The organism is Corynebacterium matruchotii (assembly GCF_011612265.2).
Lineage (GTDB): Bacteria > Actinomycetota > Actinomycetes > Mycobacteriales > Mycobacteriaceae > Corynebacterium > Corynebacterium matruchotii.
Genome location: NZ_CP050134.2, coordinates 1,210,203 through 1,325,545 on the forward strand (window position 1 = coordinate 1,210,203; position 115,343 = coordinate 1,325,545).

Consider the following 115,343-nt stretch of genomic DNA (forward strand, 5'->3'; position numbering starts at 1 on the left):
AAGGGATAAAACGGGGGATTCAGCCGCGCCACCGCACCAGGCCGGGAATGCCACGCCCATACCTCTTCCCGACGGGCCGGCACAATATGGCTGGTATTTAAGCTCATAAAATTATCCTTATGGTAGTGGGAATGAACGGGGCGGTGACGTGGCGACGACGCAGGAAACTGCGCAGATAATAGTTCGGGCAAAAATAACGCAACTGGTGGGCGCAGAAAGCACCCACACTTGTAATTAACGAACAGCCCCGGTCGATAGTTCCCCACAGATACATATTTTCCGGTTTTCGTGGCTGGAAAATATAGGCACGATCCCAGCAGGTGAGCGGCATGGCAGTAGCGGGTGAGCGACGCTCACCACCGGAAATTACCCCCTCGTGGTGCGAAAAACCGTATCAAAACACCCGAAACGGGGGTGCTGATAGGGGTGGGCTTGGGAGTGGAAACTTGGGTAAAAACAATGATAAAGTCACTTTCTGATAACTTCATAACCACCGACCAATCCTTTAACGGACCGCACAGTGAGGCGGGAAAGGAGGTCACGATGAGCGACCCAGCCGCCGACACCATCGAACTGCTCAGCAGCGAAGACGTGTCGCGCACCATCGCACGCATCGCGCACCAGATTATTGAAAAAACCGCAGTCGACTCCACCAATGCTCAGCCGTTGCTACTCCTCGGTATTCCCTCTGGTGGCGTACCCTTAGCACGCCGACTGGCGGAAAAAATTCACCAATTCACCGGGGTGACCGTCCCCGTGGGCAGCCTCGATATCACCCTGTATCGTGATGACCTGCGCAATAAACCCCACCGGGCATTACAGAAAACCAACATTCCCATCGACAAGATCGACGGCACCAATATCATCCTGGTAGACGACGTGCTGTTTTCCGGCCGTTCCATCCGGGCCGCCTTAGACGCCCTCCGCGACCTGGGCCGGCCCGACACGGTGCAGCTGGCGGTGCTGGTCGACCGGGGGCATCGGCAGCTCCCCATCCGCGCCGACTATGTGGGCAAAAACCTCCCCACCGCCCGAAGCGAGGACGTGACGGTGCTGCTAGCGGACATCGACGGCCGTGACGGTGTGTTGCTTACCCGATCCCCGGAATCGGCCCACCAGGCTGGGCCCGCCGGTGGGGGAGAACAGTGAGGAAAGCATAGCCATGAAACACCTACTCAGCATCGGCGACCTGGGCAAAGACGACATCATCGGGTTAATGGACGAGGCCGATCGGTTCCGCGAGGCCCTGGAGGGGCGGGAGCTGAAAAAACTCCCCACCCTGCGCGGCCGCACCATTTTCACCCTCTTCTACGAAAACTCCACCCGCACCCGCTCCTCGTTTGAGACCGCCGGAAAATGGATGAGCGCGGATGTGATTAACATTTCCGCATCCTCCTCCTCGGTACGCAAGGGCGAATCCCTCCAAGACACCGGGCTCACGCTTAGCGCCATTGGGGCAGACGCCCTCATCATCCGCCACTCCTCCTCCGGGGCCGCCCAGCAGTTGGCGCAGTGGGTGGCGCCGGGCGGGAACGGCCCGTCGGTGATTAACGCCGGGGACGGCGCCCACCAACACCCCACCCAGGCGCTTCTCGACGCGGTCACCATGCGGCAACGAATCGGGGAAATTTCCGGCAAAAAAATCGTGATCGTGGGGGACTGCCTGCATTCGCGGGTGGTGCGCTCCAACGTGGATCTGCTCAGCACCTTAGGCGCCGAGGTGGTGCTGGTGGCCCCACCCACCCTCATGCCCACCGGAGTAGAAAACTGGCCGGTCCGGGTCAGCTACACCATGGACCCCGAGATCGCCGATGCCGACGTGGTGATGATGCTGCGGGTCCAGCAGGAACGCATGCAGGGCGGATTCTTCCCCTCCCACCGGGAATACTCGACCCTGTACGGCATGAGCAAGGAGCGCGAATCCCGGATGAAAGACTCCGCAATCATCATGCACCCCGGCCCCATGCTGCGCGGCATGGAAATCAACTACACGGTCGCCGACGCCCCCCGCACAGCAGTGTTGCAGCAGGTATCCAATGGGGTGCACGTGCGCATGGCGGTCCTGTTCACCCTCATCGCCAGCACCGACAGCCCCGGCTTCTAGGAGAAAACTTTCCATAATGAGTACAACCATGAACTATCCAGCAACCGGGGAACTTGCCGACGCCGAACCCGGCACCCTCCTCATCACCAACGTTCGCCCCTACGGGGAAGGCGAACCCGTAAGCGTGCTTATTACCGACGGGGTCATCACCGAGGTCGGCACCGCCGCCACCACGGCTGACCGGGTGATCGACGGGGAAAATAATGTGCTCCTGCCCGGCCTGGTGGACATCCACGTGCACCTGCGGGAACCCGGCCGGGAAGACACCGAAACCATCGCCACGGGGTCCGCGGCCGCCGCGAAAGGCGGGTTCACCGCGGTGTTCACCATGGCAAACACCAACCCGGTCATGGACCAGCCGGTCATCGCCGAATCCGTGTGGTACAAGGGCCAAGCTATCGGCCTGTGCGACGTGCACCCGGTGGGATCCATCACCAAAGGCCTGGCGGGTAAAGAACTCACCGAATTCGGCATGATGGTGCACTCCGATGCGAAAGTGCGGCTCTTCTCCGACGATGGCAAATGCGTCGACAACCCCCTAATCATGCGGCGGGCCATCGAATACGCCAAAGGCTTCGACGTGCTCCTGGCCCAGCACTGCGAAGACCCCCGGTTGACCGAAGGCGCGGTCGCGCACGAAGGTGAAATCGCCGCCAAGCTGGGGTTGCGTGGCTGGCCGCGGGTCGCCGAGGAAGCCGTCGTGGCCCGGGACGCCCTCCTGTGCCGCGACTACGGCAACCGCATGCACATCTGCCACGCATCGACCCGCGGCACGGTTGAACTCGTGCGGTGGGCCAAAGACCAAGGCATCCCACTCACCGCCGAAGTCACCCCCCACCACCTGCTGCTTACCGACGAACGCTTGACGACGTACGACGGCGTCAACCGGGTCAACCCGCCCCTCCGGGAAGCCGACGACACCATTGCCCTCCGGGACGCCCTCCTCGACGGCACCGTGGACTGCGTGTCCACCGACCACGCCCCCCACGGGTCGGAAGAAAAATGCTGCGAATTCGAACACGCCCGCCCCGGCATGCTCGGCCTGGAAACCTCCCTGGCCATCGTCGCGGAACTCTTCGTCAAATCCGGCCTGGCCGACTGGCGGTTCGTGGCGAAAGTCATGAGCGAACGGCCCGCCGAAATCGTCCAACTCCCCGGCCACGGCCGCCCCATCGCCGCCGGCGAACCCGCCAACCTCACCATCGTCGACCCGGGCAAAACCTGGACCGTTGCCGCCGACGACCTGGCATCCAAGGCGGACAACACCCCTTATGAAAACATGGAATTCACCACCAAAGTCACCACCACCATCCTCCGCGGCCGACTGACCTGCGTCAACGGTGAAGCCCAAGCCCCCCGAAACTAGACACAACGAAAGGTCCCACCGTGACACACCACCGCACCACCGCACGCCTCGTGCTTGCCGACGGGAAAGTCTTCACCGGCACCAGCTTCGGCGCCACCGGCACCACCCTTGGGGAAGCCGTGTTCACCACCGCCATGACCGGCTACCAAGAAACCATGACCGACCCCTCCTACCACCGGCAAATCGTTGTCGCCACCGCACCCCAAATCGGCAACACCGGCTGGAACGATGAAGACGACGAATCCCGCGGCTCCCGCATCTGGGTGGCGGGCTTAGTCATCCGGGACCTCTCCGCCCAGGTCTCCAGCTGGCGGGCCACCCGCAGCCTCGAAGACGAAATGATCGCCCAAAACATCATCGGCATTGCCGGCGTCGACACTCGAACAATTGTTCGTCACCTGCGGAATTTTGGGTCCATCTCCGCCGGCATCTTCTCCGGGGAGGCGGCAGATCAGCCCGTCGAAAAGCTCATCGAAACTGTGCGATCACAACCCGCCATGGCCGGACTCGACCTCGCCGAACAAGTCAGCACCACCGAACCCTACATCGTCGAACCCATCGGCGAACACAAATTCACAGTCATCGCCTACGACATGGGCATCAAAACCAACACCCCACGCAACTTCGCCCACCGTGGCATCCGCACCATCATCGTCCCTGCCAACACCCCATACGCCGACATCGCCGCATATAATCCCGACGGCGTATTCGTCTCCAACGGGCCCGGCGACCCCGCCACCGCCGACACCATGGTCGGCATCGTCCGCGACATCCTCGCCGCAAAAATCCCCTTCTTCGGCATCTGCTTCGGCAACCAAATCCTCGGACGCGCCCTAGGACTCAACACCTACAAAATGAAATTCGGGCACCGCGGCATCAACGTTCCCGTCCTCAACCACCTCACCGGAACCATCGACATCACCTCACAAAACCACGGCTTTGCCCTCGAAGGCACCGCCGGCACCACCTTCACCACCCCCTACGGCGACGCCCAAGTCACACACACCTGTTTGAACGACGGGACCGTGGAAGGCGTCGCCCTCACCTCAGGACTCGCCTACTCGGTGCAATACCACCCCGAATCCGCTGCCGGCCCCCACGACGCCAACCCACTCTTCGACCAATTCGTCACCCTCATGGCCAACCACAAAACCCACTAACCCGGACAAACCGCCGATAACCACCACAAACCACCCCACAACAACTAGGAAGCAATAACTCATGCCCAAGCGTAACGACATCAACCACGTCCTGGTCATCGGCTCCGGCCCCATCGTCATCGGCCAAGCCTGCGAATTCGACTACTCCGGCACCCAAGCCTGCCGAGTACTCAAAGAAGAAGGCATGCGAGTCACCCTCATCAACTCCAACCCGGCCACCATCATGACCGACCCCGAATTCGCCGACCACACCTACGTGGAACCCATCGAAGCCGAATACATCGAACGCATATTTGAAAAAGAAATCGCGCAAGGGCACCCCATCGACGCGGTACTCGCCACCCTCGGCGGCCAAACCGCCCTCAACGCCGCCATCCAACTCGACCGCCGCGGCTCCCTCAAAAACTACAACGTCGAACTCATCGGCGCCGACATCGACGCCATCGAACGCGGCGAAGACCGCCAAAAATTCAAAGACATTGTCGCAAAAATCGGCGGCGAATCCGCCCGCTCCCGCGTCTGCCACACCATGGACGAAGTCCACGAAACCGTCGCCGAACTCGGCCTCCCCGTCGTCGTCCGACCCTCCTTCACCATGGGCGGCCTCGGCTCCGGCCTCGCCTTCACCCCCGAAGACCTCGAACGCATCGCCGGCGGCGGCCTCGCAGCCTCCCCCGAAGCCAACGTCCTCATCGAAGAATCCATCCTCGGCTGGAAAGAATACGAACTCGAACTCATGCGCGACGGCGCCGACAACGTCGTCGTCATCTGCTCCATCGAAAACGTCGACGCCCTCGGCGTCCACACCGGCGACTCCGTAACCGTCGCACCAGCCATGACCCTCACCGACCGCGAATACCAAAAAATGCGCGACCAAGGCATCGCCATCATCCGCGAAGTCGGCGTCGACACCGGCGGCTGCAACATCCAATTCGCCCTCAACCCCACAACCGGCCGACTCATCACCATCGAAATGAACCCCCGAGTCTCCCGCTCCTCCGCCCTCGCATCCAAAGCCACCGGATTCCCCATCGCAAAAATCGCCGCCAAACTCGCCATCGGCTACACCCTCGACGAAATCACCAACGACATCACCGGCATCACCCCCGCCGCATTCGAACCCACACTCGACTACGTAGTCGTCAAAGCCCCCCGCTTCGCCTTCGAAAAATTCGTCGGCGCCGACGACACCCTCACCACCACCATGAAATCCGTCGGCGAAGCCATGGCCCTAGGACGCAACTACATCGCCGCCCTCGGCAAAGTCATGCGCTCCCTCGAAAACAAACAAGCCGGCTTCTGGACCATCCCCGACGAAACCTTCGCCGGCGACCGAGCCACCAACATCGACGCCATCCTCGCCGACCTCAACCGACCCACCGAAGGCCGCATGTACGACGTCGAACTCGCCCTCCGACTCGGCGCCACCATCGACCAAGTCCACCAAGCCTCCGGCATCGACCCCTGGTTCCTCGCCGAACTAAGCAACCTCGTCCAATTCCGCGACGAACTCGTCACCGCCCGAGTCCTCGACGAACACCTCCTCCGCCGCGCCAAATACTACGGACTCTCCGACCGCCAAATCGCCGCCCTCCGACCAGAATTCGCCGGCGAAGACGGCGTCCGCCGACTCCGCTGGTCCCTCGGCATCCGACCCGTCTTCAAAACCGTCGACACCTGCGCCGCCGAATTCGAAGCCACCACCCCCTACTACTACTCCAGCTACGAACTCGACCCCGCCGCCGAAACCGAAGTCACCCCCCAAACCACCAAAGAAAAAATCATCATCCTCGGCTCCGGCCCCAACCGCATCGGCCAAGGCATCGAATTCGACTACTCCTGCGTCCACGCAGCCCTAGAACTCTCCCGCGTCGGATACGAAACCGTCATGGTCAACTGCAACCCCGAAACCGTCTCCACCGACTATGACACCGCCGACCGCCTCTACTTCGAACCCCTCACCTTCGAAGACGTCATGGAGGTCTACCACGCCGAAACCCAATCCGGCACCGTCGCCGGCGTCATCGTCCAACTCGGCGGCCAAACCCCCCTCGGACTCGCCGAAAAACTCCGCGACGCCGGCGTCCCAGTCATCGGCACCACCCCCGAAGCCATCAACCTCGCCGAAGACCGCGGCGAATTCGGCGAAGTACTCCACGCCGCCAACCTCCCCGCACCCGCCTTCGGCACCGCCACCAGCTTCGCCGAAGCCAAAAACGTCGCCAACCACATCGGCTACCCCGTCCTCGTCCGCCCCTCCTATGTCCTCGGCGGCCGCGGCATGGAAATCGTCTACGACGAACCCTCCCTCGCCGACTACATCCAACGAGCCACCGAAATCACCTCCGACCACCCCGTCCTCGTCGACCGCTTCCTCGACAACGCCATCGAAATCGACGTCGACGCCCTCTGCGACGGCACCGACGTCTACCTCGCCGGCGTCATGGAACACATCGAAGAAGCCGGCATCCACTCCGGCGACTCCGCCTGCGCCCTCCCACCCATGACCCTCGGCCCCGAAGACATCGACAAAGTCCGCGCCTCCACCGTCGCCCTCGCCCACGGCATCGGCGTCCACGGCCTCATGAACGTCCAATTCGCCCTCAAAGACGACATCCTCTACGTTATTGAAGCCAACCCCCGCGCCTCCCGCACCGTCCCCTTTGTCTCCAAAGCCACCGGCGTCCACCTCGCCAAAGCCGCCGCCCGCATCATGACCGGCACCACCATCGCCCAGCTCAAAGCCGAAGGACTCATCCCCACCGACTACGACGGCGGCTCCCTGCCCCTCGACGCCCCCATCGCCGTGAAAGAAGCCGTCCTCCCCTTCAACCGGTTCCGTCGCCCCGACGGCACCTCCCTCGACACCCTCCTCTCCCCGGAAATGAAATCCACCGGCGAAGTCATGGGCCTCGCCGACAACTTCGGCGCCGCCTACGCCAAAGCCGAACAGGCAGCCTTCGGCGCCCTCCCCACCACCGGCACCGTCTTCGTCTCGGTAGCCAACCGGGACAAACGCACCCTCATTTTCCCCATCCAACGCCTCGCCTCCCTCGGATTCACCATGCTCGCCACCACCGGCACCGCCGCCATGCTGCGCCGCAACGGTGTGCAATGCGAAACCGTCCTCAAACACTCCGACGTCGCCCAACCCGGCGATACCCGGAAATCCATTGTGGATTTGATCCGCGCCGGGGAAGTGGACCTGATTTTGAACACGCCGGCCGGGTCGGCGGGCGCACGCCATGATGGCTATGGCATTCGGGCGGCCGCCGTGAACGTGGGCGTGCCCCTGATTACCACCGTGCAGGGGGTGACGGCTGCGGTGCAGGGCATTGAAGCACTGCAACGAGGCGGGTTGGGGGTGCGTGCGCTGCAAGAACTCGACCACTCGCCGAAACACGCCGCCTACGTGGCCGCCAAAACCGCCGCCGAAGACTCAACGGGGAAAGGGGAGTAGGGTCCATGCACGACTCGGGCAACACTGACTCTGGTAGCACCTTTGGGGAGAAACTCCGGGCGGCGGGAGAGCGGCACGGCCGCCTCTGCGTGGGCATCGACCCACACAAATCCCTGCTCGAATCCTGGGGATTCGAAAACACCATCGAGGGGCTGGCCGCGTTCAGCGCCATCTGTGTAGATGCCTTCGCTGGCCATGTAGCGTTAGTGAAACCCCAAGTGGCGTTTTACGAGGCCTTCGGTTCAGCCGGGTTTGCCGTGCTAGAAACCACCATGGCCGCGCTGCGTTCGGCTGGAACGCTGGTGGTGGCGGACGCAAAACGAGGTGATATTGGCTCCACCATGGCGGGCTACGCCGAGGCATGGTTGACGCCAGGATCGCCCCTGGAGGCGGATGCTGTGACGTTATCACCCTACCTGGGGTTCGAATCGCTCCGCCCCGCACTTGACATCGCACAAAAATTCGGTAAAGGGGTGTTTGTGTTGGCGGCCACCAGTAACCCAGAAGCTGCCACCGTGCAGGGTTGCCACACGGAGCACGGGGTCACCATATCACAGCAGATCGTCGACGCATGCGCGCAGGAAAACTCGGCCTACCAGCCGGCGGTTGGAAGCGTCGGAGTGGTGGTGGGTGCCACCTTGGCTACGCCACCAGATTTGCGGAAACTCCATGGTCCGGTGCTGCTCCCCGGAGTGGGGGCACAGGGGGCAACCGCCAAAGATGTTAAGCGGATCACAAAAGAATTGGTGGGGTTGAGTTTTCCCAGCGTATCGCGGGGTATCCTTTCGGTCGGGCCGAAAGTTTCTACTCTGAAAAAAGCCGTAGACAATGTGGTGAAAGAAATTTAATATTTGACCATTTCGCCAGTTCGCGTCACACGATAGGGGCGAAATGGACGCCTATTGACCTGCGACTTTCCAATTGAAATTGGTGATTACCTGATCTTTTGTGATTAGGTGCTACACTGGGGCGAAATCTACCGGGATATTCCCAGTGCATGTTTCCTGCGTGTATGGTAGATTTCCGCAGGTGGAATCATTTACTGATTTTCACTGCAACCTATAGACATTTATCGAACTTATTGAATCGGAGGAATCCCGTGGCCCTTCCACAGTTGACCGATGAGCAGCGCAAAGAAGCCCTCGCTAAGGCTGCCGAGGCGCGTAAGGCACGTGCAGAGCTCAAAGAGCAGCTCAAGCGCGGTGACATTTCCCTGAAGGAGGTTTTGGCAAAGGCCTCCAGCGACGAAATCATTGGTAAGACCAAGGTCTCGGCTCTTTTGGAATCCTTGCCCAAGGTTGGCAAGGTGAAGGCTAAGGAAATCATGGACGAGCTGGAGATCGCCCAGACTCGCCGGTTGCGGGGCTTGGGTGACCGTCAGCGTCGCGCCCTGCTGGAGCGTTTCGGTTTCTCTGAGGACTAAAACGTGGTTGGCGATAACCCTCATCAGGGCCGGTTAGTGGTATTACTTGGCCCGTCTGCCGTGGGAAAGTCCACGGTGGTTCATCGCCTCCGCGAAGAATTGCCCACCATGTATTTTTCGGTCTCTATGACCACCCGTGCTCCCCGCCCTGGGGAGGTAGATGGTGTGCACTATTTCTTCGTGACTCCCGAGGAGTTCCAACGTCGAATTGACGCCGGTGAAATGCTCGAATGGGCGGATATTCACGGCGGGCTGCAACGTTCGGGAACTCCCGCGGGCCCCGTCGACCAGGCGCTTTCGGCCGGCCGCCCAGTGTTGGTGGAGGTAGATCTGGTGGGGGCTCGTGCGATCGCCGCCATAAAACCCGAGGCGGAGACTGTGTTTTTAGCGCCCCCTTCATGGGAAGTGCTGGTGGAACGGCTCACTGGGCGTGGTACGGAATCTGATGCTACTATTCAGCGTCGGTTAGAAACCGCTCGGGTAGAACTTGCGGCGCAGAACGAATTCCGGCACGTCATTGTCAACGATGATGTGGAGCGGGCGGTAGCCCAATTGCGGAATATTTTGTTAGGCGTCAAGTGAGCCGATTGGGTCCCGCATATTTGAGGGACTAAGCTAGAAACCGCAGTATAAACGTTCAAGTAAAGGTATCAATATCTCGTGAGCAAAGTGTCGGAAAGCAATCAGCGCGTCTACGATAAGCCGATCGGTATCACTGATCCGCCAATTGATGAGCTACTGGACCACGTATCCTCGAAGTATGCGCTGGTGATCTTTGCAGCTAAGCGCGCCCGGCAAATTAACTCCTACTACCGGCAGCAAGACGAAGGTGTGTTCGAATTCGTGGGTCCGTTGGTGGATCCACCGACCGAGCAGAAACCCCTCTCGACCGCCCTACTGGAAATCCAAGAAGGCATGCTGGATCACGAAGAAGGCTAATTTCTTCTGAAATATTGACCCGCCCACGACTCTTGTGGGTGGGTTGTTATTTTTTAGCTTGTCGACGCCCTCCCGGTGAAATACGTCGGAATTGATAGACTGATTTGGTGGAGAATCAGAAGAAAATAGTTGTTGGCGTCACCGGTGGCATTGCCGCCTATAAGGCCTGCCATATAGTGCGGGCATTCAAAGAAGCAGGCGACGACGTTACCGTTGTGCCCACGGAGATGGCCCTGCGGTTTGTGGGGAAAGCCACCTTTGAGGCCCTGAGCGGCAATCCCGTATCCACCACCGTCTTCGACGCGGTAGATGAGGTGCAGCATGTGGCGGTTGGGAAGCAGGCCGATCTCATTGTGGTGGCGCCAGCCACCGCCGACTTCATGGCCCGGGTTGCCGCCGGCCGGGCCGATGATCTGCTCACCGCGACGATTCTCGTGGCCACCTGCCCCGTGGTGTTTGCCCCCGCCATGCACACCGAAATGTGGCTGAACCCTGCTACCCAGGCCAATGTGCATATTCTGCGCAGCCGAAACATTGTGGTGCTAGAGCCCGACCATGGGCGGCTCACCGGGGCGGACATTGGCCCCGGCCGGATGCTGGAACCAAACCATATTGTTGAGCTGGCCCGCACCGTCTACGATGGGGAATCTCTCCAACCCACCCTGGTGGGGAAGACCCTGCTGGTCACGGCCGGTGGCACCAGGGAACCCATCGACCCGGTGCGGTATATTGGCAATCGTTCTTCCGGCCGGCAGGGGCTGGCCATTGCGGATATTGCGGTGCAGCGGGGGGCGACGGTTTTTGTGGTTGCCGGCCATACCGAATCCGACATTCCCTCCGGGGCGACCGTGGTGCGGGTGGAGTCGGCCCGGGAGATGCGGGACGAGGTGGAACGTCTCTCGGGCGGCGCGGACATTATCGTTATGGCGGCCGCGGTGGCGGATTTCCGCCCCGAACATGTGGCCGAATCCAAGTTGAAGAAGGGCACCCACACGGATGCATTGAGCACGATTCATTTGGTGGAGAACCCGGACGTCCTGCGGTCGGTCGTCGACAAGCGAGAGTTGCGGGAGTTGTCGGAGCACGCAATCATCGTGGGGTTCGCCGCGGAAACCGGGGATGATGTGGGCACCGTGCTTGATTACGCCCGGGCCAAACTGGCGAAAAAGGGTTGTGACCTGCTGATGTGCAACGATGTTTCCGGCGGTAAGGTGTTCGGGCAGGCCAATAATCGAGGGTTCCTGCTCGCCCGCAACGGTGCCATTATTAATATTGCTGACGGAAGTAAACACGTGGTAGCTGCACAAATCCTTGACGTCATCGAGGCTTTAAACCAAGCAGACTTGCCGGATTAGACAGCTTAGTCTATATTTGGTTGTGCTCGGGCGCCTATTCAGGCGCATGCTCAAACCGAAAGAATCATTTTATGCCTCATAACACCTTGCGCTTGTTCACCAGCGAATCCGTCACCGAAGGGCATCCCGATAAAATCTGTGACGCCATCTCCGACAGCATACTTGACGCGATTTTGGCCCAGGATCCCACCGGCCGGGTAGCGGTAGAAACCCTGGTCACCACCGGGCAGGTGCACGTGGTAGGGGAGGTGCGCACCACCTCCTATGTGGATATCGCCACCCTGGTGCGCCAAACCCTGGTCGATATCGGGTTCGTGTCCTCTGACGTGGGGTTTGACGGCCGCACCTGCGGCGTGAACATTGCTATTGGTGAACAATCCGCCGAAATCGGCGACTCCGTTTCCGTCTCCCAAGAGGTCCGCGACGGGCATGACACGGACGCCGACGACCAAGCCGGCGCCGGCGACCAGGGCCTCATGTTCGGCTACGCCTCCAACGAAACCCCCGAATACCTGCCGCTGCCGATTTCGCTCGCCCACCGGCTATCCCGCCGGCTCACCCAGGTCCGCAAGGAAGGCATTGTCCCGCACCTCCGCCCCGACGGAAAAACGCAGGTCACCTTGGGGTACGATGATGTGGGCCGGCCGGTACGACTCGATACCGTGGTGGTGTCCGCCCAACACGACCCCGACGTGACCCAAGAATGGCTGCGGCAGCAACTCCAAACCCACGTGGTCGACTGGGTGCTTGACGACGCTAACCTCGACGGCATCGACACCACCAGTTACACCCTGCTCGTCAACCCCTCCGGCTCGTTCATCCTCGGCGGTCCCATGGGGGATGCCGGCCTGACCGGCCGAAAAATCATTGTTGACACCTACGGCGGCATGGCCCGCCACGGGGGTGGCGCATTCTCCGGGAAAGACCCCAGCAAGGTGGACCGATCCGGGGCGTACGCCATGCGGTGGGTGGCGAAAAACATTGTTGCCGCCGGCCTCGCCGACCGGGCCGAAGTCCAGGTCGCCTACGCTATTGGCCGGGCAAAACCCGTCGGCCTCTATGTGGAAACCTTCGGCACCGCCCACCATGGCCTGACCGACGCCCACATCCAACAAGCAGTCACGCAAGTATTCGACCTGCGGCCGGCTGCGATCATTCGGGAACTCGACCTGCTGCGACCCATGTACGCTCGCACCGCCGCATACGGCCATTTCGGCCGCGACGACCTTGACCTGCCTTGGGAACAAACCAACCGGGTCACCCAACTTCGGGACGCCCTCCATATCCAGGGTTGATGCTACAATAGGCGAATGCCAAAAACCCGGGAACCTGCCACATACGCGCCGGTAGCGCGGGTTTTACCCCTACTCGGTTTGAGCGTCATCGACCGTTACTTCGACTACCGCATCGACACCAAGTTATCCGATGCCGCCCAACCGGGGGTGCGGGTCCGGGTCCGGTTTCATAACCGAATGGTCGACGGCATCCTCCTCGACCGGGTTGCCGAATCCGAATTTGGTGGGGAACTCAGCTGGCTCGACCGCGTAGTGTCCCCGGAAATCGTATACCCGCCCAGCACCCGGAAACTCGTCGAAGCCATCGTCAACCGCTACGCCGGCACCACCAGCGACCTCATCCGCCTCGCCATACCCTCCCGCCACGCGGGTGCGGAAACCACCGACACCACCACCGCGTGGGAAGAACTCGGCAAGGTAGGGGAACCCGACCTGTCGCACTGGTCCAGCTACACCCACGGGGAATCCTTCGTAGATGCGGTCCTACGGGGCCAAACCGCCCGGGCCGCCTGGCAAATCCTCCCCGGCGACGACTGGGCGGCGGCACTCGCGGCCCTCGCCGTGAAAGTAGTCAAAGACGGCGGCGGCGCCCTCATCATCCTTCCCGACCAGCGGGACATAGACCACATGGAACGAGCCCTGCGGAACCTCGTCTCCCCGAAACAAATCACGATCCTCACCGCATCCCAAGGCCCGCAAGCCCGCTACAGTCGATTCCTGAGCATCCTGCACGGCCAAGGCCGGCTGGTGATTGGCACCCGATCCGCGGTGTTCGCCCCCATCGCTAACCTCACACTCGCCATCATCAAAGACGACGGTGACCCCAGCCTGGTAGAAACCCGCGCCCCCTACTTTCACGCCCGGGAAGTACTCACCACCCGCTCCGCCCAGGAACAATGCTCCCTCATCATCGCCGGGCATGCCCGCACCGCCGAAACCCAACTCCTGGTCGACTCCGGGTGGGCACACGACCTGGTTGCCGGCCGCGACACCATCCGCACCCGCATGCCCCACATCCACGCATCCGGTGACACCGATGCCGCCTTAGAACGCGACCGCCACGCCCGCGGCTCCCGCCTGCCCAGCAGCGCCTACCAGGCTATCCGGGCCGCCCTCGACCGCGGCGCCCCCGCCCTGGTGCAGGTGCCGCGCAAAGGCTACGTGCCCATCCTCGCCTGCCGCCACTGCCGAACCCACGCCCGCTGTCGCCATTGCAACGGCCCCCTCGGCATCCCCTCCGGCGATGATTACGCGACACCCAGCTGCGGCTGGTGCGGCCGCCAAGACCCCAACTACCGGTGCACCAACTGCGGTGGCACCGGGGTGCGGGCCGTGGTGCTAGGGCACGACCGCACCGCCGAAGAATTCGGCCGGGCCTTCCCCCAAACCACAATCATCGTGTCCGGCGGCAATAAAATCATCGACACCATCCCCGCCGAACCAACCATCGTCATCGCCACCCCCGGCGCCGAACCCCAAGTCACAGACGGCAACTACGGTGCCGCCGTGCTGCTCGATGCGTGGGCGCTCCTCAACCGGCAAGACCTCCGCGCCACCGAAGAAACCCTCACCAAATGGGCGCACGCCACCAGCCTGGTCGCCAGCCGCGCCCACCAGGGGGAAGTTGTGGTCGCCGCCGACCCGGGAATACCCATCGTCCAAAACCTCATCCGGTGGGACATGGTTTCCGCCGCCCGCCGCGAACTCGACGAACGCCGCGACGTCGAATTCCCCCCAACCGTCCACATGGCCGCCATCGACGGCACCGTGACCGCGCTCCACCACTTCATCGACCAACTCGACCTGCCGGAAACCGCAGAAATACTCGGCCCGGTCGACCTGCCACCCGGGGAAAAACTCCCGGGAAGCACCGCCATGAAAGACTACAACGAACCGGTCCAACGCATCCTCGTCCGCGCCCCACTGGGGCCCCGAAACCAATTAGGCATGGTACTCAAAGCCGCATACACTGCGGTGCGGACCCTGCATAAAAATGACACCCCGGTCCGCATCCAGGTAGACCCCATCCATATCGGCTAACGCTTAAATCCTTGAAGGAGGCACTTATTCACATGACTAGCCACGACATTCGAATCTTCGGCGATCCCGTGCTCACCAGCCGCGCCGACGAAATCACCGCCTTTGACGACTCCCTGAAACATCTGGTCGAAGACATGCTCGACACCATGGACGCCGCTGGTGGCGTCGGCCTCGCCGCCAACCAAATCGGGGTGCTGCGCCGGGTTTTCGTCTTCGACTGCACCACCGAGGAAGACGGGATGCGGGGGCATATCATCAACCCCCAGTGGGAGCCAGTGGGGGAGGAGACCCAGCTTGGGCCCGAAGGGTGCCTCTCCATTCCCGAGGTGCTCGCCGACACCGAACGCTACCAAACCGTGCGGGTCACCGGCTACGACTACGACGGTAACCCCCTGACCATCACGGCCTCCGGGCTCATGGCCCGGTGCATCCAACACGAAACCGACCATTTGGATGGGGTGCTGTTCCTCCGACGCCTCACCCCGGAGCGTCGCAAAGAAGCCATGGCCTACATCCGCCAAGCAGACTGGTTTAATAAATAATCATGCGCATCATTTTCGCGGGAACCCCCGAACCGGCAGCCTGTGCCCTCACCGCCCTGCTGGCCAGCAACCACGACGTTATTGCGGTCATTACCCGACCCGACGCCCGGAAGGGTCGGGGCCGCACCTACTACCCTTCACCGGTGAAAGAGCTCGCCACCAGCCATGACATTCCAGTGCTCACCCCCACCAGCCTGCGCGACAATGACGAGTTCCGCTCCGAACTACGCCGGCTGAAACCGGATTGCGTGCCAGTTGTGGCCTACGGCAATCTCATCCCCCAAGATGTGCTGAATTTGGTCCCTTGCGGGTTTATTAACCTGCACTTTAGCCTCCTGCCGCGGTGGCGGGGGGCGGCCCCCGTGCAGGCGGCCATCCACGCCGGCGACGCCGTCACCGGGGCCACCACCTTCCGCATCGACCCCGGACTTGACACCGGGGACATCATTGGGCAGCTCACCGAGCCCATCGACCCCGCCGACACCGCCGACAGCCTCCTGGAGCGGCTCGCCCACCGGGGCGCCAACCTATTGACCCGCACCATGGACATGATCGCCGACGGCACCGCCGAATACCGGCCCCAGGACGGCGTAGCCACCCACGCCCACAAGATCACGGTCGCTGACGCCCGCGTGGACTGGACCCAACCCGCCGAAAGCATTGACCGCGCCATCCGCGCCGTCACCAGCAGCCCCGGTGCCTGGAGCACGATAGGGGAGCAGCGCATCAAACTGGGACCGGTCACCCACACCACCGACCCGCACATGCGGCCCGGTGACATCCATGTGGCAAAAAACCGCATCCTGGTGGGCACCGGCACCACCCCGGTGAGCCTGGGCCGGGTGCAACCATCGGGGAAGAAACCCATGCCCGCCGCCGACTGGGCCCGCGGCACCATGATTGAAGGGAAACGATTCGAATGAGTCTAGAGAAAAAACCCGGCGGGTTCCGTTCCCGCGCCAAAGGCGAAAAACGGGCGCCCGCCTTCGGGAACCGTCCCATGGCGCCGCGGCCGACCCGCTACCAGCCCGGTGGGGATCCGCGCGCCCTGGGGGATGTGGACTTGGCCCGGGCCGTCGCCTTTGACGTGCTCTACCGCGTCAACGTCGAGGGCACGTACGCCAACCTGGCCCTCCCCAAAGCGCTGACCGAATACCGGCTCAAACGCCGCGACGCCGCCTTCGCCACCGAAATCACCTACGGCACCCTGCGGGTCCAAGGCATACTCGATATCGTCATAGCCCACTGTTCCTCCCGGCCGCTCGACAGCATTGATCCGGCGGTGCTTGGTGCCATCCGGCTGGGCGCCTACCAGCTGCTCTACACCCGGGTGGAACCGCACGCGGCCGTGGACTCCGCCGTGAAAATCGTCGCCGCCACCGGAAACGAACAGGCCAAAGGCTTCGCCAACGGCATCCTGCGGAAAATATCCCGCACCACGCCCGAAGCCTGGTGGGAGAAGCTCCAACCCGCCGACGAACTCGCCGCCATTGCCTTCCGCCACGCCCACCCCGAATGGGTCGCTAAAAGTTTCGAACAGGCCCTGGGGGGTCGTGACGAACTAGACGCCGCCCTCGCCGCCGATTCCGAGCGCCCCATCGTGCACCTCGTGGCTCGCCCCGGGGAGATCACCGCCGAGGAACTCGCCCTCATGACCGGTGGTGATGAAGGAACCTACTCGCCCTACGCCGTCTACCTGCCCGGCGGTGACCCCGGCCGCATCGACGCCGTCCGCGACGGGCTGGCCGCGGTGCAGGACGAAGGGTCCCAGCTCATTGCCCGCGCCCTCACCGAAGCCCCCCTCGACGGGCCCGACGGTGGGCACTGGCTTGACCTGTGTGCCGGCCCCGGCGGCAAGGCCGCGCTCCTGGGGGCCATTGCCCGCATCGAATCCGCCACCGTCGACGCCGTGGAGGTCCAACCCCACCGCGCGAAACTCGTCCAACAAACCGTCCGCGACCTCCCCGTCACGGTGCACACCATGGACGGCCGTAACCCCAGCTTCGAATACCAATTCGACCGGGTGTTGGTGGATGCCCCCTGCTCCGGCCTCGGCGCCCTCCGGCGCCGCCCCGAGGCCCGCTGGCGCAAACAAGAATCCGACATTGCCCAATTGGCGCAACTCCAATACGAACTCCTTGCCTCCGCCATTAACCTCACCCGCCCAGGTGGCATCATCGTCTACTCCACCTGCTCGCCCGATCTTCGGGAAACCCGCGGCGTCGTCAATAAAGCCCTGGAAAACCACCCGGTTGTCGAACTCGACGCCCACCCGCTCGTCCCCAACATGGAGAACACAGGGGAAGAAAAATCCGTACAAATGTGGCCCCACCGCCACCACACCGACGCCATGTTTTTCGCCGTCTTGAAGAAAACCCCCGAGAAACTAGGATAACAATCATGACAACCCCCATCATTTCCCCCTCCATCCTGTCCGCCGACTTTACCAACCTGGGCGCCGACATCCAGGCCGTTGCCAACGCCGACTGGATTCACGTCGACATCATGGATGGGCATTTCGTCCCGAACCTTTCGTTCGGCGCCGACATTACCGCCGCCGCCCGGCGCGCCACCACCCAGCCTCTCGACGTGCACCTTATGATCGACAACCCCGAACGCTGGGTGGATAACTACATCAAGGCCGGCGCGGACCACATTATCTTCCACGTGGAGGCCACCGACGATCCGGTTTCCCTCGCCCGCCACATCCGGGCCGCCGGCGTTCAGGCCGGCTTCTCCCTCCGCCCCGGTACCCCCATCGAGCCCTACCTTCCCACACTCGATGAATTTGATTTGGTGCTCATCATGAGCGTCGAACCCGGGTTCGGTGGCCAAAAATTCATGCCCGACCAGCTCGACAAGGTTCGTGCCCTCCGGCACGAAATCACCACCCGTGGCCTTGCCACCCTCATCGAGATCGACGGCGGCATCAGCGCCGACACCATCGCCCAGGCTGCCGAGGCCGGCTGTGACGCCTTCGTCGCCGGCTCCGCCATTTTCACCAACGACGACCCGGCGGCAGCCGTCACTAACCTCCGCACCCTGGCCACCCTCTAACCCCACCACAAAATCTCATGTTCAGCGGAATCATCGAAGAAATCGGCACCATCACCACCATCACCCCCCGCGGTGACTCCTGTAAACTCCACATCACCGCGGCAACCGTCACCACCGACATCCACCCCGGTGACTCCATCGCTGTCAACGGCATCTGCCTCACCGTTGTCGACCATGACCCCACCGGGTTCACCGCCGACGTCATGAAAGAAACCCTCGACCGCAGTGTTCTCGGCCACGTCGGCGACCCAGTCAACCTGGAGCGCGCCCTCCCCGTCACCGGCCGCCTCGGCGGCCACATCGTCCAGGGGCATGTCGATACCACCACCACGCTCATCCACCGGGAAATCGGTGAGCATTGGCACACGCTCCGTTTCCACCTGCCGCCGCAGCTCGCCAAATATGTGGTAGAAAAAGGCAGCATCGCCATCAACGGCACCTCCCTCACGGTCTCCGCCATAGGCGACGACTATTTCGAAGTGTCCCTCATCCCCACCACCCTCACCCACACCAATCTCGGCACCCTCCAACCTGGCGACTCCGTCAACCTAGAGGCAGACATCCTCGCTAAACACGTCGAAAAGCTCCTCGCACACTAGAAGGAACCCCATGGACAACAACCAGCCCCTCAGCGACGCCGAAATCCAAGCCTATGTTGCCGCTGACGCCGCTCTCACCACCACCAAACCCTGGAAGCTTGAAGTCACATCACGACGCATGAAGCTTTACGCTTTCCTCGCCGCCGGTGTCACCCTCGCCATCCATATTTTCCTCGCCATCGTTGTTGCGGTCGGGAACACCGGCACCGCGGTCACCGTCATCGACCAATGGGGATATTTCCTCGTCGGTGTGCTTTTCGCCACCGTCATTTTCATCGGGCTGCACCGGCCCCGCGTCCGCGCCAACGAAGACGGCGTCGACGTCCGTAACTTCATCGGTTCTCGCTTCTACCCCTGGGCCGTCATCTACGGCCTCAGCTTTCCCGAAACTGCTCGCGTGGCCCGCCTTGAACTCCCCGAATTCGAATACGTGCCCATGTGGGCGTTCCTCGCCGCCGACGGTGCCGATTGCGTTACCGCCGTCGAAAAATTCCGGGAACTCGAAGCCCAATACATGCCCGAAGACTAGCCCTCTGTTAAGGAAACCTCGCTGCATCCGTGACTGACCCGACGACATACCGCCCCACGAACGTTCCCACCGACCCCGGCGTCTATAAATTCCGCGACCCCACCGGCCGGGTCATCTACGTGGGCAAGGCCAAAAACCTTCGCGCTCGCCTCGCCACCTACTTCCACGACCTCACGCAACTTCACCCCCGCACCCGCCACATGGTTACCACCGCCAACCAGGTTGAATGGACTGTGGTCGGCAGCGAAGTCGAGGCACTCCAACTCGAATACACGTGGATTAAAAAATACGACCCCCACTTCAACGTCAAATACCGCGACGATAAAACCTACCCCTCCCTCGCCATCAGCATTGGCGAACCCATACCCCGCGCCTTCTTCCACCGCGGCCCCCGCAAGGCGGGTATCCGCTACTTCGGCCCCTACTCCCACGCCTGGGCCGTCCGCGAAACCCTCGACCTTCTCATCCGAATCTTCCCCGTCCGCACCTGCACCAAAGGCGTCTACAACCGGCACGAAAAACTTGGACGCCCCTGCCTGCTTGGCTACATCGACAAATGCTCCGCCCCCTGTGTGGGCCGCATCACCGAAACCGACCACCGCCGCATTGTCGACGACCTCTGCGCCTTCCTCGCCGGCCGCACCAGCCCCATCACCACCAAGCTTGAAACCGAAATGCAGGCCGCCGCGGCCGAACTCGACTTCGAACGCGCCGCCCGCATCCGCGACAATCTTGCCGCCATCATCGCCCTCACCGAACAACAAGCCATCGTCCTACCCGACGGCACCGACGCCGACGTCATCGCCATCGACACCGACGAACTCGAAGCCGCCATCCAACTCTTTCACATCCGCGCCGGCCGGGTGAAAGGCCAACGCGGGTGGGTGGTCGAACGCACCGACGACCACGACGGCGGCAGCGAACAACTCATGCAAGACTTCCTCATCCGGTTCTACTCGGACGCGGCAGACCAAGAACAAACCGTCCGGGACTCGGAAGAAAAAGCCATCAAACGCCGGGGCGTCGACAACTATGTTCCCATCGACACCACCGCAACAAGCGTGGTTCCCCACGATATCCTCGTGGAAATACCACCAGCTGACATCCCCCACACCGAGGCCGCATTATCCCAGCTCCGGGGCGGCCCCGTGCGGATCAAAACCCCCAAACGCGGCGACAAGAAAACCCTCATGACCACCGTGCACCGCAACGCCACGGAAGCCCTGAAACAACACAAACTCAAACGAGTCGGGGACCTCACCGCTCGATCCGCAGCCCTCCAGGAACTGCAAAACTCCCTCTTCCTCCCCGAAGCCCCACTACGGATCGAATGCACGGACATCTCCCACATCCAAGGCACCGACGTGGTGGCATCCCTCGTGGTCTTCGAAGACGGGCTGCCGAAAAAATCCGACTACCGGCGGTACAAAATCACCGACGCCGCCGGCGACGGGCACTCCGATGACGTGGCAAGCATCGCCGAAGTCACCCGCCGCAGGTTCCTTCGACACCACCTTGACAGTCGCACCGTACCGGAACTAGACGGGTCCCAATTCGAAGACGAAAAACCCCAAACATCGAACAAATTTGCGTACTCGCCCCAGTTGTTTATCGTCGACGGCGGCGCACCACAAGTAGCGGCAGCCCAACAAGTGCTCGACGAACTAGGAATAACCGATGTGCCGGTCATAGGCATCGCCAAACGACTAGAAGAAATCTGGGTAGCGGGGGAGAAGTACCCCCTCATCCTCCCCCGACACTCCCAGGCGCTCTTTCTGATCCAACACATCCGCGACGAAGCACACCGATTCGCCATCACCTTCCACAGGCAACAACGATCCGCCCGAATGCGACGCAGCGAACTCGACAACATCAAAGGACTCGGCGCAGCTCGACGCACCGAACTGGTCAAACACTTCGGGAGTGTGAAGCAGCTGAGACAAGCATCAGTAGCGGACATCACCGCAGTCAAAGGATTCGGCCCCCAACTCGCCCAAAACGTCTACGACGCCCTCCACCCCCCAGAATAAGGCGGGCAACTGTAGCGTGCCCAACCGTCGAAAAGCCGGCCCTGGGGGCTAAAATGGCGGTATGATCGCCGAAGCCCCGCGCAATATAGAACCAGTAACCGAAATACCACCAGTCATCATCACCGGCATGTCCGGGGCGGGCCTCAGCTCGGCCGCCCGAGTACTCGAAGACATGGGATGGTACGTCTCCCAAAACCTCCCCCCGCAACTCGTGGTGCAATTTTTTGAATTTTGCGCAGCCGACACCTCACCAGTCGACAAAGTAGCACTCGTATCCGACGTGAGGTCACTCGACTTCTCCTTCGGCCTCGACGTCGTCATATCCCAACTCGACACCGAAGGACTCAAACCACTCGTCCTCTTCATGGATGCCCGCGACGACGTCCTCATTAAACGCTTCGACAATCTCCGCCGCACCCACCCACTCCAAGGATCCGGCACCCTACTCGTCGGCATCGAACGAGAACGCGCCCTCGTCGCAAACCTCAAAGAATCCGCCGACGTGGTCATCGACACCTCCGACCTATCAATCCACGACCTCCGCCGAGCAATCGAACCCAACTTCGAATACCTCGCATCCAACAAACAACACGTCACCGTCCAATCATTCGGCTTCAAACACGGCACCCCCCGCGACACCGACATCATGGTCGACGTCCGATTCCTCCCCAACCCATTCTGGATACCAGAACTGCGACCATTCCGTGGAGTCGACAAACCCGTCTCCGACTACGTGCTCAGCGCCGCCGCAGCCCAAGAATTTCTTGACAATTTCTATAAAATGCTCATGGACATGCGTGAAGGCTTCAAACATGAAGGCAAAAAGTTTATTACTGTGTCTATTGGTTGCACCGGTGGACATCATCGCTCAGTAGCCATCGCAGAAGAACTAGCACGCAGGCTTGCCGTCAACGATGACCTTGACGTGACAGTTTCTCACCGCGACATTAACCGTCACTAACCGAAGCAGCCATGGCGCAATAAACCTCCGGCACTCACACGGAACACGGAACCAAAGGTGACAACAGCATGGACACAACAACTGGTACTTTCCCCACATTCCCCCAAGGCACCAAAGTCGCCAGCCTAGGTGGCGGCCATGGCCTGTTCCAAACCCTCACCGCAGTCCGCCTCCTCCACCCCGACACCATCACCGCCATCGTCACCGTCGCCGACGACGGCGGATCCTCCGGCCGAATCCGCAGAGAACTCGGACAAATCCCCCCAGGAGACCTCCGCATGGCACTCTCCGCACTCGCCCCCCGCGATGACGAAGGCCGCATGTGGGAAGCCACCCTCCAGCACCGATTCGGCGGCTCAGGCGCACTCGCCGGCCACGCGGTAGGAAACATGCTCATTGCCGGGCTCTATGACATACTCCAATCCGAAGTTGCCGCCCTCGACGTGGTAGCAAAACTCATCCGCGCCGAAGGCCGCGTCTTACCGGTCTGCGAACAACCCCTAGAAATCGAAGCCGAAGTAGGCGGCCTCGACGCCGACCCCCGCATCGTGCGGCAAGTCCGCGGCCAAGTCGCAGTCGCCACAACCGTCGGATCGGTACGCCGCGCCCGCCTCGTACCAGAAAACGCCGTAGCCTGCGAAGAAGCCATGACCGCACTCCAAGACGCCGACCTCATCACCCTAGGCCCCGGCTCCTGGTTCACCTCCGTCGTACCCCACCTCCTCGTGCCCGGCGTCACCGATGTGCTAGAACGCTGCACTGGCATGAAAATCGTGGTCGTCAACCTCGACGCAGAACCGGGGGAGACCGCAGGATTCACGGCCGAACGATACCTGCACATACTGCAACAACATGCGGCATCATTCACCGCCGACGTCGTCATCGTGGATGAGCATTCCGTGCCGAACGAAGCCGACCGCACATACCTGGCGCGGGCCGCCGCAAATATCGGGGCCAAACTCGCATTCCACGACGTTCGGGAAGAAGACTCCTCCGGCTACTACAAGTCCCGGCACGACCCGAAAAAACTCGCAGCCGCACTAGGGGCAGAATACCTGGCGGCCCGCGGCCAATAACCCAATTCCGGCCGGCCGCGCCGGGATAGCAGCAGCATTTGTGCAGCGTGTTCGGCGTGTCGTGGTCTTTGTCGGCGCGAGAAGCTGCGTATGATAGATAGCTCACATTACTGAATGTATGACGATGGGAAGCGTGCGATGGCCGACGATTTAACAACAAGCGTGAAGGAAGAGCTATGCCGGGTGGAGGTGAAGTCACAGAATGTTCGCATCGCCGAAATCGCGGCAATGATCCGGTTTGCCGGCGAGTTAAGCATTGTGGCAAACAAGCCGGTGCTAGAGGTGGAGCTGGAGGTGCGGGCCGCGGCCGAGCGCTTACGGCGGGCCATGATGGAACTTTTCGACATCAGGGTATCGCTCTTAGAGTTAGGTGCCACATCATCCAGAAAGGCGGCGCGGTATTTGCTACGGATCACCGATGATGTGGAGATGGTGATCCGCCGGGTGGGGTTGGTGACCAGGTCGGGGCAGCAGGTGCGGGGGTTGCCGCCCCAGGTGGTCAGCGGCACGGTCGACCATGCGGAGGCGGCGTGGCGGGGGGCGTTTTTAGCGTCGGGCCAGCTGGGGGATCCGATGCGAAGCAGCGGTTTGGAGGTGAATTGCCCGGGGCAGGAAACCTCATTGGCACTGGTGGGGTGTGCGCGCCGGTTGGGGATTAGCGCAAAAACCAAAGAGTCGCGGGGGGTGGAGAAAGTGACGATTCGTGACGGGCAGGATGTGGGGGCGTTGCTGGCGCGCATGGGGGCGCATGTGACCCGCATGAAGTGGGATGAGAAGCGGTTGCGGCGGGAGACGCGGCCCGCAAATAACCGGTTGGCGAATTTTGATGATGCTAACTTACGACGCTCGGCGCGGGCGGCGGTGACAGCTGCGGCGCGGGTGAATCGGGCCATGGAAATTCTTGGCGACGATGTTCCGGACCATTTGGCGGAGGCGGGGCAGTTGCGGGTCAAATACCAGCAGGCCTCGCTAGAGGAGCTGGGCCGGCTGGCGGAGCCGCAACTCACGAAGGATGCGGTGGCCGGCCGGATCCGCCGACTATTATCCATGGCGGATAAGCGGGCCAAGGAATTAGGCATCGCTGACACGCATGCTGAGGTTACGGAGCAATTATTGGCCGATAATGAGGCGTGATTCATTTCCCTCCCATGGTGCTAGCTGGATGTTTGCCCTGGGAGGTTTTTCCTGCTATCGGATATGTTGGTTGGGGAAATAGTGAAATTTATTGGGTGGGTTTTGGGGGAAAGTGAGATTGATGCGTGGGGGAGTGGTGGCCAATGGTTCGTGTGGGTTTTTGTTATTTTATGTGAGTTTCTCCGAATGAAATGTGGTTTTCTCGCACGAAAGTCGGAAAGCGGCGGACATAGAGCCATAGAAATGTGGTTGTGATTATATTCACAAATCACTGTGACGGGTGCAAGGAATCAAAAAGAAACAATCTGTAATATATTGGTTTATTGCCCCCAGATTGGGGTGATAAATGGTTGATGATCCCGAATTTCCGCATATAAACCCGCTTTTAGCCCCCGTCGACAAGCTTCTTTTGCCCCCGTTTGGACCATGATGTTAGGAACCGGGAAAATTTTATTTTTTGTAACTAGTGCAGGTTGGGGGATGCGTCGCTACACTGGAAAACCGAAGGCGAGCCGGTAATTAAAGTCGGATGAACTTTCCAGCGACTTGCCTTGGCAACGATCACTCTACATTTAGGAGACATCACAGTGACGATTCGCGTAGGTATCAACGGCTTCGGCCGCATTGGCCGTAACTTCTTCCGCGCACTGACGGAACGTGGTTCCGACATTGAGGTCGTGGCAGTCAACGACCTGACCGACAACAAGACCCTGGCTCACCTGCTCAAGCATGACTCCGTTCTGGGTAACCTGAAAAAGGATGTTTCCTACGACGAGGATTCCATTACCGTCGATGGCCACCGCATCAAGGTATTTGCTGAGCGTGACCCCAAGAACCTCACCTGGGGTGACCTGGATGTAGACATCGTTGTGGAGTCCACCGGCTTCTTCACCGATGCTAACGCCGCTAAGGCCCACATTGATGCTGGCGCCAAGAAGGTCATTATTTCCGCACCGGCAAAGAACGAAGACGCCACCTTCGTCGTGGGTGTGAACCACACCGACTACGATCCGGCCAAGCACAACATCATCTCCAACGCATCCTGCACCACCAACTGCCTCGCCCCCATGGCCAAGGCACTCAACGATGCCCTCGGCATCGAGCGTGGCCTCATGACCACCGTGCACGCCTACACCGGTGACCAGCGCCTCGTCGACGCCCCGCACAAGGACCTGCGTCGCGCCCGCGCCGCCGCCATTAACCTGGTGCCCACCTCCACCGGTGCCGCCAAGGCCGTGGCCCTCGTCCTCCCCGAGCTCAAGGGCAAGCTGGACGGCTATGCTATGCGCGCCCCCGTCCCCACCGGGTCCGCAACCGACCTGACCTTCACCGCCTCCCGCGAAACCACCGTGGAAGAAGTCAACGAGATCCTGAAGAAGGCCGCCACGGAAGGCCCGCTCAAGGGCATCCTGGCCTACTCCGAGGAACCCCTCGTGTCCTCCGACATCGTGACCGACCCGCACCCCTCCATCGTGGACTCCGGCCTGACCAAGGTCATTGGTGACCAGGTGAAGGTTGTGTCCTGGTACGACAACGAATGGGGCTACTCCAACCAGCTGGTGACCCTCACCGAATACGTTGGTGAGCGCCTCTAAGACCCATCATGAGTTGGTGCGGCAAGGCGCCAACACTTTTGAATAACAGTCCCCGAGGTAGCGCAAAACCACCTCGGGGATTTTCCACAAACACCTTTAAATAATCACACCGAAAGGTACATAACTCGATGGCAGTCAAAACGTTGCAGGATCTCATCTCCGAAGGAGTGGCAGGCCGCCACATTCTCGTCCGTTCCGACTTCAACGTTCCCCTGAACGAGGCGGGGGAAATCACCGATGCCGGCCGGATCACCGCATCCCTGCCCACCATTAAAGCCCTCTCTGAGGCCGGCGCTAAAGTCATCCTCATGGCCCACCTAGGCCGCCCCAAAGGGCAGGTCAACCCCAAATTCTCCCTTGCACCCGTCGCCACAGCCCTCACCGATGCCCTCGGCCAATACGTGGCCCTCGCCGGTGATGTCGTGGGCGAAGACGCCCACGAGCGCGCCAACGGCCTGACCGACGGCGACGTGCTCCTGCTGGAAAACGTGCGCTTCGACCCCCGCGAAACCTCCAAAGACGAAGCCGAACGCGGTGCCTTCGCCGACCAGCTGGTCGCCCTCGCCGCCGACAACGGCGCCTTCGTGTCCGACGGGTTTGGCGTGGTCCACCGCGCCCAGGCCTCCGTCTATGATGTGGCCCAGCGCCTCCCGCACTATGCCGGTGGCCTCGTGCAAAAAGAAATCGACGTGCTCAAAAAGGTAGCCGAAGCCCCCGAACGCCCCTACGTGGTGGTGCTCGGCGGTGCCAAGGTATCCGACAAGCTCGGCGTCATCCAGGCGCTCGCTCAAAAAGCCGACAAGGTCATCATCGGCGGCGGCATGTGCTACACCTTCCTGGCAGCCCAGGGCATTAACGTGCAACAATCCCTGCTGCAAGAAGAACAAATCGACAAGTGCAAGGAATTGCTGGAAGAATTCGGCAGCAAACTCGTGCTCCCCGTCGACCTGGTGGCAGCAGCCAGCTTCGCCGCCGACGCCGACAACAAGATCGTGCCCCTCACCGACATCCCCGAAGGCTGGATGTCGCTTGATGTGGGCCCGGAAACCGTGAAGAAATACGCCGAAGTGCTGGCCACCGCCAAAACCGTGTTCTGGAACGGCCCCATGGGCGTCTTCGAATTCGCCGCCTTCGCCAACGGCACCCGCGGCGTAGCCGAAGCCATCATTAATGCCACCAAGGCCGGCGCATTCTCCGTGGTCGGCGGCGGCGACTCCGCCGCAGCAGTGCGGCAACTCGGCCTCGATGAAGCCGGCTTCAGCCACATCTCTACCGGTGGCGGTGCCTCCCTGGAATACCTGGAAGGCAAAACCCTCCCCGGCGTTGCAGTACTAGAAAGCTAACCCACCCACCATTGGCCGTCGACAAGCGGCGGCCTCGCACACAGAAAGACTGCCCATGGCACGTAAACCACTCATCGCCGGCAACTGGAAAATGAACCTCAACCACCTTGAGGCCATCAGCACGGTGCAGAAACTCGCATTCGCCCTGCCGAAGGAATACTACGAAAAAGTCGACGTTGCCGTCACCGTACCATTCACCGACCTGCGCTCCGTGCAAACCCTCGTCGAAGGCGACAAACTCGAAATCACCTACGGCGCCCAAGACGTCTCCCAACACGAATCCGGCGCCTACACCGGTGAAGTATCCGCCGAAATGCTCAGCAAACTCGGCGTCACCTGGGTTGTGGTCGGGCACTCCGAACGCCGCGAATACCACGGCGAAACCGACGCGCTCGTCGCCGCGAAAGCCGCCATCGCGCTGGCCCACAACCTGCACCCCATCGTGTGCGTGGGCGAACCTTTGGAAATCCGCGAAGCCGGCACCCACGTCGACTATGTGGTCGAACAAACCCGCAACTCCCTCGCCGGGCTCAGCGCCGACGACCTCCGTAACACCGTCATCGCCTACGAGCCCGTGTGGGCCATCGGCACCGGTAAAGTCGCCTCCGCCGCCGACGCGCAAGAAGTCTGCCACGCCATCCGGCAACTCCTCGTCGAACTCGCCGGCTCCGACGTTGCCGACACCGTCCGCATCCTCTACGGCGGCTCCGTCAAGACCGAAACCGTCGCCGAAATCGTCGGCCAGCCCGACGTTGATGGCGGCCTCGTCGGTGGTGCCTCCCTCAATGGGGAAGAATTCGCCAAACTTGCCGCCAACGCCGCAGGTGGGCCCTTCTAACCTCAAACCATGAAGAACTGACCGCTGTTGATTACGACAGCGGTCCTGTTCATTCTTATCCGAAAGGTCCCCCAACAACCATGAAAAACCAGCTCAAAAAAGACATCCGCCACCTCGGGAAACTCCTCGGCAAAGTCATTGCCGAACAAGAAGGCGACGAAGTGTACCGCCAAGTAGAAGCCGCCCGCGCCCTCTCCTTCGACATAGCCCGCGGCACCAGCGACATTTCCGCACTCGTCGACCTATTCCGCAACAACACCACCCGCGACTTCCTCCCCATAGCCCGGGCCTTCAACCACTTTGCCCTCCTCGCCAACCTTGTCGAAGACCTCCACGACAACGCCAACTACATTGCTGACCGGGAAGCCGGTCTGCCTGCCCCCGACTCCACCCTGGAAGCCACCGCCGCGAAACTCTCCGCCGCCAAGGCCGAAATCAGCCCCGACAACATAACCCAACTGCTGAAAAACGCGCAGGTCGCCCCCGTGCTCACCGCGCACCCCACCGAAACCCGACGCCGCACCGTCTTCGACGCCCAAGAACACATCACCGCGCTCCTGGTTGACCGGCACCGTATCCTCAACGCCCCCGAAAACGCGCTCACCAAAACCCGCCTCGACAACATTGACCAACAAATCACCAGGTGGCTCACCACCCTATGGCAAACCGCCCTCATCCGGGTCGCCCGACCCCGCATCGAAGACGAAATCGAAGTCGGCCTCCGCTACTACAAACTCTCACTCCTGAAAGCCATCCCCGACATCAACCAAACCGTCTCCCAAGTACTCGCCGACACCTTCGACACCAACACCCAAACCGCCATCATTCAACCCGGATCCTGGATCGGCGGCGACCACGACGGCAACCCCTACGTCACCGCCAGCACCCTAGAATATGCCACCTCCAGGGCCGCGGAAACCGTCCTCAAATACTACGAACAAGAACTCCACCAACTCGAACACGAACTCTCCCTCTCCGACCGGCTCGCCCACGTCACCGACGAACTGCGTGAACTCGCGGAACAAGGCCACAACAACATTCCCGCCCGCGTCGATGAACCCTACCGGCGTGCCGTCCACGGCATCCGCGGCCGCATCATCGCCACCCTCGCCGCCCTCATCGGCGACGACGCGGTAGAAGGAACCTGGTACACCAACCACGCCCCCTACCAAACCCCCGACCAGGTACTCGCCGACCTTGCCATCATCGACGAATCCCTCCGGGCCAACCACGACCACATCATCGCCGACGACCGGCTTCGCCGCATCCGCACCGCTCTCATCACCTTCGGCTTCCACCTCTACTCCATGGACCTGCGGCAAAACTCCGAAAGCTACGAAGACTTCCTCACCGAAATCTTCGCCCACGCCCACGTCCACCCCGACTACCGCAGCCTCGACGAAGCCGAAAAAGTCGCCCTCCTCACCGCCGAACTCACCAGCCCCCGGCCGCTCATCGCCCACGACGCCGCCCCCTTCAGCGAAGCCACCCAACGCGAACTCGACCTCATCGCCGCCGCAAAACAAGCAGTCGACGACTTCGGGCCCCGCATGGTACCCCACTCCATCATCTCCATGGCCCAATCCGTCTCCGACCTGCTCGAAGCCATGGTGCTCCTCAAAGAATTCGGCCTCATCCACGCCGACGGCGACCACCCCACCGGCACCGTCGACGTCATCCCCCTCTTCGAAACCATCGAAGACCTCCAAGCCGGCGCCCACATCATCGAACAACTCTGGGCCATCCCCCTCTACCGTAACTATTTGAAACAACGCGGCGATGTGCAAGAAATCATGCTCGGCTACTCCGACTCCAACAAAGACGGCGGCTACTTCGCCGCCAACTGGGCCCTCTACGACGCCGAACTCGACCTCGTAGCCACCGCCCAAAACCACAACATCGCCCTCCGCCTCTTCCACGGCCGGGGCGGCACCGTCGGCCGCGGCGGCGGCCCCTCCTACGACGCCATCCTCGCCCAACCCGAAGGCGCCGTCCACGGGGCAGTCCGCATCACCGAACAAGGCGAAATCATCTCCGCGAAATACGGCACCCCCGAAACCGCCCGCCGCAACCTCGAAGCCCTCGTCGCTGCCACCATCGAAGCGTCCCTCCTCAAAGTCGAACAATGGCAAACCGATCCGGAGCAGGCCTACGCCATCATGCGGGAAATCTCCGAACTCAGCCAAACCAAATACGCCGACCTGGTCCACAACGACCCCGGCTTCATCGAATACTTCACCTCCTCCACCCCCCTGGCCGAAATCGGCGACCTCAACATCGGATCCCGACCAGCATCCCGCAAACAAACCACCGCCATCTCCGACCTGCGGGCCATCCCCTGGGTCCTCTCCTGGTCCCAATCCCGCGTCATGCTCCCCGGCTGGTATGGCATGGGCACCGCCCTCCACCAATGGGTCCACGCCCCCGGAGAAAACCCCGACGACCGCCTGGCCCGCCTCCGAGAACTCTACGAAACCTGGCCCTTCTTCAACTCGGTACTCTCCAACATGGCGCAAGTGATGAGCAAAGCCGAAATCACCCTCGCCGGCCTCTACGCCGACCTGGTGGCCGACAAAGAAGCCGCCCACCGGATCTACCACAACATCCGCGAAGAATTCGATCTCACCACCCGCATGTTCTTCACCATCACGGGGGTAGACAGCCTCCTCGCGGACAACCCCAGCCTCGCCCGCTCCGTGCGTCGCCGCTACCCATACCTGCTGCCGCTTAACGTCATCCAACTAGAACTATTACGCCGCTACCGGGAAGGCACCGACGATCCGCTCGTCGGCCACGGCATCCGGCTCACCATGAACGGTCTTGCCACCGCCCTCCGCAATTCGGGTTAATCGCCGCATCGTGTATGATTTGGTGAGAATCCTCGCTCCGAGGCTGCAACAACCACGACCATAAGGATTGACGTACATGACACTCGCACTCCAGATCATCCTCGTATTATCTTGCGTGCTCATGACACTTTTTGTGTTACTCCACCGAGGCAAAGGCGGCGGCCTCTCCAGCCTCTTCGGCGGTGGCGTGCAATCCAACCTGTCCGGCTCCACCGTGGTAGAAAAAAACCTCGACCGGTTCACCATCATCACCGGCATCGTCTGGCTCGCCTGCATCGTCGCCCTCAACCTCATGCAGGTCTACAGCTAAACCAAACCCAAAAAGTGGGCCCCACCGCACATGCGGCAGGGCCCATTTCGCTACCCAAACCTATAACAAGCCGGCAGCATCATCAGCTAAAAACAGCACGGTATCCACTATCCCGCGGGCGCCGGCGGCCGGCCACTCATCCCGATCCGCACCAGCAACCACCTGCGCCGCCGCCTCAGCTTTCTCCGCGCCAGCAACCAGCAGCCACACCCGATCCGCCCGCGCAATCGCCGGAAACGTCAACGTCGCCCGCTCCGCCGGTGGCTTCGGGGAATCCGTCACCGCCATCACCAACGCCGACTCCTCCCGGGTTGCCGCCGAATGCGGAAACAGCGAATTCACATGCCCCTCACCCCCCATGCCCAACAAATGCACATCAAAACCCTCGGGGGCGAAATCCTGCACCACCAGCCGATACGCATCAACCGCATCAGCAAGCGCCACACCATTCCCCAACCCATAACCATGAATATTCGCCTCAGGAATATTCACATGATCCAGCAATGCTTCCCGGGCCTGACCCTCATTCGAATCCGGATGCGTCACCGCCACATTCCGCTCATCCCCGAAAAACACATGCACCAACTCCCAGTTGATGTCAGCGTCGACAAGCAACCGCAACATGCCAATACCGGCACCCCCACCGGTCAACACCACCCGGGCGCACCCATCACCATGCTTCCCACCGGTCTTACTGACCTCCCGAACCACCCGCACAAACTCCGCCGCGGCAGCCCGACACACCTCATCAACCGTTGCAACCCGCACTACATTCACCATAATAACGTCCTTACACTACCGGATACGACACCTGATTCAGACCCCGAAGTACCTCATCATAAGCATGATCCGGGTCCAAATGCCGCAACTCCTCAGCCAAACAATCCGCATCAGTACGCAAATTCACCGCCACCCGGGCCGGCTCCCGATTCGGCACCGACACCCCAATCGTCTGACCATCCAACGCCTCCAACACCGTCGCCCCCGACGGGCGAACCAACTCCACCCGCTCCACCGGCGTCACATTCAAACTTGCCTGCTTTTTCACACTCGGATCATCCACCGCAATCCGCGTCACCGGCACCCCCAACCGCGCCGCCAACCACCCCGCAGCTAAATCCACACTCGGACAATTCGTCGCCCCATACACCTTCGCCTCAATCACCGGCTCAAACGGCGGCTGATCCAACGCCGACGCCACCACCCCCCGCCACGGCGTAATCCGCGCCCACGCCAAATCCGAATCCCCATCGGTATACGAATTCCGCCGATTATATAATGCATCCACCAACGGATCCTTCTGCGAATCCGTAATCCGCCGCTGCGCAATACGTCCCAACGGATCCTCAGCCGGATTCACCGGTGCCGTATACGGCCACCACACCACAATCGGCGTATCCGGCAACAATAGGGGAGTCACCACATGCACCAAATGCCGCGTCACCTCCCCCTCCAAATCAATCACAATAATCTCCGAAGCACCCGCATCCCCACCAATACGAACCTCCGCATCAATCCGGGTATTCCGATCCGGGTCCCCCGTCACCAACACAATCACCCGACACGGATGCTCCCGCGACGCATCCTTCGACGCCGAAATCACACTCCGAATATTATCCGTATCCTTCGCCACCGCAATCAACGTCAACACCCGCGACGTCGTACCCTGACTACCATCGTCACGAATCTCCACCAACGTCCGAGCAATCTCATGCGTATCAGTATCAGAAAGCGTAAAAATCATGATCGCTACAACTCCTTAACGAGAAAACCTTTATGGCCGCCGCCACGCCCGACCCGAACGCTCCAGCATCTTATTCGCCGACTCCGGACCCCACGTACCAGCAACATAATCCTCCGGCTTACCATGCTTCGCCCAATACTCCAACACCGGATCCAAAATCTTCCAACTCAATTCCACCTCTTCATTCGTGGGGAACAAGCTGGCCTCATCCAACAACGCATCCAAAATCAACCTCTCATACGCCTCCGGGGACTCCTCCGTAAACGCCTCCGAATACCCGAAATCCATATTCACATCCCGCACCTCCATGGCCGAACCAGGCACCTTCGACCCAAACCGCATCAGCACACCCTCATCCGGCTGCACCCGAATCACCACCACATTCGGCCCCTGCGCATGCCGCGTCCCCTCCGGGAACGGATGATGCGGCGCATCCTTAAACACCAACGCAATCTCCGTCACCCGGCGGCCCAACCGCTTCCCCGTCCGCAAATAAAACGGCACCCCCGCCCACCGGCGCGAATTAATCTCCAACGTGCACGCCGCATACGTTTCCGTCGTCGAATCCGGATCAAACCCGGTCTCCTCCCGCAACCCCTTCACATACTCCGACCCCTGCCAACCAGACGTATACTGCCCCCGCGCCGTCGTCTTACTCAACGGCTCCACCGCATGCGTTGCCCGCAACACTTTCATCTTCTCCGCCTGCAACTCCGCCGGCGTAAAATCAATCGGCTCCTCCATAGCCACCAACGCCAACAACTGAATCAAATGATTCTGAATCACATCCCGGGCCGCCCCAATCCCATCGTAATACCCGGCGCGACCCCCCAACCCAATATCCTCAGCCATGGTGATCTGCACATGGTCGATATAGTGACTATTCCACAACGGATCAAACAACTGGTTAGCAAACCGCAATGCCATAATATTCTGCACGGTTTCCTTCCCCAAATAGTGGTCGATGCGGAACACCGACTTTTCCGGGAACACCGAGTTAATAACCTCATTCAATTCTTTTGCGGTCTGCTGATCCCGGCCAAACGGCTTCTCCACAATCACCCGCCGCCACGCCGGCGCCGCAACCTTGGCCATGCCGGAACGCTGCAATTGATGGCACACGTTCGAAAAATAGGCGGGTGGAACCGACAGGTAAAACGCCCAGTTCCCGGCGGTGCCACGAGTTTGATCCAATTCGGACAAGGTGGCGGCAAGCTGATCGAAGGCGGCATCGTCATCAAAATTGCCGCTCACAAACACCATGCCCTCGGCTAGTCGCTCCCACACATTATCCCGGAATGGAGTGCGGGCCCCAGCCTTGACTGCCTCCTTAATATAGTCCTCAAAATCGGCCTTGGACCAGTCACGACGCCCATAACCTACCAGGGTGAAACCTGCCGGCAACAGTCCACGGTTAGCGAGATCATAAATTGCGGGCAAAAGTTTCTTCCGGGCCAGGTCGCCGGTGACACCGAAAATAACCATGCCGCACGGGCCGGCAATCCGGGGGAGACGTTTATCTTGGGGGCTGCGCAGGGGATTCACCCACGGTGTTACTGGTGATACATTTGTTGCTTCGTGGTCGCTCACGTTCGCCAAGTCTACCCATGGATGGGGTTGGTGGCGAACCTGAGTTAGAAACAGCACATTTTTTAGCGCGCAGAAGACCTGGCTGGTGACGGTCTTCTGCGCGCTGGGCGCAATGTGGTTAGGCGAGGCGGGCGTTCATGGAATCGAGCAGGTCTTGCCAGGCTGCCACGAACTTTTCCACCCCTTCCCGCTCCAGGGTATCGAACACATCATCGAAATTAATGCCGGCGGCGGTGAGGGCGGCCATGGTGGCTTCCGATTCCGCTTTCGTGCCGGTGAGGGTATCGCCGTGCACATTATCTGCCGCCAGTACCGCGTCAATGGTGGCTTCCGGCATGGTGTTGACCGTGTTCGGCCCGGCGAGTTCGGTGACGTACAGGGTGGGGGAGTAGTCTGGGTTCTTCACACCGGTGGAGGCCCACAGGGGGCGCTGCACATTGGCGCCGGCCGGCAGTTTCGTGCCGTCGGCCAGGTGTTCGAGGAAAGCGGCGTAGGCGAGGCGGGTATTTGCCACCCCGGCCTTGCCCTGGAGGGCGAGGGCTTCCTCGGTGCCGATCGCGGCCAGGCGCTTGTCGACCTCGGTGTCGAGGCGGGACACGAAGAACGAGGCCACCGAGTGAATGGTGGACACGTCTTTGCCGTTGGCTTTCGCCTGGTTGATGCCGTCGATGAAGGCGTTGATGACTTCCCGGTAGCGGACCACCGAGAAAATCAGGGTGACGTTGACGCTGATGCCTTCGGCCAGGGCTGCCGTCACCGCGGGCAGGGAGCCGGGGGTGGCGGGGATTTTAATCATGACATTCGGCCGGTTGACGGTGCGCCACAGTTCTTTCGCCTGGGCGAGGGTGGCGTCGGTGTCTTCCGAGATGCGGGGGTCGACCTCGATGGAGACCCGCCCGTCTTTGCCGCCTGATGCGGCGTAAATGTCGGCGAACAGATCGCAGGCGGCCTGCACATCGGCGATGCTCATGGCGTAGACGGCGTGATCGGCGCTGGTGCCGGCGGCTTTCAGCTCGGCGATTTGGGCATCGTAGGCGGTGCCGTGGGACATGGCGGCGGCAAAGATTGCCGGGTTTGTGGTCACGCCCACCACGGATTTGGTGGCGATGATGTCCGCCAGGTTTCCGGTTTCGATGCGGTCGCGGGAAAGATCATCCAGCCAGGTGACGGTACCTGCTTGGGCGAGGGAATCAATAGCGTTCATGGTGTTTTCCTAGCTTTTCGACGCGGCGAGGGAGTCATGGGCGGCAGCAACCACTGCGTCGGTGGTGATGCCGAATTCTTCGAACAGTTTCTGGTACGGTGCGGACGCCCCGAAGTGTTCCAGGGACACGGCGCGGCCGTGGGAGCCGAGGAGCCGCCACCAGGACAGGGCCAGGCCGGCTTCGACAGACACCCGGGCGGTGACGGCCTGCGGCAGCACGGCTTCCTGGTAGTCGGCGTCTTGTTCGGCGAACCAGTCCAGGCAGGGCACGGAGACGACGCGGGCGGCGATGCCTTCCTGTTCCAGGCGTTCGGCGGCTTCAACGGCGAGCTGTACTTCGGAGCCGGTGCCCAACAAAATCACATCCGGGACGGGCTTCGACCCGGCGACCAGCACGTAGGCACCACGGGCCACCCCTTCGGTGGCGTGTTCTTTGGTGCCGGGCAGGACCGGCAGGTTTTGGCGGCTGAGCGCCAACCCCTTGGGGGATTCGGGGTAGAGCAGGGCGGCCCGCCAGGCGGCGGCGGTTTCATTGGCGTCAGCCGGCCGGATGATTGATACTCCGGGAATGGCCCGCAGGGCGGCTAGCTGTTCGACCGGCTGGTGGGTGGGGCCGTCTTCGCCCAGGCCGATGGAGTCGTGGGTCCACACGTAGTAGGCATCGGTGCGCATGAGGGCGGCCAACCGGACTGCTGGCCGCATGTAGTCGGAGAAGATAAGGAAGGTGCCACCGTAGGGGCGGGTGCCGCCGTGGAGGGCAATGCCGTTCATGATGGCGCCCATGGCGTGTTCCCGAATGCCGAAGTGCAGGTTGCGGCCGCCTGGGGTGGTGGTCCAGGTTTCGGTGGTGATGTCTTCCGGCCCGAAGGAGGGGTCGCCCTTGATGAAGGTGTTGTTGGATCCGGCCAGGTCGGCGGAGCCGCCCCACAGTTCCGGCAGGGTCTTCCCCAGGGCCTGCAGGGTGGCTTCGGAGGCTTTCCGGGTGGCCACGGATTCGCCCACCTCCCAGGTGGGCAGGTTGGCGTCGAACCCTTCCGGCAGTTTCCGGGCGGCGAGCCGGTCAAACAGGGCCTTGCCGTCCGGGTTGGTGGCGGCCCACTGGTCGACCTTTTTCTGCCATGCCGCATGTTTTTCCGCACCACGGTCGGCGAGTTTCCGGGTGTGGGCGAGCACCGCGTCGTCGATGAAGAAGTCGACCTCGGGGTCGAACTCGAGTGCTTCCTTGGTGGCTTTCACCTCATCGGCGCCCAGGGCGGCGCCGTGCACCGAACCGGTGTTCATCTTGGTGGGGGCAGGGAACCCGATGACAGTCCGCACCCGGATGAAGGAGGGGCGGGTGGTGTCGGCCTGTGCCTCGGCGACGGCCTGTTCGATGGCGGTCACGTTTTCCCCGGCGGGTACGTCCAGCACCTGCCACCCGTAGGCCCGGTAGCGGGCCATCACGTCTTCGGTGAAGGCGATGCGGGTGTTTTCTTCGATGGAAATCCGGTTGTCGTCCCAGAACACGATGAGGTTGCCGAGCTGTTGCGTGCCGGCGAGGGATGATGCTTCGGAGGTGACGCCTTCCTCCATGTCACCGTCGGAGGCGATGACGTAAATGTAGTGGTCGAAGGGGGATTCCCCGGCGGGGGTGTCGGGGTCGAACAGGTGCCGTTCCCGACGGGCGGCCATGGCCATGCCCACCGCGGATGCTAGCCCCTGGCCCAGGGGGCCGGTGGTGATTTCAATGCCCTTGGTGTGCCGGTATTCTGGGTGGCCGGGGGTGAGCGACCCCCAGGTGCGCAGTGCCTTCAGGTCATCCATGGTGAGGCCGAACCCGCCGAGGAAGAGCTGCACGTATAGGGTGAGGGAGGTGTGTCCGGGGGAGAGCACAAACCGGTCGCGGCCTGCCCATTCGGTATCGTTCGGGTCCACATTCATGACCCGCTGGAACAGGGTGTAGGCCAGTGGCGCCAATGACATGGCGGTGCCGGGGTGGCCGGAACCGCATTTTTGGACCGCTTCGGCGGCCAGGACGCGGGCGGTGTCTACCGCCCTAGTGTCGGCGTCTGACCAGTCGGCGGGGTAGTCACGGGTGGTGGCGGCCTGAAGCTCCGGGGATAAATGCTGGGGGGAAGACACTATAACGTTCCGTCCTTTTTCACGTGTGGAGTTACCAAAATTACTATTCTACTTTAACCCTCTTAGGGGGAGTCGCGGGCGGTAACGGCGAAAATATGTGGTGCTGAACTGCGCAGAACAAGCCCGACTATGGCAAAACCCGGCGGTGCGGCTACCATAATGAGGTTACTTATCACCCGTTATTTGAGCTGGAGGACATCGTGGAGACGATCAAGGCCTATATCGCGTTGACAAAACCGCGGGTCATTGAACTTCTCCTTGTTGCCACCATCCCCGCCATGCTTCAGGCCGAGCGTGGGGAAAACAACATTTTGCTGATCCTCCTCACGTTGCTTGGTGGGTGGCTGGGGGCGGCGGCCGCGAACACGTTCAACATGGTGGCCGACTCCGATATTGACCAGAAAATGGGGCGCACCCGCGCCCGCCCCCTGGTTCGACACACCGTCAGCAATCGGGACGCCACCATTTTTGCGTGGGTGTGCACCGTTGTAAGTTTCCTCTGGTTGTGGCTGTTGTGCCATTCCCTGCTGGCCGCCGGGTTTGTCATGCTCACCATCGTGTTTTATATCCGGGTGTACACAAAGTTTTTGAAGCGCCGCACCCACATGAACATTGTGTGGGGTGGGCTGGCGGGCTGCATGCCCGTGGTCGTGGGATGGGCGGTCATCACCGATAATCTTCCCCCGGATATGCCCCACCAGTGGTGGCAGGCCGTGGTGTTATTCCTCATTATTTTCTTCTGGACTCCGCCGCACACGTGGGCGCTGGCCATGAAGTACAAGGAGGACTATGCGGCCGCCGGTGTGCCCATGCTGCCAGTGGTTCGCACCCCGGTGCAGGTCACTCGCCAAATCGTGTGGTACACCGTCGCCACGGTCATCACCCCCCTGTTTCTGATACCGGCCGCCGGCATGGTGTACGCGGTTACCGCCGTGGTCACCGGTGTGTGGTTTCTCACCACGGCCATTGTGCTGCACCGGGGGGTGAAAAACGGCGGCAAGGTGAAACCCCTGAAACTGTTTATTCTCTCCAATAACTACCTGGCGTTGCTGTTTGTTGGCCTATCCATTGACGCCGTGATGGGATTACCCACCCTAGGCGCCTACTTGTAGCAGTGACAATCCCACGCACACCCCGGTGCCGACCATGATCGACAGCAGCACATTTCGCCGCCACCAGTGCATAATCATGGTCACCGCCAGCGCCACCACGTATGGTAGCCACCGGCCCGCGGGGATGGTGCTACAGGCGTAGACGAAGAGGATCACCATTGCCCCCAGCGGCATCCACCGGGAAAACTCCCGCAGAAACCCACTATTGGCCAGGCGGGTTTGCAGCGGGAACGGGATCACCCGGGTGAAAAACGTCACCACCATGGCCACGATGATTCCCCCAACCACATACCACGTGCTCATAGCCGGTACCTGATTCCCAACAGCACCGCGAAGAGGGTCATGGCGACGAGCAGCATGTGGTGGGGTGCCGCCACCAACCCCACCGCCGCGCATGCGGCAGCCAACCCCGCGGTGCTAACATCCCGGGATTGGGCCAGCACATCCATGGCGAGCACCGCGAATAATCCCACTAGGATGAAGTCCAGCCCGGGAATGGTGCCTAACATGTGGGAGGCGAACACCGCCCCCACGGTTGAGCCCGCCAACCAGTGCAGGTGCAGTCCCGCCGTGATGGTGAGGATCCGCCGGGAGGTTCGGGCGTCGGCAGGCAATGCCGACACCAGCGCATATGTTTCGTCGGCAAGCGTGAATACCGCGTACGCCCGCGCCCACCAGCCCCGAACCGCGTGCAGGGGATAGGTGAGCCCGTAAAATATGTGGCGCGAATTCGTGAAAAACGTGGTGACCGCGATCGTTCCCCACGACGCCCCGCCGGTGAGCAGGCCGATCATAATGAACTCCATGCTGCCCGCATACACCAACCCGGACAGCATGGGCGCCACCCACCAGGGCAGACCGGCCTGCACCACGACAATGCCCAAGCCGAGCGCCATGGCGAAAAACCCCGCCCACACCGCACCAGCTTGCCGGGCTGCTGCCCGAAACTCAGGCGAACCCATACATGCCGTCCCCCGACGGCGACCCGGTGGTGTGCCGCGGATCCTGATCCAAGGCAGGCCGCGCCCAACCCTGGGCGTACAGCAGCGACGACACTGCCACAATCACCGAGCTCAAACACACGTGGATCGGAATCGACCACCTGGGCACCCCCAGCCGGAACTGGGCGATCCCCACCAGGGCTTGCACCACAATGATGCCGACTAGGGCCCAACCGGTTTTCTGCACCGCCGCCGGCGCCCCCGACCGGCGCAGCAGCACCACCAACACCACCAGGATCGCCAGCGAGGCATACAACACCCACGCATGAACGTGCGCAATCAATTCCAGGGGCACCTGCAGTCGACTGTCCTCCCCGACAGCCGCGTCGCCCGAATGCTGGCCCGCGCCCGTCACCAGGGTACCCGTGGTGAGCACCAGGGCGATGCCCGCGGCAAATACCGCCCCCAGCAGGCGCAGCCCGGAACTGTAGGTGCGGGCGGGGACGGCATCGTCCGGCTCCCCAATCCGTAAATACAGGATGGCCGCCAACCACACCAGCAGCATGGACGGCAGGAAATGCAATGCCACCGACCACCAGGCCAATTGCAGCCACACCGAAATGCCGCCAATGACCGCCTGCGCCACAATACCCAACCCTTGGATGAGGGCGTGCATGATGATTTCCCGCCGCCGGTGTGCCGCACGCACCGCCACATACACCGCCACCACGAACGCGACCAGCACAAACGTGAGCAGCCGGTTGCCGAACTCGATTGCCTGGTGTACCGCCGGCGCCGCCCCCTGCACCGGCACCAGCGACCCCTCCTGACAGTTCGGCCAGGTGGAGCAGCCCAAACCAGAGCCGGTTACCCGAACAATTGACCCGGTGACGGTGATGCCGCCCTGCGATACGAGAAGTAAAAGAGCAAGCCTTCGCTGCAATGCCACGGTCGGCACCAGCGTAAATTTAGAAAGTAACTTGGTTGGCACGGCACTTATAGTACCTTCCCACCCCGGGGGTGAAGAAGCCAGGCCATCAGTCGGCGAATTTAAACCACCGGGTGGCCGCCGTCACCCCAATGATGGTCCACCCGGCGAGCGATATGAGGGCCATTCCGGGAAAAATCCCGTCGAAACTATCCAGCAGGCCACTGGCCAGGGCGACGGACGGCACCGCGGTGAGGATCGGGGGGAACGTGTCGTGGTTCACCAGCAGGTAGCTGGCCCCGCCGGCCAGCAGCACCCATATGAGGTTCGCAAACCCGAGGACGAGCTCTGACGACAGTGTGCCGCCCATGAGCATGCCTAGCGAAGTGAACGCGGTAATGCCGGTGAGGAACACTAGCACGCCGGTGAGAATCCCTTCCGGGGTGGGGGACCAGCCCAGCAGCAGGGCAATGGTGGTGAGCACAATGATTTGGATGATGGCCACCGCCACCAGCCCGAGGATTTTCCCCACAATGATAATGCCCGCCGGCACCCCGGAAGCGCCGGTGCGTTTCAGCGCCCCATAGCGGCGGTCGAACGCGAGCGAAATCGCCTCCCCGGTAAACCCCGAACTCATGGCGGCCACCGCCAGCACAATGGGGAACCCCACCCGCATGGGATCGTCCTGCTCTATGACCGGCAGGAGCGTGATCGCCACCAGCATGCACACCGGGATAATGAAACTCAGCAGCAGCTGCTCGCCATGGCGGAGAAACAGTTTCGCCTCAATGATGGCCTGGGCGCGCAGCATGGTGCGGGTGCTAGCGCGGTGCGGGTCGGGGCGGAAAGTGCCGGCGGGAAACGTCATGTTAGCTCCTTAAAGTACGGCCGGTAATGTCCAAAAATGCATCTTCCAGGCTGCGGGCATGCGTGTCAAGGTGGGTGATGAGCACCCCATCCGCCGCCGCCTGTTGCGCCAGCTTTGCGACGACCTCCGGCCGGGGTGTGGTGTGCAACACGTAGGTGCGGGGTTTCGTGGCCGACACCCCCAACTTCTGCCACTCGCCCCGGGACAAGTCCACATCCCCATCGGTTTCGAAATGGATCGTGGTGGCGGTGGCCGCCTGCAACTCCGCTGGGGTGCCCTGGGCCACCACCCGGCCGCGGTCCACAATGGTCACCCGATCCGCCAACGCCTGGGCCTCATCCATCAAATGGGTGGTCAAAATCACCGTCACCCCATCCGACCGTAGGGCCCGCAGCAGGTCCCACACCAGAAGCCGGGACTGGGCGTCCATGCCCGCGGTTGGCTCATCCACAAACACCAGGCGGGGCCGGGAAATCAGCGCCACCGCCAAATTCAGCCGCTGCTTCTGACCCCCAGACAACCGCCGGTAGGTGGTGCGTTGCACATTCTGCAACCCGAATAATTCCAGCAACCAGTCGGGTGCTAGCGGGTCCCGGCTGTAGCTTGCCGTGAGCTCCAGCATTTCCCGCACCCGAATCCCCGAATACGACCCCGAATCCTGCAGCATGATCCCCACCTGGGCGCGCACCTTATCCGGTTCGGTGGCCGGGCTCATGCCCAACACCGAAATCTTCCCGGAATCCGGGCGCTGAAACCCCTCACACATTTCAATCGTGGTGGTCTTCCCGGCACCATTCGGCCCCAACAAGGCCATGATCGTGCCGGTTTCCACCGTGAAACTCACATTATCGACAGCAGTATGGTCGCCAAACCGCTTGACGACGTCGACAAGCTCAAGTGCGTAGGGAAAACTCACGAAGACCTAGTTTAGGCCAATGACCCCACGCCGCTTCAAAATGACATAAGAAACCCCCAGAATCGTGGCGAAACCTATCACCGCGGCCACATAAATCCACACTACTGTGCCCGGCACCAACCCCAACCCCCGTGGCAGCACGAAAAACGACAAAATTGTGCTGTACACCACCACCGTGGTGCGGAAAAACGGCCGATTCGCCCAGGCTGACAACGGCAAAATCGCCCACAGCGCATACCACGGGTGCACCACCGGAAAAAACACACCATCACAAACGTTGACACCCCCAACGCCCCCACCGGGGAAATCCGGCCCAAATAGGTGGCCAACAACATGCGCACCATCAACCAGCCCGCAATGAGCACCCCCACCGACCGGGTCACCAACAAAATCGCCTCAGTGTGATCCCCCAACTTCAACATTTGCCCAATCCACCCGAACGACACCCCAATCGCCGTGGTGAAACTCAGCCAGCTCCGAATCGTCGTCGCCCCACCCTGGCCACTAATCCACCCCACCCCAATGCCCGTCACCCACGTCACCACCACCACCGACAACACCAACACCAGCACCTGCGCCGCCACCGCCAACCCGATCGCCACCAGCCGGGGCTGCCGAATCACCCGGGCCACCGCCATGCCGGTAAACCCCAACCCCACAAACCCCGTCACCTTCACCATGCCCGCGCAACTCATCAAAAACCCGCTCGCCGCAATCAACCACACCCCCTGGCCCACCAAATCCAGCCGCACCCGATCCGCCCCCCGCAACCCCAACTCCACCCCCACCAGCAGCAACCCCAACAAAATCGCCTCATTATGGATCCCACCCACCAAATGCAGAATCGTCAACGGGTTCAGCACCCCCAACCACACCGCTGCCTGCGGAATCACCCCGCACCGGCGGGCCAACTGCACCACCGCCCACCCAATGAGCGCCACACACCCCAACGCCAACAGCCGGTGCGCAAACACCCCAGCCACCACACTGTCGTTCGTCACCCAACTAATCGCCGCCGCCGCCCCCAACGCCACCGGCCCATACGGGCTAGGCGAATGCGCCCAAATCAACGGCACCGACCGGGCCAGCAGATTCTCCGTCCCCAATAAATCAATAGGCCCCGCCGAATACGGGTCCAACCCCTGCACCACAATCGACCCATTCGCCAAATACGAATAAATATCCTGCGTAAACAGCGGCGCACCCACCACAATCGGCAACGTCCACGCCACAAATGTCCGCCGAATCATCGACATGCTCAACACCCCGGTGTGCGGCCGCCCATGCCGCAACGTCACCCCCGTAAACGGGGCCATGACCAGCCACGCCACCACAATCAGGCCAATACCAATGAAACACAATGCCGTAGATGTTTGCAGCATCCGGGTGATAAGCGCCCCTCCGGGAAAATCCTCATACGGGTTATTCATCACCGGCATCGCCCCGGCCCCCAACCCACCAAACCCCAACAACAACGCCCCCAACGTGCCCAACCACCGTAAAAACGCAAACCGCCGCAGCTCCGAAAACGTGAGCGTGGGCAGCTGGTACGGGTTACTGCGGGACCGGTCCGGGCCCGAAACCCGCACACTCCCATCCCGGTTCGGGGAAATCAAATCCACCCCGGTGGCGGTCGTCACCAGCAGCGATGCGTGCCGATACTCCGCATCCGGGTTATGTAATAATGCCGAACGCGACCCGGCCTTGCCGAAACGGGGAAAGATCGTCCGGAAATGATTCCACCAGGCTACGCGTCGACTCGTCATAGCAGCCGATTGTAATGGCTTCCCCACACATCACGTGCAAAGGGTGTCCTAAATAATCCTGCTAGTGGCAGTGATGAAAAATGCAGCTTGTAACTAGTGCCGATTTAGGGAACACTAGTGTTGTCTTAAAGAGTTTTGAAGGAGGTGTACGTTCCATGACCCACCGATCCACGGAAGGGGAAACTCGGCGCCTCATCATGCTGACCATGCTGCGGGCGGGCACCATAACCGCCACACAACTGGCCCACACTCTTGGACTATCAGCCGCCGGTATCCGCCGCCACCTCGACGCCTTGATCGACGACGAATACGCGGAGCTGGTAACAACGAAAAAACCCAGCGGCGGTCGCGGCCGGCCGGCCAAGGCGTTTCGGCTCACCCCCCAAGGGCGAGCCCTCTTCGGCCACGACTACGATTCCCTGGCAGCACAAGCACTAGCAACTCTCCGGGAAACCGGGGGCGACGAGGCGGTCAAAGCATTCGCCCGCAAACGAGCCCGCGACCTGGTGTCCGACGTCGACAAGCGAGACGACGACACCATAGAGCACGCCGCCCACGCGCTTGTCGACGCACTCAGCCGCAACGGATACGCGGCCACCATCGCCAGCGCCAACCACAGCCTGCAAATCTGCCAACATCACTGCCCCATAGCGGAAGTCGCCGCACAATTCCCCGAATTATGCGAGGCCGAACACGAAGTAATCGCCGCACTCTTAGGCCAACACGTCCAACCGCTCGCATCCATTGCCAACGGCAACGACGTGTGCACCACCAACATTCCTCTCACCCCCAACGAAAGGAGCGATTCATGACTCAACCGGCAACCGACGACGAGATCATCGAATCAATTGGCCCCTACAACTACGGTTGGCACGACTCCGATGAAGCCGGCCAAAAAGCCCGCCGCGGCCTCAGCGAAGAAGTCGTCCGCGACATCTCCGCCAAAAAAAACGAGCCCGAATGGATGCTCGAACACCGGCTCAAAGCCTTAAGCCTCTTTGAGAAAAAACCCCTACCCACCTGGGGAGCCGACCTTTCCGAAATCGACTTCGACAACATTAAATACTTCGTCCGATCCACCGAAAAACAAGCCGAAAGCTGGGAAGAACTCCCGGAAGACATTAAACACACCTACGATCGGCTCGGCATCCCCGAGGCGGAAAAACAACGCCTCGTCGCCGGTGTTGCAGCCCAATACGAATCCGAAGTCGTCTACCACCAAATCCGGGAAGACCTCGAACGGCAAGGCGTCATCTTTCTCGACACCGACACTGCGCTGAAAGAACACCCAGACCTGGTCCAGGAATACTTCGGCACCATCATCCCACCCGGGGACAACAAATTCGCCGCCCTCAACACCGCAGTGTGGTCCGGCGGATCCTTCGTCTACGTCCCCAAAGGCGTCCACGTGGAAATCCCCCTCCAGGCGTACTTCCGCATCAACACGGAAAACATGGGCCAATTCGAACGCACCCTCATCATCGTGGACGAAGACGCCTACGTCCACTATGTGGAAGGCTGCACCGCCCCCATCTACAAAACCGACTCCCTCCACTCCGCAGTGGTGGAAATCATTGTGAAAAAAGGCGGCCGGTGCCGCTACACCACCATCCAAAACTGGTCTAACAACGTCTACAACCTGGTGACGAAACGCACCAAATGCGAAGAAGGCGCCACCATGGAATGGGTGGACGGCAATATCGGCTCCAAAGTCAGCATGAAATACCCCGCCGTGTGGATGACCGGCCCCCACGCCAAAGGCGAAGTGCTTTCCGTGGCGTTTGCTGGCGAAGGCCAATTCCAAGACACTGGGGCAAAAATGGTGCACATGGCCCCCCACACCTCCTCCAACATTGTGTCGAAATCCGTGGCCCGCGGCGGGGGCCGCGCCGCCTACCGGGGCTTGGTGCGCATCAACGCAAACGCCCACCACTCCACCTCCAACGTGGAATGCGACGCCCTCCTCGTCGACAGCATTTCCCGCACCGACACCTACCCCTACAACGACATCCGTAACGACCACGTGTCCCTCGGGCACGAAGCCACCGTCTCCCAAGTCTCGGAAGAACAACTGTTCTACCTCATGTCCCGCGGCATTAAAGAAGACGAAGCCATGGCCATGATCGTCCGCGGATTCGTCGAACCCATCGCCAAAGAACTCCCCATGGAATACGCCCTAGAACTCAACCGGCTGATCGAACTGCAAATGGAAGGATCGGTGGGGTAACCACCATGGCTGAAACTGTAAAAAACGCAACAGTCCACAACACCAAAGGCGACCTATTCACCTCCTTCAACGTGGACGACTTCGACATTCCCCACGGCAAAGACGAAGTCTGGCGCTTCGTGCCTTTACGACGCCTGAACGGGCTCCACAACGGCACCTTCCCGGCCCAAACAGCAGAAAACGTGGAAATCACCGGAACCTCTTCCGAGAAAATTTCCAAAACCGACCCTCGGGTGGGCCGCAGCGCCGCCCCCGTCGACCGGGTAGGGGCCCAAGCCTTCACCTCCGCCCAGGAAGCCCACTATGTGAAATTTGCCGCCGGCACGGTCACCAACGAACCGGTACAAATCACCACCACCGGGGCGGGCGCAGGCCACACCACCTTCGCCCACATCGTCGTTGAAGTAGAAGAAGGTGCCGAGGCCGTCGTTAACCTGCACTACCAAGGCAACGGCACCCACGCCGACAATGTGGAATTCGTCATCGGCGACAACGCGAAACTCACCGTTATCACCGACGCCTCCTGGGACGACGACGCCATCCACCTTTCCGGGCACACCGCCATCCTCGGGCGCGACAGCACCCTCCGGCACTCGGTAGCCCTCTTCGGCGGCAACGTGGTACGCATCATCCCCCGAGTCCGATTCACCGGCCCCGGCGGCGACGCGGAACTCCTCGGCGTGTACTTCGCCGACGACGGCCAATTCTTCGAACAACGCCTCCTCGTCGACCATGCGGTACCCAACTGCCGCAGCAACGTACTCTACAAAGGCGCCCTCCAAGCCGACCCCTCTTCCAAGAAACCAGAAGCCCGCACCGCCTGGGTGGGGGACGTGCTCATCCGCGCCAACGCGCAAGGCACCGACACGTACGAAGCAAACCGTAACCTCGTACTCACCGAAGGCGCCCGCGCCGACGCCGTACCCAATCTAGAAATCGAAACCGGCGAAATCATCGGCGCCGGCCATGCCGCCACCGTCGGCCGCTTCGACGATGAACAAGAATTCTACCTGCGGGCCCGCGGCATCCCCCCGGAAGAAGCCCGACGACTCATCGTCCGCGGATTCTTCTCCGAAGTCATCGGCCGCATCCCCGTGGCCGCCATCCGGGAAGACCTGGAAAACCGGGTTGCCGCCGAACTAGAAGCCCTCCAACAGCACACATAGGAACACACATGAGCACACTTGAAATCCGTAACCTTCACGCCCAAGTCATCCCCAACGACGAAAACTCCGAACCGAAACCCATCCTGAAAGGCGTGGACCTCACCATCAAATCCGGGGAAATCCACGCCATCATGGGCCCCAATGGTTCCGGGAAATCCACCCTCGCCTACACCCTGGCCGGCCACCCCCGCTACGAAATCACCGACGGGGAAGTCCTCCTCGACGGCGAAAACCTGCTCGAAATGGATGTTGACGAGCGCGCCCGCGCCGGGCTGTTCCTGGCAATGCAATACCCCACCGAAATCCCCGGAGTGTCAATGGCGAACTTCCTGCGTAGCGCCGCCACCGCGGTGCGGGGAGAAGCCCCGAAACTCCGGGAATGGGTGAAAGAAGTAAAAGAAGCCCAAAACCGGCTGCACATTGACAAAGCATTCTCGGAACGGTCCGTCAACGAAGGCTTCTCCGGGGGTGAGAAGAAACGGCACGAAGTGCTGCAGCTGGATTTGCTGAAACCAAAATTTGCGGTCATGGATGAGACCGACTCCGGGCTGGACGTGGATGCGCTCCGCATTGTTTCCGAAGGCATTAACAACTATCAGAAAGAAACCGGTGGTGGGATCATCATGATTACCCACTACAAGCGGATCCTCAACTATGTGAAACCCGACTTCGTGCACGTGTTCGCCGACGGCAAGATTGTGACCTCCGGCGGTGCCGAATTGGCCGACGAGCTGGAAGAGCACGGATACGACCGGTTCCTTGCCTAACCCTTCCGAGAAATTATGACTAGTTTTCATAACCCAGATGGCACACTCAACGAGGCAGCCATCCGCGCGGAATTCCCCATCCTGTCCCGCACCGTCCGGGGGAATAAACCCCTGGTGTACCTCGATTCCGGGGCGACCAGCCAGCGGCCACTGCGGGTGTGGCGGGCGGAGGAAGACTTCGTACTCGGCCATAACGCCCCAGTGCATCGGGGCGCATACCAGTTGGCGGAAGAAGCCACCGACGCCTACGAACAGGCCCGCGCCGACATTGCAGCGTTTGTGGGTGCGGCCGACGAGGAGATCGCGTTCACCAAAAATGCCACCGAAGCACTGAACCTGGTGGCGTACACGCTGGGTGATCAGCTCACGGCGGGGGACACCGTTGTGGTCACGGAGCTGGAGCACCACGCAAACCTGGTGCCGTGGCAGGAGCTATGCCGCCGCACCGGTGCGACACTGAAATGGTATACCACCACCGAAGACGGCCGTATCGACATGGATTCCCTGGAATTGGACGACACTGTGAAAGTGGTAGCGTTCACCCACCAGTCGAATGTGACCGGGGCGGTTACGGATGTGCCAACCCTGGTGGCACGAGCCCGCGCGGTAGGCGCCCTGGTGGTGTTGGACGCCTGCCAGTCCGTACCGCACATGCCGGTGGATTTCCACGCCCTGGATGTGGACTTCGCGGCATTCTCCGGCCATAAAATGTGCGGACCCACCGGGGTGGGGGCGCTCTACGGGAAGGCGGAGCGGCTGGCGCAACTGCCCCCGTTTTTGACCGGCGGATCCATGATCGAAATCGTGACAATGGACAAAAGCACCTTCGCGCCCCCACCGCAACGTTTTGAGGCCGGCACCCAAATGACCAGCCAGGTTGTGGGCTTGGGCGCGGCAGTCGGGTTCCTCCGGGAAATCGGCATGGCGAACATTGCCGAGCACGAACACCGACTGACCGCCTACGCGTTGGAAAAGCTCCAGGAAATTCCCGGAGTGACGATCGTGGGCCCCACCACCGCCGACGCGCGGGGTGCCGCCATTAGCTTCCTTGTCGACGGCATCCACCCGCACGACCTCGGCCAGGTCCTCGACGACCACGGCGTGAGCATCCGGGTAGGGCACCATTGTGCCTGGCCCATCCACCGGAGTCTAGGAGTGCAATCCACCGCCCGTGCATCGTTCTACTTCTACAACACTTTCCCGGAAGTGGATGCGTTAGCGTCGGCGGTGCGGGCCGCCCGGGAATTTTTCGGAGTGCATTAGGATTGGTCTGAACGTGAACCTTGAATCCATGTACCAGGAAGTCATCCTGGACCACTACAAGAATCCCACGCACGCAGGGCTGAAGGCTCCCTTTGATGCCGAAGTGCACCATGTGAACCCTTCCTGCGGCGACGAACTCACCCTCCGGGTGAAGCTTTCCGACGATAAACAGACCGTGGTTGATGTGTCCTATGAAGCTACCGGCTGTTCCATCTCCCAAGCGTCCGTGTCCGTGATGGCGGAGGAAATCGTCGGCAAGCCCCTGCCGGAAGCGCTGGACAAGCTGGCGGAATTTGAAAAAATGATCACCTCCCGCGGCCACTACGCGGGTGACGACGAAATAATCGGGGACGGCATCGCCTTCAGTGGGGTGTCACAATACCCGGCACGTGTGAAATGCGCCCTGCTGGGCTGGAAAGCATTCCAGGCAGCGGCGGCGGAATCGATGGAGGAACAGGAATGACAGAGGAAAACGGCATCCCAACCCGCACCGACCTGGCGGACATTCCGGAACAAACCCCGGAAGACAAGCGGAAGCGGGACGAGGTTGAGGAGTGCATGCGGGACGTTATCGACCCCGAATTAGGCATCAACGTCGTAGACCTGGGGTTGGTTTACAGCATTTGGATCGAAAACGGTGTGGACGCGCACATTGAGATGACCCTGACCAGCCCTGCTTGCCCGCTCACCGACGTGCTGGAAGAGCAGGCGCAGGAAGCCGTGGTGGGCAGCGGCGTGGTGGAAAACCTCACACTGGACTGGGTGTGGATGCCCCCGTGGGGGCCGAACATGATCACCGAGGAAGGGCGGGAACAATTGCGCGCCCTCGGCTTCAACGTTTAGTCCCGGAAGGAAGCCGCGTACCCTTCACCCCGCAGATATGCTAAATATCTGCGGATTCCTTTTATCGTGACTGGGTTGAGGTTGTACCGCAATGGGTCCCCGGGAAACCTACGTAGTCCCGGAACTCGGGTGGCTGGGTCAAATTCGATCCGACCGTTTTTGGGTGGTTTGCTGGGGTCGTCATCGTTCTGGCCATTATGCACCGCGCATAGTGGCGCATAATTCGACAGGAGGGTAGGCCCGCCCAGGGCCGCAGCCTGCACATGGTGGGCCTGGCAGGTTTTTGCCGGACGGTCACACCCGGGATAGGCGCAAATGGGGTGCTCCAGGGAACCGACGAAACGCTGATGCTGGTTGAAGAAGCGCTGCACCCCATAGGTACCGACGTGCTCGTAGTCGCCCCCGGTGCTCAGGGCGTAGGCGACCGCATAGCCGTAGGGTTGCAGCTCCTGGTTGACGAGGTCTTTGACGTCGACAAGCGCGCCCGTGGTGGTCATGACTTTGCCATCAGCATGGTAGCGCAGGGTGGGATCCAGCACAATCACATAGCAGTTACGGTAGGGGAGGAATGGGTCGGTGGTTTTCCCGGAAGGGTGGAGGACTTTCCGCACCAGGGCGTGGAACATTGCTTCCGAGAACTTCATGTTGTCGGTGCGCAGCGCATTGGCGGTGGCTACCAGCTCAGTTTCTACCGCAGCCACCAGTTCGGCAGGGCCGGCACCTTGGAAGTAAAGGTGGTTGTTGGCGTCCGCGGTCTTATTGAAGGCAAGCCGGGGATGGTTCCGGTGCGCGGTGAGGGTCGCCACGGTTTGCTTCACGTGCTGCTCCAGCTCGTGGGGGAGCACCTTGGCGGCCTGCTCGCAGAAATCATCCACGAGTTTCACCCGGTCTGTGTCGGTGCCGGTGAGTTTATTCAGCCCGGAAGCAATGATGTCGATTTCGTCGTAGCTGAGGTGGCGGCTGGTAAGCTTCGTGAGTAGCGCCCTGCCAAGCACCTTCACAACCCAAAGCATGCGGCGGGCCCGCTTGAGGGTGATACGGCCCCACGCGGCAAGGTCGCTTGCCGACGGTTTCTCGGAAGCGATATGCAACAGGAGGGCGGAGTCTTCCGCCGCTCTGCGCTGCAAAATCTGCTGTATGGGGCTCATAACTCCAGCTAAGCCGAAGCATCCCGGCTACGCAACCACCCCAACGAAAACCTGTGGATTGTTAAGCCCAGGCACAGAAAACTGGCCAAAGTTATCCACAGGCTGGTTTTTTATTCTGCTACCACTTGACTTTTTGCCTAAAAGGTATATCATTAACTGCCCGTCACCACAGGGTGCTAGTATTTTCGCTTGTGATCGTGACCAATGACTTTGAAGTTCGGGTGGGCGCCAGGACCCTCCTAACCGCCCCTAAACAACAGCTCCGAGTCCAACCCGGTGACCGCATTGGCCTGGTGGGTCGCAACGGCGCCGGAAAAACCACCACCATGCGCATACTGGCGGGCGAAACCGAACCCTACGGCGGCTCGGTCACCCGCTCCGGGGAGATTGGTTACCTACCCCAGGATTCCCGGGAAGGAAACCTGGAACAAACCGCCCGGGACCGAGTTCTCTCCGCCCGCGGCCTAGACACCATCATGCGGAACATGGACCGGCAGCAGGAAATCATGGAAACCACCGAGGACCCCCGCCGCCGCGACCAGGCAATCAAAAAATACGCCCGCCTGGAAGAACGCTACCATTCCCTCGGCGGCTACGAAGGCAACGCGGAAGCCGCCCAAATCTGCGACACCCTAGGACTGCCGGCCCGGGTGCTGGACCAGCCGCTAAAAACCCTATCCGGGGGCCAGCGGCGCCGGGTGGAGCTGGCCCAAATCCTGTTCGCAGCCTCCGCCGGTTCCGGGAAATCCACCACCACCCTCCTGCTGGACGAGCCCACAAACCACCTGGATGCGGACTCCATCATGTGGCTGCGGGAGTTTTTAGCCAAACATGAAGGCGGGCTGGTCCTCATCAGCCACGACGTGAAACTGCTCGCCGCGGTGTGCAATAAGATTTGGTTCCTGGACGCGGTGCGCGCCGAGGTGGATGTGTACAACATGGGCTATCGACGCTACCTGGAGGCCCGCGCCGCCGATGAGGCCCGCCGCCGGCGGGAGCGCGCCAACGCCGAGAAAAAAGCGGCCGCCCTGAAGGAACAGGCGGCCCGGTTCGGGGCGAAGGCCACAAAAGCGGCGGCTGCTAAACAAATGCTGGCCCGCGCCGACCGGCTGGTGGGCTCCGCGGACAAGGTCCGCCAAAAGGACCGGGTGGCCCACATTTCTTTCCCCACCCCCGCTCCCTGCGGGAAAACCCCCTTGCAGGCCACCGGGTTGACGAAAACGTACGGCTCCCTGGAGGTGTTCGCCGGGGTGGATTTAGCCGTCGATAAGCAATCCCGCGTGGTAGTGCTGGGCTTTAACGGTGCCGGAAAAACCACCCTGCTGCGACTCCTGGCGGGGGAGGAGCACACCGACGGGGCGGGCGGCATCGTGACCGGGCACGGGCTGAAAATCGGCTATTTCGCCCAGGAACACAACACCATTGACCCGAACAAAACCGTGTGGGAAAACACCATCGCCGCCTGCCCCGACGCCGTCGAACAAGACCTGCGGAGTCTACTGGGCGCATTCCTGTTCTCCGGGGAACAACTCCAACAACCGGCCGGCACCCTATCCGGTGGGGAGAAAACCCGCCTGGCACTCGCCGCCCTGGTATCATCCCGGGCAAACGTGTTACTGCTCGACGAGCCCACAAACAACCTCGACCCCATCTCCCGGGAACAAGTACTCCAAGCCCTCCGCACCTACACTGGCGCAGTCGTCCTGGTCACCCACGACCCCGGCGCGGTGCGGGCCCTCGAACCGGAACGGGTGATTATCCTCCCGGACGGGGATGAGGACTTATGGAGCGACGACTACATGGAGATCGTGGAACTATCGTGAAAAAGATCATTATCGCAGCAGACATCACCCTCAAGCTCGCCGCCTGGCATTTCCTCTACCACCGGCCAAACCGGCACAAACGCGCATGGTTTCTAGCAACACTTGTGCCGGTCATCGGGCCACTATGGTTCCTTAGTTGCGGAAACCGTGCACCGGGGCAGGAATGAACCCCCCGCGGCGAATAAACTCCGAGTTATCCACAGTGGACACCGGAATGATGGGGGCGTAGCCGAGCAACCCCCCGAAATCCACCTGGTCGCCCGGACCCATGCCGGGAACCGGAATGACCCGCACCGCCGTGGTTTTATGGTTCATCACCCCAATCGCAGCCTCGTCCGCAATCATGCCCGCAATAAGCTCCGCCGACGTGTCCCCAGGTATGGCCACCATGTCTAACCCCACCGAACAAATAGCGGTCATGGCCTCTAGCTTATCGACGCTCATAGTGCCGGCCCGCACCGCATCGATCATGCCTTTATCCTCCGACACCGGAATGAACGACCCCGACAAACCCCCAACCCGGGAACACGCCATCATGCCGCCCTTCTTCACCGCATCATTAAGCAGCGCCAACGCCGCGGTCGTCCCATGCGTCCCCACCTGCGACAACCCCATGTGCTCCATGATGTGCGCCACCGAATCCCCCAATTCGGCGGTCGGCGCCAGGGACAAATCCACAATCCCAAACGGCACCTGAAGCCGCTGGGACGCCATGGTGCCCACCAACTGGCCGGCCCGCGTAATCTTAAACGCCGCCTTCTTGATCGCCTCCGCCACCTCATCCAGGCTGGCCCCCGCCAGGGACCCCAACGCCCGATCCACCACGCCCGGGCCGGAAACCCCCACCGACACCACACAATCCGGCTCCTCCACCCCATGGAACGCCCCCGCCATAAACGGGTTATCGCCCACCGCATTGGCGAACACCACCAGCTTGGCGCACCCAATCGCCCCCTGATCCTTCGTCAACTCGGCCGCCTGCTTAATAACCTCCCCCATGGTGCGCACCGCATCCATATTGATACCGGCCCGGGACGAACCAATATTCACCGACGAACACACCACATCCGTCGACGCCAACGCCTCCGGAATGGACGCAATCAACCGGCTGTCACTCTCCGACATGCCCTTCTCCACCAGGGCGGAATACCCACCAATGAAATTCACCCCCACAGCCTTCGCCGCCTCATCCAACGCGTGGGCAACCAACTCATGCTCCCGGGAAGCTATCAACGCCACCGGGGTCACCGAAATCCGCTTATTCACAATGGGAATCCCCAATTCCCGCTCAATCTTCTCACACTCCGACACCAGGTGCTCCGCCCGGCGCGTGATCGTGTCATACACCGCAGTGCAAGTGTCCTTCGTCGCAGACCGCATGCACCCCAGCAGGGAAATCCCCATGGTGACCGTGCGAATATCCAGCCGATACTTCTCGATCATCGCAATGGTGTCGAGAATATTGTTTGATGAATGATGAAAATCCATGCCACACCCCCTAAATAATGTTCATGGCATCAAAAATGGCCTGGGATTGAATGCGGATAACCAGCTTCTCCCGCTCACCCACCTCGGTCATTTTCTCCTGAATCGTGGTGATATCCACCTCCGACTCGTCAAACGCCACGTGCAGAATCATGGTGAAATAATCATCCATCAGCGTCTGGGACACATTATGAATATTAATATTGAGTTCGGCGCAGGCCGTGGACACGGCGGCAATAATACCCACATGGTCAATGCCGGTAACAGTCATGATCGCAAACATGCGTCACATGCTACGCCGCCATACCTCACCTGGCATAAAGATCCCGGAAATTACGAAGAATCAGATTATCGGTCTCCAGGTTCGCGGCCGCCGCCCCCGCCACGATCGCATCATACTCATACGGCTCGTAATACCCGTTATCCGCATAAATCTGCAACCGTTGAATAAACGTCCGCAACTCCAACTCGGGGTGAAACTGGGTCGCATACACATTCGACCCCACCTTAAACATTTGCACCGGACAATCGGTCCCATTCACCAAACACGTCGCCTCATTAGGCAATGTCTCAACCGCCTCCACATGACCCACCAACGTGTCAAATAGTGCCGGCATCCCCGCCAACAAAGGATCCCTCGCCCCCTCCGGCGTCAACGACGCCGTGATACACGCCGGCTTCTCCCCAAACACCCGACTGATCGTCGCCCCCACCACGGAACCAACCACCCCAATCCCATAACACGCCCCCAAAAACGGGAAATCCTCAGCAACCACCCGCGACACAATCGGAGTCACATACGCCTCCACCTGCCGCTGCACCACCGACTTCCGCATATCCGTGTTATTAAACGGCCCGCCACCCAAAATAATGCCCGAATAATCCGCAAAATCAAGCTCCGGCTGCTCCAGGTTCATCCGAACCTGCACCAATTCCTCGGAACGCAACCCCATGATCCGCCGAAACGAATGATGCTCCGCATGTGCAGCCTCATCCTCCGGCCGGTGACTAAGAAGCAAAAACGGCAACATCAGCGACTCTTTCACTCAAACAATACGAAATAAAATTCTGCAACACCCGATGCGCCCACCGCACATCAACCGAACCCAACGACGCCACAATTGACGCGAAATCCGCCCGGGAAAAATAACCATAGTCAATAAAAAACCGCATGCGGGCCTCCATCGCCGCCGCATCCATCTCACAATGAAACTGCGACGCCCACTTATTCCCACCCCACCGGAAAAGCTGCACCGGGCACGTCGGTCCCGACGCTAACACCGTCACCCCCGGCCCCACTTCGGCAATCGACTCCGTATGCCCCGTCAACCCCATAAACCGATCCGGCAACCCCCCACACACCGGATCCGACAATGCGGCAGGCAATAACTCCACCACACTTCCCCCACTCGACTCCGCATGCGACCGATCCACCCGACCCCCGGTAGCATCCGCCAACCAACCGGCCCCGAAACAAATGAAAAACACCGGCGTAGCAGCGTCGACAAGCAACCGCAACTGCCGATGCACATGCACCTGATACGCATCATAAGCATCATTCGTCACATTCAACGAACTACCCCCCACAATCACCCCAGCAAACCTTGACACATCCCCCACCTCATCAGACACCCCCGCAATAATCCGATGCTCACAATCAACCACGCCCGTAGCCCGCACAAAGTCCGCAAACTCCGTCACCGCCACCTGATGATACAACTCACCAGCCGGCCGCAACGACACAAACAAAAACATCCCACGCATTCCCTTACTCAACCGACGACTGGCTCCGCACACTCGACTCCACCAAATGCAACACGGCCTCCAAATCATCCGTAGGCGCACCCGAAGCCAACCGAGTGATAAAACCATCAAGCACCGTTTCAAGATACGTGTGAATCACCCCAATCTCAACATCGCTACGCAACCCACCCCGCCGCGCATTCGCCGTCAACCGCGCCCGCACCGCATCATCCAACACCTTCTGATGCTCCTGCCACCGCATCCGAAACGTCGGATCCGTCCGCAACATCTTCGTAATCTCCAACCGGGTGGCCAACCAATCATGCCGCTCGGGATGCTTCAACATATCCCGCATCACCTCCACCAACCCATTCGCCGCCACCACCTCAGCCATCCGCGCCGCATCCTCCCGTGCCAACGCTAAAAACAAATTCTCCTTATCCCCAAAATGATGAAAAATTGCCCCCCGCGACTTCCCAATCGTCTCCTCCAACCGGCGCACCGTCGCCCCCTCATAACCATGCTCCGCAAAACACCGCCGCGCCCCATCCAAAATCTCCTGCCGCCGCTGCGACAACTCCGACGAACTCACCACCGGCATAACCACTCCTTAAAAAACTATTGGCCCGGGAACCCCGGGCCAACTCAAACATTTACCTAGCTCTTAGCCATATTACGCAGCACATACTGCAAAATACCGCCATTACGGTAATAATCCGCCTCACCAGGAGTATCAATCCGCACCACAGCATCAAACTCCACCACATCACCCGACTCCTTCGTCGCGGTCACATGCACAGTCTCCGGCGTCACACCGGAATTCAGCTGCTCAATGCCGGTAATGTCGAACGTTTCCGTCCCATCCAGCCCCAATGACTCATGGGATTCACCCGCCGGGAACTGCAACGGAATAACCCCCATACCAATCAAATTCGACCGGTGAATCCGCTCAAACGACTCGGTAATCACCGCCTTCACACCCAACAAATTCGTGCCCTTCGCAGCCCAGTCACGAGACGAACCCGTACCGTACTCCTTACCACCGAGCACCACCAACGGGATACCGGCGGCCTTATAGTTCTCGCACGCATCAAACACGAACGCCTGCGGACCACCCTCCTGGGTGAAGTCCCGGGTGTAGCCACCGGCAATATCCACCAACTGGTTCTGCAACCGAATGTTAGCGAACGTGCCCCGCATCATGACCTCATGGTTGCCGCGCCGGGAGCCCAGCGAGTTGTAGTCTTTGCGGGCCACACCGTTCGCGTCCAGGTATTGGGCGGCCGGGGTGCCCGGTTTGATGGAGGATGCGGGGGAAATGTGGTCGGTGGTGACCGAATCGCCCAGTTTTGCCAGCACCCGGGCGCCGTGAATGTCGGTGACCGGCTGGGGCTCCATGGTCATGCCGTCAAAGTAGGGGGCTTTGCGGATGTAGGTGGAGTCTTCGTTCCAGGCGAAGGTTTTCCCGGTGGGAATGTCGAGTTCCTGCCACTGCTTGTCGCCCTTGAACACGTCGGCGTAGTCGGCCTCGTAGAGTTCACGGGAAATGGCGGATGCCATGGTTGCTTCGATTTCTTCCGTGGATGGCCAAATGTCGGTGAGGAACACATCGTTGCCGTCTTGGTCTTGGCCGAGCGGCTGGGTGGCGAAGTCGAAGTCCATGGTGCCGGCAATGGCGTAGGCGATCACCATGATGGGGGAGGCCAGGTAGTTCATCTTCACGTCGGGGGAGATGCGGCCTTCGAAGTTACGGTTGCCGGACAGTACCGCGGTGGCGGTGAGATCGTATTCGTTGATGGCGGCCGACACCTCGTCGGGGAGGGGGCCGGAGTTGCCGATGCAGGAGGCGCAGCCGAAACCGGACAGGTAGAAGCCCAGGGCCTCCAGGTCTTTCCACAGGTCGGCGCGCTGATAGTAGCCGTCCACCACTTGGGAGCCGGGGGCGCAAATGGTTTTCACCCATGGCTTGGCTTTCAGGCCTTTCGCCGCGGCTTTCCGGGCGATCAGGCCGGCACCCACCATGACCGACGGGTTGGAGGTGTTGGTGCAGGAGGTGATGGAGGCGATCGCCACCATGCCGTGGTCCACCGTGTATTCGCCGCCTTGCGGGGAGGCGATAGTCACCGGGTGGGACAGGCGGCCTTCCGCGCCCTCGGCGGCGGATTCCCCACTACCGGGGCGGGAGGAGTTATAGTTTGCCTCGAACGTGTCGGTGAGGGTGGTGGCGGGCAGGGTTTCGGTGTCGTTGCAGTAGTTCGGCAGGTCGCGGCGGAAGGCTTCCTTGGCCTCGGACAAGAGAATCCGGTCCTGGGGGCGTTTCGGGCCGGCGATGGACGGCACCACGGTGGACAGGTCGAGCTCTAAATATTCGGAGTATTTGGCCTCGGGGGCGTCTTGCTCAAGCCACAGGCCTTGGGCTTTGGCGTAGGCTTCCACCAGGTCGATTTGTTCCTGCGGCCGGCCGGTGAGGTGCAGGTATTTGATGGTTTCTTCGTCGATGGGGAAGATGGCGCAGGTGGAGCCGAATTCCGGCGACATGTTGCCGATGGTGGCCCGGTTGGCCAGCGGAATGGACTTGACCCCGTTGCCGTAGAATTCCACGAATTTTTGCACCACACCGTGTTCGCGCAGCATTTCGGTGATGGTGAGCACCACGTCGGTGGCGGTGGCGCCGGCGGGGATTTCGCCGGTGAGTTTGAAGCCCACCACTTTGGGGATCAGCATGGAGACGGGCTGGCCGAGCATGGCGGCTTCCGCTTCGATGCCGCCCACGCCCCAGCCGAGAATGCCGAGGCCGTTTTCCATGGTGGTGTGGGAGTCGGTGCCGATGCAGGTGTCGGGGTAGGCGAGGCCCTCATTGTCGAACACGACGCGGGCCAGGTATTCAATATTGACCTGGTGGACGATGCCGGTTCCGGGGGGCACCACGCGGAAGTTGGAGAAGTTTTCCGCACCCCAGCGCAGGAATTGGTAGCGTTCCTCGTTGCGTTCGTATTCGATCTCCACGTTTTGCTTTAACGCGGTGGCGGTGCCGAACGCCTCGATGATGACGGAGTGGTCGATGACCATTTCGGCGGGGTTGAGGGGGTTGACCTTGTCTGGGTCGCCGCCGAGGGTTTTCACTGCCTCACGCATGGTGGCGAGGTCGACCACGCAGGGCACACCGGTGAAATCCTGCATGAGGACGCGGGCGGGGGTGAATTGGATTTCGATGCTGGGTTCGGCGGTGGGGTCCCAGCCGGCGATGGCCTCGATGTGGTCTGCGGTGATATTGGCACCGTCTTCGGTGCGGAGGAGGTTTTCCCCCAGCACTTTCAAAGAATAAGGCAGTTTCTCCATGCCGGGTACGGCGCTGAGGGCGAAATAGTCGTAAGATTTATCGCCAACCCGCAATGTACTTTTGGCATTGAAGGAGTTCTTGCTATCAGTCACGAGGGAGCTCCAATTCTATGAGTGAGTTCAGTATGTGGCCGCCACCTGGCTTTGTACGCAGCGACTTTGTGCGACAGTATCGGGGTGAACGTCGCCTGACGCACATTCTAACAGTACGGTCGTTCTGTTGGGTAGTTTTTGCTTCCGCTTGTCTACGCCGCCCGGTTTGACCATCAAGGTTGCCCCCATCAGGGGGAGACTTTCGGTTTGGTGTCGCTCCCTATTAAATAAAAGGTATCACCGTGCTATTTCCAAGGAGTGAGTCGTTATGGTTCCAGAGTCCGTCAATCTTTCTGACTTGTCCGAACAATTGCTTGTCGACGGGGTGGCGTTGGAGCGGGATAATGATGCGCTCCACCGAGACCTGATGGCGGCGAGGGACTATGCGGCATCCCGAGGGGTGGGGGAGTTGGGGATCGCGGTTTTGGAGGCGCCGCCCGCCCGGTTGGCGGATATGCGCGACATTGCCCAGGAGTTGGCGCGGGACACGGGGATTGCCACCGTGGTGGTTAAGGTGCCGGGGACGGCCGCGGTGGTGAGCACCAGGTATTCGCGGGCGGATTTGGAAAAGGCGCAACAGTCATTGGTGGTGCAGCCGGATTACGGCGTGGGGGTGCGGGGCTTTGCCGACAGTTTGGCCCATCCGCTGCCGGTGGGGTTGTTGTCGGCACTGTTGCTGGTGGTGGTTGCGGCCGCGGTGGGGGCGAGCCTCATGCGAATCAAGGCCTATACCTAGAGAACTCTTCGAAAAAAGTTGTAGTTTTAAGCCATAGTTAAGATAAAACGCCGAAAACCGGGAATTTGTGATTATTATCACACCCGGTTTTTCACTTGTGTTAATCACGAGGTCATTGGGGCTAATGTTACGATCGTGACTTGAGTTAAAGTTGTAACCAAATTGAAATAAAGTGCGTTATGTTTCCTAAGTCGTTAGTGTTGCAGATGTCGACACGAGAGTCGACATTTATAACATGAAACCACTTGTTCGCATATGTGGGGAAGCATATGGCGGACCAAATCAATGTGCACCAGGAGCCATCTGTGACAAGACTAAGCCGCATAGTAGCTGGAGGGATCAGCGCAGTATGTCTCGGCATATCGACCCCCGCGGTAGTGCATGCCGCCCCCAACGCCGACGTCGTTCAGGCGCGCAATAATGTCAACGGTCTTATCGCAGCGTTGTCAAAATCGAACTCCGACATTGCCGCCCTGGAATTAAAGATGGGGCGGCTCCGGGAGGCCGTGAATAAGGCCTTGGTTGATTTCCACTCAGCCCAGGCCGACGCCACCAAGGCCAGGACCGAGGCCGATCAGGCCCGCGCCGCACTCGATACCACCCAGGGGCAAATAACCAAGGCGCAAAAAGTCCTCGACGACATATCCAATATTGTCTATCGGGGCAGTTCCTCGTCTGCCATCAGCGGGGTGGTGAGCAAACCCAAGGCGGAAGACACCTTAGATCGCCACACACTGTTGCGCACCAATGCCGACAAGCAGCGGGACGCCATGACGGAGCTCGATAAGCTCCGCACCCAGCAGACCAATGAGGAATCCGGCCTACGGGCCGCCCGCGACGTGGCGGAAAAACGCGAGCAGGAAACCGACAAGGCCAAGCAGGATGCCCAAAAGGCTATCGACGACGCGGCCGCCGAGCTCAAGCAACACCAGGCCGAGCATGCCGCATTGGTCGCCAGCCGGGACGCCGCCCAAAAAGAGCTCGACACCATCCAGGCGAAGCAGAAAACCACCACCGCCAAGGCGACCACGAGTGCTGCGCCAACGCCAACAACGCCGGCCAAGCAGAAGTCCGAGGCCAAGCCCACCGAGGCCACGGCCATTGCCGATTCCATCGCCAAGATCGTGGGCTCCTCCCAGCCGGATCACACCTCTTTAAACCTCAAGCCTGTTGCCGAGAACATCACCCTCACCGAAAACGATGTTGATGACGAGGACGACGATGAGGAGGAGAATGAGGACACCCAGGACCAGGCGCAAACGCAGGCGCCGGCACAGTCGCAGGGGGGTAGCACCAACCCCACCCAGGAGGCCAATAAGGTCAAAGATGGGGAATTGACCCTCGACATGCACGCGCTCAGCAGCAATGGCCCCGGATCCGTGGCCGATCTGCTGAAGAAGCTCAGCGAAGCCGGCGGGGCTGGCTCCGACCAGGCCAATATCAACCTCAACGGGGACCGGGCCTCCAAGATCGAGACCGTGATCGCCCGCGCGGAATCCCAATTGGGGGTGCCCTATGCGTGGGGTGGGGGAGACGCGAACGGCCCCACCCTGGGGATTCGTGACGGTGGCGTGGCCGACTCCTTTGGCGACTTCGAAAAGGTAGGGTTCGACTGCTCCGGTCTCACCCTGTACGCATTCGCCGGCGTGGGCATTGCGCTGCCGCACTACACCGGCTACCAGTACCAATTCGGCACCAAGGTGAGCCCGCAAGAAATGCAACGCGGTGACCTCATCTTCTATGGGGCTAACGCCGAGGACCACGTGGCCATCTATTTGGGGGATGGCCAAATGATCGAAGCCCCCCAATCGGGTTCGGAAGTTGTGGTTTCCCCCGTCAGGTGGGGTGGCATGAGCCCACAGGTGGTTCGGCTGCTTTAGGCGTCGAAAAGCAAAACCATCCTTAGATTATAGGTTAATCCTAAATTCTGGGGGTGGTTTTATTTACATCTTTTGACCTGTTACTCTTACTACTCATGAACACCCCCACCCCTGTCGATGCCCTCCTTGTTTTAAGCTTCGGCGGACCGGAAAAACCCGAGGATGTCCGCCCGTTCCTGGAAAACGTCACCAGGGGGCGGGGAATACCGGCGTCCCGCCTTGATGAGGTTGCTGTCCACTACCACCATTTTGATGGCTACAGTCCCCTCAACGACTGCAATCGGGAAATCATCGCCAACGTCGAGGCCGAACTCCGCCGCCGGGGTAGCACCCTGCCCGTTTACTTCGGCAACCGCAACTGGCACCCCTACGCTAACGACATTGCCCTCGAACTCGCCGAAAACGGGCACCGCAACGTTGCTGTTTTCGCCACCTCCGCCTGGGGTGGGTATTCCGGCTGCCGCCAATACGGGGAGGACATCCAAAAAATGCGCCACCACCTGGCGGAGCATCACAAAACCCCCATTGATTTTTATCGGCTGCGGCAATTCTTCGACCATCCCACATTCATCGAAGCCGGCGCCCACGCCATCCGCAACGCCTACCAGCAATACGCCGATCAGGGGATAGGCCGCGACGATATTCGGCTCGTCTTCACCGCCCACTCCATCCCGGTTGTCGCCGACCAACGCTCCGGCACCGACGCCGACGGCGCCCTCTACTCCCGCCAAGTTCACGAAACCGCCCGGCTCATCGCAGGTCGCCTCGGTGTCGCCGACTACGACGTGGTATGGCAGTCCGCCTCCGGTAATGGAAAAATCCCCTGGCTGGAACCCGACATCTTGGATCACGCCCAGCTTCTCCACCAGCGCGGCGAAACCCACCTCCTCGTCGCCCCCATCGGATTCATTTCCGACCACATGGAGGTCATTTGGGACCTCGACAACGAGCTCCAAGACGAAGCCCGAAACCTCGGCATGACCGTCATCCGGGCCGCCACCGTCGGCCACACCACCGAATTCGCCGCACTCATTGTCGACCTCATCGACGAATCCCTCGGTATCGCCCCGCCCCGCCACGTGGGTGCCATCGTCAGCAAAGGCTGCATCAAAAACGGCGAGCCCTGCGAAACCAGCTGCTGCCGACCGGCCAGGCCCACCCGACTCCTCCACACCGCCACCGCATAACACCCCGGCGAGTAACCCCCACCTTGCCGCTTCTGGTCGGTACCGTTATGCGGCATGAGAAACTACGGCGACATATTCACCCGCAAACCCGCAGCCTCCACCTACCCAACCCAGCCCGCCGCCCTCGGTGAGGTGGTGGAAGTGCTTGCCGACGGCTATGTGGGGGCCATTGTTGGTCACGAAAAAACCTACGACGGCGACTTTATCCGGCTCGAAAACAACCAAGGAAAAACCCGCCTTTTCAAACTCCGGCCCGGCGCGTTCCTCGTCGACGGCATCCGCACCACCCTCACCAAACCCCAACCGGCAGCTCGGCCCCAACGCTCCAACTCCGGCTCCACCCGGGTAGTAGACGCCCCCGCAAAAGTCGCCGCTCCATCCCGCATCTGGGTGGAAGGCGTGCACGACGCCGCCATTGTCGAAAAAATCTGGGGCCACGATCTTCGCGTCGAAGGCGTTGTTGTCGAATATCTTGAAGGGCTCGACAACCTGCCCCACCGGCTTGCCGAATTCCGCCCCGCCCAGGGTCGCCGGGTAGGCGTGCTCGCCGACCACCTCGTGGCCGGCTCCAAGGAAACCCGCCTCACCGACCGAGTGGGGGAGCACGTTCTCGTCACCGGCCACCCCTATATAGACATTTGGGCGGCGGTGAAACCGGAACGGTTAGGCATCCGCGCCTGGCCCGACATTCCCCGGGGTGAAGACTGGAAAACCGGGGTGTGTGCCCGCCTGGGGTGGGCAAACCCGAAGGAGGGCTGGAACCGGGTCTATCGGGCGGTGAGCACCTATAAAGACATCGATTCCACCCTGATAGGGGCGGTGGAACGGCTTGTGGATTTCGTTACCACCCCAGAACTGACGAAAGCGGATTTACGGTAAGCTTGGGTGCCGTGGGAGCACTTATATGGTTGATCGCCGGGATTGCGCTCATCGGCCTAGAACTCGCAGCAGGAGAGCTCACCTTCCTCATGCTGGGCCTAGCAGCGCTAGCCACGGCCGGGGTGGCGATGTTCCATGTACCGCTGAGCATAGAACTCATCATCTTTGCCCTCATGTCCTTAGGGCTGCTCCTGTTTTTAAAACCACTGCTACGCCGCCACCTCACCCGCGCTCCGGCGCTCGATACCAGCCCGGCCGCCCTCACCGGGGCCACCGCGGAAGTTTTAGAACCAGTAGGTGCTCACGCCGGCCAGGTACGCCTTGACGGGAGTATCTGGTCAGCCCGCAGCCTGGACCCAGCTCATAACTTTTCCGTCGGCGAACGCGTCAGCGTCGTCACGATTGATGGGACAACCGCGGTTGTGTGGAAAGAAACGAAATAGCACGATGGGTACAACAACATGGACATTGCAACGTTAATTCTCATTGCCGTTGTCATCCTGGTGGTAGCAACATTCATCGCTAAAGCAGTGGTGCTGATGCCCCAGGGTGAAGCGGCAGTTATCGAACGACTGGGTAGCTATACCCGCACTATATCCGACGGCACCGGCATGATTATCCCCTTCATCGACCGGGTGCGGGCCCGGGTTGATACCCGGGAACGGGTCGTCAGCTTCCCGCCCCAAGCCGTCATCACCCAAGACAACCTCACCGTGGCCATTGACATTGTGGTGACCTTCCAAATCAACGACCCCGCCCGGGCAATCTACGGGGTGGACAACTATATCGTCGGTGTGGAACAAATCTCCGTCGCCACCCTCCGCGACGTGGTGGGCGGCATGACTTTGGAAGAAACCCTCACCTCCCGCGATATCATCAACCGGCGGCTCCGCGGCGAACTCGACGGCGCCACCACCAAGTGGGGGCTGCGGATCTCCCGGGTGGAGCTCAAAGCAATCGACCCGCCGCCATCAATCCAACAATCCATGGAAATGCAAATGAAGGCGGAGCGCGAAAAACGCGCCATGATTCTCACCGCCGAAGGTCAGCGCGAATCCGACATTCGCACCGCCGAGGGCCAGAAACAGGCCCGCATCCTCACCGCCGAGGGTGAAAAACACGCGGCCATTCTCCGGGCCGAGGCCGAGCGGCAGGCAGCTATCCTCCGTGCGGAGGGTGAACGCGCCGCCAAATACCTCCAGGCCCAGGGCGAGGCCCGAGCGATCGAGAAAATCAACTCCGCCATCAGCCACTCTGAGGTCACCCCCGAACTGTTGGCCTACCAGTACCTGGAGAAACTCCCCAAGCTTGCCGAAGGCCAGGCCGCCACCATGTGGATGATCCCCAGCCAATTCGGTGATTCCCTGGAACAGTTCGCCAAAGCCCTCGCCCACAAGGATGATGATGGGGTATTCCGCTACGAACCCCAAGCCCCCACCCTGCCGGCAGACGCCGACGACAACACCGACGAATGGTTCAAAACCACCTCCGACCCGGAAATCAAAGCCGTCGTCGCCGCGGCTAACGCCACAGCCCAACTGCCTGTCGACGACCTGCCGTCGGCAGTACCCCAACCCGGCACGACGAACAGTGGGGAGCCGCAACCCCAACCCTCATATAACCCGCCACCATCAGATGGTGGCTTTGAGCAGCCGCAACACCAAATCCCGCCCGGCGAGTTCGGCATGCCACCCCAAGGTCGGTAACCACCAACCCACCGCCTGCCTGGAAACCCCAGGAGGCGGTGCGACTTCCCAATTAGCCTTCCCGAACCGGCAGCTTCCGGTCAAAAACCAGCCCAAGAACCCCCACACAGGTCAAACACACAGTAATCACCATAATGGTGGGATCCGCCTTCCCCGTTAAGGTGTTACCAAGGAAAACCGTGGCAATAGTACCCGGGGCCGACCCGACCAATGTGGCCACCGTAAACCCCACAAGCGGAACCGACGTCAACGCCGCCGCATAATTCAGCACCGAAAACGGCACACCAGCAATCATCCGCAGCGATGTCACCGCCAACCATCCCCGGGCCCGCAACCTGGCATTAATCCCCGAAACCGCCGGATGCGCCAACCTAGGCGCCATCCAATCCCCCAACAAATACCGCACCACGCTGAGTGAAACCGCGGCGGAAACCGTGGTCGCCGTCAGCGCCACCACAATCCCCAACCATGGGCCAAACAACACCCCCGAACTCAACGTGAAAATCGTCCGCGGAATCGGAAACTGCGTTACCACCACATAACCAAACACAAACACCATCACAAACCACCTGCCCGTCCCCGCAGCCCACGCATTCATCGTGGCCAAAGACGGCACCTTCACAGTAAACGTGATAATAATCATGCCGACCACAAGCAACCCGACAACAAGCTTCCGCCACAGCGGCCAGCTGCGGATACTTGCAGCCGCATCACGTATAACACCAACACTAAAGTCCCAAATGGTTCGCACACCGAAATCCTAGTCAAATAACCCCCAAAACCACAGTGGCATAGGGTTAAAATAGGTGAAGGCTGTACGCGTCACCCCACATAGGGTGATAAACGCAGCACATCAGTAACTGTTCACCGCGTAGTTTCCCTGAAACCAAGGCTGTTGCTCACATCACACCTTTTACCTTTCGCGGAAACTACCTCAAAAGGGGAGTGGGACCCACTCGTGACTGACGCACCAAACACCTTGATCGAGAAGCAACAAGCCTGGTACAAGGCCGTTGCCGGAGTGTTCGCCCGCGTCCAAAAAAAGGATGTCGCCGACATCCCCCTGGATATCTGGCAAAAACTCATTAAAACCACCTACGATGGCATCCCCATCAATCCGCTCTACAACCGAGCCGATGAACTCGAAGAAGCCGCCCTGCCCGGCGTCTTCCCCTACCGGCGCGGCGCCGCCGGAGTAGGCCAAGAAAACCAAGGCTGGGGAGTCGCCGAATCCTTCGACGAAAAATCCACCAACCAACAAGTCCTTGACTCGCTCTACAACGGCACCACCAACCTCGTCATCCAGGGCAGCGCCGACATCGCCACCCTGCTCAACGGGGTCTACCTGTCCCTGTGCCCCGTGCGACTCTTCGCCGGAGTCCGCACCGTCGAACAGGCAAAAGCCCTCTTCGCCGTCGCAGACAGCCAACAAGAAACCCCCCAACTCATCGAACTCGGCGCCACCCCCCTCACCTCCATGGTCAACGGCGGCGCCACCATCAGCCTCGATGACACCATCGAACTAGCCAAACAAGCCGCCCAACGCGATAACACCCGCGCCATCCTGGTCGACGCCGTCACCTTCTCCAATCAGGGTGCTACTGATGCAGAAGAAATCGGCCTCGCCCTCGCCGCCGGAGTCGAATACCTCCGCGCCCTCACCGACGCCGGATTCACCATCGAACAAGCACTCGATCAAATCTCCTTCCGGTTCGCCACCACCGACGAACAATTCGCCCAAATCGCAAAATTCCGGGCAGCCCGCCAACTCTGGGCCCGCGTCGCCGAAATCGTCGGCGCCCCCGAACACGGCACCTGCCCCCAACACGCACTCACCGCCCCGGTCATGTTCACCCAACGCGACCCCTGGGTCAACATGCTCCGCTCCACCGTCGCTGCCTTCGCCGCCGGTGTTGGCGGCGCCACCGACGTGGAAGTGCTCCCCTTCGACTGGGCCATCCCCGGCGGATTGCCGAAAACCTCACGCAGCTTCGCCCGCCGCATCGCCCGCAACACCAACCTGCTTCTTCTCGAAGAATCCCACCTCAGCCACGTCATCGACCCCGGTGGCGGCTCCTACTTCATCGAAGCCTTCACCACCCAACTCGCTGACAAAGCCTGGGAAGTCTTCACCAGCGTCGAAGCCGAAGGCGGCCTACAACAAGCCATCGCAGCCGGCACCGTCGCAAAGCTGCTTGACGACGCACACGAGGCGCAACGCAAAGACATCGCCCGGCGCATCAAGAAAATCACCGCCATCAACGAATTCCCCAACCTCGCCGAAGCACCACTGCCCGCCGACCTGCGAGTAGAACCCAGCCGCGTCCGCCGCTGGGCCGCCGAATTCGAAGCGCTCCGCAACCGCTCCGACGCCTACATGGAAGTCCGTGGCACCCGACCCGCAGCGGTACTCATCCCCCTCGGGCCGCTCGCCAAACACAACATCCGCACCGGATTCGCCACCAACCTCCTCGCCTCCGGCGGCATCGAAGCCCTCAACCCCGGCCAAGTAACCCCCGGAACCGAAGAATTCACCACCGCAGCAAAATCCGCCCCCATCGCGGTCATCTGCGGCACCGACCAGGAATACGACGCCACCGGCAAAGACGCCTACGAAGCCCTCCGTGCCGCCGGCGTCGACACCATCCTGCTCGCCGGATCCCCAGGACACGAATTCGAACCAGACGGATACCTCAATATGAAAATCGACGCAGCGGCAACCCTGGCCGAACTGCTCACGAAGTTGGGAGCATAAGCCATGAGCACCATCCCTAATTTTGCCAACTACCCCGCACAATCCGACGCCACACCCACCGAGGCAGACGTCACCTACCTGCGCGACCAAGTATGGGAAACCCCCGAAGGCATCGACGTCCCCCGAGTCTTCGACCGCGCCGACCGTAACAACGCCGTCGCCGATGACCAACTCGACTCCTTCCCCGGCATGCCCCCCTTCATGCGCGGCCCCTACCCAACCATGTACACCAACCAGCCCTGGACCATCCGCCAATACGCTGGTTTCTCCACCGCCGCCGAATCCAACGCCTTCTACCGGCGCAACCTCGCAGCCGGCCAAAAAGGCCTCTCCGTCGCATTCGACCTCGCCACCCACCGCGGCTACGACTCCGACAACGAACGCGTCCTCGGCGACGTCGGCATGGCAGGCGTGGCCATCGACTCCATCCTGGACATGCGGCAACTCTTCGAAGGCATCGACCTGGGCAACGTCTCCGTCTCCATGACCATGAACGGCGCCGTCCTCCCCGTCCTCGCCCTCTACATTGTTGCCGCCGAGGAACAAGGAGTGCCCCCCGAAAAACTCGCGGGCACCATCCAAAACGACATCCTCAAAGAATTCATGGTGCGTAATACCTACATTTACCCACCAAAACCCTCCATGCGCATCATCTCCAACATCTTCGAATACACCTCCATGAAGATGCCGCGCTTCAACTCCATCTCCATCTCCGGCTACCACATCCAAGAAGCCGGTGCCACCGCCGACCTGGAACTCGCTTACACCCTCGCCGACGGTGTCGAATACATTCGCGCCGGCAAAGATGTCGGCCTTGACGTGGACAAATTCGCCCCCCGCCTCTCCTTCTTCTGGGGCATCTCCATGTACACCTTCATGGAGATTGCCAAGCTGCGCGCCGGGCGGTTGCTGTGGAGCGAGCTGGTGGCCAAGTTTGGGCCGAAGAACCCCAAGTCACAGTCGCTGCGCACACACTCGCAAACATCCGGTTGGTCGCTGACCGCCCAAGACGTGTTCAATAACGTGCCGCGCACCTGCATTGAGGCCATGGCCGCAACCCAGGGCCACACCCAGTCGCTGCACACCAATGCGCTGGATGAGGCGCTGGCCCTGCCCACCGACTTCTCCGCCCGCATTGCCCGGAACACCCAGCTGCTGCTGCAGCAAGAATCCGGCACGGTGCGGCCCGTCGACCCATGGGCTGGCTCCTACTACATTGAGTGGCTCACCGAACAGTTGGCGGAGCGGGCCCGCGCCCATATCGAAGAAGTGGAGGCCGCCGGCGGCATGGCCCAGGCCACCATCGAGGGCATCCCGAAGCTCCGCATCGAGGAATCCGCCGCCCGCACCCAGGCCCGTATCGACTCCGGCCGGCAAGCCCTCATCGGCGTGAACAAATATGTGGTGCCCGAAGACGAGCAGATCGAAGTGCTCAAGGTGGACAACACCAAGGTGCGCGCCGAACAGCTGGCCAAGCTGAAGCAACTTCGCGCCGAGCGTGACGAAGCAGCCGTGCAGGCCGCCCTGGAGGCGCTCACCGCAGCCGCCGCCAAGGAAGACAAAGAGCCCGGTAACCTGGACGAAAACCTGCTCAAGCTGTCCGTGGATGCCGCCCGCGCCAAGGCCACCGTCGGCGAAATCTCCTACGCCCTCGAAAAGGTGTTCGGGCGCCATGAGGCGGAGATCCGCACCCTGTCCGGCGTATACAAGGATGAAGTAGGGAAGGAAGGTGCCGTGGGTAACGTCGAAAAAGCCATCGCCATGGCCGACGCATTCGAAGCCGAAGAAGGCCGCCGGCCGCGTATCTACATCGCCAAGATGGGCCAGGATGGCCATGACCGGGGACAGAAGGTGGTAGCCTCCGCCTACGCCGACCTGGGCATGGACGTCGATGTGGGACCCCTGTTCCAAACCCCCGCCGAGGCCGCCCGGGCCGCAGTGGACTCCGACGTCCACGTCGTGGGCGTGTCCTCGCTGGCAGCCGGCCACCTCACCCTGGTGCCGGCCCTGAAGGAAGAACTGGCCAAACTCGGCCGGGAAGACATCATGATCGTCGTGGGCGGCGTCATCCCACCAGGAGACTTCCAGGAACTCTACGACGACGGTGCCGTAGCCATCTACCCGCCCGGAACAGTCATCGCCGACTCCGCCATTGACATGCTGACAAAGCTGTCAAAGCAGTTGGGCCTGGACCTCGACGTCCCGGACGACACCGCGAGCGCCTCATAACCACGGGCTCCTGACCACGGGTTAGTTTCATGACATGCCGGCCACCTGTTCCATCATGTGGCCGGCATTGACATTCAGAGCCAAAAAATCTTCAAAGGAAAGCACCAACCACCATGACCATTGACGACGAATACCTCGAACACCACCTCGGCTCCCTCATGACCACCGCCGGCACCGACCTAGGCGAACAGACCGCCGTGGCCCCAGAAATCGTCACCCGCGCCCGCCGCCGCATTGATGTCGATGAGCTGTTCACCGGGGTACGCGCAGGCGAACGCACCCACATTTCCCGGGCCATCACCCTGCTGGAATCCACCGCCCCCGCCCACCGGGTGCTAGCGCAAGAACTCCTGGTCAAACTCTTGCCCTTCACCGGCAACGCGTTACGGGTAGGCATCACCGGGGTGCCCGGCGTGGGCAAATCCACGTTCATCGAGGCCCTAGGCATGACACTCATCGGCGATGGCCACAAGCTTGCCGTACTGGCCATCGACCCGTCGTCAACAAAAACCCGCGGCTCAATCCTGGGGGACAAAACCCGCATGGCCAAACTAGCCCGGGAAGACAATGCGTTTATCCGCCCATCGCCGTCCGCCGGCACCCTAGGCGGCGTGGCCAAAGCCACCCGGGAATCCATGGTGGTATTCGAAGCAGCCGGGTTCGACGTGATCCTGGTGGAAACTGTGGGCGTGGGCCAATCCGAGGTAGCGGTCTCGCAAATGGTGGACTGCTTCACATTCCTGGCGTTAGCAGGCGCCGGCGACCAGCTACAAGGCATCAAAAAAGGCATCCTAGAGATGGCGGACCTGGTGGCAATCAACAAGGCCGACGGCCCAAACCTGAAGAACGCAAAACGAGCCGCCCGGGAACTATCGGCAGCCATGCGCATGGTCCGGCCCGAAAACGCCTCATGGCACCCACCCACAATGACCATGTCCGCCGTCGAACACGAAGGCATCGACACATTCTGGAAACACGTGCAAGACCACCACAAGGCCATGCTAGAATCCGGCGCCTTCGAACACACGCGCAGGGAACAACAAGTGCAATGGATGTGGTCCATGGTGCATGAAACCCTATTGCAACGACTGAACACCAATCCGAACGTGGTTGCGACCCGCAAACTGGTAGAATCCCAACTGCGGCAGGCACAAATCACCCCAACCCTGGCGGCGGAAAAGATTCTGGCGGCGTTCGACCATGAAGACTAGCGCCTCAACCCTGTGGTGCTTGAAGATCGCCGCATTCATCACATTCGGCACGGTTGCCCTGGGGGCGGTGGTGTGCGCCACCTATTCGAGTGCGGCATGCCCAAACTGGCCAGGCTGCTACTTCGGGCAGATTCTGCCCCGGGGCGAACTCAACCCAATCATTGAATTCACGCACCGAGTATTCGCCATGTCAACCCTGCCGGCGCTACTCGTCGCCGCGGTTATGGCGCGGAAACATCCACTCCGGGTGGTGCGCGTTCTACCGTGGTTTGCGGTGGCTGGTGCCCTGGGCGCGGGCATTTTCGGCATGTTCACCATCAAGACGGGGTTGACACCCATCCAGGGCATGGCCGACCTGTGGTGCGCACTCATGTCCCTGGTGACCATTGTGATCACCCTGGTTGCGGCGCGCCGGGTGGAGCTGGAACAGAATCGTCGAATAGCCCAGTTGGCGTATGGGGTGCTGGGCGGGCTGTTTGTCTTGCACGGCCTGGGGGTTCTCACCGCGGCCGCGGGCTCGTACACCCGGTGTATGGGGTGGCCGTTGTGGCTGGTCAACGACATGGATAAGACGCCCGCGTTGCAACTCGCCCGCGTGGGGTTGGCCGTGATTATCCTGGTAGGCATGGGGGTGTTGGCGTGGCGCACCAAGATGGTCCTGCCCCTGGCCATGCTGCTGGCCGTCGAGCTGATTCTCGGGGTGATTATTCGCGTGAATGGGCTCAATGGGCTCCTAGGGTCGCTGTATGGCATCACGGCGGTGACCATTGTTGCGACCGTGGCATGGGTGGCCGGACGCTACCGGCTGTGAGCTTTTCGACGGCTTCCTATCAGGGATATGCCAGGTTTTCGCCACTAAAACTCTAATAGGCTGGTGGGAATCTAGCATGAGGGCGAAAGTGATTCTCCAGTTTCATTGTGCAGAATGAGAACCAATGTTGTAACGGACCAACTGCGAAATTGAAGGAGAATCCCATGTCGAACCGTAAATCTCTCACCATGATTGTTGCCGGCCTGTCTACCGCCCTGGCGCTCACCGCCTGTAGTAAGACTGTTGATGCTGCGACGTTTCCCACGGCGTCGATAAGCAATGTGGCCTACAGCGAGCAGGAAGCGAAACAGCTGCCCAGCGATGGCACCATCACCGAGGCGGGCGTGTACAAGGTGAGCGGGAATATCACCACGCCGATTACCGTCAACGCCCCCAAGGATGCTGCCGTGGTGCTGCGGCTTGATGGGGCCACCATAAACTCCACGGTGAGCATCAAGCAGGCGGGGGATGTGGTGCTGTATGTGGCCGGGGACTCCAGTATTAGCAGCACCGACGGCCATGGGGTGGATTCAAAGAGTAACCTCACAATTGATGGGTCCGGCAAGCTCACCGTCACGTCGAAAGACAAGGACGCCATCCATTCGGACGAAAACCTGACCGTCACCGGCGGCACCCTGGAGATTTCCGCGGGCGACGACGGCCTGAAGGCGGTGAAGAACCTCACGATTGATGGGGGCACTATTAACGTGAGCAAGTCGAATGAGGCCCTGGAGGCGCTCAATGTGACTATCAATAACGGCACGGTGACTACGCATTCCACCGATGATGGGATGAACGCTTCGCTTGACGACGGCCTGGCGGACCAGAACGCCACCCCCTCGATCACCATCAACGGCGGCACTGTGAAGGTTTATGCGGATGCTGATGGGCTGGATTCTAACGGTAATCTGACTATCACCGGTGGCACTACCACGGTGATTGGCCCGACCACCGTGGATAACGGTAGTTTCGACGCGGACGGCACGTTTACTATCACTGGTGGCACGGTGGTCGGTATCGGTAGTGGTGGTATGCCGCAGACTCCCACGGCTGGGCAGGGGTGGGTTCAGCAGAATGTGACGGTGAAGGCCCAGGATCGGGTGAAGGTTACTGATAGTAATGATGCTGAGGTGGTGTCGTTGATGGCGGAGCAGGCCGCGACCTCGTTGTTTGTGTCTATGCCGCAGATTACAGAAGGTCAAACCTATAAGGTGACTAGTGGTTCGGCCACGACCGAGGTGGTGGCGGGGGAGAACGCCCAGGGTGGGTTTGGTCCTGGTCCTGGTGGGGTTGGTGGCCCTGGGGCTGGTGGTAGCAGTGATCTTGGTGTGGTGCCCCCGGAGAATGGTGATCTGCGGGCGCCTGCTCTTACTGGTAGTAGTCGTCGTGGTGAGACGAACCAGCCGACGGATGGCTCATCCTCATAATAGTGGGGGAGTAACAGACTTCCTCGGCCCTTGGTTTACGCACCCAGGGGCCGGGGGTTTTGCTGTAGCTATTGCTTTGTGGGGGTTGTTCAATGAGTTGATCATTATCATAATATTCCCTGTTAGTTCATGACTCATTGAATCATAAACTCATTACTAACAGGGAGTATTTTCGTTAACTATCACACACAACCCTAGGGCTGTGTTCATCATCGTATATATGGTTCAATAACGTATACCTTCATTCCTCGTAGCGATTCCAAATCAACTACCGGGTCCATGGCCGCGAATTTCCGCACATTCCTCTGAGTAAGACCAATGATAGGATCATCCCAATCAGGATTATCAAATTCCTTATCATTGACCCACAACGCTAAATACGGCCTCTTTAACTCCAGATCAAGCCACGCACCAGAATTCACTAAATCATCTAAAAGCAAATCACCAGTATAATCAGATATCCCCGGATACCGCCCTAACACTGCCGGGGGACGCGCCTCATCAGCAACCCGATCAAACAAATCCTTAGCCATTACCATCACCTAGATCTTTTGGTTTTGTTGTTAATCATCGTAAACGAGTTTCACCTTCATTCCTCGTAGTGATTCTAGGTCGACTACTGGGTCCATTGCTGCGAATTTGTGTGCGTCTGAATTGGTAAGAATCTCAATGGGATCATCTAAATCAGGATTATCGAAATCCTCCTCATTCACCCACAACGCTAAAAACGGCCTTTTTAGTTCCAGGTCAAGCCATGCACCAGACTCTACTAAATCATTCAAAAGCACCTCGACAAAATAGTCGGCTATCCCTGGATACCGCCCCAACACTGCCGGGGGACGTGCTTCGTCAGCAACCCGATGGAATAAATCCTTAGCCATTACCATCACCTAGATCTTTTGAGTGTTGTTCGTCATCGTACATATGGTTCAATATGGTATACCCGCATTCCTCGTAGCGATTCCAAATCAACTACCGGGTCCATTGCCGCGAATTTGCGCACATTCTCCTGGTCAATAGCAATAATAGGATCAGCCCAATCAGGGTTATCGAAATCCTCCTCATTCACCCACAACGCTAAAAACGGCCTTTTAAGTTCGAGGTCAAGCCATGCACCAGACTCCACTAAATCATCCAAAAGCACCTGCTCAAAATCCTCATACAACCCATACCGCCCCAACACTGCCGGGGGACGTGCTTCGTCAGCTACCCGCTGAAACAAACTTTTAGCCATTACCATCACCGACTGGATTCTCTGGAGGAAATTCTTTATATAAGACTACCTGTCAAGTGTCAGTTTTTATAGGCACTGACACTCAATGGTAACCCTGGGGTGTGTTAATCATCGTAAAAGAGTTTCACTTTCATTCCTCGTAGTGATTCTAGGTCAACTACTGGGTCCATTGCTGCGAACTTGCGCACATTTGCTTGGTCAATAGCGGTGATGGGATCTTTCCAATTATCAGTATTGTCAAAATCCTCATCATTGACCCACAAAGCCAAAAACGGTATCTTTAACTCCAGGTCAAGCCATGCACCAGACTCCACCAAATCATCCAAAAGCACTTGATCATCATTCTCATACATCCCATACCTGCCCAATATTGCAGGCGGCCGGGCTTCGTCAGCAACCCGCTGAAATATATCTTTAGCCATTACCATCACCGACTGGGTTCTCTGGAGGAAATTCTTTAAGTATAAGACTACCTATCAAGTGTCAGATTTTATAGGCACTGACACTTAATAGTAACCCTGGGCTGTGTGTATCATCGTACATATGGTTGTGGTACACCTTCATTCCCCGCAGCGATTCCAGGTCGATTGCCGGGGCCATTGCTGCGAATTTGCGCAGATTCTTTTGAGTAAGACCAATGATGGGATCCTCCCAATCAGGATTATCGAAGTCCTCACTATTCACCCATAACGCTAAAAATGGTTTTTTGAGTTCCAGGTCAAGCCACGCACCAGACTCCACTAAATCATCCAAAAGTACGTCGGTGAAATAGTCGGGTGGTCCGCACCCGGGCCGGCCCAATATTGCAGGTGGACGGGCTTCGTCAGCTACCTGCTGAAACAAACGTTTAGCCATTACCATCACCTAGATCTTTTGATTGTGTTGTTAATCATCATAAAAAAGCTTCACCTGCATTCCTCGTAATGATTCCAAATCAACTACCGGGGCCATTGCTGCGAACTTCCGCACATTCTTCTGAGTGCGACCAATAATAGGTTCTCTCCAACTATCAGGATTGTCAAAATCCTCATCATTCACCCATGTAGCCAAAAACGGCCTTTTAAGTTCCAGGTCAAGCCATGCACCAGACTCTACTAAGTCATCCAAAAGCACCTCAGCATAATAATCACGCATCCCTGGATACCGCCCCAACACCGCAGGCGGACGGGCTTCATCAGCAACCCGCTGAGACAAACTTTTAGCCATTATCATCACTACCTTGAGGAAATTCTTTAGGTATAAGACTACCTGTCAAGTGTCAGTATTTGCAGGCACTTACGCTTAATAGTAACCCTGGGTTGTGTTGTTCATTATCGTAAACAAGGCAGCTTATCCAGTTGCTGGGAAATTATGGTTCAGCTTCTTAAGGCATTAACCCACATCACTACTCCCTGAAAGTGTAAGGAAAAACAAGATAGATGACGTGTTCCTTTCGATTCGTCATCTGTTGGCGTGGGTGGGTTTTCCAGTAGCTGAATAAGCTTCGTTATGCTGGGAAATCTTCTTGTCTTTGGGAAAATATTTCCTGTATTTCAATGTCAGTGGTGTTTCCCCACCAGCAAACTGTGCGAGGGGTGTTCTTGTACACATAAAATGCCATGCGTTCCTTAGGCCACCAGACGTTATCGATTTCCACAACAGGCGTGGAACCAATCTTTGCCAGTTCTTGGGCGAAAGATTCAGCGGACATATTAGTAAGGTCAATACCTTCGAATGTGTCGCCATGAAAAAGTGAGGCAACCTCAACACATGCTACTTCTCCAGTGATTTCATTTTGATCCACCCCGATAAGGTAATTATTTCCGTCTAAGACCAGGTAGCCTCGGATGGATCCAAAACCAATGGTTGTGACATTCTCTAATGATTCCTGGAACTTACGGAATGGATCATTAATGGAATACTGGGGGATTCCGGTCTTTTTAAAATCCATTAATTTATTCTATTCCTTGGAAGATGTTCCACATTGTTTCATTATTCGTCTCGGTATGCCCGTCCATCATTTCTGGGAATCCACTAGCGCTTCTGCCTTAAGGCTAGTAAAGCTCATCACGGGAGTCGTTGACGCATAGGAATTCCATCCAATAGTCTTCTTTGTCGTCTGGTTGATCGTAAATCTCTACCCTATAAGTTAATAACGCGCCGGCGTTGATGAGTTCGTCAGTGATGTTAAACGTCTTGGGTTTCTCTTCTTCGGTCCCCATGAACGTTGCTGGAGAATAGTCGTAGGCTAGAAGAGGCTTCGCTTTGTCTGGGAATGTTGGGTCATCGCTCACCATTGCTCTGCTTCCAAGAGCGGTATTGAGGGAGTGAAAGAATGCGCCTGCGGGATCACTTTTAGGGTCAGAGCAGTCAAATTCCACCAACCCTACAATGGGCTTTCGCATCAGAAACCCGAGCGGTGTGTCTGTAAAATCCCAATGCCAGAGCAGTACGCCACCGTATTGGCGTGTCATGTCGGAAAATTTTTGCAGCGTCTCGAACTTGAAGAAAATATACAAATGCAGGCTGGTATCTTGCGCTACCTGGTGGCGCAGGGCTGTGAGCATGTGTTTTTCGTCAGGCATTCTTCGCCAAAACATATATTTGGAATACATTGAGCAAGACTTTCTTTTGCGATCTCGGGGTTTATTCGGTCACTGGAGCATGTGACTTGCCGTGTGTTGGCATGGCCCCTTCCTATGCTTGGGCCAGAGCACGTGATCCAGGATGGGGGGCTAATCACAATGTTATTATGTCCAGCCAGCCGGTGGTGCAGGTTTCCTGATGCCTCCTGGTAGTGCGTGAGAGGCTACTGAGCGTAATGTCGGCGTCGGTATAAAAGGTATGTACGCATGCTGGCGCACGGGTGGGCGTCGTAAAGCAAAACCCCAACCTGCAACAGTTGGGGTCATCATGTGTGCCCGAGGGGGGACTTGAACCCCCACGTCCATTAGTAGGACACTAGCACCTCAAGCTAGCGCGTCTGCCATTCCGCCACCCGGGCTTAGGATGTGGTTTCAGCCATATCGGCTGGGCACTCGCTACACTTTAAGCGAAAAACCAACAATAAGGCAAATCAGCAGGTAAAACTCCCCAAAATTCCGTTGGTGGCAAAGCTGTTACTGTTAATAATGATGACAGCACACCCATCAGAATCACAACCAAAACCACTCAGGCGGGGGATAGCCTGGCGATGGTTCGCCCCAGACCAACCACCCACCACCGACCGCAGCCTCCGCCCCGACACGTGGGATGGTGGCAGGCGGGTGGCGAGCAATATGCTGTTGGCATACCCCGGGGCGGTGACATGGCAGGTCACCATGCAGGGTGTGGGGTCGGGCATGAGCGCCGTCGCCACAATCGTTGTGGGCCGCGTTATCGACGTCACGTTCGGCACGGGCCATGTCGCGGAAATCCTCCTACCGCTGGGATTATTGTGCGCACTGATGATCCTCGGTATTGCAGGCGAAACCACCTCAATGGGCATGAGTCAAGTGGGGATCGCCCGGGTGGTGCACAACACTCGGCTCTTCCTCACCGCCAGGCTGCTGCGCAGTCGGGATATTCGCCACAGCCCGGGCACGATCTTAAGCACCGTCGATACGGACACGAAAACCTGCGCCGATGTGCGGGAAATCACTGGATTTCCCGTCATGATGATCGGCTATCTCATCGGTGCGACCTTCGGTATCGCCCCCATATCCCTGACGATCGCCCTGCTGCTGCCCGTGGGTGCGCTGCTGACCGCCGGCGCCGCGGCACTCACCGCGAGGCCCATCACCAGGGTGTCCGCAGCCCGCCGCCAGGCAGAGGCCGGGCTTGCTAGTCTTGCTACTGACGTCGCCCAAGGCTCTCGCGTGGTTAAAGGTCTGGGGGCGGTAGAAATCACCCAGCACCGGTTCGACGCCACCAGCGACACGGTTCTCGATGCCATGGAGCGGGACATGCGGGTGTCCATCGGCATGGATTTCCTCCGCCAGCTCGTGCCCACCTTCCTGGTCATTCTCACCATCAGCTATGCCGCCTGGCTCGCCCACCTGGGGGAGATTACCCCGGGCGAATTGGTGTCCATCTCCATGATCGCCGGCCCGGCGCTCCAGGCGTTGGGTATCTCCATGGGCATGTTATCGAGCACCTGGGCGCGCGCCATCGCCGCCGGCGACCGCATTAGTGATCTCATTGACGCCACGGCGGCGGACTCCGAGCAGTCGGGGGACGACACGGGGGAGCATCGCAAAGCGGAGGAACTCCTCGCCGCCTTTGAGCCTGGGCTGCACGTGTGGCAACCCACCGAGGATAATTACCGCGACTATCATGTGCTCGCCGGGCTCGACGAGGTGCTTGCCACCCCGCATCTCGTGAGTGTGTTCGAAGGGACCCTTGCCGAAAATATCAACCCCACCGGGGATATCCCTCATGAACAAGTGATAGCAGCCCTCGATGCTGCCGCCTGCACCGACATTATCGAACGTTTGGGCGGGTACGGTCCGGGTGGGGAGTTGCCCACCACGCCGCTCGGCGAGGCCGGCCTCAACCTGTCCGGTGGGCAGCGGCAACGTGTCGCCCTGGCCCGGGCTCTCGCCCGCAACCCCCGCGTGCTCCTGTTTGACGAACCCACCACCGGTCTGGACGCGGTCACCCTCGACGCCGTGGTGCAGGCCATAAAACAGTTGCGCGCCACCAGCATTACCCTTGTCATCTCCGGGCGGAAAACCTGGGCTCGCGCCGCCGGAGAGGAACGCGTCCGATGACTCACCAACTCGCCCACCATGACCCGCTGGCGCCAGCCCCCGTAGCCGAAACCCTCCGCTACCTTGGTGGCTTCCGTAACGCACTCAGCCGCCGCTGGTGGGTAGGCCTTATTGCGCTGCACTGTGTCTTACTTGCCTGCACCATTCTGGAGGCCAACGTGCTGGGCTACAGCGTGGATGCCCTCCGCGGCGTCGCCGTCCCCATTGTCGGTACGGGGGAGCGTGCCCTCATGATCCTGGTCGGCGTGGCCTGTGCCGCCACCTTCGTTGGCCACTGCCTGCGTTCGCTTGCTAACTATCTTATTGGTATAAAACTGCGCCGCATGAGCGTCGACCTGAAACGCGACTGCCTCAACTCCACCCTGCAGGCACCCATTCCCGATGTCATGGCGCTCGGCACTGGCAACGTCATCACCCGCATGACCCACGACATTGACCAGCCGGTCACCCAGTTCAGCCAGATTGGGTCCCGGGTCATGTTCATGCTCCTGATGTTCCCCTTCAGTATCGGCGCCATGACCCTCATCGACTACCGGTTCGGTGTGCTCGCCCTGGTCATCGCCGTTATTTTCGTCCCCATCAGTAAACGCTGGATCGGGGCGCTGCCCCCGGTGACCAACGCCATGTCCGCCATCGAGGCCGAACGCAACGCCACCCTGCTCGACACCCTCCGGGGCTCGCTACCTTCAAAGCATTCCGCTATGGCGCCTGGGCGCTTGACCGCATGCAAACCAAAAGTTGGGCGGCCCTCCAGGCCACTGCCACCCGCGTCCCCTACATCAACCGGCTGCTCCACCTCGCCCAAACCATTTCCGGGGTGTGGGTGATTGCCGCCCTCGGCCTCGGCGCCTGGCTGACCGCCCACAACCATATCACCGCCGGCGCCGCCTCCGCCGCGGTATTCCTCGCCGTCCGGGCCGAAACCCAAATCTTCAACACAATGTTCTTTCTCAACGACATTCAGGAAGGCATGACCCGGCTCGGCCGCGCCGTCGCCCTGGCGAAACTCTACACCCCAACCAGCCAACACACTGCCCCCGACCTGGAAAAACCCGCCGACGTCACCATTCGTGGCCTGGAATTCTCCTACCCTGACACCACCGAACCCGTGCTCCCCGCCCTCGACCTCACGCTGGCGGCCGGCACCACCACTGCCCTCGTCGGCGCGTCCGGGGCGGGTAAATCCACGCTCGCCGCCCTCATGTCCGGCCTGCTGCGCCCCACCGCCGGCACCATCACCGTTGGTGACGTGGACATCGCCCAGGTTTCCGACGTGTGGACCGCCCGTAACGTCACCCTCATCAGCCAGGAGGTGCACATATTCTCCGGCGCGCTGCGTGATGACCTCCGCATGGCGGCCCCCACCGCCACCGATGGGGAGCTTCTCGACGCCCTTGCGGCCGTGGGCCTGCCCGAGAACGGTACCGCCTTCCGCCGGGCCTTCCCCCTCGGCCTCGACACCCAGGTGGGGGCGGGCGCGGTACCACTCATGCCGGAAGTGCAGCAACAAATCGCCCTCGCCCGGGTGCTGCTCCGCAACCCCCACGTTCTCATCCTCGACGAGGCCACCTCCGAAGCCGGATCCGACCAAGCCCACACCCTGGAGGTGGCTGCGCAACTCGTCACCCGGGGGCGCACCGCCCTCGTGGTTGCCCACCGGCTGGACCAGGCGGTAGTGGCCGACCGTATCATCGTGATGGACGCCGGGCGCATCATTGAAGACGGCAGGCACACTGACCTTGTCGCCGCCGGCGGGAGATATGCGCAACTCTTTGCCCGATGGAGCGGCCAAGATCACACCATGTAGGGTATGAATGAACCTATGAGTTCATACGCATCAGACCCCCGATTCCCCGGCCCAGACCCCTACGCGCCCCTGCGGGACTTGCCGGACTTCCCCCTCACCTCCACCGACTTTGCTAACGGCGACGCCATCCCCGACACGTATGTTGCCCCGGCAAACGTGTCCCCCCAACTGGCCTGGTCTGGCTTGCCGGAGGGTACCAAATCCATTGCTGTGACCATGTTCGACCCCGACGCCCCCACCGCCAGCGGGTTCTGGCACTGGGCCGCATTCAACATTCCCGCAACTGTCACGGAACTTCCCACCGGCGCGGGCCTGGCCGACCAACCGCTGCTGGGGCTTGACGAAACCGTCACCCTGCGGGGCGACTCCGGTATCCGCGGCTACTACGGGCCCAACCCGCCCGCCGGCCACGGCCCCCACCGCTACCTGTTTGCCATCCACGCGGTCGACGTGGACCGGCTCGACATTCCCGCAGACGCCACCCCCACCGTGCTGGGTTTTAACCTGTACTACCATTCCCTCGCCCGCGCCGTGTACTGGGGCTGGTACCGCAACGACTAACTAAAAATGCCCAAAACCCCAGGCCAGTCGTGGCCCGGGGTCATAAATGGGGTGGGGGAGGGCTAGTCCAGGGTCCACGGCAGGTTCGACCCCACCGCCTCCGAAATATTATTCAGCCCGTAGGCCCGCAACTGGGCGGCAATGCCCAAGTGAATATCCCGAATCCAATCCAGGCCACCATAAATCAGGCCAGTGTAGCCCTGCACCAAGGTGGCGCCGGCCGCAATGCGCTCCCACGCATCCTTCGGCGTCGAAATCCCGCCCACCCCAATGAGCACCAGGGAATCACCCACCCGACCCCGCAACCGTTTGAGCACCTCCAACGCCCGATCCGCCACCGGCGGGCCGGAAATCCCGCCCGGCCCCATGGCCGCCACCTGCGACTCGGGGGTGACCAGGCCATCCCGGGAAATGGTGGTATTCGTCGCCACAATACCATCCAAACCCAACTCCAACGCCAGGTCCGCCACCGCATCCACATCCTCATCGGACAAATCCGGGGCGATCTTCACCAACACCGGCGTGTTCGTGGCCCCCTGCACCGCCTGAAGAATGGGCCTCAGCGACTCCACCGCCTGCAAATCCCGCAACCCGGGCGTGTTCGGGGAAGAAACATTCACCACAAGGAACTGCGCTAAATCCCCCAACAGTGATGCCGACCGGCGGTAATCATCCGCCGCCGCGGCCGCATCCACCACCTTGGTTTTCCCAATATTAATCCCCACCACGGCGCGGGTCTTCCGGTGCCGCAGATGAAACGCCACATCCGCCGCCCCCTCATTATTGAACCCCATGCGGTTCAAAATCGCCTTATCCTTCGGCAGCCGAAACAGCCTGGGGGCGGGATTCCCCGGCTGGCCGGCCGCCGTCACCGTCCCCAACTCCGCATAACCAAACCCGATCGTGTGCCACACATCAGCCAACCGCCCGTTTTTATCGAAACCGGCAGCCAACCCTAATGGTTGCGGAAACACCGTGCCAAACACTTCCTGCGACAAGATCGGATCATTCACCTGCACAATCTTCCCCACCAGCCGGTTAACCGGTCGGGGAGTGGCCTGCAACACCCGCAGGGCGGCGGAAATAATGCCATGGATCCGCTCCGGGGACAGCCGGAACATGCCTTTCAACGCCAGGGCATAGGCCTTGGTGCGCCACGGGTGCGGGGTAATCGAATAAGAAGTCATAGGGTGCTTTCCAGTTAAGTATCGCTGATAGGGGAGTTACGGGGTGATGACCTGCACATCAGTTCCAGTGGCGGAGGCCGCGAGGATCGTGCCATCAGGTAACGCCACAAGTGATTGGGTGTTTTCAATAGAATTATAGGCTTCCAACTCCTCGCCTTGGCCCGAACCAAGCTGATACCGCCGGATTTTATTATCATCCGTGGTGGCCACCCACACCTGCTGCCGCTTATCATCCCACGCGATAGCCCACGGCGCACCGGTGGTGGGGGTGGTTTGGTGCAGCCGAATCACATCATTGGTCAGATACACCCCGAACTGCTTCCCGATCGTGTCCGTCGCCAACGCCATCCCCTGGGCCCCCGGGGTGATCGTTCCCACACCCAAGCCCACGCGCAGCACCGCGCCCGCCGACTTGTCAGCCACATTAATGTTTTGGATGATCGTGGTCCGCCGATTGATCCGATACACCGAATCCTCACCGCCAGAAACCGGCACCGCAATCATGGCGTCCGTGGGATCCTCCACCCGAATGGTGGTTTTCTCCCCATCCTGGTACACGTCCACGTCTTCCCGATCCGAACTGCCGGCGAAAATCATCCCACTGGTGGTTTTGACCGCCGCCGTCACCGGCTGGTCGGTGGCCTGAAGCAACACCGGTTCGGCCGTCGGCAGCTCAGCAGGCTTACCCCCGTCGCTTTCTTCGCCGGCCGCATCCCCCGCGCCCCCAGCGTCGTCGGCAGCATCGGCGACGCTCGTCGGAATGCCATACACCCCGTCGGGGCAGCCCAAAACGAATTCGTTCGACGCTGGCGTCGCGCTGATATCCCCACAAGCCGCATCCACCGGCACCGTCACCAGCCGCCCGGCGCGCAACTGGTCTACCGTGCCCACACCCACTACGGCCCCGGCGCGGACCGCAACGATTTCCCCAATATGATCCAACTCCGTCACCTTCGCTAGCTGCTCCGGCAGCGATATCACCTCACCGGCCGGCTCATCAACCATGGCCGGAGAAGGTACGGGGGTGGCGTTCCCCATGGCCGCGGGTAGTTTCTCCTGCACCGATGGTGGGGTGCAGGCCGTGAGCACAACCCCCATCATGATGCCTAACGCGACCAGTGGAAGTCGGCGCGCCGGGCGGGGGGAGGGGGGAGGAAAAAGCGGGGTGGGTTTCGGTTTCACAAGGTCCCAGATTAGCAGGTAGATCCCGTAACTTAGGATTATTGTGCACTACACCCTCAAATACACCCTGCACATTATCTACTGTGAGGGGAGAAGAACCCGCGGTGTACGGTGTGGTGATGTGATTACTACCAGTATCCTCGCCCAGGCTTCCACGGGCGTTAGTGAACAAATGCCATGGTTGGAAGTCATAGTGCTTTCCATTATTCAGGGGTTGACGGAATTCCTGCCGGTGAGTTCCTCCGGCCACCTGCGTATCGCATCCACACTGTTTTTCGATAATGATCCCGGCGCATCGTTTACCGCCGTGGTGCAGCTCGGTACCGAGGCGGCGGTGCTGGTGTATTTCGCTAAAGACATTTTCAGTATCATCGTGTCCTGGTTTAAGGGCCTGGTGAATAAGGACGCCCGGGATTTCAATTACCGCATGGGTTGGATGGTGATTGTGGGTACGATCCCCGTGTCGGCGATTGGGTTTCTCACGAAGGATTTGATTCGGGAGAATCTTCGGAACCTGTGGATTACCGCCACGGTGTTGGTGTTGTTTTCGTTCGTGTTTATCATTGCGGAACGGTTTGGTAGGAAAAACCGGGACTATGAGGAGTTGACGATGCGGGACGCCATTGTGATGGGGTTCGCCCAGTGTTTGGCGTTGATTCCTGGGGTGTCGAGGTCGGGCGGCACGATTTCCGCCGGCCTGTTTTTGGGGCTCACCCGTGAGGTGGCGGCCCGGTTTAGTTTCTTGTTGGCTATTCCCGCGGTGTTGGCCGCCGGCCTGTTTTCCCTTGATGATGCGTTCCAACCCCAGGCGGGTATTGCCGCATCGGGCACGCAGCTTATTGTGGGCACCCTGATTGCGTTCGTGTTGGGTTATGCGTCGATCGCCTGGTTGTTGAAGTTCGTGGCGAATAACACGTTCAGCTGGTTTGCCGTGTACCGGATTCCGTTGGGTATTTTCGTGATGCTGCTGCTGTACACGGGGGAGATCAACCCGTTGGCGGCGGCTTCGGTGTAATTGTTAAGCTTGTCGCATGCATTCGTGGCCCTCTCCGCATATCCCTACCGTCCCCGGCCCGGCCGTGCCGCTGCGCCTTTACGATACCGCCGATGAAACACTGAAACCGGTTCGTGTGACCCATAACCAGGCCGGCATGTATGTGTGCGGCATTACCCCGTATGATTCGACGCATTTGGGGCACGCCGCCACATATTTGGCGTTTGATTTGATTCACCGTTTGCTTATCGACGCCGGGGTGCAGGTCACCTATGTGCAAAACATCACGGATGTGGATGATCCCTTGTTTGAGCGCGCCACCCGGGATGGGGTGGATTGGCGGGAGTTGGGGTCCAGCCAGATTGACTTATTCAGGTCGGATATGGCCGACCTGAGTGTGATCCCCCCACACGATTATGTGGGGGCGATGGAGTCCGTGGGTGAGGTTATTACCATGGTGCAGCAGCTGCTTGATGCTGGTGCCGCCTATGTTGTTGACGACCCTGACTACCCGGATATTTATGCCAGCATCACCGCCACCGACCGGTTCGGCTACGAGTCGAACTATCCCAGGCAGCGCATGCTGGAGTTATTTGCCGAGCGCGGCGGCGACCCGGATCGCCCCGGCAAGCGGGACCCGTTGGATGCCCTCCTGTGGCGGGCGGCCCGGGAGGGGGAGCCCGCGTGGGATGCCCCGTTTGGGGCGGGCCGGCCCGGCTGGCATGTGGAATGCTCCGCCATCGCCACCAACCGGCTAGGGAGTAGTTTCGCTATCCAGGGTGGGGGATCGGATCTGATTTTCCCCCACCACGAGTTCTCCGCCGCCCACGCCGAGGCGGCCCTAGCCTCCCCCCGCATGGCGGAGCATTATGTGCACACCGGCATGATTTCGCTCGACGGGGTGAAAATGAGTAAATCCCTGGGCAACCTGGTGTTTGTGTCGAAACTCACCGAGGCCGGCCACGACCCGTCCGCGATCCGCCTGGGCGTGTACCTGGGCCACTACCGGTCGGATCGGGACTGGTCCGACAAGGTGTTGTGGGCGGCGGAGCACCGCCTGGTGTATTGGCGGATGGCCACCACCCTCGCCAGCGATGAGTCGGCCGCCCGGGCTTTGGTGCAACAAATCCGGTCCCTGCTCGCCGACGACCTCAACACCCCGGCCGCGATCAAAGCCATCGACGAATGGGCGGACAGTTGCAACGCCCCCGCCACCGACCCCGGCGACGCCATCACCCCGGCTGGCAGCATTGTGGCCACCGCCGTCGACGCCCTCATGGGGGTGAAAATTTCGTGACCGCCATCACTGAATTCATTCAGCAGTTGCGTGAGTTCGGCACCGGGGCGTACCTCCGGCCGGAAGAACGCCAATACTGGGAACCCCCTTTCGACGTTAATGCCCTCCCCGAACTAGAGGCCCTGCTCATCGGCTACGCCAAATCCGTGCCGCTCGACGTGCCCAACCCCGACATCATCCGCGACCATGTGCTGGACCTTTACACCCAACTGCGGGAATTCAATGCCCGGCATAATGATGCCATCATCGAACCTGAAGAAGAGGCCGAAATCACCGAACTGGTCCGAATGATGTGGCCCGATTATGCGGCGGACCACGTGCCCGACTTCGCCGACCTGGACGCGTCGACAAGCGAATAAAATACGCGCATGGCGTGGCAGATTACGGGGCGCGCGGTAGGCCGTACTAAGCTGACTAGCCGATGAGCACCGTATTACCAGTAAAAACCCCCGACTTCCTCGACGCCCTCCACAGTCGTGTCCTCATTGGCGACGGCGCCATGGGCACCCAACTGCAAGGCTTCGACCTTGACGTCGAAACGGATTTCCTTGGCCTGGAAGGCTGCAACGAAATCCTCAACGACACCCGCCCGGACGTGGTAGCCCAAATTCACCGCGCCTATTTCACCGCGGGGGCGGACCTGGTAGAAACCAACACGTTCGGCTGTAACCTCCCCAACCTTGCCGACTACAACATTGCCGACCGCTGCCAGGAACTTGCCTACAAAGGCACCCGCATCGCCCGCACCGTCGCCGACGAGCTTGGCCCCGGTAGGGACGGCATGCGCCGTTTTGTGCTCGGCTCCATGGGGCCCGGCACGAAACTGCCCTCCCTTGGGCACGCCCCCTACCTGGATCTGAAAACCTACTACCGGGAAGCCGCCCTGGGCATGGTTGATGGGGGAGCGGACGGTATCCTCATCGAAACCGCCCAAGACCTCCTCCAGGTCAAGGCCGCCATCCACGGCTGCCAGGAGGCTTTCGCCGAGGTTGGCTACCGGCTGCCCATCGTCTGCCACGTCACCGTGGAAACCACCGGCACCATGCTGCTCGGGTCGGAAATCGGGGCGGCGCTTACCGCCCTGGAGCCGCTCGGCATCGACATGATCGGCCTGAACTGCGCCACCGGCCCCGACGAAATGAGCGAACACCTCCGCTACCTGTCGCGCAACGCCCGCATCCCGGTCTCTGTCATGCCCAACGCTGGCCTGCCCATCCTTGGGAAAAACGGGGCCGAATACCCGCTGAAACCAGCTGAACTTGCCGCCTCACTGAAAACCTTCATCGAGGAATATGGTCTCGCCATGGTGGGCGGTTGCTGCGGCACCACCCCCGAACACATCACCGCCGTCCACACCATGGTGACCGGCGGCATCACCCCGGCGGAAAGAACAACACCCGACTCGGACGCGGTGTCTTCCCTCTACACCTCAGTCAACCTCACCCAGGACGCCGGCGTTACCATCATCGGGGAGCGCACCAACGCCAACGGGTCCAAAGCCTTCCGTGAGGCCATGCTCGCCGGCGACCTGGAAACCTGCGTGGATATCGCCAAACAACAAACCCGCGACGGTGCCCACATGCTCGACCTGTGCGTCGACTACGTGGGCCGCGACGGCCGCGACGACATGGCCGCCCTCGCATCCCTCCTGGCCACCAGCTCCACCCTGCCGATCATGATCGACTCCACCGAACCCAATGTCATCCAAACCGGGCTCGAACACCTGGGCGGGCGCTGCGCCGTGAACTCCGTCAACTTCGAAGACGGCGACGGCCCCGGCTCCCGCTACCAGCGCATCATGCAGCTCGTCAAAACCCACGGTGCCGCCGTGGTCGCCCTCACCATTGATGAAGAAGGCCAAGCCCGCACCGCCGAGAAAAAACTCGCCATCGCCGAACGGCTCATCACCGACATCACCGAAAACTGGGGCCTGGACGAATCCGACATTATCGTCGACACCCTCACCTTCCCCATCTCCACCGGGCAGGAGGAAACCCGCCGCGACGGCATAGAAACCATCAACGCCATCCGTGAATTAAAAGCCCGCCATCCGCGGGTACACACCACGCTCGGCCTGTCGAATATTTCCTTCGGGCTGAACCCGGCCGCCCGCCAGGTACTCAACTCCGTCTTCCTTAACGAGTGCGTCGCCGCAGGCCTCGACTCTGCTATCGCCCACTCCTCAAAACTCGTCCCCATGAACCGTATTGAGGACCGCCAACGCGAAGTCGCCCTCGACATGATCTACGATCGCCGCCGCGACGGCTATGATCCCCTCCAAACATTCATGGACCTTTTCGAAGGCGTCTCCGCCGCCGAAGCGAAAGACGCCCGCGCCGAAGCCCTCGCCGCCCTCCCACTATTCGAACGCTTGTCCCAACGCATTATTGATGGGGAAAAAACCGGCATCGAAACCGACCTTGATGCCGCCATGGCCGAAAAATCCCCCATCAACATCATCAACCAAGACCTCCTCGGCGGCATGAAAACCGTGGGCGAACTCTTCGGCTCCGGCCAAATGCAACTCCCCTTCGTCCTCCAATCCGCCGAAACCATGAAACACGCCGTCGCCTACCTCGAAAACTACATGGAGGCAACCGACGACTCCGGCAACAAAGGCACCATGGTTATTGCCACCGTCAAAGGCGACGTCCACGACATCGGTAAAAACCTGGTCGATATCATCCTCAGCAACAACGGCTACAACGTCATCAACATCGGCATCAAACAACCCATCGCCACCATCATCTCCGCCGCCAGGGAACACAACGCCGACGTGGTGGGCATGTCCGGGCTCCTGGTGAAATCCACCGTGGTGATGAAGGAAAACCTGGAGGAAATGAACGCCCAAAACGCCTCCGACATCCCCGTCATCCTCGGCGGCGCGGCACTCACCCGCAGCTATGTTGAGCACGACCTGGACAACATTTACGCGGGCGACGTCCACTACGCCCGCGATGCGTTCGAAGGGCTCAGCCTCATGGACGAAATCATGGCCCGCAAACGCGGCGAAACCATCACCGAAGACGTGACCAAGCAGCGGAAAAAAGCCGAACGCAAAGCGCGCCGGGAACGGTCCCAAAAGATCGCGGCGGAGCGGAAAGCCAAGGCGAAGCCGGTGCAGCTGCCGGAGCGTTCCGAGGTGGCGGCGGACTTCCCGGTGGCCACCCCACCGTTCTGGGGCACCCGGATCATCAAGGGCCTGTCCGTGTCCGACTATCTGCTCATGCTGGACGAGCGGGCCTTATTCATGGGGCAGTGGGGGCTGAAATCCACCCGGGGTGATGGCCCGGACTATGAGGCGCTGGTGGAATCCGAGGGGCGGCCGCGGCTGCGGGCCTGGATCGACCAGCTGAAAAGCCGCGGCGTGTTAGACCATGCCGCGGTCGTGTACGGGTATTTCCCGGCCGTGAGCGTGAAAGACATGGTCCTGATTCTCGCCGAACCCCGGCCGGACGCCGAGGTGATTCGGGAGCTGAAATTCCCCCGGCAGCAGCGCGGCAAATTCCTGTGCATCGCCGACTATGTGCGCTCCCGCACCCTGGCCGAAGAAACGGGCCAGGTGGATGTGCTGCCCCTGCAACTGGTGACCATGGGGGATCCCATTGCCCGCTACGCAAACGAACTATTCGCCATGAATAACTACCGGGACTACCTCGAAGTGCACGGCATTGGGGTGCAGCTCACGGAAGCCCTAGCCGAATACTGGCATTCCCGCATCCGCGCCGAGCTGCGGCTCCCCGATGGCACACACGTGGGCGATAGTGATGCTCATGACACCCGCCGGTTCTTCGACCTGGACTATTCCGGTGCCCGCTACTCGTTTGGCTATGGTTCCTGCCCCAACCTCACCGACCGACAGGCTATAGTGGACTTGCTGCACTCTGAGCGGATTGGGGTGACACTGTCCGAGGAATACCAATTACACCCCGAACAGTCCACGGACGCATTCGTGCTCTACCACCCTGAGGCGAAATATTTTAATGTTTAAGCTTTGCGACGTCGGAACCCGCCGGGCGTGCTACCAGGCACTAAGGTGAATGATTGTGAATATCAACGAACTACTCGCCCCGGATGTTTTCGTCCCATTCCTCATCGGATTGGGCGTGGTCTGGTTAGTGCTCAAGGCAGTAAAACGCGTCATCAACCGGGTGATTACCCTGGTGGCGACCGCCATCATCTTAGGCGGCAGCCAGCATCTGGGTGCTTTTGATGGGCTTGATAATCTCACACATCTCCTACACCAATAAAAATATTGCTTTAATAATTGTGTAACCACTCTCGACAAGTAAAGGACCAACAGATTCATGGACCCAGCACTGTTCTACCCGCTGAAAAACTCCGGCACCGAATACATGGGGGACACCACCCTTTCCCTGACTGTGACCGACGCCGGAACCATAACCATCCCCTCCGGCACACTCCTGGTGTGCGACCCGTTCGCCCAGTTCATCGGGTTATCCCACGGCCTGGTCTATGATGTGCCGGCCGGCGATCACCCCACCAAAGTCACCATTGCGAACATTCCCGGGAAAACCCCAGTCAACGCCTACCTCAGTGTGGTGTTCTCCAACACCGAACCTGTTACCTTCGAACAGCCCTACCCGCACCGCAACCCGGATGAAATCCCCATCCCATCCGCCATGCGCACCGACGGTGTAGCCCTCGACTCCGGGGCCGCCGCCGTGGTCGACGCCGCCGCAGCCGAAGCATTCACCGCCTCCACCGACCTGGACAGCTTCACCGACTACATCCACACAGACGCCCCCGACGGCTGGTTCAACCTCCTCCGCGACCACAACGGTATCGCACAAACCCCCCTACCAGACCACAAAGAAAACATGATACTGGCTAGGTCGGGGTATGATGCCGGGTTCTACCCAATCGTCGCCGGCTACGACCGGAACCACACCATGGTGTCCCTCCACGTTGACTTCCTTGTTGTGGGCGGGCACCCCTACGACTAGGCCCACAACCCACGTCACGGCGTCGACAAGCATGCCGGCGCCATGGAAGAATGGTGCGCGTGAAAGATTTTGACACCCTCTTTACCGAACTCACCCACCGCAAACCCGGATCCGGCACCGACCAGGCCATCGCCAAAGGCATCCACCATTTAGGCAAAAAAGTCATCGAAGAAGCCGGCGAAGTGTGGATCGCCGCCGAATACCAAACCGACGATGAACTCGCCGAAGAACTATCCCAACTCCTCTACTGGGCCCAAACCATCATGATCGCCCGTGGACTCACCCCCGCTGACGTTTACAAATACCTCTAAACAACCATGCTAAAAGTAGCCGTACCCAATAAAGGCTCCCTGTCGGAAGCCGCCCTCACCATATTGTCCGAAGCCGGCTACGCCAGCCGCAGCAACACAAAATCCCTCACCACCCTCGACAAAACCAACAACGTGGAATTCTTCTTCCTCCGCCCCAAAGACATCGCCATCTATGTCGCCGGCGGACACCTCGACATGGGCATCACCGGCAGAGACCTCGCCGCAGACTCCCGCGCCGACGTGACCGAAGTACTCACCCTAGGGTTCGGCGCCGCCACATTCCGCTACGCCGCCCCCGACACCGAAACCTGGACCATCCCCAACATAGCCGGCAAACGAGTCGCCACCTCCTACCCCAACCTGGTGCGCGCCGACCTGGCCCGCAGAGGCATCGACGCCACCGTCATCCGGCTAGACGGCGCCGTGGAAATCTCCATCAAACTCGGCGTCGCCGACGTCATCGCCGATGTAGTATCCACCGGCCGCACCCTCCGCCAACACGGGCTCGCCCCCTTCGGGGAACCCCTCATCAACTCCGAAGCCATTGTTGTGGCCCGAACCGGCGCCGAAATCACCCCCGAAATGATGGTGCTATTGCGGCGGATGGAAGGAATCCTCCACGCCCATAACTTCCTCATGCTCGACTACAACGTGGAACACCACCTGCTGGAACAAGCCAAAGCCATCACCCCCGGCATATCCGGACCCACCGTGTCCCCACTCGCCCTGGACAATTGGGTTGCCGTCCGCGCCATGGTGCCGAAACCCGAAGCCAACGCAATCATGGACCGCCTCGCCCACCTCGGGGCCCAAGCCATCCTCGCCACCGAAATCCGCATCGCACGCCTCTAAAGTCGACTACAGTAAAAAACTGTATCTGTTACCGCCGCGTGAAAAAACGAGGTAAAAATGGCCAAGTCTGCCCCCAAAAAGGACGAAAAACCCATTCAAGCCCCCCAAAAACCCACAAGTCCCACCCGGAAAGAAGTGGATTTATTGGGGGAAATGGAAGTATCCAACGAGCACTACTACGGCATCCACACCCTCCGGGCCATGGATAACTTCCACATCTCCGGGAAAACCATCAACGACGTACCCGACTTCATCCGCGGCATGGTACAAGTGAAAAAAGCCGCAGCACTCGCCAACCGACGACTCCACACCCTGCCCGCGAAAAAATGCGACGCCATCGTGTGGGCATGCGACCAAATCCTCCACCACGGCAGGTGCATGGACCAATTCCCCATCGACGTGTTCCAAGGCGGCGCCGGCACCAGCCTCAACATGAACACCAACGAAGTCATCGCCAACCTCGCCCTCGAACACCTAGGCGAACCCAAAGGGGCCTACGACATCATCAACCCCAACGATGACGTCAACATGTCCCAATCCACCAACGACGCCTACCCCACCGGCTTCCGGCTCGGCGTCTACGCCTGCATGCAACGACTCATCGAACGAATCGACGAACTGCAACACGCATTCCACCGCAAAGCCGACGAATTCGTCGACATCCTCAAAATGGGCCGCACCCAACTCCAAGACGCGGTCCCCATGACCCTCGGCGACGAATTCAACGCATTCGCCCACAACCTGGCCGAAGAACAAGCCATCCTCCGGGATGCCGCCGACCGACTCCTGGAAATCAACCTGGGGGCCACCGCCATCGGCACCGGGCTCAACACCCCGGCCGGCTACCGCCACCAAGTCACCGCCACCCTGGCCGAAGTCACCGACCTGCCCATCAAATCCGCCGCCGACCTCATCGAGGCCACCAGCGACACCGGCGCCTACGTGCTCGCCCACTCAGCGGTGAAACGCGCCGCCATGAAACTCTCAAAAATCTGCAACGACCTGCGGCTCCTAGCATCCGGGCCGACCGCCGGCCTGCACGAAATCAACCTTCCCGAACGACAAGCCGGATCCTCCATCATGCCGGCCAAAGTCAACCCGGTCATCCCCGAAGTCGTCAACCAAGTATGCTTCAAAGTCTTCGGCAACGACTTCACCGTCCTCATGGCCGCCGAAGCCGGCCAACTCCAACTCAACGTGATGGAACCCGCCATCGGCCAAGCCCTATTCGAATCCATTGAAATCCTCGGCAACGCCGCCACCACCCTCCGGGAAAAATGCGTCAACGGGATCACCGCCAACGCGGGCGTATGCCGCAAATATGTGGAAAACTCCATCGGCATCGTCACCTACCTCAACCCATTCATCGGCCACCACAACGGCGACCTCATCGGTAAAGAAGCCGCCCGCACCGGCAAATCCGTCCGCGACCTGGTCCTAGAAAAAGGCCTCATGGATGAAGCCACCCTCAACCAGGTGCTCTCCACCGAAAACCTCATGCACCCCATGTTTCGCGGCACCCTCTACCTCGACAACTAACCCCACCACAACACCAAGGAGGAAAACCCCATGCCTACCGACGTCGAAATCGCCCAAGCCCACACCCTCGAACCCATCACCACCATCGCCGACCGCGCCGGCATTCCAGAACAATCCCTCATCCCCTACGGCACCACCAAAGCCAAAATCGACATCACCACCACCCCCACCGAAACAACCGGCAAACTCGTCCTCGTCACCGGCATTTCCCCCACCCCAGCCGGTGAAGGCAAATCCACCGTCCTCATCGGGCTTGCCGACGCTATCCGGTCCACCGGCCGCTCCGCCATCGTAGCCATCCGGGAACCCTCCCTCGGCCCAGTCATGGGCATCAAAGGCGGCGCCGCCGGCGGCGGCTACTCCCAAATCGTCCCCATGGAAGACATCAACCTGCACTTTACCGGGGACTTCCACGCAATCACCGCCGCCAACAACACCCTGGCGGCCATGATCGACAACCACATCCACCAAGGCAACCAACTCGGCATCGACCCGCGCCGGGTCTCGTGGCAACGGTGCGTCGACGTCAACGACCGCAGCCTCCGGCACGTGGTCACCGGCCTGGGCGGCAAAGCCCACGGGGTGCCGGCCGAAACCGGGTTCACCATCACCGCCGCCAGCGAAATCATGGCGGTCCTCTGCCTCGCCACCGACCTGGCGGACCTGGCGGACCGCATCAGCCGCATGGTGGTCGCCCAAACCTACGATGGGAAACCCGTCACCGCCGGTGACGTCAACGCCCAAGGCGCCCTCACCGCCCTCCTCAAAGACGCCATCAACCCCAACCTGGTGCAAACCCTGGGCGGCACCCCCGCCTTCGTCCACGGCGGACCGTTCGCTAACATCGCCCACGGCTGCAACTCCCTCATCGCCACCCGCACCGCACTAGCGCACGCCGACGTGGTCCTCACCGAAGGCGGTTTCGGCTCCGACCTGGGGGCGGAAAAATTCTTCGACATCAAAGCCCGCGCCGGTGATCTCGACGTATCCGCAGTCGTGATCGTGGCAACAATCCGCTCCCTGAAATACAACGGGGGACTCGCCCGCGACCAACTCACCACCGAAAACCTGGACGCCCTCCAACAAGGCGTTGCTAACCTGGCCCGCCACGTGGAAAACGTGCGCAAATTCGGGGCGGAACCAGTGGTGGCGCTCAACTCCTTCACGTCGGACACGGACGTCGAAAAGCAATGGCTCGCCGACTGGGCACAAACCAATAACATCACCCTCGTGCCGTGCGACGTGTGGGCCCACGGTGGGGCAGGAGCCACCAACCTGGCGGACGCGGTCCTTACCACCATCGACGCCGCAACCCCCACCCACCCCCTCTACGACCCCGCCGACGGCCTGGAAGCCAACATCACCACCATCGCCCGGAACTCTACCACGCCACCAGCGTGGAATTCACCAAACAAGCCCGCACCGACCTGGCCTACCTTGCCGAAAACGGGTGGGACACCCTCCCCGTGTGCATCTCCAAAACCCAATACTCATTCAGCGACGACCCCACCCTCCTCGGCGCCGCCGAAGGCCACGTCCTCCACGTCCGGCAACTCCTGCCCCGCATCGGGGCCGGCTTCATCGTGGCACTCACCGGAAACGTTATGACCATGCCCGGGCTTCCCAAGAAACCCGCAGCTGAAGGCATCGCCGTCTCAGACGGCGGGAAGATCACCGGACTGTTCTAACTGCCACTTATCCCACGCCCGCTGGGATTCCATCCAAAACTTTGGAGTCTTGCCGAAAACCGCAGACATGCGCTTGGCAAGACTCCAAGTCAATTTCTCCGTGCCCGCAACCATCCCATTCACGGTCGACTCCGGCGCATATAATCGCTTCGCCGCATCATACTGACTCAACCTCATCGGGATTAAATAATCCTCCAACAAAATCCGGCCGGGGTGACGCGGAACCGGGTGATCTGCTGCGGGCATAACAAAAACTCCAACCTAGCCAAAACACAACCTAACACCACCAAAGTTTAAAAACCCCACCCAAATTTCACCAGGTAGGTTAGGCTTTACTCCACCCCAGGGAACGGTGGGGGAGTACCCCCAAACATTGGGCACAACCGTTGATGCGGGCACCACCCACACAACTTCGACGTCTTCGCCCGAAACACCCCAGCGGAAATATCACCCAAAATCTTCCCCCACAAATCCCCCAAATCCCGCTCAAAAAACTCCAACTCCTCCCGCGACGGTGCAAGATACAGCGAATCCGCCACCTTCAAATACATCAGCCGCAACTGGTGCGGAATCACCCCCTGAGTCCGCCACCACACCAACGCATAAAACCGCATCTGAAACTTAGCCTGCCCACTATACCGCGGCAATGGCTTCTTCCCAGTCTTATAATCCACCACCCGCACCTCACCAGTAGGTGCCACATCCACCCGATCAATAAACCCCCGCACCGGCACCCCATTCGGCAATACCGCATCCACAAACTTCTCACACGCCAACGCATCAAAACCCTGCGGATTCTCCATCAAAAAATAGCCCTTCAACAACGACCGGCACCCCACCAAAAACTCATACACCTCCCCCTCCGGCACTAACTCCAGCAGCGACGGATCCTCCCCACACATATCCGCCCAATTCGGCCGCAACCGCTTCACCACCGCCGGATACGTCCGCTCAGGTCGCTCCCACAAATGCATATCCTCCAAACACGCATGCACCAACGTGCCCCGAACCTGGGCCACAGTCTTCGGCTCCGGTAACTTATCAATCGCCCGAAACCGATACAACAACGGGCACTGCATATAATCATTCGCACGAGAAGGAGACAAGGCAAGACTCACCACACCCAAGCTACACTAGAACACCATGCCCGACGACTTCATCAACTTCCTCACCGCATCACCCAGCTCCTACCACGCCGCCCACACCGGCGCCCACCTCCTTGCCCAAGCCGGATTCACCCACCACACCGAAACCGACCCCTGGGACGCCCAACCCGGCGGCCACTACCTCATCCGCGGCGGCGCCCTCATCGCCTGGCACATCCCCACCCAACTCCCCACCAACCCAGCATTCCGCATCATCGGCGCCCACACCGACTCACCCGGATTCAAACTCAAACACACCCCCGACCACACCACCTACGGCTTCAACCAAGCCGCAGTCGAAATCTACGGTGGCCCCATCATCTCCTCCTGGTTCGACCGCGACCTCAAACTCGCCGGCATCATCACCCACACTGACGGCACCACCCACCTCTACGAAACCCCACCACTGCTCCGCATCCCCAACCTCGCCATCCACCTCGACCGCAACCCTACAGTCGACCGACAACACCACACCACCCCCATCTACGGCACCACCACCAACCCAACCAGCATCCTCCCCACCAACACCTGCACCCACGACCTCATCACCGTCGACACCCAACCACCCGGCCGCCTTGGCACTGACCACAAACTCCTCGCCGCCGGCAGACTCGACAACCTCAGCTCCGTCTACCCAGCCATCACCGCACTCATCGACGCCGCCGACGCCGCCACCGACATCCTCATCCTCGCCTGCTTCGACCACGAAGAAATCGGCTCCGCCACCACCACCGGCGCAGCCGGCCCCATCCTCCAAGACACCCTCGAACGCACCGCCTATGCCCTCGGCCTCAACCTCGACGAAACCAAACGCGCCTACCAACGCTCCACCTGCGTCTCCGCCGACGCCGCCCACTCCATCCACCCCAACTACCCAACCCACCACGACCCCCACAACTACCCACAACTAGGACACGGCCCCGTCCTTAAAATCAACGCCAACCACCGCTACGCCTCCACCGCCGAAACCCAAGCCCACTGGCTCAAACACTGCCCCGAATCCCAACACTTCGTCAGCAACAACAACACCCCCTGCGGCACCACCATTGGCCCCATCACCGCCACCCGACTCGGCATCCCCACCGTCGACGTCGGCATCCCCCTGCTCAGCATGCACTCCGCCCGCGAACTCTGCCACCTCGACGACATCACCGCACTCCACAAAGCACTCACCAACTATCTGGTAGGTTAAACCCCCATGGCATACTCAGGACCCTTCCAACCCGGCGACCGCGTCCAACTCACCGACCCCAAACGCCGCCACCTCACCATCACCCTCCAACCAGACGCCAAACTCTCCACCCACAAAGGCATCATCAACCACAACGACATCATCGGCGCCGACGAAGGAACCATCGTTAAAAGCGAACAAGGCACCGAATACCTCTGCTTCCGGCACCTCCTCGTCGACCACATCCTCTCCATGCCCCGCGGCGCCGCCGTCATCTACCCCAAAGACTCCGCCCAAATCCTCACCGAAGGCGACATCTTCCCCGGCGCCCGTGTCCTCGAAGCCGGCGCCGGCTCCGGCGCCCTCACCATCTCCCTCCTCAGAGCAGTAGGGGACACCGGCCAAGTCATCTCCTACGAAATCCGCCCCGACCACCTCGAATACGCCGAAAAAAACGTCGACCAATACTTCGGCACCCGCCCACCCAACTGGGACCCCCGCCTCGGCGACCTCCGCGCCACCACCCTCGACGACCTCGACGGCCAACCCGTCGACCGGGTCCTCCTCGACATGCTCGAACCCTGGGAATGCCTCACCGTCGCCAAACAACTCCTCGTCCCTGGCGGAGTACTCATGGCCTACGTCGCCACCGTGCCCCAACTCATGAACGTCATGGAAGGCATCCGCGAACAACAATGCTTCACCGAACCCCGCGCCTGGGAATCCCTCGTCCGCGAATGGCGCGTCGAAGGACTCGCCACCCGACCCGAACACCGCATGAACGCCCACACCGCATTCCTCATCTGGGCCCGCCGCCTCGCCGACGGAGTCACACCCCCCAGGCCGCAGCGCCGCGCCCGAAAATAACCCCCACCACCGCTTATCGACCCCACCCGCACATAAGCTAAGGTGAAAACCATGCATTCTTCCGACATTGCTTGGATAAAAAAGACCAATGACGAGCTGAAAACCCGCAACGCGAAACTCGCCGAACTACTCAAAGCATCCCGCGATAAACTCCAGGTCCTCCACCAACAATTAGAAGAACTCGCCGCACCCCCCTCCACCTACGGCACCTACCTCGAACCCAGCCCCAACGGGAAAACCGCCGAAGTATTCACCGCCGGCCGCCTCATGCGCCTCGCAATCTCCCCCCTCATCAACCCAGACGACCTGGTGCCCGGCATCCAAGTCCGACTCGGCGAAGCCCACGAAATAGTCGAAGCCTGCTCCTACACCACCACCGGGAAACTCGCCATCCTCGTCGAAATGATCGACCCCACCCGGGCCCTCATCGTCGACCAACAGGGGGAAGAACACGTCGCCCGCCTCGCCCACCCACTCGCAAACCCCACCAACCCCATAAACCGCCGCCCCCGCGCCGGGACACGGTCCTGGTGGACCTCAAGGCCGGCTATGTGTTCGAAATCATTCCGAAAACCGAGGTGGCCCGCCTGGTGTTGGAAGAAACCCCCGACGCGACCTACGCCGACATTGGGGGATTGGACACCCAGATAGAACAAATCCACGATGCGGTGGAACTGCCCTTCACCCACCCGCAGCTGTACCGCGACTACCAGCTGCACCCACCCAAAGGGGTGCTGCTGTATGGGCCGCCTGGTTGCGGGAAAACCCTCATCGCTAAGGCGGTGGCGAACTCCCTGGCCAGCCGGGTGGGGGATGGGGAATCCAGCTATTTCATTAACGTGAAAGGCCCCGAACTGCTCAACAAATACGTGGGGGAGACCGAGCGGCGGATCCGCCTCATTTTCGAGCGGGCTAGGGAACTTGCCGAAGCCGGCCGGCCCGTCATCATATTTTTCGACGAAATGGATTCCATTTTCCGCACCCGCGGCTCCGGGGTGTCCTCCGACATGGAAACCACCGTGGTGCCCCAACTCCTCACCGAACTCGACGGGGTGGAATCCCTCTCCAACGTTATTGTTATTGGGGCCACCAACCGGGAAGAACTTATCGACCCGGCTGTGCTGCGGCCCGGCCGGCTGGATGTGAAAATCCGGGTGGGCCGCCCCACGAAAGACAACGCCAAAGAAATCTTCGCCCGCCACCTGGACCAGTCCGTGCCCACGGCAGACAGCGTCGACAAGCTCATCGAAGTAGCCTGCGAATACATGTATGCGGACCGGCCCTATGTGGAACTCACCCTGGTCACCGGGGAAGTGGAAACCCTGCACTACCGGGATTTCATATCCGGCGCCATGATCGCCAACATTGTTGACCGGGCTAAAAAATCCGCCATCAAAGCCCACCTGGCCGGCGACCCCCGGGGCATCACCGCCGACCAGCTGCGCCAAGCCATCGACGCGGAAAACCGGGAAAGCGAAGACATGCCCAACACCGCAAACCCGGACGAATGGTCCCGCATCACTCATCGCACTGGAATCCGGGTCGCCCACGCCCGCGTCATAGGAGGGAACTAACCATGATCTTCGGCACCGAAACCGAATACGGCATCAGCACCCCCACCCACCCCACACTCAGCCCCATCATCACCTCTACCCACGCCGTTGTGGCCTTCAGCCAAGGGCAAGGCGCCCGGTGGGACTTCTCCGCCGAACACCCCCTGCGGGACAGCCGTGGCTTCGACCTGAAACGCTACCGCACCGTCCCCGTCGTCGACCCCAACGCCCTCAACATTGCCAACGTGGTACTGGAAAACGGGGGCCGGTTTTATGTTGACCACGCCCACCCCGAATACTCCAGCCCCGAAACCACCAACCCCTACCAAGCCCTGGTCTATGATGCGGCCGGCGACCATATTCTCCGCACCGCCGTCGAACGAGTGGCCGCATTCACCAGCCGTAACCACTCCATCCTCGACCACCACGACCCCTGCCCACCCCTGAAAATCTACAAAAATAATGTGGACGGTAAAGGCGCCAGCTACGGCAGCCACGAAAACTACCTGTACCACCGCACCACCGACTTCGACACCCTCGCCCAGGCGCTCATACCGTTCTTCGTCGCCCGCCAAATCATCTGCGGCGCCGGCCGCGTCGGGAAAGGGGAGCACGGCGAAACCCCCGGCTACCAAATCTCCCAACGCGCCGACTACATCGAACAAGAAATCTCCCTGGAAACCACCCTCAACCGGGGCATCATCAATACCCGCGACGAACCCCACGCCCGCACCACTACCTACGGGCGCCTCCACGTCATCAACGGTGACGCCACCATGGCCCACCACTCCACCCTCCTGAAACTCGGCATGACCGGCCTCATCATCGACGCCATCGAAGCCGCACCGACTTCCGCGACCTCCAACTCGCAAACCCCGTCGCCGAATTCCGCAACGTTTCCTACGACCTCACCCTCACTCACCCCCTCACGCTTGTCGACGGCCGACACCTCACCGCCCTGGAAATCCTCGCCGAATACCACAACCGGGTCACCCCCGACCACCTCATCCACCCCCTCTGGCACACCATCATGACCGACCTCAAAACCGGCGGATGGCAAGCCTGCGCCAACCGGCTCGACTGGTGCGCCAAATACGCCCTCATCACCTCCTACCTCAACCGGGGCCTTACCATCACCGACCCCAAAATCCAACTCATCGACCTCCATACTCCGACATTGACCCCGCAAAAAGCCTCTACCACGCCCTCGTCCGCAACCACCGCATGGAAACCATCGCCCCCGAAGCCGAAATCCTCGCGGCCGCCACCAACCCCCCAGAAGACACCCGCGCCTACTTCCGCGGCAAACTCATCCACCACATACCCCACCTCATCGACGCCGCCAACTGGGAAGCCGTCACCGTCTTCGGCCATACCATCCCCATGCCCGAAGTCACCACCCACACCAAACAACAAACCGACCCCCTCCTCGACCTCCTCCCAGACAACATCCCCGCATTCATAGCAACCCTCAACAACAAGGAATGGTGAACTAACATGCCACAAACCCACATCAACACCCCCAACAACAACGACGACGACACCCACCACTCCCGAACCACCACCGGTGGCCAAACCCACATCAACACCTCCGGCGTCGACGACCTCCTCGACGAAATCGACGGCCTCCTCGAAACCAACGCCGAAGACTTCGTCCGCTCCTACATCCAAAAAGGCGGCCAATAAATGACCCACACCCGCCGCATCATGGGCATAGAAAACCGAATACGGCATCACCGCACCACCCCCCGGCACCGCCAACCACCCCCTCAGCCCCGACGAAATCGCCCGCGTCCTCTTCCGCCCCATCACCACCAATGGGGCAGCTCCAACATCTTCACCCACAACGCATCCCGCCTCTACCTCGACGTCGGATCCCACCCCGAAATCGCCACCGCCGAATGCGACAACCTCACCCACCATCACCTACTACGACCGGGCAGGCGACGAAATCATCAACAACCTCGCCACCCAAGCCGAACAAACCCTCAAAACCGAAGGCATCAACACCAACGTCTACCTTTTCAAAAACAACCTCGACTCCGCCGGCAACTCCTACGGCTGCCACGAAAACTACCTCATCGACCGGAAAATCGTCCTCAAAACCCTAGGACACACCCTCCTCCCATTCCTCATCACCCGCCAACTCATCTGCGGCGCCGGCAACATCAGCCCCGACGGCACCTACCAATTCTCCCAACGCGCCGACCACGTATGGGAAGGCGTCTCCTCCGCCGCCACCACCCGATCCCGACCCATCATCACACCCGCGACGAAGCCCACGCCGACACCCACCGCTACCGCCGCCTCCACATCATCGTCGGCGACTCCAACCTCGCCGAACCCACCCTCGCCCTCAAAATCGGCAGCACCACCCTCATACTCGAAATGATCGAAGCCGGGTTCCCCAACCTACCCCACCTCGAATTCGCCAACAACATGGCCGCCATCCGCACCATATCCCGCGACCTCACCGGCCAAACCCCCATCCCCACCACAACCGGCACCACCACAACCGCCCTCGAACTCCAACAACGCTACCTCGACGCCGCCACCGAATGGCTCACCCACCGCGAAGAAACCGGCGGCACCACCAACACCGAACTCACCCACACCCTCAACCTCTGGCACACCACCCTCAACGCCATCAAAACCGGCGACATCACCACCATCGACCACGACATCGACTGGGCCATCAAACTCAACCTCCTCACCACCTACCACCCACACTCGGCCTCAAACCCCACAACTACAACCACCCCAAACTCCACCAACTCAACCTCGCCTACCACGACATCCGCCCCCGGCCGCGGCCTCCACCGACTCCTCGAAACCAAAAACCGCATCAACCGCATCACCACCCCGAAACCGTCACCACCCACGCCACCACCAACCCACCACAACCACCCGCCGCCCTCCGCGGCACCTTCCTCCACCACGCCACCTACCACCACGCCCCCTTCGCCGTCGACTGGCTCCGACTCAAAATCAACCAAACCGAACCCCAAATCGTCGAACTCACCGACCCCTTCGCCAACACCGACCCCGAGTCGACGACCTCATCAAATACCTCGAAACCCACAGCCACTATTATCAAGAACCATGAACACCCCCCGCCGCAACTACCACCTCGAACGCCTCACCAACCTCACCTTCGCCTTCCTCAACGCCGCCCAAAACCTCCAGCGGCGAACTCACCCTCGACTACATACGCACCCACATCACCGGCTACACCAAAGACAACCACGGCAACCCCCGATCCCCGAAGCCACCTACAAACTCGTCTACCGCGACCTAGGCAGCCTCATCCGCGCCGGCGTCCCCCTCGAAATGTAAAATCCGGCGACAACACAATCTGGCGACTCCGCGCCGACGACTACGAACTCCCAGAAAATCCTTCACCCCAGAAGAAGCAACCATCCTCGGACTCGCCGGCAAAATGGGACAAGGCGACCAACTCGCCACATTCTCCCGCTCCGGCTGGACCAAAATCGCCGCCAGCGGCGCCGGCACCCACCTCACACCCACACCAATATTCACCCCCATCAACGACTGGACACCCTCGGCGCCCACGACCTCGACCTCATCACCAAAGCCTGCGCCACCAAACAACGCATCAGCTTCTACTACCAACGCACCTCCGCCAGCGACTACACCGAACGCTGGATGGACCCCTGGGGAATCGTCACCAACCGCGACCGCCTCTACCTCGTCGGCCACGACCTCGACCGCGACGCCCCCCGCAGCTTCCGCATCACCCGAATCAGCGAACTCGAAATCCTCAACCCCGAAACCACCGACCTCGAACCCTACGGACCCTTCCACGAACCACCACCAGACACCAACCTCCAACAACTCGTCATCAACCAACTCAGACAAGGCATGACCCTCGTCGACGCCACCCTCACCATCGAACCCGGCAAAGCCGACGTCCTCCGCAGCCGCGCCCACCAAACCCGACGGCACCTACAAACTCATCGACGTCGACGCCGACTGGCTCATCCGACAAGCCGTCGCACTAGCCCCAGCCGCAATCGTCACCGAACCCCAAGAAATAGTCACCCAAATCATCAACCTCCTCCACAAGGAACCCACCATGGCCAGGCCTAAAAAACCAAAGCACCACCGACATCGTCCGCATGCTCAACCTCCTCCCATACTTCCAACAACCCCGGCCGCTCCACAATGGAAGCCGCAGTCGACCTCGGACTCGACCCCGCCACCATTATGGACGACCTCAACCGCCTTTTCTGCTGCGGCATCGGCGACATGCCCGACGAACTCGTCGACCTCGACCCCAACGACAAGCCGTACAAATATACGACGCCCAAGGCATGGACAAACCCCTCCGACTCACCCGCACCGAAGCCGGCGCCCCTCCTCGCCCTCGAATCACTCGAATCCATCCCCGGACTCGTCGAAAAGCACGCCGTACGATCCGCCGCCACCAAACTCCGCACCATCATGCACAACGAAACCCGCGGCGTCTTCGACTCCGAAGCAATCACCGACACCCCCGACGAACCCCACACCATCACCACCCTCCGCACCGCCCTCGAACAAGGACACCAAATAACCCTCGACTACTACCACCGCAACCGCGACGACATCACCCACCGCACCCTCTCACCAACCCGAATCTTCTCCACCGACGGCCAAACCTACCTCCACGCCTACGACCACCACATCAACGACCACCGCATCTTCCGCACCGACATGATCCACAACATCACCATCACCACCACCCCAGCCGAACCCCACACCACCACCCTCCACTTCGACACCAACGACCCATTCAGCCTCACCCACGCCACCGAAAAAGCCACCATCACCATCAACCCCAACGCCAACTGGCTCGTCGACACCATCCCCTGCGACATCGAAACCATCAACCCAGACGGCACCATCACCGCCACCCTCCCCCTCGTATCCCAAGAATGGCTCACCCAATTCGCCCTCAGCCACACCGACCACATCACCGTCACCGAACCTGCCACAATTGCACATACCATCCGCCAACGGGCTAAGGTGGGCTTGGCAGCGTATCATCAAAGCCAAACCAAAACCAAAACGAAAGGACAACAACATGCCCGGAGTATGGGAATGGGTCATCATCGCCGTCGTCGTCATCATCTTCTTCGGAGCCAACAAACTCCCCGACGCCGCCCGCTCACTAGGCCGCTCCATGCGCATATTCAAATCAGAAGTCAAAGAACTCAACAAAGAAAACAACACCACAACCACCAACACCGAAACCCCCACCACCCCTGACACCACCGACACCCCCAAAAAAGACCAAGCCTAACCAACCCCCACCACCAACCCCATGACAAAAAAACCACAGAACCCAACCGGCGACATGACCCTGGTCGAACACCTCAAAGAACTCCGCCGCCGCGTCATCATCGCCCTCATCGCCTTCGCAATCGGCACCATCATCGGGTTCATCTGGTACGGAACATCCCCCTCACCCATCCCCACACTCGGCGACATCCTCCGCGGCCCCTACTGCTCACTACCAGCAGACAAACGCGCCGCCTTCACCCTCGACGGCGAATGCCGACTCATCGCCACCATGCCATTCGAAGCATTCTCCCTCCGACTCAAAATCGGATCCCTCGCCGGCGCAGTCCTCTCATCACCCATCTGGCTCTACCAACTCTGGGCCTTCATCACCCCGGCCTCCACAAAAACGAAAAACGCACCACCACCATATTCGTCACCATCGCCGTCACCCTCTTCACCGCCGGCGCCACCCTCGCCTACTTCGTCGTCCACTACGGCCTAGAATTCCTCCTCACCATCGGCGGCGAATTCCAAGTCACCGCCCTATCCGGCGAACGCTACTTCAACTTCCTCCTCGCCCTCCTCATCATCTTCGGCGTCAGCTTCGAAGTCCCCCTCGTCATCGCCATGCTCAACATCGTCGGCATCCTCCCATACGACATGGTCAAAAACAAACGCCGACTCATCATCGTCATCCTCTTCATCTTCGCCGCCATCATGACCCCCGGCCAAGACCCATACTCCATGCTAGCCCTCGCCCTAGCACTCACCCTCCTCGTCGAACTCTCCCTCCAATTCACCCGCATCAACGACAAACGCCGAGGACGCAACCGCCCCGACTGGCTCAACACCGACGACGAACACGCCTCACCCCTCACCACCCCAACCAAACCCCCCAACCCACAACCCACCCAAAAACAACCTATAAATAACCCCACAAACTTCGACGACATCATCTAGTAACCTATAAATTATGCACCTAGACGAATTCGCCGCCCACCTCAAATTCCCCCTCGACGAATTCCAACACCAAGCCTGCCAAGCCGTCGAAAACGACCACGGCGTCCTCGTCTGCGCCCCCACCGGCGCCGGCAAAACCATCATCGGCGAATTCGCCGTCAGCCTCGCCCTCTCCCGAGGCACCAAATGCTTCTACACCACCCCCATCAAAGCCCTCAGCAACCAAAAATACCACGACCTCGTAGCAGCACACGGCCCAGAAACCATCGGCCTCCTCACCGGCGACACCACCATCAACCACAACGCCGACATCCTCGTCATGACCACCGAAGTCCTGCGCAACATGATCTACGCGCAATCACCCACCTTCGACCGCCTCACCCACGTCGTCATGGACGAAATCCACTACCTCTCCGACAAAACCCGCGGCAGCGTCTGGGAAGAAATCATCCTTGGCCTCCACGACTCCATCAAAATCATCGGACTCTCCGCAACAGTCAGCAACTCCGAAGAATTCGGCCACTGGCTCACCACCGTCCGCGGCAACACCGACATCATCGTCACCGACCACCGACCCGTCCCCCTCAACCAATGGATGCTCGTAAGCACCACCCTCCACCCACTCTTCGAACCCAACACCACCACCCTCAACCACCAACTCGCCAGCCACATCAACAAACTCGAACACACCTACCAAGACAACCACCCCACCTTCCGCACCCGCAGCACCAACCCCAACCACACCACACAACCACCAAAACCCAACTACCGACCCCTCGGCCGACCCGAAGTCACCACCATCCTCGCAGCCAACAACATGCTGCCAGCCATCACCTTCATCTTCTCCCGCATCGGATGCGACAGCGCCCTCGCCCAATGCCTCCGCTCCCGCATCAACCTCACCACCCCAGAAGAAACCAACCGCATCAAACACATCATCGACACCAACATCACCACCATCCCTGAAGAAGACCTCAAAGTCCTCGGCTACCGCAACTGGCGCACCGCCCTCACCCGCGGCTTCGCCGCCCACCACGCCGGCATGCTCCCCGCCTTCCGCCACATCGTCGAAGAACTCTTCGTCAACGGCCTCCTCAAAGTCGTCTTCGCCACCGAAACCCTCGCCCTCGGCATCAACATGCCCGCCCGCACCGTCATCCTGGAAAAACTCGTCAAATTCGACGGCGAAGGACACGTCGACCTCACACCCGGCCAATACACCCAACTCACCGGACGCGCCGGGCGGCGCGGCATCGACGTCCTCGGCAACGCCGTAGTGCAATGGTCACCAGCAATGGACCCCCAACAAGTCGCCAACCTCGCCTCAACCCGCACCTACCCACTGGTATCAACATTCACCCCCGGCTACAACATGAGCGTGAACCTGCTGAAAACCATGGGATTTACGGCAGCCCACCACCTGCTAGAAATGTCATTCGCCCAGTTCCAAGCCAACAAAAGCATCGTGGGGCACGCCCACCAGGTCGAAAAGGCCGAACAACGGGTGCAGGAACTAGAACAGCAGCTTGAAGAAGAGCTAGCAGCCCGGCAGGTTCCCAGCGAACAACCACTGGCGGAATTCCTGGAATACATGCAACTGCAGCGGGACCTGAGCCTGGAGGAGCGGAACGCGAAAAAGCTCCGTATCCGCCAGCGCCGGGAAGCAGTGACCGCGGTGCTGTCGAAGGTGCGGGTGGGGGATGTGCTCGCCCTGTCCACGAAGAAACGGCCGGTGTTGGCGGTGGTAGTGAAGGCCCCGGGCCGGCCGGCGGATCCCCGGGTGGGCATCATCATGGAGTCCGGCTGGCGGGGGACCGTGGAGGTGGATGACTTCGCGGTGCCGCCGAAGGTAGTGAGCCACATGCGGTTGGGTGGCTACCACAAGGCTATGGACACCAAGCAGGTGGTGAAAAACCTGAAGAAGTACGCGCATTCCCGGCCGAAAAAGCTTCGGGCGGCCACCACGGATAAGCTCACGAAGAAGGCCCTGGCGCTGCATGCGGCGGTGCGGGGACACCCGGTTCGGTATTGGCAGCAGGTGGATGATTTAACCCAGATTGGGCACGATATTATTCGGGTACGCACCGAAGTGGATAAATTGCACGCAACTGTTGATGCGTCAGTTGACACGTTGGGGAAGGAATTCGACCGTATCCTGGGGTTATTGGCGGAGCTAGACTATGTGGAGTACGTCGACGGTGACCGTAATAACCCTCGCGTGTCTGAAGAAGGGGAGCGGTTAGCGCTCATCCACAACGAATGCGATCTGTTGGTGGCCCAGTGCTTGCGCCGCGGCATTTGGGATGGTCTCGACCCCGCGGAGCTGGCGGGGGTGGTGAGCCTCTGCACGTTTGAGAATCGGCGGGAGACCCGGGGGAGCCTATTGGGGCGACGGATGCCATGGCCGATGCTATGGATAACACGATCCGGCTGTGGGAGGAGCTGCACAGCGATGAGCGGCGGCATCAGCTTCCCGAGACCCGCTACCCGGATTCGGGGTTTGCGTTGGCGATTCACCAGTGGGCGGCCGGGGCGCCGTTGGGGTATTGCATGGCTGCCGCGGCGGAGTGTGGTGCCGAGCTGACCCCCGGTGATTTTGTGCGGCAGGCCCGGCAGGTGGTTGACCTGCTGGAGCAGGTGCGGAAGACCGGCTATCACGAGGACACGATTTGGGCGGCCCGGCACGCGGTTGATGCTATTCGCCGGGGTGTGGTGGCAATCGGTGCATAGCCGCCCGGATTTCGCCCAGGTGCGGGTTGATGAGCGAGATGGTGGCCACTCCCAGGTTTTTGCCGTAGGGGTCGAGGATGAGCGATTGCAGCCCCACTAGCTGGTTGTTGACCATGACTGGTCCGCCGGAGTCGCCGGGATTGCGGGGTTATTGGGTTGGCGGATTACGAGTGCGTGCCGCACTCTAGTGTGATAGTTTTTCCCGATGACCTGCGGGAATTTAAACCATATGGTTCCGGGGCGTTGTTGGGGTTTTCCACCGCCCATGCCGTAGCTGATGGTGGGGGTGCCGCGGGTGAGCGGGGGTAGTGATGCGGCTGTGGGTAAGGGAGTGGGGGTGATGGCGGGGTGGTCGGCTTCCATGATGGGGCGGGCGAGCCGGAGAACGCTGATGTCGGTGGTGGCGAGGTCTATCCAGCCGGAAACTTTACGATTCCAGTGGTCGCCGAAGACGAACATGTCACCGGCAGTGCGGTGGCGGAGGAAGTGGCGGGCGGTCAGGATGAAGTAGGGGTCGATGAGTACGCCGGAGCAGTAGCCGGTTGGGGTGTGGACCCGTACCAAAGAAGACAACATAGTTACGATAATGCCATGAGTGATTCAGTTTCGGTATCGACGTATTCGGGTAGGTTGCGGCGGGCGCAGGAGTTGTGTTCCCGCCGGGGGTTGGCGGGGTTGGTGCTTGGCCCGGGGGAGCAGTTGGCGTATTTGACCGGGTTGCGGTTTGATACGCATGAGCGGTTTTCGGCGCTGGTGGTTCCGGCCGTGGGGGAGATCCGGTTGGTGTTGCCGGTGGTGGATCGGGATGTGACGCCTGAAGAAAGGTTGGAAATCAAGGTAGAAACCTGGGTGGATGGTTCGTCGCCGTATGATTTGGTGCCGACTGGTCGCATAGGAGTGGGGGCAGAATTGGTTGCGAGTCATGTGCTAAGGCTGATGCCGGGGCGGGAGTTGGTGTCGGCCACGGAGGTGCTCGCAGAATTATTTGTGAGTAAAGAGAAACTAGAACTTGAAGAATTACGGCGAGCTGGCAAAGCAATCGACCGCGTGCATGCACAGGTCCCGCAGTTGCTGCGTCCGGGGCGCACTGAGCGGAAGGTTGCAGCGGATCTTTCCCGGCTTATCCTTGAAGAGCATGAAAAAGTTGATTTCGTCATCGTGGGCTCTGGGCCAAACGGTGCGAATCCGCATCACGAGTTTTCGGATCGCATTCTTGGATTGGGGGATATGGTGGTGGTTGATATTGGAGGTTCGTTGCAGTCGGGTTATCATTCGGATTGCACGCGCACGTATGTTGTGGGTGGCCCCGGCGCGGTTCCGCGCATGTATCGGGTGCTTTACGACGCCCAGGCGGCCGCGGTGCGGACGGTTCGCCCGGGGGTGACGGCTGAGTCGGTGGATGCTGCCGCCCGGGAGGTGATTTCGGCGGCTGGTTTTGGGGAGTTTTTCATTCACCGGACGGGCCATGGGATTGGGTTGTCGCTGCATGAGGAGCCGTTTATTGTGGCGGGAAACACCATGGAGTTGTTGCCGGGGATGGCGTTTTCTGTCGAGCCGGGAATTTATATTCCGGGGAAGTGTGGGGCCCGGATTGAGGATATTGTGGCGGTGACTGAGGATGGGTGCGAGCTCATGAATAATCGGCCACGGGAGTTGTTATAAATTGCGGCGTGTTCGGTCTGGCGTGCGATGCGGTGGGGAGATTACGGCTAAACTCATTCGATATGACCGAACCACATGTCCAGATTCGTAGTGATGTTGATGATTCCGCTGTAACCGATAACGCTGTATCCGTAGTGGGGTTGTCGGCGATGGGCATGAGCGAGTTGGGGGCAACCGCGGTGGCTGTGTTGCGGGATGCGGATGTCATTTTGGGGTCGTGGCGGCAGTTGAATCTGTTGTCGGATGATATTACGGCGGAGCGGCGGCCGTGGCCGTCGCCGATGCTGCCGGCGCTGAACCGGATTTTTGGGGAATTGTCGGGGAAGAAGATAGCGGTGTTGGCCAGTGGGGATCCCATGTTTCATGGTATTGGTTCGACGTTGCGTCGTAAGTTTCCGCATATGTCTATCGTGGTGTATCCGCATGTGTCGTCGGCGTCGCTGGCGTGTGCCCGCTTGGGGTGGGCTGTGAACCGCACGGGGGTGTATTCGTTGGTGAATCAGGTGGTGGAGTCGCTGGTGTTGCCGATTGAGGCGGGGCAGCCGTTTTTGGTGTTGGGGCGGGACGATAAGACCCCGATGGAGATTTGCCAGTTGTTGGTGAGTATGGGGCAGCCGGATGCCCGGGTGGAGATTCTGAACGACTTGGGGTCGAAGGTGGAGGCGCATTCGGTGGGGTCGGCGGCGCAGCCGCCCCAGGTGGTGAGTGTGTTGAATGTGATTGCGGTGGTGCCGCAGCGGCAGGGGTGGGCCCGCACCCCGGGGTTGCCGGATTCCGCGTTTTCGCATGATGGCCAGTTGACCAAGTCGCATATTCGGGCGTTGACGGTGGCGGCCTTGGCGCCGCGGGAGGGGGAAACCTTGTGGGATATTGGGGGTGGGGCTGGCAGCGTGGCGATTGAGTGTTTGCGGGCCACGAATACGGGCAAGGCGGTGTGTTTTGAGGCGGATGAGATTCGTCGGGGGCGGATCCTGAAGAATGCTCGAAAATTAGGAGTGGCACACCGACTGGCGGTGCAGGGTGCAGCGCCGGATAATTACACGTCGGTGCCAGATAATCCGGATGTGATTTTCATTGGTGGCGGGTTGACCATGCTGGGAGTGTTTGCGGATGCGTGGAATCGCCTAAAGGTTGGGGGCCGGATGGTTATTAATGCGGTCACGATTGAGTCGGAACAGCAGCTATGGCAGTTGAAACAGCGCTATGGTGGTGAATTGGTGCGGTTGAGTGTGGCGAAGGAGCATCGGATTGGTTCGTTTGCCGCGTTTCAGCCGGCGCTGCCGGTCACCCAGTGGGTGGCCACGAAGCAACCGACTGTGACGTAAGTCAAGGAGAGTGGTCGTAGTATGACCGTGTATTTTATTGGTGCCGGCCCGGGCGCGGCGGATTTGTTGACGCTGCGGGCCGATCGGCTGATTCGTACGTGTGACATGTGTTTGTATGCGGGTTCGATAGTGCCGGATGAGGTGTTGGCGCATACCCCGGAGGGGGCGGAGGTGATCAATACTGCTCGCATGCCGTTGGAGGAGATTATAGCGACGATTATTCGGGCGGATTCTGAAGGAAAGAATATTGCCCGCCTGCACTCGGGCGACCCCACATTGTATTCAGCTGTCGCAGAGCAGATACGGCGGCTGACAGAGGCGGGGATAGCTTATGAGATTGTGCCAGGGGTGCCGGCGTTTTCGGCGGCTGCGGCGTCGTTGG

Annotated in this window: 103 protein-coding genes, 1 tRNA gene and 10 pseudogenes (2 of these 114 cut by a window edge); 77 read left to right on the forward strand and 37 right to left on the reverse strand. The window is 60.4% G+C overall.

Features of this window, described 5'->3' with window-relative positions; all coding sequences use genetic code 11:
* Positions 1-107, reverse strand: the start of a protein-coding gene (locus HBA49_RS05465; RefSeq protein WP_005526183.1) for a TIGR01777 family oxidoreductase. The gene continues 1,342 nt to the left of window position 1, outside the view; 107 of the gene's 1,449 nt are visible here — the first part of the coding sequence; it begins with the start codon at positions 105-107; its stop codon lies beyond the left edge, outside the window.
* Between the two features lie 436 nt (positions 108-543).
* Between HBA49_RS05465 and pyrR the strand changes: the two genes are divergently transcribed.
* The 27 genes from pyrR to secG all read left to right on the forward strand — a co-directional run bounded on the left by pyrR (position 544) and on the right by secG (position 32,005).
* Complete coding sequence (gene pyrR, locus HBA49_RS05470; protein ID WP_005526189.1) at positions 544-1,149, forward strand: bifunctional pyr operon transcriptional regulator/uracil phosphoribosyltransferase PyrR; 606 nt, start codon at positions 544-546, stop codon at positions 1,147-1,149.
* A gap of 13 nt (positions 1,150-1,162) precedes the next feature.
* Positions 1,163-2,104 carry an aspartate carbamoyltransferase catalytic subunit gene (locus HBA49_RS05475; RefSeq protein WP_005526128.1) on the forward strand — a complete coding sequence of 314 codons (942 nt, stop codon included), beginning with the start codon at positions 1,163-1,165 and terminating at the stop codon, positions 2,102-2,104.
* A gap of 16 nt (positions 2,105-2,120) precedes the next feature.
* Positions 2,121-3,470: a dihydroorotase gene (locus HBA49_RS05480; RefSeq protein ID WP_172493844.1), complete on the forward strand. Its 1,350-nt coding sequence runs from the start codon at positions 2,121-2,123 to the stop codon at positions 3,468-3,470.
* Between the two features lie 20 nt (positions 3,471-3,490).
* Positions 3,491-4,630: a glutamine-hydrolyzing carbamoyl-phosphate synthase small subunit gene (gene carA / locus HBA49_RS05485; RefSeq protein WP_005525774.1), complete on the forward strand. Its 1,140-nt coding sequence runs from the start codon at positions 3,491-3,493 to the stop codon at positions 4,628-4,630.
* A gap of 61 nt (positions 4,631-4,691) precedes the next feature.
* Complete coding sequence (gene carB, locus HBA49_RS05490; protein WP_005525652.1) at positions 4,692-8,090, forward strand: carbamoyl-phosphate synthase large subunit; 3,399 nt, start codon at positions 4,692-4,694, stop codon at positions 8,088-8,090.
* 5 nt (positions 8,091-8,095) lie between these two features.
* Positions 8,096-8,938 (forward strand): orotidine-5'-phosphate decarboxylase, encoded by an 843-nt coding sequence (gene pyrF, locus HBA49_RS05495; RefSeq protein ID WP_005525905.1) that lies wholly within the window; start codon positions 8,096-8,098, stop codon positions 8,936-8,938.
* 251 nt (positions 8,939-9,189) lie between these two features.
* Positions 9,190-9,513, forward strand: coding sequence for an integration host factor, actinobacterial type (gene mihF, locus HBA49_RS05500; protein WP_005526293.1), 324 nt, complete (start codon positions 9,190-9,192; stop codon positions 9,511-9,513).
* A 3-nt stretch (positions 9,514-9,516) separates the two neighbouring features.
* Positions 9,517-10,095, forward strand: a complete 579-nt coding sequence (gene gmk, locus HBA49_RS05505) for a guanylate kinase (protein ID WP_005526177.1) — start codon at positions 9,517-9,519, stop codon at positions 10,093-10,095.
* Positions 10,096-10,173: 78 nt separating this feature from the next.
* Entirely contained in the window at positions 10,174-10,452 is a 279-nt protein-coding gene (gene rpoZ / locus HBA49_RS05510) for a DNA-directed RNA polymerase subunit omega (RefSeq protein ID WP_005521035.1), read from the forward strand.
* 104 nt (positions 10,453-10,556) lie between these two features.
* Positions 10,557-11,807, forward strand: coding sequence for a bifunctional phosphopantothenoylcysteine decarboxylase/phosphopantothenate--cysteine ligase CoaBC (coaBC, locus tag HBA49_RS05515; protein ID WP_005526569.1), 1,251 nt, complete (start codon positions 10,557-10,559; stop codon positions 11,805-11,807).
* A 71-nt stretch (positions 11,808-11,878) separates the two neighbouring features.
* The gene (gene metK / locus HBA49_RS05520) at positions 11,879-13,102 is read left to right on the forward strand and encodes a methionine adenosyltransferase (protein ID WP_040431840.1); all 1,224 of its coding nucleotides are present in this window, start codon (positions 11,879-11,881) and stop codon (positions 13,100-13,102) included.
* A gap of 15 nt (positions 13,103-13,117) precedes the next feature.
* Positions 13,118-15,142, forward strand: a complete 2,025-nt coding sequence (locus tag HBA49_RS05525; RefSeq protein WP_005525724.1) for a primosomal protein N' — start codon at positions 13,118-13,120, stop codon at positions 15,140-15,142.
* Between the two features lie 32 nt (positions 15,143-15,174).
* Complete coding sequence (gene def, locus HBA49_RS05530; RefSeq protein ID WP_005525568.1) at positions 15,175-15,684, forward strand: peptide deformylase; 510 nt, start codon at positions 15,175-15,177, stop codon at positions 15,682-15,684.
* 2 nt (positions 15,685-15,686) lie between these two features.
* Positions 15,687-16,607: a methionyl-tRNA formyltransferase gene (gene fmt, locus HBA49_RS05535; RefSeq protein WP_005525540.1), complete on the forward strand. Its 921-nt coding sequence runs from the start codon at positions 15,687-15,689 to the stop codon at positions 16,605-16,607.
* A complete protein-coding gene (locus HBA49_RS05540; RefSeq protein WP_005521042.1) occupies positions 16,604-18,079 on the forward strand; it encodes an RsmB/NOP family class I SAM-dependent RNA methyltransferase in 1,476 nt (491 codons plus the stop codon). Before fmt ends, HBA49_RS05540 begins: the two co-directional genes overlap by 4 nt.
* Before the next feature lie 5 nt (positions 18,080-18,084).
* Positions 18,085-18,741, forward strand: coding sequence for a ribulose-phosphate 3-epimerase (rpe, locus tag HBA49_RS05545; RefSeq protein WP_005526336.1), 657 nt, complete (start codon positions 18,085-18,087; stop codon positions 18,739-18,741).
* 17 nt (positions 18,742-18,758) lie between these two features.
* Positions 18,759-19,340 carry a riboflavin synthase gene (locus HBA49_RS05550; protein WP_005525932.1) on the forward strand — a complete coding sequence of 194 codons (582 nt, stop codon included), beginning with the start codon at positions 18,759-18,761 and terminating at the stop codon, positions 19,338-19,340.
* 10 nt (positions 19,341-19,350) lie between these two features.
* On the forward strand, positions 19,351-19,869 hold the full coding sequence (locus tag HBA49_RS05555) for a PH domain-containing protein (protein WP_005521048.1): 519 nt from the start codon (positions 19,351-19,353) through the stop codon (positions 19,867-19,869).
* Positions 19,870-19,898: 29 nt separating this feature from the next.
* Entirely contained in the window at positions 19,899-21,899 is a 2,001-nt protein-coding gene (uvrC, locus tag HBA49_RS05560) for an excinuclease ABC subunit UvrC (RefSeq protein ID WP_005525649.1), read from the forward strand.
* A gap of 61 nt (positions 21,900-21,960) precedes the next feature.
* Complete coding sequence (gene rapZ / locus HBA49_RS05565) at positions 21,961-22,860, forward strand: RNase adapter RapZ (RefSeq protein WP_005525762.1); 900 nt, start codon at positions 21,961-21,963, stop codon at positions 22,858-22,860.
* A 68-nt stretch (positions 22,861-22,928) separates the two neighbouring features.
* On the forward strand, positions 22,929-23,936 hold the full coding sequence (locus HBA49_RS05570; RefSeq protein ID WP_005526445.1) for a gluconeogenesis factor YvcK family protein: 1,008 nt from the start codon (positions 22,929-22,931) through the stop codon (positions 23,934-23,936).
* Between the two features lie 138 nt (positions 23,937-24,074).
* Entirely contained in the window at positions 24,075-25,070 is a 996-nt protein-coding gene (gene whiA, locus HBA49_RS05575; protein ID WP_005526100.1) for a DNA-binding protein WhiA, read from the forward strand.
* 587 nt (positions 25,071-25,657) lie between these two features.
* Entirely contained in the window at positions 25,658-26,665 is a 1,008-nt protein-coding gene (gene gap / locus HBA49_RS05580) for a type I glyceraldehyde-3-phosphate dehydrogenase (RefSeq protein WP_005525960.1), read from the forward strand.
* Positions 26,666-26,793: 128 nt separating this feature from the next.
* Positions 26,794-28,008: a phosphoglycerate kinase gene (locus HBA49_RS05585; protein WP_005525572.1), complete on the forward strand. Its 1,215-nt coding sequence runs from the start codon at positions 26,794-26,796 to the stop codon at positions 28,006-28,008.
* A gap of 55 nt (positions 28,009-28,063) precedes the next feature.
* A complete protein-coding gene (tpiA, locus tag HBA49_RS05590; protein ID WP_005525909.1) occupies positions 28,064-28,846 on the forward strand; it encodes a triose-phosphate isomerase in 783 nt (260 codons plus the stop codon).
* Positions 28,847-28,926: 80 nt separating this feature from the next.
* Entirely contained in the window at positions 28,927-31,695 is a 2,769-nt protein-coding gene (gene ppc, locus HBA49_RS05595) for a phosphoenolpyruvate carboxylase (RefSeq protein WP_005526391.1), read from the forward strand.
* Between the two features lie 76 nt (positions 31,696-31,771).
* Positions 31,772-32,005, forward strand: a complete 234-nt coding sequence (gene secG / locus HBA49_RS05600) for a preprotein translocase subunit SecG (protein ID WP_005521068.1) — start codon at positions 31,772-31,774, stop codon at positions 32,003-32,005.
* A 60-nt stretch (positions 32,006-32,065) separates the two neighbouring features.
* Here secG and pgl read toward each other — a convergent pair whose 3' ends face one another.
* The 5 genes from pgl to tkt form a co-directional block, all read right to left on the reverse strand.
* A complete protein-coding gene (gene pgl / locus HBA49_RS05605) occupies positions 32,066-32,785 on the reverse strand; it encodes a 6-phosphogluconolactonase (RefSeq protein ID WP_005526609.1) in 720 nt (239 codons plus the stop codon).
* Positions 32,786-32,795: 10 nt separating this feature from the next.
* Positions 32,796-33,749 (reverse strand): glucose-6-phosphate dehydrogenase assembly protein OpcA, encoded by a 954-nt coding sequence (locus tag HBA49_RS05610; RefSeq protein WP_005526431.1) that lies wholly within the window; start codon positions 33,747-33,749, stop codon positions 32,796-32,798.
* A 30-nt stretch (positions 33,750-33,779) separates the two neighbouring features.
* Positions 33,780-35,339, reverse strand: coding sequence for a glucose-6-phosphate dehydrogenase (zwf, locus tag HBA49_RS05615; protein WP_005526325.1), 1,560 nt, complete (start codon positions 35,337-35,339; stop codon positions 33,780-33,782).
* Between the two features lie 118 nt (positions 35,340-35,457).
* A complete protein-coding gene (gene tal / locus HBA49_RS05620; protein WP_005526307.1) occupies positions 35,458-36,543 on the reverse strand; it encodes a transaldolase in 1,086 nt (361 codons plus the stop codon).
* Between the two features lie 9 nt (positions 36,544-36,552).
* Positions 36,553-38,664, reverse strand: coding sequence for a transketolase (gene tkt, locus HBA49_RS05625; RefSeq protein ID WP_005526051.1), 2,112 nt, complete (start codon positions 38,662-38,664; stop codon positions 36,553-36,555).
* Positions 38,665-38,864: 200 nt separating this feature from the next.
* Here tkt and HBA49_RS05630 point away from each other — a divergent pair, with 200 nt between their 5' ends.
* On the forward strand, positions 38,865-39,776 hold the full coding sequence (locus HBA49_RS05630) for a heme o synthase (RefSeq protein WP_005526335.1): 912 nt from the start codon (positions 38,865-38,867) through the stop codon (positions 39,774-39,776).
* Here the strand turns inward: HBA49_RS05630 and HBA49_RS05635 are convergent.
* The 6 genes and pseudogenes from HBA49_RS05635 to mptB all read right to left on the reverse strand — a co-directional run bounded on the left by HBA49_RS05635 (position 39,759) and on the right by mptB (position 45,195).
* The gene (locus HBA49_RS05635) at positions 39,759-40,079 is read right to left on the reverse strand and encodes a branched-chain amino acid transporter permease (protein WP_005526619.1); all 321 of its coding nucleotides are present in this window, start codon (positions 40,077-40,079) and stop codon (positions 39,759-39,761) included. The genes HBA49_RS05630 and HBA49_RS05635 overlap by 18 nt on opposite strands.
* A complete protein-coding gene (locus tag HBA49_RS05640) occupies positions 40,076-40,738 on the reverse strand; it encodes an AzlC family ABC transporter permease (RefSeq protein ID WP_005526476.1) in 663 nt (220 codons plus the stop codon). Before HBA49_RS05640 ends, HBA49_RS05635 begins: the two co-directional genes overlap by 4 nt.
* Positions 40,725-41,708 carry a COX15/CtaA family protein gene (locus HBA49_RS05645; protein ID WP_005521081.1) on the reverse strand — a complete coding sequence of 328 codons (984 nt, stop codon included), beginning with the start codon at positions 41,706-41,708 and terminating at the stop codon, positions 40,725-40,727. Before HBA49_RS05645 ends, HBA49_RS05640 begins: the two co-directional genes overlap by 14 nt.
* A 46-nt stretch (positions 41,709-41,754) precedes the next feature.
* Complete coding sequence (locus HBA49_RS05650) at positions 41,755-42,513, reverse strand: ABC transporter permease (RefSeq protein ID WP_005526203.1); 759 nt, start codon at positions 42,511-42,513, stop codon at positions 41,755-41,757.
* Between the two features lies 1 nt (position 42,514).
* Positions 42,515-43,429, reverse strand: coding sequence for an ABC transporter ATP-binding protein (locus tag HBA49_RS05655; protein WP_005525886.1), 915 nt, complete (start codon positions 43,427-43,429; stop codon positions 42,515-42,517).
* A 6-nt stretch (positions 43,430-43,435) separates the two neighbouring features.
* Positions 43,436-45,195 (reverse strand): annotated as a pseudogene (mptB, locus tag HBA49_RS05660) (polyprenol phosphomannose-dependent alpha 1,6 mannosyltransferase MptB).
* A 155-nt stretch (positions 45,196-45,350) separates the two neighbouring features.
* On the opposite strand from mptB, the gene HBA49_RS05665 reads away from it, so the two are divergent.
* Genes HBA49_RS05665 through HBA49_RS05695 form a run of 7 tightly spaced genes read left to right on the forward strand, consistent with a single transcriptional unit; the run spans position 45,351 to position 51,461 of the window.
* Entirely contained in the window at positions 45,351-46,007 is a 657-nt protein-coding gene (locus tag HBA49_RS05665; protein WP_005521085.1) for a helix-turn-helix transcriptional regulator, read from the forward strand.
* Positions 46,004-47,422 carry a Fe-S cluster assembly protein SufB gene (gene sufB / locus HBA49_RS05670; RefSeq protein ID WP_005521086.1) on the forward strand — a complete coding sequence of 473 codons (1,419 nt, stop codon included), beginning with the start codon at positions 46,004-46,006 and terminating at the stop codon, positions 47,420-47,422. Before HBA49_RS05665 ends, sufB begins: the two co-directional genes overlap by 4 nt.
* A 5-nt stretch (positions 47,423-47,427) precedes the next feature.
* Positions 47,428-48,588 (forward strand): Fe-S cluster assembly protein SufD, encoded by a 1,161-nt coding sequence (sufD, locus tag HBA49_RS05675; protein WP_005526247.1) that lies wholly within the window; start codon positions 47,428-47,430, stop codon positions 48,586-48,588.
* 8 nt (positions 48,589-48,596) lie between these two features.
* Positions 48,597-49,355: a Fe-S cluster assembly ATPase SufC gene (sufC, locus tag HBA49_RS05680; protein ID WP_005521088.1), complete on the forward strand. Its 759-nt coding sequence runs from the start codon at positions 48,597-48,599 to the stop codon at positions 49,353-49,355.
* A 15-nt stretch (positions 49,356-49,370) separates the two neighbouring features.
* Positions 49,371-50,618 (forward strand): cysteine desulfurase, encoded by a 1,248-nt coding sequence (locus HBA49_RS05685; protein ID WP_005521089.1) that lies wholly within the window; start codon positions 49,371-49,373, stop codon positions 50,616-50,618.
* 13 nt (positions 50,619-50,631) lie between these two features.
* Positions 50,632-51,081, forward strand: coding sequence for a Fe-S cluster assembly sulfur transfer protein SufU (gene sufU, locus HBA49_RS05690; protein WP_005525973.1), 450 nt, complete (start codon positions 50,632-50,634; stop codon positions 51,079-51,081).
* On the forward strand, positions 51,078-51,461 hold the full coding sequence (locus HBA49_RS05695; protein ID WP_005521092.1) for a metal-sulfur cluster assembly factor: 384 nt from the start codon (positions 51,078-51,080) through the stop codon (positions 51,459-51,461). The genes sufU and HBA49_RS05695 overlap by 4 nt, the downstream gene beginning before the upstream one ends.
* Here the strand turns inward: HBA49_RS05695 and HBA49_RS05700 are convergent.
* Entirely contained in the window at positions 51,458-52,609 is a 1,152-nt protein-coding gene (locus HBA49_RS05700; RefSeq protein WP_005526267.1) for an HNH endonuclease signature motif containing protein, read from the reverse strand. The two genes, HBA49_RS05695 and HBA49_RS05700, sit on opposite strands and share 4 nt — an antisense overlap.
* A gap of 191 nt (positions 52,610-52,800) precedes the next feature.
* Between HBA49_RS05700 and HBA49_RS05705 the strand changes: the two genes are divergently transcribed.
* The gene (locus tag HBA49_RS05705) at positions 52,801-54,432 is read left to right on the forward strand and encodes an ABC-F family ATP-binding cassette domain-containing protein (protein WP_040432014.1); all 1,632 of its coding nucleotides are present in this window, start codon (positions 52,801-52,803) and stop codon (positions 54,430-54,432) included.
* 132 nt (positions 54,433-54,564) lie between these two features.
* Here the strand turns inward: HBA49_RS05705 and HBA49_RS05710 are convergent, their stop codons facing one another.
* From HBA49_RS05710 to acnA, 6 genes are read right to left on the reverse strand one after another with little or no spacing between them, the layout of a single operon-like run.
* Entirely contained in the window at positions 54,565-55,920 is a 1,356-nt protein-coding gene (locus tag HBA49_RS05710) for a PFL family protein (protein ID WP_005521098.1), read from the reverse strand.
* 10 nt (positions 55,921-55,930) lie between these two features.
* Positions 55,931-56,200 carry an ACT domain-containing protein gene (locus HBA49_RS05715; RefSeq protein ID WP_005521099.1) on the reverse strand — a complete coding sequence of 90 codons (270 nt, stop codon included), beginning with the start codon at positions 56,198-56,200 and terminating at the stop codon, positions 55,931-55,933.
* Between the two features lie 25 nt (positions 56,201-56,225).
* Positions 56,226-56,948, reverse strand: coding sequence for a glutamine amidotransferase (locus HBA49_RS05720; protein ID WP_005521100.1), 723 nt, complete (start codon positions 56,946-56,948; stop codon positions 56,226-56,228).
* Positions 56,926-57,672 (reverse strand): type 1 glutamine amidotransferase family protein, encoded by a 747-nt coding sequence (locus HBA49_RS05725; RefSeq protein WP_005526242.1) that lies wholly within the window; start codon positions 57,670-57,672, stop codon positions 56,926-56,928. Before HBA49_RS05725 ends, HBA49_RS05720 begins: the two co-directional genes overlap by 23 nt.
* A gap of 13 nt (positions 57,673-57,685) precedes the next feature.
* Positions 57,686-58,261 (reverse strand): TetR/AcrR family transcriptional regulator, encoded by a 576-nt coding sequence (locus HBA49_RS05730; protein WP_005526551.1) that lies wholly within the window; start codon positions 58,259-58,261, stop codon positions 57,686-57,688.
* Positions 58,262-58,317: 56 nt separating this feature from the next.
* Complete coding sequence (acnA, locus tag HBA49_RS05735; RefSeq protein WP_005526118.1) at positions 58,318-61,092, reverse strand: aconitate hydratase AcnA; 2,775 nt, start codon at positions 61,090-61,092, stop codon at positions 58,318-58,320.
* Between the two features lie 268 nt (positions 61,093-61,360).
* Between acnA and HBA49_RS05740 the strand changes: the two genes are divergently transcribed.
* From HBA49_RS05740 to HBA49_RS05765, 6 genes are all read left to right on the forward strand, one after another.
* A complete protein-coding gene (locus HBA49_RS05740) occupies positions 61,361-61,828 on the forward strand; it encodes an Rv1476 family membrane protein (RefSeq protein WP_005525522.1) in 468 nt (155 codons plus the stop codon).
* Positions 61,829-62,097: 269 nt separating this feature from the next.
* Positions 62,098-63,708, forward strand: coding sequence for a DIP1281 family NlpC/P60 protein (locus HBA49_RS13125; protein ID WP_005521108.1), 1,611 nt, complete (start codon positions 62,098-62,100; stop codon positions 63,706-63,708).
* A gap of 95 nt (positions 63,709-63,803) precedes the next feature.
* Positions 63,804-64,895, forward strand: a complete 1,092-nt coding sequence (locus tag HBA49_RS05750; protein ID WP_005526082.1) for a ferrochelatase — start codon at positions 63,804-63,806, stop codon at positions 64,893-64,895.
* 54 nt (positions 64,896-64,949) lie between these two features.
* Positions 64,950-65,774, forward strand: a complete 825-nt coding sequence (locus HBA49_RS05755; protein WP_005525902.1) for a DUF3097 domain-containing protein — start codon at positions 64,950-64,952, stop codon at positions 65,772-65,774.
* An 11-nt stretch (positions 65,775-65,785) separates the two neighbouring features.
* Positions 65,786-66,217 carry an NfeD family protein gene (locus HBA49_RS05760; protein ID WP_005521113.1) on the forward strand — a complete coding sequence of 144 codons (432 nt, stop codon included), beginning with the start codon at positions 65,786-65,788 and terminating at the stop codon, positions 66,215-66,217.
* An 18-nt stretch (positions 66,218-66,235) separates the two neighbouring features.
* Positions 66,236-67,480 (forward strand): SPFH domain-containing protein, encoded by a 1,245-nt coding sequence (locus HBA49_RS05765; RefSeq protein ID WP_005525656.1) that lies wholly within the window; start codon positions 66,236-66,238, stop codon positions 67,478-67,480.
* 52 nt (positions 67,481-67,532) lie between these two features.
* Here the strand turns inward: HBA49_RS05765 and HBA49_RS05770 are convergent, their stop codons facing one another.
* Positions 67,533-68,231: a TVP38/TMEM64 family protein gene (locus tag HBA49_RS05770; RefSeq protein WP_005526386.1), complete on the reverse strand. Its 699-nt coding sequence runs from the start codon at positions 68,229-68,231 to the stop codon at positions 67,533-67,535.
* Positions 68,232-68,438: 207 nt separating this feature from the next.
* Here HBA49_RS05770 and HBA49_RS05775 point away from each other — a divergent pair, with 207 nt between their 5' ends.
* From HBA49_RS05775 to HBA49_RS05795, 5 genes are all read left to right on the forward strand, one after another.
* Positions 68,439-70,235, forward strand: a complete 1,797-nt coding sequence (locus HBA49_RS05775; protein WP_005526244.1) for a methylmalonyl-CoA mutase family protein — start codon at positions 68,439-68,441, stop codon at positions 70,233-70,235.
* A gap of 3 nt (positions 70,236-70,238) precedes the next feature.
* On the forward strand, positions 70,239-72,464 hold the full coding sequence (scpA, locus tag HBA49_RS05780; RefSeq protein WP_005526302.1) for a methylmalonyl-CoA mutase: 2,226 nt from the start codon (positions 70,239-70,241) through the stop codon (positions 72,462-72,464).
* Between the two features lie 113 nt (positions 72,465-72,577).
* Positions 72,578-73,675 carry a methylmalonyl Co-A mutase-associated GTPase MeaB gene (gene meaB / locus HBA49_RS05785; RefSeq protein WP_005521119.1) on the forward strand — a complete coding sequence of 366 codons (1,098 nt, stop codon included), beginning with the start codon at positions 72,578-72,580 and terminating at the stop codon, positions 73,673-73,675.
* Positions 73,665-74,486: a COX15/CtaA family protein gene (locus HBA49_RS05790; protein ID WP_005526422.1), complete on the forward strand. Its 822-nt coding sequence runs from the start codon at positions 73,665-73,667 to the stop codon at positions 74,484-74,486. Before meaB ends, HBA49_RS05790 begins: the two co-directional genes overlap by 11 nt.
* A gap of 164 nt (positions 74,487-74,650) precedes the next feature.
* The gene (locus tag HBA49_RS05795) at positions 74,651-75,913 is read left to right on the forward strand and encodes a carbohydrate-binding domain-containing protein (protein WP_005525795.1); all 1,263 of its coding nucleotides are present in this window, start codon (positions 74,651-74,653) and stop codon (positions 75,911-75,913) included.
* A gap of 209 nt (positions 75,914-76,122) precedes the next feature.
* Here HBA49_RS05795 and HBA49_RS05800 read toward each other — a convergent pair whose 3' ends face one another.
* The 9 genes from HBA49_RS05800 to HBA49_RS05840 all read right to left on the reverse strand — a co-directional run bounded on the left by HBA49_RS05800 (position 76,123) and on the right by HBA49_RS05840 (position 80,130).
* A complete protein-coding gene (locus HBA49_RS05800) occupies positions 76,123-76,446 on the reverse strand; it encodes a hypothetical protein (RefSeq protein ID WP_005526210.1) in 324 nt (107 codons plus the stop codon).
* A 30-nt stretch (positions 76,447-76,476) separates the two neighbouring features.
* Positions 76,477-76,794 carry a hypothetical protein gene (locus HBA49_RS05805; RefSeq protein ID WP_005526108.1) on the reverse strand — a complete coding sequence of 106 codons (318 nt, stop codon included), beginning with the start codon at positions 76,792-76,794 and terminating at the stop codon, positions 76,477-76,479.
* A 32-nt stretch (positions 76,795-76,826) separates the two neighbouring features.
* On the reverse strand, positions 76,827-77,147 hold the full coding sequence (locus tag HBA49_RS05810; RefSeq protein WP_040431837.1) for a hypothetical protein: 321 nt from the start codon (positions 77,145-77,147) through the stop codon (positions 76,827-76,829).
* A 104-nt stretch (positions 77,148-77,251) separates the two neighbouring features.
* Positions 77,252-77,569 carry a hypothetical protein gene (locus tag HBA49_RS05815; protein WP_040431836.1) on the reverse strand — a complete coding sequence of 106 codons (318 nt, stop codon included), beginning with the start codon at positions 77,567-77,569 and terminating at the stop codon, positions 77,252-77,254.
* Between the two features lie 61 nt (positions 77,570-77,630).
* Positions 77,631-78,002, reverse strand: a complete 372-nt coding sequence (locus tag HBA49_RS05820; RefSeq protein ID WP_005526271.1) for a hypothetical protein — start codon at positions 78,000-78,002, stop codon at positions 77,631-77,633.
* 30 nt (positions 78,003-78,032) lie between these two features.
* On the reverse strand, positions 78,033-78,353 hold the full coding sequence (locus HBA49_RS05825; protein WP_005526104.1) for a hypothetical protein: 321 nt from the start codon (positions 78,351-78,353) through the stop codon (positions 78,033-78,035).
* A gap of 280 nt (positions 78,354-78,633) precedes the next feature.
* Complete coding sequence (locus tag HBA49_RS05830) at positions 78,634-79,077, reverse strand: hypothetical protein (RefSeq protein ID WP_005526027.1); 444 nt, start codon at positions 79,075-79,077, stop codon at positions 78,634-78,636.
* 103 nt (positions 79,078-79,180) lie between these two features.
* Entirely contained in the window at positions 79,181-79,741 is a 561-nt protein-coding gene (locus HBA49_RS05835; protein ID WP_169309392.1) for a hypothetical protein, read from the reverse strand.
* Between the two features lie 303 nt (positions 79,742-80,044).
* Positions 80,045-80,130 (reverse strand) — tRNA-Leu (locus HBA49_RS05840).
* Positions 80,131-80,257: 127 nt separating this feature from the next.
* Here HBA49_RS05840 and HBA49_RS13130 point away from each other — a divergent pair.
* The 4 genes and pseudogenes from HBA49_RS13130 to HBA49_RS05860 all read left to right on the forward strand — a co-directional run bounded on the left by HBA49_RS13130 (position 80,258) and on the right by HBA49_RS05860 (position 84,245).
* Positions 80,258-81,877 carry an ABC transporter transmembrane domain-containing protein gene (locus HBA49_RS13130; RefSeq protein ID WP_276529246.1) on the forward strand — a complete coding sequence of 540 codons (1,620 nt, stop codon included), beginning with the start codon at positions 80,258-80,260 and terminating at the stop codon, positions 81,875-81,877.
* The gene (locus tag HBA49_RS05850) at positions 81,874-82,704 is read left to right on the forward strand and encodes an ABC transporter ATP-binding protein (RefSeq protein ID WP_208634955.1); all 831 of its coding nucleotides are present in this window, start codon (positions 81,874-81,876) and stop codon (positions 82,702-82,704) included. The genes HBA49_RS13130 and HBA49_RS05850 overlap by 4 nt, the downstream gene beginning before the upstream one ends.
* 280 nt (positions 82,705-82,984) lie before the next feature.
* Positions 82,985-83,684: pseudogene (locus tag HBA49_RS05855) on the forward strand (ATP-binding cassette domain-containing protein); the annotation flags it as partial.
* A 15-nt stretch (positions 83,685-83,699) separates the two neighbouring features.
* A complete protein-coding gene (locus tag HBA49_RS05860; RefSeq protein WP_005526481.1) occupies positions 83,700-84,245 on the forward strand; it encodes a YbhB/YbcL family Raf kinase inhibitor-like protein in 546 nt (181 codons plus the stop codon).
* 62 nt (positions 84,246-84,307) lie between these two features.
* Here HBA49_RS05860 and HBA49_RS05865 read toward each other — a convergent pair whose 3' ends face one another.
* Both HBA49_RS05865 and HBA49_RS05870 read right to left on the reverse strand, forming a co-directional pair.
* Positions 84,308-85,432, reverse strand: a complete 1,125-nt coding sequence (locus HBA49_RS05865; RefSeq protein WP_005525541.1) for a quinone-dependent dihydroorotate dehydrogenase — start codon at positions 85,430-85,432, stop codon at positions 84,308-84,310.
* 36 nt (positions 85,433-85,468) lie between these two features.
* Positions 85,469-86,614 (reverse strand): NHL repeat-containing protein, encoded by a 1,146-nt coding sequence (locus HBA49_RS05870; RefSeq protein WP_244248382.1) that lies wholly within the window; start codon positions 86,612-86,614, stop codon positions 85,469-85,471.
* Between the two features lie 172 nt (positions 86,615-86,786).
* Here HBA49_RS05870 and HBA49_RS05875 point away from each other — a divergent pair, with 172 nt between their 5' ends.
* The 10 genes and pseudogenes from HBA49_RS05875 to HBA49_RS05920 all read left to right on the forward strand — a co-directional run bounded on the left by HBA49_RS05875 (position 86,787) and on the right by HBA49_RS05920 (position 98,262).
* Entirely contained in the window at positions 86,787-87,629 is an 843-nt protein-coding gene (locus HBA49_RS05875; protein ID WP_225866147.1) for an undecaprenyl-diphosphate phosphatase, read from the forward strand.
* 16 nt (positions 87,630-87,645) lie between these two features.
* Positions 87,646-88,905 (forward strand): cysteine--1-D-myo-inosityl 2-amino-2-deoxy-alpha-D-glucopyranoside ligase, encoded by a 1,260-nt coding sequence (mshC, locus tag HBA49_RS05880; protein WP_005526209.1) that lies wholly within the window; start codon positions 87,646-87,648, stop codon positions 88,903-88,905.
* Positions 88,902-89,264 carry a hypothetical protein gene (locus HBA49_RS05885; RefSeq protein ID WP_005526306.1) on the forward strand — a complete coding sequence of 121 codons (363 nt, stop codon included), beginning with the start codon at positions 88,902-88,904 and terminating at the stop codon, positions 89,262-89,264. The genes mshC and HBA49_RS05885 overlap by 4 nt, the downstream gene beginning before the upstream one ends.
* A gap of 62 nt (positions 89,265-89,326) precedes the next feature.
* The gene (metH, locus tag HBA49_RS05890) at positions 89,327-92,896 is read left to right on the forward strand and encodes a methionine synthase (protein ID WP_005526060.1); all 3,570 of its coding nucleotides are present in this window, start codon (positions 89,327-89,329) and stop codon (positions 92,894-92,896) included.
* A 49-nt stretch (positions 92,897-92,945) separates the two neighbouring features.
* Complete coding sequence (locus tag HBA49_RS05895; RefSeq protein WP_005521157.1) at positions 92,946-93,155, forward strand: hypothetical protein; 210 nt, start codon at positions 92,946-92,948, stop codon at positions 93,153-93,155.
* Positions 93,156-93,212: 57 nt separating this feature from the next.
* Positions 93,213-93,872 carry a DUF4241 domain-containing protein gene (locus HBA49_RS05900; RefSeq protein WP_005521158.1) on the forward strand — a complete coding sequence of 220 codons (660 nt, stop codon included), beginning with the start codon at positions 93,213-93,215 and terminating at the stop codon, positions 93,870-93,872.
* A 50-nt stretch (positions 93,873-93,922) separates the two neighbouring features.
* The gene (locus HBA49_RS05905) at positions 93,923-94,183 is read left to right on the forward strand and encodes a phosphoribosyl-ATP diphosphatase (RefSeq protein ID WP_172458883.1); all 261 of its coding nucleotides are present in this window, start codon (positions 93,923-93,925) and stop codon (positions 94,181-94,183) included.
* A 6-nt stretch (positions 94,184-94,189) separates the two neighbouring features.
* Positions 94,190-95,035 carry an ATP phosphoribosyltransferase gene (hisG, locus tag HBA49_RS05910; protein ID WP_005521160.1) on the forward strand — a complete coding sequence of 282 codons (846 nt, stop codon included), beginning with the start codon at positions 94,190-94,192 and terminating at the stop codon, positions 95,033-95,035.
* A 57-nt stretch (positions 95,036-95,092) separates the two neighbouring features.
* Positions 95,093-96,574 (forward strand): aspartate ammonia-lyase, encoded by a 1,482-nt coding sequence (gene aspA, locus HBA49_RS05915; RefSeq protein WP_005526015.1) that lies wholly within the window; start codon positions 95,093-95,095, stop codon positions 96,572-96,574.
* A gap of 30 nt (positions 96,575-96,604) precedes the next feature.
* Positions 96,605-98,262 (forward strand): annotated as a pseudogene (locus tag HBA49_RS05920) (formate--tetrahydrofolate ligase).
* Here the strand turns inward: HBA49_RS05920 and HBA49_RS05925 are convergent.
* Together HBA49_RS05925 and HBA49_RS05930 are read right to left on the reverse strand one after the other, a co-directional pair.
* Entirely contained in the window at positions 98,230-98,508 is a 279-nt protein-coding gene (locus HBA49_RS05925) for a HigA family addiction module antitoxin (protein ID WP_005526222.1), read from the reverse strand. The pseudogene HBA49_RS05920 and the gene HBA49_RS05925 overlap by 33 nt on opposite strands.
* Positions 98,509-98,594: 86 nt before the next feature.
* Positions 98,595-99,389 carry a RecB family exonuclease gene (locus HBA49_RS05930; protein WP_005525609.1) on the reverse strand — a complete coding sequence of 265 codons (795 nt, stop codon included), beginning with the start codon at positions 99,387-99,389 and terminating at the stop codon, positions 98,595-98,597.
* A gap of 16 nt (positions 99,390-99,405) precedes the next feature.
* Here HBA49_RS05930 and HBA49_RS05935 point away from each other — a divergent pair, with 16 nt between their 5' ends.
* From HBA49_RS05935 to HBA49_RS05960, 7 genes and pseudogenes are all read left to right on the forward strand, one after another.
* Entirely contained in the window at positions 99,406-100,599 is a 1,194-nt protein-coding gene (locus tag HBA49_RS05935) for a M18 family aminopeptidase (protein ID WP_005525542.1), read from the forward strand.
* A gap of 6 nt (positions 100,600-100,605) precedes the next feature.
* On the forward strand, positions 100,606-101,445 hold the full coding sequence (locus tag HBA49_RS05940) for a tRNA (adenine-N1)-methyltransferase (protein ID WP_005521169.1): 840 nt from the start codon (positions 100,606-100,608) through the stop codon (positions 101,443-101,445).
* 51 nt (positions 101,446-101,496) lie between these two features.
* Positions 101,497-103,019, forward strand: a pseudogene (arc, locus tag HBA49_RS05945) (proteasome ATPase).
* 2 nt (positions 103,020-103,021) lie between these two features.
* A pseudogene (gene dop / locus HBA49_RS05950) lies at positions 103,022-104,489 on the forward strand (depupylase/deamidase Dop).
* A 6-nt stretch (positions 104,490-104,495) separates the two neighbouring features.
* Positions 104,496-104,684, forward strand: a complete 189-nt coding sequence (locus HBA49_RS05955) for a ubiquitin-like protein Pup (protein ID WP_208634956.1) — start codon at positions 104,496-104,498, stop codon at positions 104,682-104,684.
* 21 nt (positions 104,685-104,705) lie between these two features.
* Positions 104,706-104,843 (forward strand): annotated as a pseudogene (locus HBA49_RS13135) (hypothetical protein); the annotation flags it as partial.
* A gap of 109 nt (positions 104,844-104,952) precedes the next feature.
* Positions 104,953-105,922: pseudogene (locus HBA49_RS05960) on the forward strand (proteasome accessory factor PafA2 family protein); the annotation flags it as partial.
* Between the two features lie 20 nt (positions 105,923-105,942).
* Here HBA49_RS05960 and HBA49_RS13140 read toward each other — a convergent pair.
* Positions 105,943-106,080 (reverse strand): hypothetical protein, encoded by a 138-nt coding sequence (locus HBA49_RS13140; RefSeq protein ID WP_279633460.1) that lies wholly within the window; start codon positions 106,078-106,080, stop codon positions 105,943-105,945.
* 20 nt (positions 106,081-106,100) lie between these two features.
* Here HBA49_RS13140 and HBA49_RS12895 point away from each other — a divergent pair, with 20 nt between their 5' ends.
* The gene (locus HBA49_RS12895; RefSeq protein WP_244248383.1) at positions 106,101-106,334 is read left to right on the forward strand and encodes a hypothetical protein; all 234 of its coding nucleotides are present in this window, start codon (positions 106,101-106,103) and stop codon (positions 106,332-106,334) included.
* On the opposite strand, the gene HBA49_RS12900 is transcribed toward HBA49_RS12895, so the two are convergent.
* Positions 106,293-106,631, reverse strand: coding sequence for a hypothetical protein (locus HBA49_RS12900; protein ID WP_244248384.1), 339 nt, complete (start codon positions 106,629-106,631; stop codon positions 106,293-106,295). The genes HBA49_RS12895 and HBA49_RS12900 overlap by 42 nt on opposite strands.
* Between HBA49_RS12900 and HBA49_RS12905 the strand changes: the two genes are divergently transcribed.
* The 5 genes and pseudogenes from HBA49_RS12905 (at position 106,614) to HBA49_RS05985 (ending at position 111,974) form a co-directional block, all read left to right on the forward strand.
* Entirely contained in the window at positions 106,614-107,108 is a 495-nt protein-coding gene (locus tag HBA49_RS12905; protein ID WP_244248396.1) for a WYL domain-containing protein, read from the forward strand. The genes HBA49_RS12900 and HBA49_RS12905 overlap by 18 nt on opposite strands.
* Positions 107,109-107,183: 75 nt before the next feature.
* Positions 107,184-107,966 (forward strand): annotated as a pseudogene (locus HBA49_RS05970) (helix-turn-helix transcriptional regulator); the annotation flags it as partial.
* A gap of 118 nt (positions 107,967-108,084) precedes the next feature.
* Complete coding sequence (tatA, locus tag HBA49_RS05975) at positions 108,085-108,303, forward strand: Sec-independent protein translocase subunit TatA (RefSeq protein ID WP_208634957.1); 219 nt, start codon at positions 108,085-108,087, stop codon at positions 108,301-108,303.
* 21 nt (positions 108,304-108,324) lie between these two features.
* Positions 108,325-109,244, forward strand: a pseudogene (gene tatC / locus HBA49_RS05980) (twin-arginine translocase subunit TatC).
* Positions 109,245-109,257: 13 nt separating this feature from the next.
* Positions 109,258-111,974 (forward strand): annotated as a pseudogene (locus HBA49_RS05985) (DEAD/DEAH box helicase).
* Here HBA49_RS05985 and HBA49_RS13145 read toward each other — a convergent pair.
* Complete coding sequence (locus HBA49_RS13145) at positions 111,940-112,089, reverse strand: hypothetical protein (protein ID WP_208634958.1); 150 nt, start codon at positions 112,087-112,089, stop codon at positions 111,940-111,942. The pseudogene HBA49_RS05985 and the gene HBA49_RS13145 overlap by 35 nt on opposite strands.
* Positions 112,071-112,550, reverse strand: a complete 480-nt coding sequence (locus HBA49_RS05995; RefSeq protein ID WP_208634959.1) for a trypsin-like serine protease — start codon at positions 112,548-112,550, stop codon at positions 112,071-112,073. The genes HBA49_RS13145 and HBA49_RS05995 overlap by 19 nt, the downstream gene beginning before the upstream one ends.
* A 15-nt stretch (positions 112,551-112,565) precedes the next feature.
* Between HBA49_RS05995 and HBA49_RS06000 the strand changes: the two genes are divergently transcribed.
* The 3 genes from HBA49_RS06000 to cobM form a co-directional block, all read left to right on the forward strand.
* The gene (locus HBA49_RS06000) at positions 112,566-113,636 is read left to right on the forward strand and encodes a M24 family metallopeptidase (protein WP_040431833.1); all 1,071 of its coding nucleotides are present in this window, start codon (positions 112,566-112,568) and stop codon (positions 113,634-113,636) included.
* Between the two features lie 62 nt (positions 113,637-113,698).
* Positions 113,699-114,961 carry a bifunctional cobalt-precorrin-7 (C(5))-methyltransferase/cobalt-precorrin-6B (C(15))-methyltransferase gene (locus tag HBA49_RS06005; RefSeq protein WP_005525576.1) on the forward strand — a complete coding sequence of 421 codons (1,263 nt, stop codon included), beginning with the start codon at positions 113,699-113,701 and terminating at the stop codon, positions 114,959-114,961.
* Between the two features lie 21 nt (positions 114,962-114,982).
* Positions 114,983-115,343 carry the 5' end (the start) of a precorrin-4 C(11)-methyltransferase gene (gene cobM / locus HBA49_RS06010; protein WP_005525692.1) on the forward strand. The gene runs 413 nt beyond the window's last position, so 361 of the gene's 774 nt are visible here — the first part of the coding sequence; its start codon is at positions 114,983-114,985; the stop codon falls past the right edge of the window.

Bases quoted from the DNA above. Each gene is read 5' to 3' on its own strand.
- HBA49_RS05720 (WP_005521100.1), bottom strand. From the start codon at position 56,948: ATGTTGCCGTTTTTGCTTCTTAGTCACCGGCCGGAGGATGAGGCTGCA.
- def (WP_005525568.1), top strand. From the start codon at position 15,175: ATGACTAGCCACGACATTCGAATCTTCGGCGATCCCGTGCTCACCAGC.
- HBA49_RS05795 (WP_005525795.1), top strand. From the start codon at position 74,651: ATGTCGAACCGTAAATCTCTCACCATGATTGTTGCCGGCCTGTCTACC.
- HBA49_RS06005 (WP_005525576.1), top strand. From the start codon at position 113,699: ATGACCGAACCACATGTCCAGATTCGTAGTGATGTTGATGATTCCGCT.
- HBA49_RS05790 (WP_005526422.1), top strand. From the start codon at position 73,665: ATGAAGACTAGCGCCTCAACCCTGTGGTGCTTGAAGATCGCCGCATTC.
- HBA49_RS06000 (WP_040431833.1), top strand. From the start codon at position 112,566: ATGAGTGATTCAGTTTCGGTATCGACGTATTCGGGTAGGTTGCGGCGG.
- carB (WP_005525652.1), top strand. From the start codon at position 4,692: ATGCCCAAGCGTAACGACATCAACCACGTCCTGGTCATCGGCTCCGGC.
- HBA49_RS05585 (WP_005525572.1), top strand. From the start codon at position 26,794: ATGGCAGTCAAAACGTTGCAGGATCTCATCTCCGAAGGAGTGGCAGGC.
- tal (WP_005526307.1), bottom strand. From the start codon at position 36,543: ATGAACGCTATTGATTCCCTCGCCCAAGCAGGTACCGTCACCTGGCTG.
- HBA49_RS05800 (WP_005526210.1), bottom strand. From the start codon at position 76,446: ATGGCTAAGGATTTGTTTGATCGGGTTGCTGATGAGGCGCGTCCCCCG.
- HBA49_RS05715 (WP_005521099.1), bottom strand. From the start codon at position 56,200: ATGTTTGCGATCATGACTGTTACCGGCATTGACCATGTGGGTATTATT.
- HBA49_RS05665 (WP_005521085.1), top strand. From the start codon at position 45,351: ATGACCCACCGATCCACGGAAGGGGAAACTCGGCGCCTCATCATGCTG.
- scpA (WP_005526302.1), top strand. From the start codon at position 70,239: ATGAGCACCATCCCTAATTTTGCCAACTACCCCGCACAATCCGACGCC.
- pyrF (WP_005525905.1), top strand. From the start codon at position 8,096: ATGCACGACTCGGGCAACACTGACTCTGGTAGCACCTTTGGGGAGAAA.
- HBA49_RS05700 (WP_005526267.1), bottom strand. From the start codon at position 52,609: ATGAGCCCCATACAGCAGATTTTGCAGCGCAGAGCGGCGGAAGACTCC.
- HBA49_RS05570 (WP_005526445.1), top strand. From the start codon at position 22,929: ATGGACACAACAACTGGTACTTTCCCCACATTCCCCCAAGGCACCAAA.
- rpe (WP_005526336.1), top strand. From the start codon at position 18,085: ATGACAACCCCCATCATTTCCCCCTCCATCCTGTCCGCCGACTTTACC.
- HBA49_RS05740 (WP_005525522.1), top strand. From the start codon at position 61,361: ATGGTTCCAGAGTCCGTCAATCTTTCTGACTTGTCCGAACAATTGCTT.
- HBA49_RS05830 (WP_005526027.1), bottom strand. From the start codon at position 79,077: ATGGATTTTAAAAAGACCGGAATCCCCCAGTATTCCATTAATGATCCA.
- HBA49_RS05725 (WP_005526242.1), bottom strand. From the start codon at position 57,672: ATGTTTTTGTTTGTGTCGTTGCGGCCGGCTGGTGAGTTGTATCATCAG.
- meaB (WP_005521119.1), top strand. From the start codon at position 72,578: ATGACCATTGACGACGAATACCTCGAACACCACCTCGGCTCCCTCATG.
- mshC (WP_005526209.1), top strand. From the start codon at position 87,646: ATGCATTCGTGGCCCTCTCCGCATATCCCTACCGTCCCCGGCCCGGCC.
- sufD (WP_005526247.1), top strand. From the start codon at position 47,428: ATGGCTGAAACTGTAAAAAACGCAACAGTCCACAACACCAAAGGCGAC.
- HBA49_RS05925 (WP_005526222.1), bottom strand. From the start codon at position 98,508: ATGCCCGCAGCAGATCACCCGGTTCCGCGTCACCCCGGCCGGATTTTG.
- hisG (WP_005521160.1), top strand. From the start codon at position 94,190: ATGCTAAAAGTAGCCGTACCCAATAAAGGCTCCCTGTCGGAAGCCGCC.
- metK (WP_040431840.1), top strand. From the start codon at position 11,879: ATGCCTCATAACACCTTGCGCTTGTTCACCAGCGAATCCGTCACCGAA.
- HBA49_RS05955 (WP_208634956.1), top strand. From the start codon at position 104,496: ATGCCACAAACCCACATCAACACCCCCAACAACAACGACGACGACACC.
- fmt (WP_005525540.1), top strand. From the start codon at position 15,687: ATGCGCATCATTTTCGCGGGAACCCCCGAACCGGCAGCCTGTGCCCTC.
- HBA49_RS05900 (WP_005521158.1), top strand. From the start codon at position 93,213: ATGGACCCAGCACTGTTCTACCCGCTGAAAAACTCCGGCACCGAATAC.
- tpiA (WP_005525909.1), top strand. From the start codon at position 28,064: ATGGCACGTAAACCACTCATCGCCGGCAACTGGAAAATGAACCTCAAC.
- HBA49_RS13145 (WP_208634958.1), bottom strand. From the start codon at position 112,089: ATGGTCAACAACCAGCTAGTGGGGCTGCAATCGCTCATCCTCGACCCC.
- metH (WP_005526060.1), top strand. From the start codon at position 89,327: ATGAGCACCGTATTACCAGTAAAAACCCCCGACTTCCTCGACGCCCTC.
- HBA49_RS05640 (WP_005526476.1), bottom strand. From the start codon at position 40,738: ATGGGTTCGCCTGAGTTTCGGGCAGCAGCCCGGCAAGCTGGTGCGGTG.
- HBA49_RS05765 (WP_005525656.1), top strand. From the start codon at position 66,236: ATGGACATTGCAACGTTAATTCTCATTGCCGTTGTCATCCTGGTGGTA.
- rapZ (WP_005525762.1), top strand. From the start codon at position 21,961: ATGATCGCCGAAGCCCCGCGCAATATAGAACCAGTAACCGAAATACCA.
- HBA49_RS05850 (WP_208634955.1), top strand. From the start codon at position 81,874: ATGACTCACCAACTCGCCCACCATGACCCGCTGGCGCCAGCCCCCGTA.
- HBA49_RS05635 (WP_005526619.1), bottom strand. From the start codon at position 40,079: ATGAGCACGTGGTATGTGGTTGGGGGAATCATCGTGGCCATGGTGGTG.
- ppc (WP_005526391.1), top strand. From the start codon at position 28,927: ATGAAAAACCAGCTCAAAAAAGACATCCGCCACCTCGGGAAACTCCTC.
- HBA49_RS05860 (WP_005526481.1), top strand. From the start codon at position 83,700: ATGAGTTCATACGCATCAGACCCCCGATTCCCCGGCCCAGACCCCTAC.
- HBA49_RS05750 (WP_005526082.1), top strand. From the start codon at position 63,804: ATGAACACCCCCACCCCTGTCGATGCCCTCCTTGTTTTAAGCTTCGGC.
- HBA49_RS05555 (WP_005521048.1), top strand. From the start codon at position 19,351: ATGGACAACAACCAGCCCCTCAGCGACGCCGAAATCCAAGCCTATGTT.
- HBA49_RS05940 (WP_005521169.1), top strand. From the start codon at position 100,606: ATGGCATACTCAGGACCCTTCCAACCCGGCGACCGCGTCCAACTCACC.
- aspA (WP_005526015.1), top strand. From the start codon at position 95,093: ATGGCCAAGTCTGCCCCCAAAAAGGACGAAAAACCCATTCAAGCCCCC.
- HBA49_RS05825 (WP_005526104.1), bottom strand. From the start codon at position 78,353: ATGGCTAAAAGTTTGTCTCAGCGGGTTGCTGATGAAGCCCGTCCGCCT.
- HBA49_RS05525 (WP_005525724.1), top strand. From the start codon at position 13,118: ATGCCAAAAACCCGGGAACCTGCCACATACGCGCCGGTAGCGCGGGTT.
- HBA49_RS12895 (WP_244248383.1), top strand. From the start codon at position 106,101: ATGAACACCCCCCGCCGCAACTACCACCTCGAACGCCTCACCAACCTC.
- HBA49_RS13125 (WP_005521108.1), top strand. From the start codon at position 62,098: ATGGCGGACCAAATCAATGTGCACCAGGAGCCATCTGTGACAAGACTA.
- HBA49_RS05995 (WP_208634959.1), bottom strand. From the start codon at position 112,550: ATGTTGTCTTCTTTGGTACGGGTCCACACCCCAACCGGCTACTGCTCC.
- secG (WP_005521068.1), top strand. From the start codon at position 31,772: ATGACACTCGCACTCCAGATCATCCTCGTATTATCTTGCGTGCTCATG.
- HBA49_RS05815 (WP_040431836.1), bottom strand. From the start codon at position 77,569: ATGGCTAAAGATATATTTCAGCGGGTTGCTGACGAAGCCCGGCCGCCT.
- HBA49_RS05685 (WP_005521089.1), top strand. From the start codon at position 49,371: ATGACTAGTTTTCATAACCCAGATGGCACACTCAACGAGGCAGCCATC.
- HBA49_RS05695 (WP_005521092.1), top strand. From the start codon at position 51,078: ATGACAGAGGAAAACGGCATCCCAACCCGCACCGACCTGGCGGACATT.
- HBA49_RS05755 (WP_005525902.1), top strand. From the start codon at position 64,950: ATGAGAAACTACGGCGACATATTCACCCGCAAACCCGCAGCCTCCACC.
- pgl (WP_005526609.1), bottom strand. From the start codon at position 32,785: ATGGTGAATGTAGTGCGGGTTGCAACGGTTGATGAGGTGTGTCGGGCT.
- HBA49_RS05730 (WP_005526551.1), bottom strand. From the start codon at position 58,261: ATGCCGGTGGTGAGTTCGTCGGAGTTGTCGCAGCGGCGGCAGGAGATT.
- HBA49_RS05810 (WP_040431837.1), bottom strand. From the start codon at position 77,147: ATGGCTAAAAGTTTGTTTCAGCGGGTAGCTGACGAAGCACGTCCCCCG.
- HBA49_RS05710 (WP_005521098.1), bottom strand. From the start codon at position 55,920: ATGGATTTTCATCATTCATCAAACAATATTCTCGACACCATTGCGATG.
- HBA49_RS05805 (WP_005526108.1), bottom strand. From the start codon at position 76,794: ATGGCTAAGGATTTATTCCATCGGGTTGCTGACGAAGCACGTCCCCCG.
- HBA49_RS05550 (WP_005525932.1), top strand. From the start codon at position 18,759: ATGTTCAGCGGAATCATCGAAGAAATCGGCACCATCACCACCATCACC.
- HBA49_RS05610 (WP_005526431.1), bottom strand. From the start codon at position 33,749: ATGATTTTTACGCTTTCTGATACTGATACGCATGAGATTGCTCGGACG.
- HBA49_RS05895 (WP_005521157.1), top strand. From the start codon at position 92,946: ATGATTGTGAATATCAACGAACTACTCGCCCCGGATGTTTTCGTCCCA.
- HBA49_RS05475 (WP_005526128.1), top strand. From the start codon at position 1,163: ATGAAACACCTACTCAGCATCGGCGACCTGGGCAAAGACGACATCATC.
- HBA49_RS05905 (WP_172458883.1), top strand. From the start codon at position 93,923: ATGGTGCGCGTGAAAGATTTTGACACCCTCTTTACCGAACTCACCCAC.
- HBA49_RS05820 (WP_005526271.1), bottom strand. From the start codon at position 78,002: ATGGCTAAACGTTTGTTTCAGCAGGTAGCTGACGAAGCCCGTCCACCT.
- HBA49_RS05480 (WP_172493844.1), top strand. From the start codon at position 2,121: ATGAGTACAACCATGAACTATCCAGCAACCGGGGAACTTGCCGACGCC.
- sufC (WP_005521088.1), top strand. From the start codon at position 48,597: ATGAGCACACTTGAAATCCGTAACCTTCACGCCCAAGTCATCCCCAAC.
- HBA49_RS05865 (WP_005525541.1), bottom strand. From the start codon at position 85,432: ATGACTTCTTATTCGATTACCCCGCACCCGTGGCGCACCAAGGCCTAT.
- tatA (WP_208634957.1), top strand. From the start codon at position 108,085: ATGCCCGGAGTATGGGAATGGGTCATCATCGCCGTCGTCGTCATCATC.
- sufB (WP_005521086.1), top strand. From the start codon at position 46,004: ATGACTCAACCGGCAACCGACGACGAGATCATCGAATCAATTGGCCCC.
- HBA49_RS05650 (WP_005526203.1), bottom strand. From the start codon at position 42,513: ATGACGTTTCCCGCCGGCACTTTCCGCCCCGACCCGCACCGCGCTAGC.
- HBA49_RS05935 (WP_005525542.1), top strand. From the start codon at position 99,406: ATGCCCGACGACTTCATCAACTTCCTCACCGCATCACCCAGCTCCTAC.
- HBA49_RS05875 (WP_225866147.1), top strand. From the start codon at position 86,787: ATGCCATGGTTGGAAGTCATAGTGCTTTCCATTATTCAGGGGTTGACG.
- HBA49_RS13130 (WP_276529246.1), top strand. From the start codon at position 80,258: ATGATGACAGCACACCCATCAGAATCACAACCAAAACCACTCAGGCGG.
- HBA49_RS05540 (WP_005521042.1), top strand. From the start codon at position 16,604: ATGAGTCTAGAGAAAAAACCCGGCGGGTTCCGTTCCCGCGCCAAAGGC.
- HBA49_RS05835 (WP_169309392.1), bottom strand. From the start codon at position 79,741: ATGTATTCCAAATATATGTTTTGGCGAAGAATGCCTGACGAAAAACAC.
- whiA (WP_005526100.1), top strand. From the start codon at position 24,075: ATGGCCGACGATTTAACAACAAGCGTGAAGGAAGAGCTATGCCGGGTG.
- pyrR (WP_005526189.1), top strand. From the start codon at position 544: ATGAGCGACCCAGCCGCCGACACCATCGAACTGCTCAGCAGCGAAGAC.